The 114060-nt window shown below is 73.3% G+C and carries 104 protein-coding genes, 2 pseudogenes and 1 riboswitch (2 of these 107 running past the window's edge); of the genes and pseudogenes, 62 read left to right on the forward strand and 44 right to left on the reverse strand.

The window, feature by feature from the left end; all coding sequences use genetic code 11:
* The 21 genes from glgX to ACE1OC_RS33240 all read left to right on the forward strand — a co-directional run.
* Window positions 1-498 carry the end of a glycogen debranching protein GlgX gene (glgX, locus tag ACE1OC_RS33140; RefSeq protein WP_407840065.1) on the forward strand. Its footprint begins 1638 nt before the window's first position, so the window shows 498 of its 2136 coding nt (coding positions 1639-2136); its start codon lies beyond the left edge, outside the window; its stop codon occupies window positions 496-498.
* Between the two features lie 76 nt (window positions 499-574).
* On the forward strand, window positions 575-886 hold the full coding sequence (locus ACE1OC_RS33145) for an STAS domain-containing protein (RefSeq protein ID WP_250741370.1): 312 nt from the start codon (window positions 575-577) through the stop codon (window positions 884-886).
* Window positions 887-891: 5 nt separating this feature from the next.
* A complete protein-coding gene (locus ACE1OC_RS33150; RefSeq protein WP_250741372.1) occupies window positions 892-1356 on the forward strand; it encodes an ATP-binding protein in 465 nt (154 codons plus the stop codon).
* Window positions 1338-2597: a PP2C family protein-serine/threonine phosphatase gene (locus tag ACE1OC_RS33155; protein WP_407840066.1), complete on the forward strand. Its 1260-nt coding sequence runs from the start codon at window positions 1338-1340 to the stop codon at window positions 2595-2597. Before ACE1OC_RS33150 ends, ACE1OC_RS33155 begins: the two co-directional genes overlap by 19 nt.
* Window positions 2597-3352 carry a MinD/ParA family ATP-binding protein gene (locus ACE1OC_RS33160; RefSeq protein WP_250741376.1) on the forward strand — a complete coding sequence of 252 codons (756 nt, stop codon included), beginning with the start codon at window positions 2597-2599 and terminating at the stop codon, window positions 3350-3352. The genes ACE1OC_RS33155 and ACE1OC_RS33160 overlap by 1 nt, the downstream gene beginning before the upstream one ends.
* 88 nt (window positions 3353-3440) lie before the next feature.
* Window positions 3441-4181 carry a type 1 glutamine amidotransferase domain-containing protein gene (locus ACE1OC_RS33165; RefSeq protein WP_407840067.1) on the forward strand — a complete coding sequence of 247 codons (741 nt, stop codon included), beginning with the start codon at window positions 3441-3443 and terminating at the stop codon, window positions 4179-4181.
* Window positions 4182-4229: 48 nt separating this feature from the next.
* Window positions 4230-5714 (forward strand): aldehyde dehydrogenase family protein, encoded by a 1485-nt coding sequence (locus ACE1OC_RS33170; RefSeq protein WP_250741380.1) that lies wholly within the window; start codon window positions 4230-4232, stop codon window positions 5712-5714.
* Between the two features lie 39 nt (window positions 5715-5753).
* Entirely contained in the window at window positions 5754-6368 is a 615-nt protein-coding gene (locus ACE1OC_RS33175; RefSeq protein ID WP_407840068.1) for an NADPH-dependent F420 reductase, read from the forward strand.
* Window positions 6353-6877 (forward strand): (2Fe-2S)-binding protein, encoded by a 525-nt coding sequence (locus ACE1OC_RS33180; RefSeq protein ID WP_407840069.1) that lies wholly within the window; start codon window positions 6353-6355, stop codon window positions 6875-6877. The genes ACE1OC_RS33175 and ACE1OC_RS33180 overlap by 16 nt, the downstream gene beginning before the upstream one ends.
* A 5-nt stretch (window positions 6878-6882) precedes the next feature.
* The gene (locus tag ACE1OC_RS33185; protein WP_407840070.1) at window positions 6883-9288 is read left to right on the forward strand and encodes a xanthine dehydrogenase family protein molybdopterin-binding subunit; all 2406 of its coding nucleotides are present in this window, start codon (window positions 6883-6885) and stop codon (window positions 9286-9288) included.
* Complete coding sequence (locus ACE1OC_RS33190; protein ID WP_407840071.1) at window positions 9285-10109, forward strand: FAD binding domain-containing protein; 825 nt, start codon at window positions 9285-9287, stop codon at window positions 10107-10109. The genes ACE1OC_RS33185 and ACE1OC_RS33190 overlap by 4 nt, the downstream gene beginning before the upstream one ends.
* Before the next feature lie 35 nt (window positions 10110-10144).
* Window positions 10145-11488, forward strand: a complete 1344-nt coding sequence (locus ACE1OC_RS33195; RefSeq protein ID WP_407840072.1) for an MFS transporter — start codon at window positions 10145-10147, stop codon at window positions 11486-11488.
* Window positions 11485-13053: an ATP-binding protein gene (locus tag ACE1OC_RS33200; RefSeq protein WP_407840073.1), complete on the forward strand. Its 1569-nt coding sequence runs from the start codon at window positions 11485-11487 to the stop codon at window positions 13051-13053. The genes ACE1OC_RS33195 and ACE1OC_RS33200 overlap by 4 nt, the downstream gene beginning before the upstream one ends.
* Window positions 13054-13065: 12 nt before the next feature.
* Window positions 13066-13407, forward strand: a complete 342-nt coding sequence (locus ACE1OC_RS33205) for a nuclear transport factor 2 family protein (protein ID WP_243334431.1) — start codon at window positions 13066-13068, stop codon at window positions 13405-13407.
* Between the two features lie 99 nt (window positions 13408-13506).
* Window positions 13507-14154 carry a TMEM175 family protein gene (locus ACE1OC_RS33210; protein WP_407840074.1) on the forward strand — a complete coding sequence of 216 codons (648 nt, stop codon included), beginning with the start codon at window positions 13507-13509 and terminating at the stop codon, window positions 14152-14154.
* A 72-nt stretch (window positions 14155-14226) separates the two neighbouring features.
* Window positions 14227-15537, forward strand: coding sequence for an IS701 family transposase (locus ACE1OC_RS33215; RefSeq protein ID WP_407840075.1), 1311 nt, complete (start codon window positions 14227-14229; stop codon window positions 15535-15537).
* On the forward strand, window positions 15537-16700 hold the full coding sequence (locus ACE1OC_RS33220; protein ID WP_407840076.1) for an XdhC family protein: 1164 nt from the start codon (window positions 15537-15539) through the stop codon (window positions 16698-16700). Before ACE1OC_RS33215 ends, ACE1OC_RS33220 begins: the two co-directional genes overlap by 1 nt.
* A 136-nt stretch (window positions 16701-16836) precedes the next feature.
* Window positions 16837-18279, forward strand: a complete 1443-nt coding sequence (locus ACE1OC_RS33225; RefSeq protein ID WP_407840077.1) for a GuaB1 family IMP dehydrogenase-related protein — start codon at window positions 16837-16839, stop codon at window positions 18277-18279.
* 151 nt (window positions 18280-18430) lie between these two features.
* On the forward strand, window positions 18431-19696 hold the full coding sequence (locus tag ACE1OC_RS33230; protein ID WP_407840078.1) for an FAD-binding protein: 1266 nt from the start codon (window positions 18431-18433) through the stop codon (window positions 19694-19696).
* Window positions 19697-19789: 93 nt separating this feature from the next.
* Complete coding sequence (locus ACE1OC_RS33235) at window positions 19790-20587, forward strand: VOC family protein (RefSeq protein WP_407840079.1); 798 nt, start codon at window positions 19790-19792, stop codon at window positions 20585-20587.
* Window positions 20588-20856: 269 nt separating this feature from the next.
* Window positions 20857-21426, forward strand: coding sequence for a sigma-70 family RNA polymerase sigma factor (locus tag ACE1OC_RS33240; RefSeq protein WP_375950089.1), 570 nt, complete (start codon window positions 20857-20859; stop codon window positions 21424-21426).
* 36 nt (window positions 21427-21462) lie between these two features.
* Here the strand turns inward: ACE1OC_RS33240 and ACE1OC_RS33245 are convergent.
* The 9 genes and pseudogenes from ACE1OC_RS33245 to ACE1OC_RS33285 form a co-directional block, all read right to left on the reverse strand.
* Window positions 21463-24570, reverse strand: a pseudogene (locus ACE1OC_RS33245) (AAA family ATPase); the annotation flags it as partial.
* 56 nt (window positions 24571-24626) lie between these two features.
* Window positions 24627-25862: a sensor histidine kinase gene (locus ACE1OC_RS33250; protein WP_407840080.1), complete on the reverse strand. Its 1236-nt coding sequence runs from the start codon at window positions 25860-25862 to the stop codon at window positions 24627-24629.
* Window positions 25859-27679, reverse strand: coding sequence for a cation acetate symporter (locus ACE1OC_RS33255; RefSeq protein WP_407840081.1), 1821 nt, complete (start codon window positions 27677-27679; stop codon window positions 25859-25861). The genes ACE1OC_RS33250 and ACE1OC_RS33255 overlap by 4 nt, the downstream gene beginning before the upstream one ends.
* 173 nt (window positions 27680-27852) lie before the next feature.
* Window positions 27853-28128 carry a hypothetical protein gene (locus ACE1OC_RS33260; protein WP_250741408.1) on the reverse strand — a complete coding sequence of 92 codons (276 nt, stop codon included), beginning with the start codon at window positions 28126-28128 and terminating at the stop codon, window positions 27853-27855.
* A 169-nt stretch (window positions 28129-28297) separates the two neighbouring features.
* Window positions 28298-29179: a LytR/AlgR family response regulator transcription factor gene (locus ACE1OC_RS33265; protein ID WP_407840082.1), complete on the reverse strand. Its 882-nt coding sequence runs from the start codon at window positions 29177-29179 to the stop codon at window positions 28298-28300.
* Between the two features lie 192 nt (window positions 29180-29371).
* Complete coding sequence (locus ACE1OC_RS33270; RefSeq protein ID WP_407841757.1) at window positions 29372-30322, reverse strand: SCO0930 family lipoprotein; 951 nt, start codon at window positions 30320-30322, stop codon at window positions 29372-29374.
* A 138-nt stretch (window positions 30323-30460) separates the two neighbouring features.
* Window positions 30461-31444 (reverse strand): GDSL-type esterase/lipase family protein, encoded by a 984-nt coding sequence (locus ACE1OC_RS33275; RefSeq protein WP_407841758.1) that lies wholly within the window; start codon window positions 31442-31444, stop codon window positions 30461-30463.
* Window positions 31445-31605: 161 nt separating this feature from the next.
* Entirely contained in the window at window positions 31606-32451 is an 846-nt protein-coding gene (locus tag ACE1OC_RS33280; RefSeq protein ID WP_407840083.1) for an SDR family NAD(P)-dependent oxidoreductase, read from the reverse strand.
* A complete protein-coding gene (locus ACE1OC_RS33285) occupies window positions 32448-33572 on the reverse strand; it encodes an LLM class flavin-dependent oxidoreductase (RefSeq protein ID WP_407840084.1) in 1125 nt (374 codons plus the stop codon). The genes ACE1OC_RS33280 and ACE1OC_RS33285 overlap by 4 nt, the downstream gene beginning before the upstream one ends.
* A 309-nt stretch (window positions 33573-33881) precedes the next feature.
* Between ACE1OC_RS33285 and ACE1OC_RS33290 the strand changes: the two genes are divergently transcribed.
* Window positions 33882-35375, forward strand: a complete 1494-nt coding sequence (locus ACE1OC_RS33290; RefSeq protein WP_407840085.1) for an amino acid permease — start codon at window positions 33882-33884, stop codon at window positions 35373-35375.
* Window positions 35376-35385: 10 nt separating this feature from the next.
* Window positions 35386-35841: an Lrp/AsnC family transcriptional regulator gene (locus ACE1OC_RS33295; protein WP_243334460.1), complete on the forward strand. Its 456-nt coding sequence runs from the start codon at window positions 35386-35388 to the stop codon at window positions 35839-35841.
* On the opposite strand, the gene ACE1OC_RS33300 is transcribed toward ACE1OC_RS33295, so the two are convergent.
* The 6 genes from ACE1OC_RS33300 to ACE1OC_RS33325 form a co-directional block, all read right to left on the reverse strand.
* Window positions 35819-36217, reverse strand: a complete 399-nt coding sequence (locus tag ACE1OC_RS33300; protein ID WP_407840086.1) for a WhiB family transcriptional regulator — start codon at window positions 36215-36217, stop codon at window positions 35819-35821. The genes ACE1OC_RS33295 and ACE1OC_RS33300 overlap by 23 nt on opposite strands.
* Window positions 36218-36317: 100 nt before the next feature.
* Window positions 36318-37463, reverse strand: coding sequence for an LLM class flavin-dependent oxidoreductase (locus ACE1OC_RS33305; protein WP_407840087.1), 1146 nt, complete (start codon window positions 37461-37463; stop codon window positions 36318-36320).
* 54 nt (window positions 37464-37517) lie between these two features.
* Window positions 37518-38885: an NtaA/DmoA family FMN-dependent monooxygenase gene (locus tag ACE1OC_RS33310; protein ID WP_407840088.1), complete on the reverse strand. Its 1368-nt coding sequence runs from the start codon at window positions 38883-38885 to the stop codon at window positions 37518-37520.
* A gap of 26 nt (window positions 38886-38911) precedes the next feature.
* Window positions 38912-40105, reverse strand: a complete 1194-nt coding sequence (locus tag ACE1OC_RS33315) for an LLM class flavin-dependent oxidoreductase (RefSeq protein ID WP_407840089.1) — start codon at window positions 40103-40105, stop codon at window positions 38912-38914.
* A gap of 61 nt (window positions 40106-40166) precedes the next feature.
* Window positions 40167-40277 (reverse strand): putative leader peptide, encoded by a 111-nt coding sequence (locus ACE1OC_RS33320; protein WP_407840090.1) that lies wholly within the window; start codon window positions 40275-40277, stop codon window positions 40167-40169.
* A 93-nt stretch (window positions 40278-40370) separates the two neighbouring features.
* Entirely contained in the window at window positions 40371-41078 is a 708-nt protein-coding gene (locus ACE1OC_RS33325) for a GNAT family N-acetyltransferase (RefSeq protein WP_407840091.1), read from the reverse strand.
* A gap of 193 nt (window positions 41079-41271) precedes the next feature.
* On the opposite strand from ACE1OC_RS33325, the gene ACE1OC_RS33330 reads away from it, so the two are divergent.
* The 4 genes from ACE1OC_RS33330 (at window position 41272) to ACE1OC_RS33345 (ending at window position 44670) form a co-directional block, all read left to right on the forward strand.
* The gene (locus ACE1OC_RS33330; RefSeq protein ID WP_407840092.1) at window positions 41272-41403 is read left to right on the forward strand and encodes a hypothetical protein; all 132 of its coding nucleotides are present in this window, start codon (window positions 41272-41274) and stop codon (window positions 41401-41403) included.
* 44 nt (window positions 41404-41447) lie between these two features.
* A complete protein-coding gene (locus ACE1OC_RS33335) occupies window positions 41448-41912 on the forward strand; it encodes a hypothetical protein (RefSeq protein ID WP_407840093.1) in 465 nt (154 codons plus the stop codon).
* 177 nt (window positions 41913-42089) lie between these two features.
* Complete coding sequence (locus tag ACE1OC_RS33340; protein ID WP_274547866.1) at window positions 42090-42890, forward strand: carbon-nitrogen hydrolase family protein; 801 nt, start codon at window positions 42090-42092, stop codon at window positions 42888-42890.
* A gap of 82 nt (window positions 42891-42972) precedes the next feature.
* A complete protein-coding gene (locus tag ACE1OC_RS33345; RefSeq protein ID WP_407840094.1) occupies window positions 42973-44670 on the forward strand; it encodes a flavin monoamine oxidase family protein in 1698 nt (565 codons plus the stop codon).
* A 158-nt stretch (window positions 44671-44828) separates the two neighbouring features.
* Here the strand turns inward: ACE1OC_RS33345 and ACE1OC_RS33350 are convergent, their stop codons facing one another.
* The 4 genes from ACE1OC_RS33350 to ACE1OC_RS33365 all read right to left on the reverse strand — a co-directional run bounded on the left by ACE1OC_RS33350 (window position 44829) and on the right by ACE1OC_RS33365 (window position 49101).
* Window positions 44829-45617, reverse strand: coding sequence for an alpha/beta fold hydrolase (locus tag ACE1OC_RS33350; protein WP_407840095.1), 789 nt, complete (start codon window positions 45615-45617; stop codon window positions 44829-44831).
* Between the two features lie 54 nt (window positions 45618-45671).
* Window positions 45672-46322 (reverse strand): DUF5995 family protein, encoded by a 651-nt coding sequence (locus ACE1OC_RS33355; RefSeq protein WP_407840096.1) that lies wholly within the window; start codon window positions 46320-46322, stop codon window positions 45672-45674.
* 76 nt (window positions 46323-46398) lie between these two features.
* Window positions 46399-47802 (reverse strand): uracil-xanthine permease family protein, encoded by a 1404-nt coding sequence (locus tag ACE1OC_RS33360; RefSeq protein ID WP_407840097.1) that lies wholly within the window; start codon window positions 47800-47802, stop codon window positions 46399-46401.
* An 81-nt stretch (window positions 47803-47883) separates the two neighbouring features.
* Window positions 47884-49101, reverse strand: coding sequence for an MFS transporter (locus ACE1OC_RS33365; RefSeq protein WP_407840098.1), 1218 nt, complete (start codon window positions 49099-49101; stop codon window positions 47884-47886).
* A 159-nt stretch (window positions 49102-49260) separates the two neighbouring features.
* Here ACE1OC_RS33365 and ACE1OC_RS33370 point away from each other — a divergent pair, with 159 nt between their 5' ends.
* Complete coding sequence (locus tag ACE1OC_RS33370) at window positions 49261-50346, forward strand: ROK family transcriptional regulator (protein WP_407841759.1); 1086 nt, start codon at window positions 49261-49263, stop codon at window positions 50344-50346.
* A 37-nt stretch (window positions 50347-50383) separates the two neighbouring features.
* Here ACE1OC_RS33370 and ACE1OC_RS33375 read toward each other — a convergent pair whose 3' ends face one another.
* A complete protein-coding gene (locus ACE1OC_RS33375; RefSeq protein ID WP_407840099.1) occupies window positions 50384-51130 on the reverse strand; it encodes an SDR family oxidoreductase in 747 nt (248 codons plus the stop codon).
* Window positions 51131-51321: 191 nt separating this feature from the next.
* The gene (locus tag ACE1OC_RS33380; RefSeq protein WP_407840100.1) at window positions 51322-53691 is read right to left on the reverse strand and encodes a chitinase C-terminal domain-containing protein; all 2370 of its coding nucleotides are present in this window, start codon (window positions 53689-53691) and stop codon (window positions 51322-51324) included.
* A gap of 374 nt (window positions 53692-54065) precedes the next feature.
* Window positions 54066-54196, forward strand: a riboswitch (FMN riboswitch).
* A gap of 152 nt (window positions 54197-54348) precedes the next feature.
* Between ACE1OC_RS33380 and ribD the strand changes: the two genes are divergently transcribed.
* From ribD to ACE1OC_RS33435, 11 genes are all read left to right on the forward strand, one after another.
* On the forward strand, window positions 54349-55515 hold the full coding sequence (gene ribD / locus ACE1OC_RS33385; RefSeq protein ID WP_407840101.1) for a bifunctional diaminohydroxyphosphoribosylaminopyrimidine deaminase/5-amino-6-(5-phosphoribosylamino)uracil reductase RibD: 1167 nt from the start codon (window positions 54349-54351) through the stop codon (window positions 55513-55515).
* A complete protein-coding gene (locus tag ACE1OC_RS33390; RefSeq protein WP_407840102.1) occupies window positions 55516-56139 on the forward strand; it encodes a riboflavin synthase in 624 nt (207 codons plus the stop codon). It begins immediately after the preceding gene.
* A complete protein-coding gene (locus tag ACE1OC_RS33395) occupies window positions 56136-56789 on the forward strand; it encodes a nicotinamide mononucleotide transporter family protein (protein WP_407840103.1) in 654 nt (217 codons plus the stop codon). Before ACE1OC_RS33390 ends, ACE1OC_RS33395 begins: the two co-directional genes overlap by 4 nt.
* Window positions 56786-58084 carry a bifunctional 3,4-dihydroxy-2-butanone-4-phosphate synthase/GTP cyclohydrolase II gene (locus ACE1OC_RS33400; RefSeq protein ID WP_407840104.1) on the forward strand — a complete coding sequence of 433 codons (1299 nt, stop codon included), beginning with the start codon at window positions 56786-56788 and terminating at the stop codon, window positions 58082-58084. Before ACE1OC_RS33395 ends, ACE1OC_RS33400 begins: the two co-directional genes overlap by 4 nt.
* Before the next feature lie 118 nt (window positions 58085-58202).
* The gene (gene ribH, locus ACE1OC_RS33405; RefSeq protein ID WP_250741527.1) at window positions 58203-58700 is read left to right on the forward strand and encodes a 6,7-dimethyl-8-ribityllumazine synthase; all 498 of its coding nucleotides are present in this window, start codon (window positions 58203-58205) and stop codon (window positions 58698-58700) included.
* A 46-nt stretch (window positions 58701-58746) separates the two neighbouring features.
* Window positions 58747-59028: a phosphoribosyl-ATP diphosphatase gene (locus tag ACE1OC_RS33410; RefSeq protein WP_250741528.1), complete on the forward strand. Its 282-nt coding sequence runs from the start codon at window positions 58747-58749 to the stop codon at window positions 59026-59028.
* 121 nt (window positions 59029-59149) lie between these two features.
* A complete protein-coding gene (gene hisG, locus ACE1OC_RS33415) occupies window positions 59150-59998 on the forward strand; it encodes an ATP phosphoribosyltransferase (protein WP_250741529.1) in 849 nt (282 codons plus the stop codon).
* A gap of 84 nt (window positions 59999-60082) precedes the next feature.
* Complete coding sequence (locus tag ACE1OC_RS33420; RefSeq protein WP_407840105.1) at window positions 60083-60547, forward strand: PH domain-containing protein; 465 nt, start codon at window positions 60083-60085, stop codon at window positions 60545-60547.
* Window positions 60548-60747: 200 nt separating this feature from the next.
* Window positions 60748-62157, forward strand: coding sequence for a hemolysin family protein (locus ACE1OC_RS33425; protein ID WP_407840106.1), 1410 nt, complete (start codon window positions 60748-60750; stop codon window positions 62155-62157).
* Window positions 62154-63233 carry a hemolysin family protein gene (locus tag ACE1OC_RS33430; RefSeq protein ID WP_407840107.1) on the forward strand — a complete coding sequence of 360 codons (1080 nt, stop codon included), beginning with the start codon at window positions 62154-62156 and terminating at the stop codon, window positions 63231-63233. The genes ACE1OC_RS33425 and ACE1OC_RS33430 overlap by 4 nt, the downstream gene beginning before the upstream one ends.
* A gap of 86 nt (window positions 63234-63319) precedes the next feature.
* On the forward strand, window positions 63320-63754 hold the full coding sequence (locus tag ACE1OC_RS33435; RefSeq protein ID WP_407840108.1) for a hypothetical protein: 435 nt from the start codon (window positions 63320-63322) through the stop codon (window positions 63752-63754).
* A 7-nt stretch (window positions 63755-63761) separates the two neighbouring features.
* On the opposite strand, the gene ACE1OC_RS33440 is transcribed toward ACE1OC_RS33435, so the two are convergent.
* Together ACE1OC_RS33440 and ACE1OC_RS33445 are read right to left on the reverse strand one after the other, a co-directional pair.
* Window positions 63762-65714, reverse strand: coding sequence for an AAA family ATPase (locus ACE1OC_RS33440; protein WP_407840109.1), 1953 nt, complete (start codon window positions 65712-65714; stop codon window positions 63762-63764).
* 401 nt (window positions 65715-66115) lie between these two features.
* Window positions 66116-66760 carry a uridine kinase family protein gene (locus ACE1OC_RS33445; RefSeq protein ID WP_407840110.1) on the reverse strand — a complete coding sequence of 215 codons (645 nt, stop codon included), beginning with the start codon at window positions 66758-66760 and terminating at the stop codon, window positions 66116-66118.
* A 384-nt stretch (window positions 66761-67144) separates the two neighbouring features.
* Here ACE1OC_RS33445 and ACE1OC_RS33450 point away from each other — a divergent pair, with 384 nt between their 5' ends.
* The 3 genes from ACE1OC_RS33450 to ACE1OC_RS33460 all read left to right on the forward strand — a co-directional run bounded on the left by ACE1OC_RS33450 (window position 67145) and on the right by ACE1OC_RS33460 (window position 69361).
* Window positions 67145-68578 (forward strand): peptidase C39 family protein, encoded by a 1434-nt coding sequence (locus tag ACE1OC_RS33450; protein WP_407840111.1) that lies wholly within the window; start codon window positions 67145-67147, stop codon window positions 68576-68578.
* Between the two features lie 85 nt (window positions 68579-68663).
* Window positions 68664-69089: an SPW repeat protein gene (locus ACE1OC_RS33455; RefSeq protein ID WP_382969758.1), complete on the forward strand. Its 426-nt coding sequence runs from the start codon at window positions 68664-68666 to the stop codon at window positions 69087-69089.
* A gap of 119 nt (window positions 69090-69208) precedes the next feature.
* Window positions 69209-69361: an SCO1431 family membrane protein gene (locus ACE1OC_RS33460; RefSeq protein ID WP_407840112.1), complete on the forward strand. Its 153-nt coding sequence runs from the start codon at window positions 69209-69211 to the stop codon at window positions 69359-69361.
* Here the strand turns inward: ACE1OC_RS33460 and ACE1OC_RS33465 are convergent.
* The 3 genes from ACE1OC_RS33465 to ACE1OC_RS33475 are packed head-to-tail and all read right to left on the reverse strand — an operon-like array spanning window position 69336 to window position 71802.
* Window positions 69336-70304, reverse strand: a complete 969-nt coding sequence (locus ACE1OC_RS33465; protein WP_407840113.1) for a hypothetical protein — start codon at window positions 70302-70304, stop codon at window positions 69336-69338. The two genes, ACE1OC_RS33460 and ACE1OC_RS33465, sit on opposite strands and share 26 nt — an antisense overlap.
* On the reverse strand, window positions 70301-71263 hold the full coding sequence (locus tag ACE1OC_RS33470) for a DUF6114 domain-containing protein (protein ID WP_407840114.1): 963 nt from the start codon (window positions 71261-71263) through the stop codon (window positions 70301-70303). The genes ACE1OC_RS33465 and ACE1OC_RS33470 overlap by 4 nt, the downstream gene beginning before the upstream one ends.
* The gene (locus tag ACE1OC_RS33475) at window positions 71254-71802 is read right to left on the reverse strand and encodes a DUF6230 family protein (protein WP_407841760.1); all 549 of its coding nucleotides are present in this window, start codon (window positions 71800-71802) and stop codon (window positions 71254-71256) included. The genes ACE1OC_RS33470 and ACE1OC_RS33475 overlap by 10 nt, the downstream gene beginning before the upstream one ends.
* 206 nt (window positions 71803-72008) lie before the next feature.
* Between ACE1OC_RS33475 and ACE1OC_RS33480 the strand changes: the two genes are divergently transcribed.
* The 3 genes from ACE1OC_RS33480 to ACE1OC_RS33490 all read left to right on the forward strand — a co-directional run bounded on the left by ACE1OC_RS33480 (window position 72009) and on the right by ACE1OC_RS33490 (window position 74514).
* Complete coding sequence (locus ACE1OC_RS33480) at window positions 72009-72773, forward strand: TetR/AcrR family transcriptional regulator (RefSeq protein WP_407840115.1); 765 nt, start codon at window positions 72009-72011, stop codon at window positions 72771-72773.
* Between the two features lie 143 nt (window positions 72774-72916).
* Window positions 72917-74086 carry an acyl-CoA dehydrogenase family protein gene (locus ACE1OC_RS33485; protein WP_407840116.1) on the forward strand — a complete coding sequence of 390 codons (1170 nt, stop codon included), beginning with the start codon at window positions 72917-72919 and terminating at the stop codon, window positions 74084-74086.
* A complete protein-coding gene (locus ACE1OC_RS33490; RefSeq protein ID WP_407840117.1) occupies window positions 74083-74514 on the forward strand; it encodes a GNAT family N-acetyltransferase in 432 nt (143 codons plus the stop codon). The genes ACE1OC_RS33485 and ACE1OC_RS33490 overlap by 4 nt, the downstream gene beginning before the upstream one ends.
* Before the next feature lie 4 nt (window positions 74515-74518).
* Here the strand turns inward: ACE1OC_RS33490 and ACE1OC_RS33495 are convergent, their stop codons facing one another.
* Window positions 74519-74734, reverse strand: coding sequence for a hypothetical protein (locus tag ACE1OC_RS33495; protein ID WP_407840118.1), 216 nt, complete (start codon window positions 74732-74734; stop codon window positions 74519-74521).
* A gap of 583 nt (window positions 74735-75317) precedes the next feature.
* On the opposite strand from ACE1OC_RS33495, the gene ACE1OC_RS33500 reads away from it, so the two are divergent.
* Window positions 75318-76451, forward strand: a complete 1134-nt coding sequence (locus tag ACE1OC_RS33500) for a hypothetical protein (protein WP_407840119.1) — start codon at window positions 75318-75320, stop codon at window positions 76449-76451.
* Between the two features lie 81 nt (window positions 76452-76532).
* On the forward strand, window positions 76533-77636 hold the full coding sequence (locus ACE1OC_RS33505) for a phosphotransferase family protein (protein WP_407840120.1): 1104 nt from the start codon (window positions 76533-76535) through the stop codon (window positions 77634-77636).
* 27 nt (window positions 77637-77663) lie between these two features.
* On the opposite strand, the gene ACE1OC_RS33510 is transcribed toward ACE1OC_RS33505, so the two are convergent.
* Complete coding sequence (locus ACE1OC_RS33510) at window positions 77664-78113, reverse strand: hypothetical protein (protein ID WP_382969730.1); 450 nt, start codon at window positions 78111-78113, stop codon at window positions 77664-77666.
* Between the two features lie 218 nt (window positions 78114-78331).
* Here ACE1OC_RS33510 and ACE1OC_RS33515 point away from each other — a divergent pair, with 218 nt between their 5' ends.
* The 4 genes from ACE1OC_RS33515 (at window position 78332) to fxsA (ending at window position 82417) form a co-directional block, all read left to right on the forward strand.
* Window positions 78332-78772, forward strand: a complete 441-nt coding sequence (locus ACE1OC_RS33515; protein WP_030240692.1) for an Lrp/AsnC family transcriptional regulator — start codon at window positions 78332-78334, stop codon at window positions 78770-78772.
* 153 nt (window positions 78773-78925) lie between these two features.
* Window positions 78926-80593: an amidohydrolase gene (locus ACE1OC_RS33520; RefSeq protein WP_407840121.1), complete on the forward strand. Its 1668-nt coding sequence runs from the start codon at window positions 78926-78928 to the stop codon at window positions 80591-80593.
* Window positions 80594-80929: 336 nt separating this feature from the next.
* Complete coding sequence (locus tag ACE1OC_RS33525) at window positions 80930-81712, forward strand: polyprenol monophosphomannose synthase (protein WP_407840122.1); 783 nt, start codon at window positions 80930-80932, stop codon at window positions 81710-81712.
* A gap of 111 nt (window positions 81713-81823) precedes the next feature.
* Window positions 81824-82417, forward strand: a complete 594-nt coding sequence (gene fxsA / locus ACE1OC_RS33530; protein WP_407840123.1) for an FxsA family membrane protein — start codon at window positions 81824-81826, stop codon at window positions 82415-82417.
* A 147-nt stretch (window positions 82418-82564) separates the two neighbouring features.
* Here fxsA and ACE1OC_RS33535 read toward each other — a convergent pair whose 3' ends face one another.
* From ACE1OC_RS33535 to ACE1OC_RS33545, 3 genes are all read right to left on the reverse strand, one after another.
* Entirely contained in the window at window positions 82565-82939 is a 375-nt protein-coding gene (locus ACE1OC_RS33535) for an RNA polymerase-binding protein RbpA (protein WP_007262928.1), read from the reverse strand.
* Window positions 82940-83259: 320 nt separating this feature from the next.
* Window positions 83260-84642: an MFS transporter gene (locus tag ACE1OC_RS33540; RefSeq protein WP_250751288.1), complete on the reverse strand. Its 1383-nt coding sequence runs from the start codon at window positions 84640-84642 to the stop codon at window positions 83260-83262.
* Window positions 84643-84710: 68 nt separating this feature from the next.
* Entirely contained in the window at window positions 84711-85481 is a 771-nt protein-coding gene (locus ACE1OC_RS33545) for a glycerophosphodiester phosphodiesterase (protein ID WP_407840124.1), read from the reverse strand.
* A gap of 221 nt (window positions 85482-85702) precedes the next feature.
* On the opposite strand from ACE1OC_RS33545, the gene ACE1OC_RS33550 reads away from it, so the two are divergent.
* On the forward strand, window positions 85703-87205 hold the full coding sequence (locus tag ACE1OC_RS33550; protein ID WP_407840125.1) for a PLP-dependent aminotransferase family protein: 1503 nt from the start codon (window positions 85703-85705) through the stop codon (window positions 87203-87205).
* A 23-nt stretch (window positions 87206-87228) separates the two neighbouring features.
* Here ACE1OC_RS33550 and ACE1OC_RS33555 read toward each other — a convergent pair whose 3' ends face one another.
* Both ACE1OC_RS33555 and ACE1OC_RS33560 read right to left on the reverse strand, forming a co-directional pair.
* A complete protein-coding gene (locus ACE1OC_RS33555) occupies window positions 87229-88866 on the reverse strand; it encodes a hypothetical protein (protein WP_407840126.1) in 1638 nt (545 codons plus the stop codon).
* 50 nt (window positions 88867-88916) lie between these two features.
* Complete coding sequence (locus tag ACE1OC_RS33560) at window positions 88917-89111, reverse strand: hypothetical protein (protein ID WP_007262923.1); 195 nt, start codon at window positions 89109-89111, stop codon at window positions 88917-88919.
* 280 nt (window positions 89112-89391) lie between these two features.
* Here ACE1OC_RS33560 and ACE1OC_RS33565 point away from each other — a divergent pair, with 280 nt between their 5' ends.
* Complete coding sequence (locus ACE1OC_RS33565) at window positions 89392-89826, forward strand: ankyrin repeat domain-containing protein (RefSeq protein WP_407840127.1); 435 nt, start codon at window positions 89392-89394, stop codon at window positions 89824-89826.
* A 344-nt stretch (window positions 89827-90170) separates the two neighbouring features.
* A complete protein-coding gene (locus ACE1OC_RS33570; protein WP_407840128.1) occupies window positions 90171-91577 on the forward strand; it encodes a HEAT repeat domain-containing protein in 1407 nt (468 codons plus the stop codon).
* A gap of 99 nt (window positions 91578-91676) precedes the next feature.
* Here the strand turns inward: ACE1OC_RS33570 and ACE1OC_RS33575 are convergent, their stop codons facing one another.
* From ACE1OC_RS33575 to ACE1OC_RS33595, 5 genes are all read right to left on the reverse strand, one after another.
* Window positions 91677-92369, reverse strand: coding sequence for a hypothetical protein (locus ACE1OC_RS33575; protein WP_407840129.1), 693 nt, complete (start codon window positions 92367-92369; stop codon window positions 91677-91679).
* A complete protein-coding gene (locus ACE1OC_RS33580; RefSeq protein WP_407840130.1) occupies window positions 92366-92938 on the reverse strand; it encodes an RNA polymerase sigma factor in 573 nt (190 codons plus the stop codon). Before ACE1OC_RS33580 ends, ACE1OC_RS33575 begins: the two co-directional genes overlap by 4 nt.
* A gap of 72 nt (window positions 92939-93010) precedes the next feature.
* Entirely contained in the window at window positions 93011-93895 is an 885-nt protein-coding gene (locus ACE1OC_RS33585; RefSeq protein WP_407841761.1) for a biotin-dependent carboxyltransferase family protein, read from the reverse strand.
* Window positions 93886-94509 carry a 5-oxoprolinase subunit B family protein gene (locus ACE1OC_RS33590; protein ID WP_407840131.1) on the reverse strand — a complete coding sequence of 208 codons (624 nt, stop codon included), beginning with the start codon at window positions 94507-94509 and terminating at the stop codon, window positions 93886-93888. Before ACE1OC_RS33590 ends, ACE1OC_RS33585 begins: the two co-directional genes overlap by 10 nt.
* Window positions 94506-95318, reverse strand: a complete 813-nt coding sequence (locus tag ACE1OC_RS33595) for a LamB/YcsF family protein (protein ID WP_407840132.1) — start codon at window positions 95316-95318, stop codon at window positions 94506-94508. The genes ACE1OC_RS33590 and ACE1OC_RS33595 overlap by 4 nt, the downstream gene beginning before the upstream one ends.
* Before the next feature lie 118 nt (window positions 95319-95436).
* Here ACE1OC_RS33595 and ACE1OC_RS33600 point away from each other — a divergent pair, with 118 nt between their 5' ends.
* From ACE1OC_RS33600 to ACE1OC_RS33610, 3 genes and pseudogenes are all read left to right on the forward strand, one after another.
* Window positions 95437-96942 carry a hypothetical protein gene (locus ACE1OC_RS33600; RefSeq protein ID WP_407840133.1) on the forward strand — a complete coding sequence of 502 codons (1506 nt, stop codon included), beginning with the start codon at window positions 95437-95439 and terminating at the stop codon, window positions 96940-96942.
* Window positions 96943-97705: 763 nt separating this feature from the next.
* A complete protein-coding gene (locus ACE1OC_RS33605; RefSeq protein ID WP_407840134.1) occupies window positions 97706-98647 on the forward strand; it encodes a hypothetical protein in 942 nt (313 codons plus the stop codon).
* A gap of 83 nt (window positions 98648-98730) precedes the next feature.
* A pseudogene (locus tag ACE1OC_RS33610) lies at window positions 98731-103445 on the forward strand (hypothetical protein); the annotation flags it as partial.
* Between the two features lie 177 nt (window positions 103446-103622).
* Here ACE1OC_RS33610 and ACE1OC_RS33615 read toward each other — a convergent pair.
* Window positions 103623-104099: a hypothetical protein gene (locus ACE1OC_RS33615; protein ID WP_407840135.1), complete on the reverse strand. Its 477-nt coding sequence runs from the start codon at window positions 104097-104099 to the stop codon at window positions 103623-103625.
* 359 nt (window positions 104100-104458) lie between these two features.
* Between ACE1OC_RS33615 and ACE1OC_RS33620 the strand changes: the two genes are divergently transcribed.
* Genes ACE1OC_RS33620 through ACE1OC_RS33635 form a run of 4 tightly spaced genes read left to right on the forward strand, consistent with a single transcriptional unit; the run spans window position 104459 to window position 109073 of the window.
* Window positions 104459-107578, forward strand: a complete 3120-nt coding sequence (locus ACE1OC_RS33620) for a nitrate- and nitrite sensing domain-containing protein (RefSeq protein WP_407840136.1) — start codon at window positions 104459-104461, stop codon at window positions 107576-107578.
* On the forward strand, window positions 107575-108012 hold the full coding sequence (locus tag ACE1OC_RS33625) for a roadblock/LC7 domain-containing protein (RefSeq protein WP_250751327.1): 438 nt from the start codon (window positions 107575-107577) through the stop codon (window positions 108010-108012). The genes ACE1OC_RS33620 and ACE1OC_RS33625 overlap by 4 nt, the downstream gene beginning before the upstream one ends.
* Window positions 108013-108022: 10 nt before the next feature.
* A complete protein-coding gene (locus tag ACE1OC_RS33630; protein ID WP_407840137.1) occupies window positions 108023-108469 on the forward strand; it encodes a DUF742 domain-containing protein in 447 nt (148 codons plus the stop codon).
* A complete protein-coding gene (locus tag ACE1OC_RS33635; protein ID WP_407840138.1) occupies window positions 108450-109073 on the forward strand; it encodes a GTP-binding protein in 624 nt (207 codons plus the stop codon). The genes ACE1OC_RS33630 and ACE1OC_RS33635 overlap by 20 nt, the downstream gene beginning before the upstream one ends.
* A 212-nt stretch (window positions 109074-109285) precedes the next feature.
* Here ACE1OC_RS33635 and ACE1OC_RS33640 read toward each other — a convergent pair whose 3' ends face one another.
* From ACE1OC_RS33640 to ACE1OC_RS33655, 4 genes are all read right to left on the reverse strand, one after another.
* Window positions 109286-110476: a lipid-transfer protein gene (locus ACE1OC_RS33640; protein ID WP_274547821.1), complete on the reverse strand. Its 1191-nt coding sequence runs from the start codon at window positions 110474-110476 to the stop codon at window positions 109286-109288.
* Entirely contained in the window at window positions 110473-110928 is a 456-nt protein-coding gene (locus ACE1OC_RS33645; protein WP_407841762.1) for a Zn-ribbon domain-containing OB-fold protein, read from the reverse strand. Before ACE1OC_RS33645 ends, ACE1OC_RS33640 begins: the two co-directional genes overlap by 4 nt.
* 64 nt (window positions 110929-110992) lie before the next feature.
* Window positions 110993-111385, reverse strand: a complete 393-nt coding sequence (locus tag ACE1OC_RS33650) for an Mpo1-like protein (protein WP_407840139.1) — start codon at window positions 111383-111385, stop codon at window positions 110993-110995.
* A 13-nt stretch (window positions 111386-111398) separates the two neighbouring features.
* Window positions 111399-112109 carry a M15 family metallopeptidase gene (locus ACE1OC_RS33655; RefSeq protein ID WP_407841763.1) on the reverse strand — a complete coding sequence of 237 codons (711 nt, stop codon included), beginning with the start codon at window positions 112107-112109 and terminating at the stop codon, window positions 111399-111401.
* 335 nt (window positions 112110-112444) lie between these two features.
* Between ACE1OC_RS33655 and ACE1OC_RS33660 the strand changes: the two genes are divergently transcribed.
* Window positions 112445-112963: an NUDIX domain-containing protein gene (locus ACE1OC_RS33660; RefSeq protein WP_407840140.1), complete on the forward strand. Its 519-nt coding sequence runs from the start codon at window positions 112445-112447 to the stop codon at window positions 112961-112963.
* A 196-nt stretch (window positions 112964-113159) separates the two neighbouring features.
* Here ACE1OC_RS33660 and ACE1OC_RS33665 read toward each other — a convergent pair whose 3' ends face one another.
* Window positions 113160-114060: the end of a glycoside hydrolase family 31 protein gene (locus ACE1OC_RS33665; RefSeq protein WP_407840141.1), read on the reverse strand. It continues 1550 nt past the right edge of the window; 901 of the gene's 2451 nt are visible here — the last part of the coding sequence; its start codon lies off the right edge, out of view — the gene reads right to left on this strand; it ends in the stop codon at window positions 113160-113162.

Genomic DNA, 114060 nt, shown 5'->3' on the forward strand with positions numbered 1-114060 from the left:
AACAACAACACGTACTGCCAGGACAACGAACTGTCCTGGTTCGACTGGAGCCAGGTCGACGAGAACTCCGAACTGCTCAGGTTCACCCGGGAGATGATCGCCTTCCGCAAGCGCCACCGCGAGCTGCGCTCCACCTCGCACCCCACCGGACAGCTCCGGGACACCCTCGGGCTGCCCGACATCAGCTGGCACGGGGAGCGGGCCTGGCAGCCCGACTGGTCGGCGGAGAGCCGGCTGCTGGCGGTCGCCCGCTGCGGCACCGGTGACGACGACGTGGTGTACGCGGCCATGAACTCCCACTGGGAAGCGCACGACCTGGAACTGCCCGCCCTCCCGGGCGGCCGCAGCTGGCACCTCTTCGCGGACACCGGGGCCGAGGCCCCGTACGACATCCGCACCCCCGGCGCCGAACTCGAACTGGAGAACGCCGGGAAGTACCTGATCGGTCCGCGCTCGGTCGTGATCCTGGTCGGCCGCACGCCCGACGCCGAGCTCTAGCCCACGGCCGAGCCCGGGCCCACGGCCGCTCATGCCCGCGGCCGAGCTCCGGCCCATGCACCGAAGGAGACCTGACATGCCGCTTTCCGTGTCCCTGAGCATCGAGGGCGACACCACCGTGATCGAGCTGGAGGGCGAACTGGACGCCAAGACCGCGCCGGACTTCCACCAGACCATCGAGAAGGCCGCCGGCCACGGCACCAGCACCGTCGAGATCCGCATGGCCGGCGTCGGCTACATGGCCAGCGCCGGACTGCGCTCCCTGGTCTTCGCCCAGCAGAAGGTGGGGGAGCACGTCACCATCAAGGTGGTCGGCGCCATCGAGCCCGTGTCCCGGACCATCCGGACGGCCGGACTCGACCGCAGCATCGTGCTCTCCGACGACTGAGTCCGATGGACGAGGCCGTCAAGACGGCGAGGATGTCCGCCGAGCTGGAAGTGCCCGCCACCCTGGGGGCACTGGGCGACATCGCCGCGCTGGTCCTGCGGCTGGCCGGAAGCGCGGGATTGGGCAAGGGTGCCTCGTACCGCATCCGGCTGGCCGTGGACGAGCTGGCCACCAACATCGTGATGCACGGGTACCGGGGCGGCGACGGACGGATCACCGTCCGGGGCCGCTCCGGGCCGGGCCGGGTACGGATCTCCATCGAGGACCGCGCCCCGGCCTTCGACCCCGTCCAGGGGCGACTGCCGCCCGAGCCGCACACCGCTCCCGAGCGGCGGCGGATCGGCGGACTCGGCATCCACCTCGCACTGACCAGCGTGGACGAGTTCGACTACGTACGCAGGGACGGCCGCAACATCAGCACGCTGACTGTGATGGCTGAGGGGACGGACCCATGCCCTCCACGACCGTGATCATCCTCGACGAGTACCCGCCACCACCCCTCGAACTCCTCGGAGCGCTGGGGGAGATGGGTGCGGAGCTCGTCCCGCGCACGCTGGCCGAGCTGCTGGCCGGCCCACTGGAGGAGCTGCCCGAAGCGGACGTGCTGCTCGCCCCGGCCCAGGCCGACGGAGAGGCCGTACGGACCGCCGTGCGCCGGCTGCGCCGCTGGGCCGGCGCCCCCATCGTGGTCGTCTGGACCGTGACGGAGTTCGCCGCCCTGGAGGAACACGTCCGGATCGGTCACGACTACCTCGTACCCCCCTTCCTGCCCGCCCTCGTCGGGGCCCGGCTGCACAGCTGCTCGGAGCGCGCCGGACTCGGCCGCACCCTGCGCGAAGCCGATGCCCGCGCCGAACTCATGGGATACGAGAAGGAGTTGGAGATCGGCCGCGAGATCCAGGCCGGCTTCCTGCCGGAATCACTGCCGGTCCCCGAGGGCTGGGAGATCGACGTGTGCTTCCGGCCCGCCCGGCAGGTCGCCGGGGACTTCTACGACGTCTTCGAGCTCTCCCGCGGCAGGCGCCTGGCCTTCATCGTCGCCGACGTCTGCGACAAGGGGGTCGGAGCCGCGCTCTTCATGGCGCTCATCCGCTCCCTGCTGCGGCACACCGCCGAGAACAGCGGCCTCCAGCACCTGGTGGCCGCCGGCCGCACCGGCAACAGCCGGCGCATCCCCGTGGTGGGTGCCACGCCGCTGCTCAACGCGGTCACCGCCACCAACGGCTACCTGACCCGCAACCACCTGCGGCAGGGCTACTTCGCCACCCTCTTCTTCGGGGTCCTCGACCCGCTCACCGGCTCCCTCGTCTACATCAACGGCGGCCACAACCCGCCGCTGCTGCTGGACGCCGACGGTGGCGAGCCGCGCGCGCTGGAGGTGACCGGCCCTGCCGTCGGGGTGCTCCCGGACTGTGTGTACACGCTCGGCTACGCCCAGGTGAACCCGGGCGACACGCTCTTCGTGTTCACCGACGGAGTGCCCGAGGCGCGCTGCCCCAGCGGCGGCTTCCTCGGCGACGAGCGGATGCTGCAGCTGCTCTCCGGTCCTCCGGTGAGCGGCAGGGAGGTGGTCCAGCGCATGGACACGGCGGTACGCGAACACACCGGAACGGCCGAACAGCACGACGACGTCACCATGCTGGCCCTGCACCGGCCACGCGCGGCGCGGGGGCCGCACGCGGGCGGCGCCGATTGCCAGGTCGTGGCCTGATGGCCCGGACCATCGTGGTGCACTCGTACCGCGGCGGAACCGGAAAGTCCTCGGTGCTGGCGAACCTGGCCCTGCTCCTCGCGGCCGAGGGGCGCCGGGTGGGGGTGATCGACACGGACATCCAGTCGCCCACCCTGGACCTGCTCTTCCGGCTCGGCCCCGGCCCCTCGCTCGCCGACTACCTGCTCGGGCGGTGCGAGATCGAGGCCGCCGCCCAGGAGGTCGTCACGGGCTGCGGCCGCGGGAGCCTGTACGTCGTACCGGCGCGGACCGGGACGGCGGCCCTCCGGGAGCTCATGACCACCGGCTACGACGTGGGGCTGCTTCCCGAGGGCTTCGACCGGCTGGCCCTGCACCACGCCCTGGACGTCCTGCTGCTCGACACCCATGCCGGGCTCAACAACGAGTCGGTCACCGCGATGGCCAGCGCCGACGTCCTGCTGATCATGGCCCGGGCCGACCGGATCGACCTCCTCGGCGTCGAGGAGACCATCGCCCTGACCGGCCGGCTCGCCTGCCGGCGGACCCTGGTGATGAGCATGGCGCCCGAGGGCATCGACCGGCAGGCGGCCCGGCGCCGGGCCGAGGAGGTCTACCGCACCCCGCTGGCCGGAATCCTGCCCTATGTTCCGGAAATGGCCGCGCTCTACGGGGAGCGCATATTCTCCGAAGCCCATCCCGACCACCCCCTGGTCGGTGAATTCCGCACCATCATCTCGGCGTTGGACGCACGTGACGAAGTATCGCGTGCCTGACGTCTCCCCCTTACGCCCCTAGCGGGGGGCGTGTTGAATCGGCAGCGAATCCAGCGCAGCCGGAACATCCGGAAGAAGGAGAAGAGTCATGAAGATTCTCGTCGTCATGACGGCCAAGGCCACGCTTCATCTGCTGGACGGGGAACAACACCCCTCGGGTTTCTGGGCCGAGGAATTCGCCGTTCCCTACACCCTCTTCAAGAACGCCGGCCACACCGTGGACGTGGCGACGATCGGGGGGCAGACCCCGACGGTCGACGCGACCAGCATCGACCCCCAGTTCCTCCAGTGGGTCCGCCCCCAGGGCTCCGCCGACACGGACACGGCCAGCGCCCTGGAGTACAGCCGCGTCATAGAGAACACCCCGCAGCTGAGAAACCCGATCGCCCTGGAGACCCTGGGCGAGAAGGACATCGCCGACTACGACGGCATCTACATCAGCGGCGGCCACGGGGCCATCGGCGACCTGCCCAAGTCCGACGAGCTCGCGCAGATCCTGCGCTGGGCCATCGCGCAGGACAAGCCCCTGGCCACCGTCTGCCACGGACACACCGCCCTGCTGGCCCTGCGCGACGGCGAGGGCCAGTGGCCCTTCACGGGCTACCGGATGACCGCCTTCTCGCACAGCGAGGAGCTCGTCACCAACATGGCCGGCCGGCTCCCGCTGATCCTGGAGGCCGAACTCACCCGGCTCGGAGCCCGCTACGAGAAGGCCGACGCGATCTGGGACTCGCACGTGGTGGTGGACCGCAAGCTCACCACCGGCCAGAACCCCTACTCCTCCAAGGCCCTCGCGGAGACGTTCTTACGTCAGCTCGCGCAGGGCTAGCAGAAGCGCCCTGCCCCTCGTTCCCGAAACCGGAAGGCAGCCACAGCCATGACCAAGCGCGCGCTCAGCGACCAGCCCTTGGCCAACCCCGGGAAACTGTTCATCGGCGGCACCTGGGTCCCGGCCCGGGACGGCCGTACCGAACCGGACATCAGCCCCGTGGACGGCCAGGAGATCGTGCCGGTGGCCCAGGCGGCCGCCGCGGACGCGGACGCGGCCGTGGCCGCCGCCCGTACGGCGTACGAGGAAGGTCCCTGGAGCAGACTGTCCGCCCAGGAACGCGCGCTGCGGCTGAACCGGGTCGGGGAGCTCATCGAGCGCGACCTCGAGGAGATCGCCCTGCTGGAAACGGTGGACATGGGCAAGCCGTTCGCCTTCTCCTCCACGGTCGACGCCCCCATGGCCGCCCAGCTCATGCACTACTACGCCGGAGCCGTGACCCGGGTCGACGGTTCCTCCCGGGCCCCGGCCGGCGGGCAGCTCGCGTACACCCTGCGCGAACCTCTGGGCGTGGTCTGCGCCATCACCCCCTTCAACTTCCCGCTGCTGCTGTCGATGACGAAGATCGCCCCGGCCCTCGCGGCCGGGAACACGGTGGTCCACAAGCCCTCGCCCGCCACCCCGCTCACCGCCCTGAAGATCGCCGAGCTGTTCCAGGAGGCGGAAATTCCGGACGGCGTGCTGAACGTCATCACCGGTCCGGGCGTGGAACTGGGTGAGACCCTCACCGGCCACCCCGGCATCGACAAGATCGCCTTCACCGGGTCCACCTCCGTGGGCCAGTCGATCATCCGCAAGGCGGCCGGCACCCTGAAGAAGGTGACGATGGAGCTCGGCGGCAAGTCCGCCAACATCGTCTTCGCCGACGCCGACCTCGACGCCGCCGAGGAACTCGCCTTCTTCGGCATCTACTACAACAAGGGCGAGATCTGCACCGCCGGCTCCCGGCTGCTGCTGCACCGCCCGATCCACGACGAGATGGTCGAACGGCTCGTGGCCCGCGCGGCCGCCCTGCGGCCCGGAGACCCGCGCGACCCGGACACCCTCTTCGGACCGCTCGCCCACCGCGGGCAGTTCGACAAGGTCAGCTCGTACATCGAGGTCGGGGAGAAGGAAGGCGCCGTCCTGCGCGTCGGCGGCACCGGCTGGACCCCCGAAGGGGCCTCCTCCGAAGGCCTGTACTTCCTGCCGACCATCTTCACCGGCGTGGACAACGGCATGCGGATCGCCCAGGAGGAGATCTTCGGACCCGTCCTGTCGATCATCCCCTTCGACACCGAGGAGGACGCCGTACGCATCGCCAACGACAGCGCGTACGGCCTCGCCGCCGGCGTCCACACCAAGGACCTGCGGCGCGCCCACCGGGTCGCCTCGCAGATCAAGGCCGGGACCGTCTGGGTCAATTGCTACAACCAGTACGACCCCGCCGTGCCCTACGGCGGCTACAAGGCCTCCGGCTACGGGCGCGAGTGCGGCCCCGAGTCGCTGGAGAGCTACACCCAGACCAAGTCGGTCTGGATCGGGATGGACTGAACACCCGGCTGACACCCCGCACCCACCTGAGGAGCCCCCATGCGGATCGGCATCATCGGAACGGGCCGGATCGGATCGACCCTGGCCAGGATCCTCGTGGCGGCGGACCACCAGGTCGTGCTCGCCAACGCCCGGGGCCCCCGGAGCCTCGCGGCCCTGCTGGCCGAACTGGGCCCCGCGGCCTCGGCGGCGTACCCCGCCGAGGCCGCGGCCCGGTCCGAAGTCCTCGTCCTGATGGTGCCGTTCGACGGCGTCCAGGGGCTGCTGCCGCAGGACGCCGTACGGGACACCGTGCTGGTGGACGCCACCAACGCGTTCGACGGCCCGGGCAACGCCCGGAACCTCGGCGGCCGGGGATCCAGCGAACTCGTCGCCGAATGGTATCCGGGGACCCGGATCGTGAAATCCCTGAACACCATGCATTTCGAGACGCTCGCCGTCGCCGGCACCGCGCCGGGCCCGCGTCTGGCCCATTTCACCGCGGGCGACGACGGGAAAGCCAAAGAAATAGTCGCGGGAATCATCACGGATCTCGGATTCGCTCCCGTGGACACCGGTCCGCTGCACTCCGGAGGAATTCTCCAGCAGCCCGGCGGGCCCCTCTTCAACCGGCCGCTCACGGAAGCGCAGGCGCTGGCATGGACCTCTCACTGAACGTCAACGGAAGACCCGAGCAGTTCGCGGCGCAGCCGAACGAACTGCTCGTGGAACGGCTCCGCGACGGCCTCGGACTCACCGGCACCAAGGTCGGCTGCGACACCGGCCAGTGCGGAACCTGCGTCGTCCGGCTCGACGGCCGCTCCGTCAAGAGCTGCCTGATCCTCACCGCGGCAGCCGCCGGCTCCGCGGTGACCACCATCGAGGGGGTCACCACCCCCGGCGGTGAACTCACCGGCCTCCAGGAGGCCCTGCGTCAGGAGCACGGCACCCAGTGCGGGTTCTGCACCCCCGGGATGGTCATGGCCCTGGGCGAGCTCGTCGAGAACACGTGCGACCGCGAGGCGCCCACCGAGCCCGAGATCCGCGAGTGGCTCACCGGAAACCTGTGCCGCTGCACGGGCTACCACAGCGTCGTACGAGGAGTGCAGCGCGCCTGCTCCGCGGCCCGCGAGGACGCGCCCGCGCAGCCGGCCACCGCCGCCGCGTCCGGACAGGAGGGGTGAGGGAGATGACCGCAGTCACGGGGGAGACCCCGCTCCAGGGCAACGGCCTGCTCGGACAGCCGCTGGACAGCCGTGAGGACCCGCAGCTCCTGCGCGGCGAGGCCACGTACGTGGGCGACATCGACCTGCCGGGCACCGCCCACATGGCGATCCTGGGCAGCCCCGTCGCCCACGCGAAGATCCTCTCCATCGACACCAAGGCCGCCGAGCAGCTGCCGGGCGTGCTGAAGGTGGCCACCGCGGCCGACTTCACCGACGTCATGCCGCTGCCCTGCATCTGGATACCCGGCGGGGTCGAGAGCCACTTCCCGCCCCATCCCTACGGACTTCCCGGCTCCCGCCCGGTGCTGTCCGGCGACACCGTGCGCCACGTCGGCGATCCCATCGCCGCGGTCGTCGCCGAGACCCCGCGCCAGGCCGCCGCGGCGCTCGCCGCCATCTCCGTCGAGTACGAGCCGCTGACCGTGGTGACCCGCGCCGACGAGGCCGTCGCCGAAGGCGCTCCCCAGCTCCACGAGGCCGTCCCCGGCAACCTGAACGCGTACTGGACCTGCGGCGACAAGGACCGCACCGACGCGGCCATCGCCGCGGCCGAGGTCACGGTGGAGCTCGATCTGGTCAACCAGCGCACCATCAACAGCCCCATCGAGCCGCGCGGCGCGGTCGGCGACTACAACGCCGCCACCGGCGAGTACACGCTGTACGCCTCCACCCAGGGCCCGCACAACCACCGCTTCCTGCTCTCCGCGCTGGTCCTCGGCATCCCCTTCAACAAGCTCCGGGTCGTGGCCCCGACCGTCGGCGGCAGCTTCGGCACCAAGGGGTACCTGTACCCCGACATGCCGCTGGTCCTGCTGCTCTCCAAGGCGCTCGGCCGGCCCGTGAAATGGGTCGACACCCGCACCGGGCTGATGAACTCCACCGTCCAGGGCCGCGACCACCGCCAGCACGTCACCCTGGCCGGCACCCGCGACGGCCGGATCACCGCGGTGCGCTGCACGAGCTACGCCAACCTCGGGGCCTACCCCTCCACCATCGGCCCCGGCGTCGCCACCGCCCTGATGGGCCGCTCCATCAGCGGCATGTACGACATCGACGCCGCCTTCTGCGAGGTCTACGCCGCCTTCACCAACACCGTCCCGCTCGGCGCCCAGCGCGGCAGCGGGCGCGCCGAGGCCGCGTTCCTGATGGAACGGCTCGTGGACCGGTACGCCTCCGAGATCGGCATGGACCCGGCGGCGGTGCGCCGCAAGAACCTGGTGCCGAAGGAGAAGTTCCCGTACGACAACGGTCTCGGCTGGACCTACGACTCGGGCGACTACCAGCTCAACTTCGACCGGGCCATCGAGCTCTCGGGCTATGCCGACATGCCCGCCCGCAAGACCGAGGCCCGCGCCCGCGGCAAACGGCTCGGCGTCGGCATCGCCTCCTACGTGGCGATCTGCGGGGTCGGCCCCTCCACCCGGATGTCCCAGGAGGGCATGCTCGGCGGCACCTGGGAGAGCGCGAACATCCGCGTCCACCCGACCGGCGAGGTCACCGTCACCGTCGGCTCCGCCTCCACCGGCCAGAGCCACGGGACCGTCTTCGCGCAGGTCGCCGCCGACGAGCTCGGCATCGACCCGGCGACGGTCCAGGTGTACGAGGGGGACACGCTCAAGGCCCCTTACGGTCAGGGCACTTACGGCTCGCGCTCCTACAGCATGGCCGCGCCGGCCATCGCCCTCACCGCCCGGAAGATCAAGAGCAAGCTGGTCAAGGCCGGGGCCGTCTTCCTCGGCGTCCCCGAGGACAAGGTCGTGTACGCGGACGGCAAGGTCTTCGAAGAGGGCAACGAGCAGAACACCAAGACCTTCGCCGAGCTGGCGATGGCCATGTGGTACGGGTGGGGGCTCCCGCCCGAGATCGAGCCCGCCCTCGACGAGACCACCCACTTCGATCCGCCGGACTTCAACTACCCCTTCGGGACGCACGTCGCGGTCGTCGAGATCGACGAACTGACCGGCGAGACCGAGGTGGTGGCCTACACGGCCGTCGACGACGCGGGCCACATCGGCAACCCGAAGATCGTCCTCGGCCAGATCGAGGGCAGCATCCTGCACGGCCTCGGCCAGGCCCTCATGGAGCACGCGGAGTACGACCCCGACGGGCGGCTCGTCAGCCGCGACCTGGGCCACTACGCGCTGCCGCGCGCCATCGACGCACCCTTCTTCACCCTCGACAAGACCACCACGCCCTCCCCGCACAACCCGCTGGGAGCCAAGGGCGCGGGGGAGATCGCCACCGTGCCGCCCGCCGCGGCCGTCGTCAACGCCGTCGTCGACGCCCTGTCCGACCTGGGCGTCCGGCACATCGACATGCCCGTCACCCCCGAGAAGGTCTGGCGCCGCCTGAGAGGGGAATCCCAGTGATCCTCGCCGACTTCGACTACGTACGCCCCGTCGGCCTCGACGAGGCGCTGACCCTGCTGGCCGGCCGCCCCGGTGCCCGCGTACTGGCCGGCGGGCAGAGCCTGCTGCCCGGTCTGCGCACCGGAGAGGACCGGGCCTCCCTGCTCGTCGACCTCCGCCGGCTCGAAGAGCTCCGGGGGATCGAGCGGACCCCCACGGGGATCCGGATCGGCGCGATGACCACCCTGGCCGAACTGGCCGCGGACCCCCTGGTGCTGGCCGAGGCGCCGGAACTCGCCGCCGCGGCCCGCGCCAACGGCGACCCCCAGGTCCGCAACCTGGGCACCGCGGGCGGAAACCTCGCCGCCACCGGCCGGGCCACCGACCTGCCCGTCGCGGCCATCGCCGCCGGAGTCACGGCCGAACTGGCCGGTCCCGGCGGGGTGTCGACGGTCACCGCCGAGGAACTGGCCGCCTCCGGCGTCCCGGCGGGCACCGTCGTCACCGCCCTGCTCGTCCCGGCCGGGGGCCGCGCCGGCGCCTTCGAGAAGACCGCCGACCGGGCGACCCGCTACCCGGTCTGCGCCGCCGCCGTACGGATCACAGCCGACGGGCCGCGCATCGCGGTCACCGGAGCCACCGCCCGCGCGCTGCGGCTGCGCGGGGTCGAGGAACGCATCGGCGGGGGCCCGTACACCACCGAGAACGTGCTCGCGGCCTTCCGCGCCGAGCCCCGGGAGCTGTTCGTCCCGGGGCGCGGCACCTCGGCCGAGTACCTCGGCCACCTCGCGGGCGTACTCACCGCCCGCGCGCTCACGAGGGCCGTGCAGGCACCCGCCTGACCGGCCACGACGGGGGAGTTGAAGCAGTGGAACCGTTGCCCACGACAGCACGGACCGCGCCGTCCGCGACCACCACGGGGGTCACCTTGCGTCCAGCCGCCGACGCCGCAGGCGCACCGGGAAGCTCCGGCTTCTGGGTGGTGGGCGCGGTCCTCGTCCTGCTGATGCTCTCCTCCTCCGTCCCCTCCGCCCTCTACGTGCTCTACCAGCAGGAGTGGGGCCTGTCCTCCGGCATGATCACGGTGGTCTTCGCCCTGTACGCCGTCACCGTGCTCGCCGGACTCCTGCTGTTCGGCTCGCTGTCCGACACCCTCGGCCGGCGGCCCGTACTCGCCGCGGGGCTGGTCCTCGCGATCGTCTCCATGGGGCTGTTCGCCTCGGCCCGGGGGCTCGGCCTGCTGCTCGCCGCCCGCGCCGTGCAGGGGCTCGCGGTGGGCCTGGCCACCGGGGCCATGGGCGCCGCCCTGCTGGAACTCGCCCCGCGGCGCCGGCCCGCGCTCGGCGCCCAGGTCAACAGCGCCGGGCCGACCGTGGGCATCGGCCTCGGCGGTATCGGGGCCGGGCTGCTCGTGCAGTACGCGCCCGCTCCGACCGTCCTGACCTACCTGCTGCTCGTGGGGGCCTTCGCCGTCTCGCTGGTCGGCGTGGCCCGGATGGCGGAGAGCGCCCCGGGGCGGGCGGGTGGCGGCGGTCCGGGGGGTGGCGGACCGGGCGGCGGCGGTGGACCGGGCGGCGGCGGTGGACCGGGCGGCCGCCGGTTCAAGATCACCCCGCACCGGATTCACATCCCCGCCGCCGTGCGCGGCCGCTTCGCCGTGCTGATCCTGACCATCGTGGCCGTCTGGTCGGTCGGCGGCTTCTACCTCTCCCTCGGCCCGCACCTGGCCCTCTCCCTGCTCCAGAGCGCCAACTACCTCGTCGGCGGCGGCACCGTGGCCCTGCTCGCCGGCGCCGCCACCGCCGCGCAGCTCCTGCTGGGCCGCACCGAGGCGCTGCGCACCGCCGTCCTCGGCCTGTTGGGCCTGCTCGGCGGGCTGGCCCTGGTGCTCCTCGCACTCGGGCTCGGCTCGGCCCCCGTGTTCCTCGTGGCCACCTCCGTGCTCGGAGCCGGCTGGGGCGCCGCCTTCCTCGGCTCCTTCCGCGCACTGAGCGCACTGGCCGAGCCTGCACACCGGGGTGAACTGACCGCCGCCGTCTACGTGTTCGCGTACCTCGCGATGAGCGTGCCGGCGGTGCTCGCCGGACTGCTCACCAACATCCACGGGCTGCACCGCACCTCGGTCGGCTTCATGGCCACCGTCGCCGCGGTGTGCGCCCTCGCCCTGCTGGCCACTCTGCGGCTGGCGGCCCGGAACAGGACGCAGGGGCGTACCGCATGAGCGGGATCCCGGGTGCGCCCGCGCTGCGCACCGCCCTGCGCGGGCTGGAGATCTTCGAAGGCCTCACCGAGGAGCAGCTGGACTGGCTGGTCTCGGTCTCCGAACCCCGAGTGCTCGCCGACGGCGAGGTCCTCTTCCGGGACGGCGAGGAGGCCACGGGCTTCCACGTCCTGCTTTCCGGGGGCCTGGTGGTGACCAAGGTCGTCGACGGCCGCGAGGAGGTCCTGACCCGGCACTCCACGGAGGAGGAGAGTGCGGCGGCCGAGGACCACGACGGCAAACCCTCGGCCGCGCACCGGTTCACCGGCGAGCTCCCGCTGCTGACGGACGGGGCGTACGTGGCCACGGCAGCGGCGAGCGGCCCGGCCACCACCGTGGTGGCCTACGCCAAGCCGGTCTTCTTCGAGATGCTGACCCGCTGCCACGGGGTGGCCGCCGTACTGATCCCCGTACTGGCCTGGCGCATCAAGTCCTCCGAGGTCCAGGCCCGCAAACGGGCCACCGTCGAAGCGCTGGGCACCCTCGCGGCCGGCCTCGCGCACGAGCTGAACAATCCCGCCGCCGCCGTGGCCCGGGCCGCGCAGGAACTGGCGCCCGCCCTGGACCAGCTCACGCGCACCGCCCAGGCCTGGGGCGCGGCCGCTACCGCTGCCGAGCGCTCCGTCTTCGACCAGCTCGCCGACGAGCTGGACAAGGCGGCGCCGCCGGTGGTCACCGATCCGCTGGCTCAGGCGGACATGGAGGAGGAGATCGCCGACTGGGCCGAGGAAGCGGGTGCGGAGCGGGCGGGGCTGCTCGGCTCCGGGGTCTCCGACCTCGGGCTGGACCTGGGCGGGCTGCTGGAGCGGCTGGAGGGGGTCGGCGAGCGGGCCCTGCCCGCGGCCCTGGACCACCTGGCGGCCCTCCTGGAGATCCGTTCGCTCGCCGCCGAGCTGCGGGCGGCCGGTCCGCGGATCTCCCAACTCGTGTCGGCCACCCGGGATTACGCCAATCTCGACCGGGCCCCCGAGCAGCGTTTCGCCGTGACCGAAGGTCTGGAGAACACGCTGGTCGTGCTGCGTGCCAAGCTCGCCGGGATCGGGATCGTGCGCTCGTACGATCCGGAACTGCCCGAACTGACGGGCTATCCGAGCGAGTTGAACCAGGTGTGGACCAACCTGGTCGACAACGCCGCGGCCGCCATGGACGGCGCCGGAACCCTCACCCTGCGCGCCCGGGTCGAAGGCGTCTGCCTGGTGGTGGAGATCGCCGACACCGGCTCGGGCATCCCCGGGGAATCCCTGCCGAGGATCTTCGAACCCTTCTACACGACCAAGGACGTGGGCAAGGGCACGGGCCTCGGCCTGCACCTCAGCTACCGCATCGTGACCCAGCGCCACCACGGCTCGATCACGGCCCGCTCGCGCCCGGGGGAGACCCGGATGACCGTCCGGCTGCCGCTGGCCGGGACCGATCCGTCCTGCGCCGTGCCGGCCGTGGATCCCACAGATCCCACAGATCCCACAGATCCCACAGATCCCACAGATCCCACAGATTCCACCGATCCATCCCCATCGAAGAGCTGAAAGGGAGTCGACATGCCCAAGTACGACATCTCCACGCTGCACCCGGTGTTCGTCCGGCAGATGGACGCGCTCGCCGCCCTGGACATCGAGGCGGTCATGAAGAACTACACCGACGACGCGGTGCTGTTGCGCTTCGAGGGCGTCTCCGTCGGCATCGACGCGGTGCGCGAGACGTTCACCGGCTACCTGACGGTGAAGCCCACCCTCGTGGAGCTCCAGGAGTACGTCGAGACCGACGACACCATCTTCTACCGGGCGATCATGAACCTGAACGGCGAACCGGAGCACGCGTTCGGGACGCTCGTAGTCCGCGATGGCCGGATCTGGCGGCAGACTGCCGGATTCGGCGGCTGATTGGGGAAATCTGGGTAGCGTGTGCGGGGAGGGTGGGGAAGCACCCTCCCCGTATGTGCGACAGCCGTAGATATATGCAAGAAGCGTGAAGGGGAGGTCATGGAAACGGAAACCGGCCGGGTCGAGGCATTCAGTGATGGCGTATTCGCGATCATCATCACCATCCTTGTCCTGGAATTGAAAGTTCCGGAAGAAACCGGATCCGACTTCTGGCACGGAGTGCGCGAACAGTGGCCGCACTACGCCGCCTATGTGGTGAGTTTCCTCATCATCGGCGTGATGTGGGTGAACCATCACACCATCTTCGGTCACATCAAGCGGGTCGACCGTCCTTTGCTGTTCCTGAACCTCCTGGTGCTGATGGTGGTGTCGGTGATCCCGTACACGACCAATGTGCTCGCCGAGCACCTCATGGAAGAAGGCGGATCGGCCAATGCGGCGGCCGTCCTCTACAGTCTGCTCACCGTGGCCTACGCCTTGGCGTTCCTGGCCTTCTGGTGGTACGTCACCCGGGTCGGACACCTCTTCCACGATCAGGTGGACAAGGCCGGCGCCCGAGCCACGAGGGTCCGCTTCGGTCTGGGTGCGATCGCCTACCCCTTGACCGTCGTCCTGGCCTTCGTCTCCGCTCCGCTCACTCTCGTCGCACACTTCCTGATCGCGCTCTACTATGCGGCGAACCAGATCCCCATCCCCCTCGTGGTAGAGGAAGAGCGGCTCGAAACTGCCAGCGACCTCAGGAAGTAGCCGCCGGGACCTACGGCCGTTATCCGCGGTCAAGTAGGGTAATGGATCTAGCTGGTCGCGGGGGAGGCCCAGATGGCTCGCGTAGTCCTGCCGGAGGAATCCACGAAGGAAATCTCCGAATTGATCGATGTTCTGATCTCGCTCTTCTTCGAGTCGTTACCCCGGCGGGACCAGCGAAACTGGGCCCGCGTATACCTGAACGGCCTGGTGCGGACCAACGGCAAGAAAACAATTCGTAACATCGCTGGAACCGGGGCCAGTTCCGTCGAGCAGAGCCTCCAGCAGTTCATCAGCAAGTCCCCCTGGGACTGGACCCCCGTCCGCCGCTCCCTCGCCCAGCACCTCGAACGCACCGCGCAGCGCCCGCTGGCCTGGGTGGTGCAGCCCATGGTCATCGAGAAGGCCGGCGACCGATCGGTCGGTGTGGGGCGGCAGTTCGTCCCTCAGCTGGGCCGCACCGCCAACTGTCAGCAGGCCAGCGGGATCTGGCTCACCTCCAGCGATGCCGGCTTCCCCGTCGAATGGACCCTCACCCTCCCCGGGCCCTGGACGGCGGAACTCCTGCGGCGCCGGCGGGCCGGGATCCCCGACACGGCCCGCTCGCTCACCCCCGCCCAGGACGCGGTACACGCGGTCCAGCGGATGGCCGCCACCTGGCAACTCCAGCGCAGGCCCGTGGTGATGGAAGTCTCGAACAGCGAACTGCCGCAGTGCATCGAGTCGTTCTCCATGCAGGACATCCCCTTCGTATTCAAAGTGGACGGCACCCTGCCCGTCTCCTTCGGCGGAGCGGGCCGGCACAAACCCGGCCCGCACACCGCTCCGGCCCGCGAGCTCATCGACTCCCTGCGCTCCCAGCGCCGCGTCGTCGAATGGACCCGGCACGGCCGCGCCGAGGGGGCGGTCACCCTGCTCACTTCGGCCGCCATCTTCGCCACCCCCGGCGAGGACCGCCTCGTACCGGCCCCGCCCACCCCGCTGCTGCTCGTCGGGGCCTGGACCGAGGCCGCCCTGCTGCCCTCGGAGTTCTGGATCACCAACATCGGAGACCGGCCGCTCGCGCAGCTGTTCCTCCTCGCCAAACTCACCGACCGGGTCGCGCTCGACTTCACCGAGGTCTGCGAGCCCGCCGGAATCCGCGATTTCGAGGGCCGCTCCTTCCGCGGCTGGCACCACCACGCCACCCTCGCCAGCGTCGCCCACGCCGCGATGCTGCTGGGCGCGCGCGGGCGGGGACCCCACCCGTCCCCGCCCGAGCCGTACCCCGGCCCGGCCCGCCCCGTCCCCACCCGTACGGTCGCCGCCCACGCCGCCGGCCCTCCGACGCTGCCGCCGAGACCGGTCATCCCCGGGCAGAGCCCGCGCCGCGAGTACATCCGCTGATGCTCGACATCGCCGAAGAGCTACGCGCGTGGTGCGCCGCCGGACGGGACTTCGCGGTGGCCACGGTGGTCGCCGTCAGCGGCAGCGCACCCCGCGGCCCGGGCGCCTCCCTGGCCGTCGACACCGGGGGCACCGCGCTCGGCTCCCTCTCCGGGGGCTGCGTCGAATCCGCCGTGCACGAGCTGTGCCTGGAGGCGATCACCTCCGGGCAGAGCAGCGTGCACCGCTTCGGGTACAGCGACGACGACGCCTTCGCGGTAGGGCTGACCTGCGGGGGAGTCCTCGACGTCCTGATCACCCCGGTGCGCCGGCACGACCCCGTGCGGCCCGTCATCGGCGCCGTGCTCGACGCGGCCTGCGGCGGCACCCGCTCCGCGCTGGGCCGGGTGGTCTGCGGGGCGCCGGAGCAGCTGGGCCGGGCCATCGCCGTGCACGCCGACGGTTCCTACGAGGGCCGCCTCGGCGGGGGCGCCGAGCTGGACCGGGCCGTCGCCGAGCGGGTCCGGGGCTGGCTCGCCGCCGGCCGCACCGGCACCGCCGAGCTGGGCACGGCGGGCGGGCTCTGCGGGCAGCCGCTGACCCTGCTCGTCGAATCGGCCGCCGAGCGGCCCCGGCTGCTGGTCTACGGGGCCATCGACTTCGCCGCCGCCCTCACCCGCATCGGCGCCTTCCTGGGCTACCGGGTCACGGTGTGCGACGCCCGGCCCGTCTTCGTCACCCCCGCCCGGTTCCCCGACGCGGACGAGGTGGTCGTGGACTGGCCGCACCGGCACCTGGCCGCGCAGTGGGAAGCGGGCCGCCTGGATTCCCGTACCGCCGTGTGCGTCCTCACCCACGACGCCAAGTTCGACGTCCCGCTGCTGACGCTCGCGCTGCGGCTGCCGCTCGGGTACGTGGGAGCCATGGGCTCGCGCCGCACCCACGAGGAGCGGGCGCGGCGGCTCCGGGCGGAGGGCGTGCCGGCGGCCGCGCTGGCCCGGCTGCGCTCACCGATCGGCCTGGACCTCGGCGGGGCGACCCCCGAGGAAACCGCGCTCGCCATCGCCGCCGAGTTCACGGCCGTGCGGTACGCGGGAACGATTCTCCCGCTGGCCTGGAGCAAGGGCGCCGTCCACGGCCGGGCCGCCCCGCCGACGCCCGACCGGAGGACGAAGGTCCCGTAGGAAGCGACCATCCGGCCCCAAATGTCCTGGACGATCGGCCGGGGCGGTGTGAACTCCAGGTCGTGTGAGAATGAAGTACGTGCGTTCCTCGACTGCCCTGTCGGGGTCACCTCCGAACGACTGGGATGTTCAGCACGTGCGTTTTCTCAATGACCTGAAGCCGCCGTACGACCTGACGTACGACGACGTATTCATGGTGCCGAGCCGCTCCGCGGTCGGTTCCCGCCAGGGCGTCGACCTTTCCGCGCCTGACGGCACCGGCACCACCATTCCGCTGGTCGTGGCCAACATGACCGCCATCGCCGGCCGCCGGATGGCCGAGACGGTCGCCCGCCGCGGCGGCATCGTCGTCATCCCGCAGGACATCCCGATCGACGTCGTCACCGACGTGATCTCCTGGGTGAAGACCCGCCACCTCGTGCTCGACACCCCGATCACGCTGGCCCCCACCCAGACCGTCGCCGACGCGCTGTCCCTGCTGCCCAAGCGTGCGCACGGCGCCGGCGTCGTCGTCGACGCCGACGGCCGCCCGGTGGGCGTCGTCACCGACCACGACCTGACCGGCGTGGACCGCTTCACCCAGCTCTCCGAGGTCATGTCGAAGGAGCTCCTGCTCATCGACGCCGACATCGACCCCCGCGAGGCCTTCACCAAGCTCGACGCCGGCCACCGCAAGCTGGCCCCCGCCGTCGACAAGGACGGCAAGCTCGTCGGCATCCTCACCCGCAAGGCCGCGCTGCGCGCGACCCTGTACACCCCCGCCACCGACGCCAGCGGCAAGCTGCGCATCGCCGCCGCCGTCGGCATCAACGGCGACTTCGTGGCCAAGGCCAAGCAGCTGCTCGACGCCGGCGTGGACACGCTCGTCATCGACACCGCGCACGGCCACCAGGAATCGATGATCAACGCGATCAAGGCCGTCCGCGCCCTTGACCCGAAGGTCCCGATCGTGGCCGGCAACATCGTCGCCGCCGAGGGCGTCAAGGACCTGATCGACGCCGGCGCCGACATCATCAAGGTCGGTGTGGGCCCGGGCGCCATGTGCACCACCCGCATGATGACCGGCGTGGGCCGCCCGCAGTTCTCCGCGGTGCTGGAGTGCGCGGCCGAGGCGAAGAAGTACGGCAAGCACGTCTGGGCCGACGGCGGCGTCCGTCACCCGCGCGACGTGGCGATGGCGCTGGCCGCCGGTGCGTCGAACGTCATGATCGGCTCCTGGTTCGCCGGTACGTACGAGTCCCCGGGCGACCTGCAGCAGTCGGCCGACGGCCGCCTGTACAAGGAGTCCTTCGGCATGGCCTCCGCGCGCGCGGTCCAGAACCGCACCTCGGAGGAGTCCTCCTACGACCGCGCCCGCAAGGGTCTCTTCGAGGAGGGCATCTCCACCTCGCGGATGTTCCTGGACCCGGCCCGTCCGGGCGTCGAGGACCTGATCGACTCGATCATCGCGGGCGTCCGCTCCTCCTGCACCTACGCCGGTGCGGCCTCCCTCGCGGAGTTCGAGGAGAAGGCCGTCGTCGGCATCCAGTCCGCGGCGGGCTACGCCGAGGGCAAGCCGCTGCACGCCAGCTGGAGCTAGTCGCTTCGTCACCACTGCGCCGGGGTCCCCGTGGGGGCCCCGGCGCAGTGCTGTCTGCGGTCCGTCCGAGTGCTGCGCTAGCGCCCCGGCCCAGACTGTCGGGCGCCGACGACGCGTCGTGCCGCCCCGGGCCGTGGAAAGGTGAAGACAGGTGGACACATTCAGCTTCAGCCGAGACTTCGGGCGGACTTCCGTCGTTCCTCCCGAGGTGGTGGTGCGGGAGGACGAGGGCGACACCGTGGCGCGGGCGATGCGCGAGGCGGCCGCGGCGGGCCGGGACGCGACCGTCCGGGGAGCCGGCCGCTCGACCAACACCCAGACGCTGTCCCCCGGGGTCGTCATCGACAACTACCGCCCCGAGGCGATCCCGCGGTTCGTCGGGGACGATCACCGCGTAGAGGTCCCGAGCGGGATCACCTGGCTCGAACTGGAGAAATGGCTGAACCGGCACGGCCGCTCCAATCCCGTCCTCCCCAGCTACCTCGACATCACCGTGGGCGGAAACCTCTCCATCGGGGGATTCGGCCTCGCATCCTGCCGTTCCGGCATCCAGAGCGACCAGGTCCACGAGATCGAGCTCGTCGACGGAACGGGCCGCTCCCTGCGGTGCTCCGACCGCGAGAACTCCGAACTGTTCCGCTACGCCCTCGGCGGCCTCGGTCAGGTGGGATTCATCAAGAAGGTGGTCCTGCGGACGGTGCCGTACCGGCCCGTCACCCGTGCGGCCCGGATCGAGCACACGGGCCTCGGCGACCTCACGGAATTCATGATGCACGGCGTACAGGAGCCGTGGGTGTCGAGCTTCTTCGGCATGTACGACCGGGCCGCCTGGTACTCGCACGTATCGCTCACCGACGACGCACCCGCGCCCGCGGATCCGGCGCAGGAGTTCCTGGTTCCGGACTACATGCTCTTCAGTCACGGGGAGACCGCGAAGCACCTCCACCACCTGCTCGAAGAGGACTCCCACGCGAACATGTGGGTGGACCACGTCTTCGACGAGGAGGGCTTCAAGCTCTTCACCAAGAGGGTGGAGGGCATGCTCGACGCGTACCCGCTCTCCGAAACCCTGGTCGCCCTGTACTTCCTGGTGATCCGCCGCCCCGAATCGGCCACCCCCTTCGTCCTCGCGCCCGTGGTGGACGCCCCGGTCCAGTACCTGATCGGCATCTTCACGGCCGCGGGGACCGACGACTCCCGCGGGATCTCCGAGACCAAGCGCGTCCTGCGGGAACTGCTGGAAGCCTGCGCCGAGGCCAAGGGCCGTCCGTACCTCTACGGCACCCACGACTTCGACACGGAGCTGCTGGAGCGCATCTACGGAGCCCCGGCCCTCCGGCGCCTCCGGGAACTGCGCGAGGAGCACGCGCTGACCCACTTCGCCACCCGGGCCTTCGGGGACGTACGGCCGTCCTAGGGCCTGTCGTCAAACTCCCGTCCGGGGACCGACGGGCGGGGGCAGGTGTCCGGTGCCACGCTGGTCGTACTCGACCCGCGAAAGGCAGTCGTCATGATCACCACTGACTTCGTCCCCGGCTCGCCCTGCTGGCTGGACCTCGGCGCACCCGACGTCCCCGCCGCCGCGGCCTTCTACGGAGCCGTCCTCGGGTGGGACTACGAGTCCATGGGGGAGGGGGAGGAGATGGAGGGCGGCATGTTCCGCAAGGACGGCAAGATCGTCGCCGGACTGGGCAAGCTCACCGAGGAGGGCGCCCGCCCGGCCTGGATGATCTACTACAGCGTCCCCGACGCCGAGGCGACGACCCGCGCCGTCCAGGGCGCCGGCGGCACCGTCCGGGTCGAGCCGAGGAAGCTCGACGAATGGGGCACGATGGCGCAGTACAGCGACCCGCTGGGAGGCCAGTTCGCCGTCTGGCAGCCCGGGGAGAACAAGGGCGTCGACCTCGTGGACCAGCCGGGCTCCCTGTCCTGGACCGAGCTGTACACGAGCGACGCCACGGCCGCCCGGGAGTTCTACGGCGGCGTCTTCGGCTGGCAGTTCGGCGATATGCAGATGCCGGGCGGCGGGGGCACGTACACCCTGATCACCCCTGCCGGGCAGCCCGAGGGACGCATGCAGGGCGGACTCATGGAACTCACCGCCGAGGACCTCGCCGTGGCGGGCGGCCGGCCGTACTGGCACCCGGTCTTCCACGTCACCGACTGTGACGCGGCGGTCGCCGAGGTCACCGCGCGCGGCGGCAGCGTGCAGATGGGGCCCGCGGACGCCGAGGGCGTCGGCCGGCTGGCCGTCTGCCTCGACCCGTCGAACGCCGACTTCGTGGTGCTGACCCCGTCCCAGGACTGAGCCCCCGCCCAGGTCCCTTCCTCGCGGCCCCGGACCCCTCCTCGCGGCCCCGCCGCCGTCCACCCGGACGGCCGCTGGGCCGTTCGCGTACCGCCGCGGCCGCTGCCGCCCGCCCCGTCGGCCGGACGGGGGGACGACCGTTCACCGACGGGGGACGACCGGTGGGCGCAGGGCGCGGCGGGATACGTCAGGCGGCGGATAACTCCACGCCCGCGGTCCGGCACGCTCGGTGCACACCGAGCCGCATCCCGACCCGGAAGGGGTAGCCCATGTCGCCCATGTTCGCGACCGCCGGCACCGTCACGGTCAGCCGCCGCCGCACCGATGCGTACGCCCTCGCCCGGCTGGAGAGGGAGCACGGCAAGGCGCTCCTCGGATTCCTCCTCGGCCTCACCTTCGGTGACCGCCACCGCGCTGAGGACCTCGTCCAGGAGACCCTGTTCCGCGCGTGGAAGCATCCCGAAGCCCTGGAGAGCGGCGCCCACGCCTCCATGCGGCCTTGGCTGTACACCGTCGCCCGGCGGGTGGCCATCGACGCCCGCCGGGCCCGCCTGTCGCGCCCGGCCGAGGTGGGTCCCGACGGGCTGGAGCAGTCGCCGGCCGACGAGGACCGCACCGAGCGGTCGGTCGCCGTCCTCGACGTCCGCGAAGCCCTGCGCCTACTCAGCCCCGATCACCGGGCCGTGCTCCTGCTCATCTACTTCCGCGGGGCCAGCGTCTGCGAGGCCGCCGAAGAGCTCGGAGTACCGGCCGGCACGGTCAAATCCCGTACGTACTACGCCCTGCGGGCCCTGCGCGCCCTCCTGCCCGGCTACGATGACGGCCACCTCCGCGCGTGAGCGGACCTCCAGCTTCGCCAGGATGTGCGAGACGTGGGTCTGCACGGTCCGGCGGGACAGGAACAGCGCAGAGGCGATCTCCGGGTTCGTCCGGCCCCGCGCGACCAGCAGCGCCACCTTCAGCTCCGCCGGAGTCAGCGCCTCCCACCCCCGCGCGGGCCTGCGCCGCGCAGCCCGGCTGCCCCGCCGCACACCCAGGCTCCGCAGCCGTGCGTCGGCCCGGGCGATGTCCCACCGGGCACCGAGGAGCTCGTACGAGGCCACCGCGCCGGTCAGCGCCGACCGCGCGCCCGGCAGGTCCCCGTGCCAGGCCCGCGCCACCGCCAGGTCCTCCAGGGTCTGGCCCGCCACCAGCCCGCCCCGCGCCAGCGCCGCCGTCTCCGCCAGCAGCTCCGGGTCCTGCGCGAACAGCCCGCGGCAGCGCAGCAGCGCCAGCGCCGGACCCGGCTGCTCCGGCAGGGCCGCCGCCGTGCGCGCGCAGGCGGCCACCGCCGACCTGGCCGCCTCGGTGTCCCGGTCCTCCAGCGCGAGCCGGACGGCCTCCGACAGCGCCCAGGGACGGTCGAAGGCCACCGCCTCGTCCACACCGTCCTCCAACGCGGGCAGCAACGCCTCCAGCGCCTCGCGGGGGCTCCCGTCGCGCTCCGCCAGCAGGGCGCGGGCCAGCAGGACGTGCGCGGTGTGCCGACGGGCCGCGGGCGGCTCGTACGCGTCCGGGCCGAGTGCGGCCAACTCCGCCCGGGCGGCGTCCTGTTCGCCCCGGTGGCCCAGGATCAGGGCGCGCAGCCCGTGGGTCAGCACCGGCAGCCAGCCGTCCGAGACGGGCATGCCCTCCGCCCGGGCGAGGCCGGCCAGCGCGGCGTCCCAGTCGCCGAGCCGGTAGCGGAGATCGGCCAGCAGGGCCTCCGTGACCACGAGCCGGCCCGTCGAACCGGTCCGCGCCGCCAGCTCCCGGGCCTCCCGCAGCGCCGCCGCTGCGGTGTGCGGCTCGTCGAACCGCAGGTGACCCTCGGCCTGGTTGGAGAGCAGCAGCAGCCGCATGTCGTTGGCGGCCGGGCTGCGGCGGGCGTGCGCGATCCCGGCCGCCGTGTGGCGCAGCGACTCCCGGCCCCGGTTCAGGTGGAACAGTGCGAAGGACATGGCGTGTTCGGCCTCCGCCCCGCAGAGCGGATCGCCGAGCAGCCGCGCCCGCGCGACCAGCGGCCCGGCCAGCGCGTACGCCTCCTCCGGCCGGTGCAGATCGGCCAGCGCCAGGACCCGGCACGCCTCCAGCCGCAACCGCATGGCCGCGCCGGCGGCGTCCCCGGGCGGCGGCTGCCCGGACGATGCCTGCTCGGCGGATGCTTCCTGGGTGGATGGCTGTTCGGCGGATTCCTCTTGGGCGGATGGCCGCCCGGCCGTCGCCTCTTCGGCGGATGCCTGTCCGGCCTTTGCCTCTTGGGTGGGTGGCCGCTCGGCCGTTGCTTCTTCGGCGGATGCCTGTCCGGCCTTTGCCTCTTGGGTGGGTGGCCGCTCGGCCGTTGCTTCTTCGGCGGACGCCCGTCCGGCCGTTGCCTCCTGGGTGGATACCTGTCCGGCCGTTGCCTCCTTGGCCGACGTCTCCTCGGTCGACGCCGCCTCGGACAGGGCCGCCTCGGCCAGGGCCTCCTCGGTGACCTCCAGGGAGCGGGCCATGTCCCCCTGGATCATCAGCGCCGACACCAGCTTGAAGGCGAGGGCGGTCCGCCGCCCGGGATCCTGCGCCCGCTCCCGCAGCGTGCGGAGCAGTTCCACCGACTCGGGTCGGCGCAGCATCAGCGCGGCGTCGGCGAGCCCGTCCTCCAGCACCTCCCGGTACGGGTCCCCGGCCCGGTCGGGCTGCCGGGCCGCGTCCTGTTCCACGGCGCGGCCCAGCAGCGCGGCCGCCGTTTCGGGCGCCACCGCGATCAGGGCCTGCGCCGACTCCGCCGTCCACCGCACCGCCCACGGGTCCAGCGCCCCGCCCGCCAGCAACTGCCCCGCGGTCCGGACGGGATCGAGCCCGGCCTCGGCGAAGGCCCGCGCGGCGTCCTGGTGGAGGACGCTGCGGGCGGCCCCCGGCAGCTCCGCGTACAGAGCCAGCCGCACGGCCGGCTGCCGGAACCGCAAGGCCTCGCCGCCGGCCGAATGGTGCGCGGGCGGACCGGCCGGGAGCCCGCCGGGCAGGGGGCCCGGTTCCAGTACGCCGGTCAGCAGGGGGGTCTCCAGGTCCGCGAGCAGGTCCCGGACCGGGAGCGTCCGTACGAGGGCCAGCTCGCGCGCCGTGAAGGCCGGTCCGAGCAGGGCGGCGTGCCGGAGCGTGGCCAGGGTCGCCGGGGGGAGCCGGCTCAGCTCCCGGGTCGCCGCCTCCGGGGGCGGCGGCAAGTCCCCGACCGGGAGCGTCAGTTCGGCGGAGTCCGCGCGGACTTCGATGATCCCGGACCAGTGTGCGAGCAGCTCCCGCAGCAGCCGGGGATTGCCGCCCGCGTGCCCGGCGGCCTCGCGCAGCCGGGGACCGGGCGCCGCGCCCAGCACCTCCCGCACCAGCGCGGCCGACTCCGCCCCCGTCAGCGGCTCCAGCCGGAGCGTCCGCCCGCCCGGCCCGCCGCCCAGGGAGGCGCACAGCTCCTCCACCTCCGCCCGCCGGGGCAGCCGCCGCCGGGCCGCCAGCAGCAGCAGCGGCAGCCGCTGCGCAGCGCGCGCCAGGTGGCGCCACAGCAGCAGGGAGGCCGGATCCGCCCACTGGAGGTCGTCCAGGGCCAGCAGCAGCGGCCGTCGCGCGCACCACTCCTCCACATCGGCCGCCAGCAGGTCCACGGCCGCCAGCAGCGCCCCGCCCGGTTCGGCCGACCGGGCCGCCTCCCGCAGCAGGGCCAGTGCCCGGGCCCGCCCGGGGCCGGCCGGATGCAGGCAGTCCAGCGCCGCGCGGAGCGGAAGTCCGGTGCCCAGCGCCTCGGCGGCCCCGTACCGGACCCGGCAGCCGAGTGCGGCCGCCTCGGTCAGCGCCTCGCGCAGGAAGGAGGTGCGGCCCGCGCCGGGCTCCCCCTCCACGAGCAGGCAGGCTCCGCCGCCCTCCGCACCTGCCCGCACCCAAGTCCGCAACGCGTCACGGCACTCTTCGCGGTGTTGTTCTCGCCCGACCCGCACGTCGGCGATCCCTCCGGTTGTTCGCGCCCCGTCCAGGATGGCAGCTCACGAGCCGGTCAGCGCCGGGGAATTCGGCCAGGTGGGGCCGAACTGTGCACCCCCGCACGGTATTTGGGAATCCGGACCGTTATCTTCATGCCCGCGCCCACACCCGTCTCGATGACGAGCCCGTGGCCGTCCCCGTAGACCTGGCGCAGCCGCTCGTCCACATTGGGCAGCCCGATGCCCGCGGAGGAGCCCGGCTGCTCCCCGGCCAGGATCCGGCGCAGCAGGGACGGATCCATCCCGACGCCGTTGTCCTCGATCGTGATCAGCGCCTCCGCGCCCGCGTCCCGGGCCGCGATGGTGATCCGGCACTCCTCGGTGGAGTCCTCCAGCCCGTGCTTGACCGCGTTCTCCACCAGCGGCTGCAGGCACAGGAAGGGCAGCGCCACCGGCAGCACCTCCGGCGCCACCTGCAAGGTCAGCTTGAGCCGCTCCCCGAACCGGGCCCCGGCCAGCGCCAAGTACTGCTCGATGGACCGCAACTCCTCGGCCAGCGTGGTGAACTCCCCGTGCCGCCGGAAGGAGTAGCGGGTGAAGTCGGCGAACTCCAGCAGCAGGTCCCGGGCCCGCTCCGGATCGGTGCGCACGAACGAGGCGATCGCCGCCAGGGAGTTGAAGATGAAGTGCGGGGAGATCTGCGCGCGCAGCGCTTTGATCTCCGCCTCCATCAGCCGGGTCCGCGAACGGTCCAGCTCGGACAGCTCCAGCTGCACGGACACCCAGCGCGCCACCTCGGTGGCGGCCCGCACCAGCACCGCCGACTCCCGTGACCCGTAGGCCACCAGCGCGCCCAGCATCCCGTCCTCGCCGGTCAGCGGGGCGACCACGGCCCACTTGAGGGGGCAGTCGGGCCGCTCGCACTCGGTGCGCACGCTCTGGCTGCGCCCCGAGTCCAGCATCACCGCGACCCGGGCCATCGCACGGCGCTCGTGGTGGTCGGCGCCCGGGCCGTCCCAGGCGAGGACGCTCTCGCGGTCCGTCAGGCACAGGGCCTCGGTCCCGAGGAGGGAGCGCAGGCGCCGGGCGGCCTTGCGGGCGGCGTCCTCGGTGAGGCCGGCGCGCAGCGGGGGAGCGGCGAGGGAGGCGGTGTGCAGGGTGTGGAAGGTGGCCCGTTCGACGGGGGTGCCGAGGTCGAGGCCGAAGGCGCGCTCGTCCCGCCGGGCCTGCCGCCGCCCGCCGATCCAGCCGAGCCCCAGCAACAGCGCCCCGCCGGCCGCGCCGAGCATCGGGAGCAGTGCTCCGGTCATGGTGTGCCGCCCTCCTCCGAGAGCAGTGCTCCGGTCGTGGTGTGCCGCTTCCCGTCGCGAGCAGTGCTCCGGTCGGTGTGCGCCGCCCCCGCCACGTCCCCCGCCACGTCCCCCGCCACGTCCTCCGGCAGGTGCAGCCGCGCCAGCGTCGCCGCCGTCCCCGGCGGGATCCGCCCGCGGGTGCCCAGGGACACCAGCACCATCGTCAGGAAGCCGAGCGGGACGGACCACACCGCCGGCCATGCCAGCAGCGTGTTCGCCCACCCCGCCGGAGCCAGCCCGGCCCGCGTCGCCAGCACCGCGCTCAAGGCCGCCCCGCCCCCCGTCACCAGCCCGGCCACCGCCCCCGGCGGCGTCAGCCCGCGCCACCAGATCCCCAGCACCAGCAGCGGACAGAAGGACGACGCCGACACCGCGAAGGCCAGCCCCACCGCGTCCGCCACCGGCACCTGCGTCACCGCCACGCTCCCGGCCAGCGGCACCAGGATCGCGACCAGCACCGCGACCCGGAAGCTCCGCACCCCGCGCGACGGCAGCACGTCCTGGTGCAGCACCCCCGCCACCGCCATCGTCAGCCCCGAAGCCGTGGACAGGAACGCCGCGAACGCGCCCCCCGCCAGCAGCGCCCCCAGCAGCTCCCCGGCGACCCCGCCCACCACCCGGGCCGGCAGCACCAGCACCACCGCGTCCGCCTCCCCGGTCAGGGCCAGCTCCGGGGCGTAGATCCGGCCCAACGCCCCGTACACCGGCGGCAGCAGGTAGAAGGCACCGACCAGGCCGAGCACCACCAGCGTGGTGCGCCGCGCCGCCCGCCCGTTCGGGCTCGTGTAGAAGCGCACCGCGACGTGCGGCAGCCCCATGGTCCCGAGGAAGGTGGCCAGGATCAGCCCGTAGGTCGCGTACAGCCGCAGCTCGGGCCGGTCCCCGGACAGTGGCTCCGACCAGCTCGTCCCGCCGGGTCCGGCCTCCGCCCGGCCCTGCGGCACCGCGGAGTCCGGGGCGAACTCCAGCCGCGCGTGCGCCCGTACGGAATGCTGCCCGGCGCCGAGGGTCACCGGCTGCCCCGCGTACGCCCGCCCGTCCACCTGGCCGGTCACCGTCACCGTCAGCGGCGCGTCCAGGGACAGCCGTACGTCCTCGGCCAGCGTGACGGCGGTGTGCTCGCGGAACACCGTCGGGGCGTCGAAGGAGGCGCGCGGGGCGCCGTCCCCCGCCCAGGCGGCCAGCAGGAAGAACGCGGGCACCAGCAGGGCGGTGAGCTTCAGCCAGTACTGGAAGGCCTGCACGAAGGTGATGGACCGCATCCCGCCGGCCGCCACCGCCGCCGTCACCACGATGGCGACGACCACCCCGCCCACCCAGTGCGGGGCCCCGGTCAGGATCTCCAGGGTCAGGCCCGCGCCCTGGAGCTGCGGCAGCAGGTACAGCCAGCCGACGCCGAGCACGAACAGCACCGCGATCCGGCGCACCGCCTGCGATTCGAGCCGGGCCTCGGCGAAGTCGGGCAGCGTGTACGCCCCCGAGCGCCGCAGCGGGGCCGCGACCAGCACCAGCAGCACCAGGTATCCGGCGGTGTAGCCCACCGGGTACCAGAGCATCTGCGGCCCCTGGAGCAGCACCAGCCCGGCCACGCCGAGGAAGGAGGCCGCCGAGAGGTACTCGCCGCCGATGGCCGCCGCGTTGAGGCGCGGGCCGACCGTGCGCGACGCCACGTAGAAGTCCGAGGTGGTCCGGGAGATCCGCAGGCCCAGCGCGCCGACCAGCACCGTGACCAGGACGACGACGGCGACCGCGGTCAGCGCGTACGTCTGGTTCACCGGCGGGTCCTTCGGCTGGGGCGCGGGCGCGGCCCTGCGCCGGTGGCGGGTCCCGGTCGCGCGCCGGGGCCCGGCGGGTGGGTGCCGGGTCCGGGCCGCATGCCGGGGTCACGGGAGTCTACGCACGCGCCCCGAGCGGGCAACAGGCCCTAGCAGGTCAGGCCGGATATGGCTCAGCGGGCGGGATCGCGGTGCTCCGCGCAGTCCCGGAGAGCGATCTCCAGCTCCACGTACGATTCCTCGGCGCGCCGGAAGGCCAGCGTCAGGGCCGCCTCGGCCCGGGGCGGCAGGTGTCCGTACGCGCCTTCGTGGGCCTCGTACAGGACGTCGGCCCAGCGTGCGGCCGCGCTCCGCAGGCGGGCCAGCAGCACCTCGGCCTCGGCGGGACCGGCCGGCCGGGTGCGGGGCAGTCCGGTCAGTGCGTCGAGCAGCGCCTGGATTTCGGACATCTGCTTCCTCCCGGGGCCGAAGATCCACGATACCCGCGGGGGTCCGCCCGGACGGGCGGTCCGGCCGCCGCTGCGGCCGACGGCACGGGCGGATCGCCGTACGCATCCCCGGGCGCGACGAACGGTGCGTCGCCGCGCCGGACGGTCGGCGCGCCCCGCCGGGGCCGCTTCAGCCCATGGCCTGGCGCATCAGCAGGTCCCTCAGCTCCCGCGTGTGCCTGCGGCTCACCTGCAGCTCCGCCGCGCCGACGCGGACCGTGGTGGTGCCCGCGTCCAGGCGCAGTTCGTCGATGCGGGCCAGTGCGACCAGGTGGCGGCGGTGAATGCGGACGAACCCGCGGGCCGCCCACCGCTCCTCCAACGTGGACAGCGGGATCCGTACCAGGTGGCTGCCCTCGTCGGTGTGCAGCCGGGCGTAGTCGCCCTGGGCCTCCACGTACGCGATGTCCGCGATCGCCACGAAACGGGTGACGCCGCCCAGTTCGACGGCTATCTGCTCGGGCGCGCGGTCCGCGCCGCGGGCGGCGGCGGACGCTGCCGACGCGGCGACCGCCGCGAGGGGGGCCCCGACGGTCTCGGGGGCGGCCGTGCGGGCCGCGCGGGCCGCCGGTACGGCGGGCGCGGCCTCGGGGCCGGCCGCCGGGGGCTGCTCACCGGACCGGCCGGACTGCGCGCAGGCCCGCCGCACGGCCTCGGCCAGCCGCTCCGGCCGGACGGGCTTGAGCACGTAGTCCACGGCCTTGAGGTCGAAGGCCTGTACGGCGAACCCCTCGTGCGCGGTGACGAACACGATCAGCGGCGGCCGCGCGAATCCGGCCAGCAGCCGGGCGATGTCCAGTCCGGTCAGCCCCGCCATGTGGATGTCGAGGAAGACCACGTCGATGACGTCGGCCCCGTCGGGGCCGCTCTCCAGCGCCCGGGTGATCCGGCGCAGCGCCTCGGTGGCGTCCGAGGCGCCTTCGGCGCTGAGCACCCGGGGGTCCGAGCGCAGCAGGTAGAGGAGCTCTTCGAGCAGGGGCTTCTCGTCGTCGACGGCCAGTACGCGCAACATGATGCGGAGTCTAGGTTCCGCCCGGCCGGCGCGAAACGGTGCGCGGCCCCCGCCCCGGGGGGAGGGGAGGCGGGGGCCGCGCGGTCGGGTGGTCCGGAGGACCGGTCGCAGGGGGCCGGTCGCAGAGGGCCGGTCGCATAGGGCCGGCCTCAGGAGGCCGGCCCCGGGGGACCGGCCCCGGGTAGGGCCGGTCTACTGGACGGTGATGAGCTTGCCGTCGGGGGCGACCGCGTACCAGGTGCCGCCGACGCCCTGCCCGTTGATGTCGCCGGCCTTCTTGTCACCGGTGAAGGTGTAGACGGGCCAGCAGTTCACCGTCTGCTGCTTCTTGCCGTCGGGGCGGTCGAGCACCAGGTAGTTCTTCTCGATGATCCCCTTGGCGTTCGCCTGGTCCACCGGCGGCACGACCGGCCACTTGGCCACGCAGTCGCCCTCGCACTTGGAGACCATCGGCCACGCGGTGTCGGGCTTGAACCGGTAGACCGTCATCCCGTTGCCGTCGACGATGTGGTCGCCGAGCTTCGGGTCCTTGGCCACGGTCAGCGCGCCGGAGGCCTGGCCGGCGCCGCCGGGTGCGGGGGACGCCTTCGCCGCCTTCTTGCCGTCGGGAGCCGCCGCGAACCAGGTGCCGCCGACGCCCTGTCCGTTGGTGTCGCCCGCCTTGGTGTCCTTGCTGTACCGGTACACGGGCCAGCCCGCCACCGTCAGCTGCTTGCTGCCGTCGGTACGGACCACCTCGCCCAGCAGCGCCGGGTCCATGCCCGCCGCGGCGGTGGCGTCGCCGGCCGCGACCACCGGCCAGACCTTCGCGCAGTCCCCGTCGCAGGAGGACTTGGACGGCTTCGCGGTGTCCTTGTCGAAGCGGTAGAGGGTGAAGCCCGCGCTGTCGGCGAGGACGGAGCCGAGCTTCTCGTCCTGGGCGATGGCCAGTTGGCCGCCGGGCTTGGCGGCGCCGACCGTGTCGGCGTCGGAGCCCGAGCCCGCACCGTAGCCGTCGCCCGAGGACGGGGCCTGGGAGGGAGCGGCGACCGCTCCGGCCGGCTTGGCGTTGTCGCCCGCCGAGTCGCTCCCGCCGCACGCGGTCGCGGTGAGTGCGACGACGACCGCCACGGCCGCCAGGGTGGTTCCGCGCTTGATGCCCATCTTGATCTCTCCCACGTGTGTGTCCCTGCCTGCGCCGCGGCTCTCCTCCGTCCGAGCGGAGTGGAGCGGCGGCAACTTGTGCAGGACACGCCCTGGCGGGGCCGATCTGTTCAATTCCTCCGATGTGGGCTGTTTCACTCACCCCAGGTCGAACCCGGCCCGCTTCACGGCCGTGGCCACAGCGAGGCCGAGCGTGCGGTGTCCGGCGTCGTTGGGGTGCAGCCCGTCCGCCAAGTGCTCGGGGCCCAGCAGCTCCCGCCCCGGCAGCAGCACCAGCCGCTCGTCCCCGGCGGCGATCCGCTCCCGGGTGGCGCGCTCCATCGCGTCGCGCAGGGCGCCCAGGGTGGCGCCCAGCTTGTTCGGGGTGCGCTCCGCGTCCGGGCGCAGCACGGGGGAGAGCAGGAGCAGCGGGGTCCGGGGGTGGCCCTGGCGGACCAGTTCGAGGAACGCGCGGGTGGTCTCGTACAGCAGGGGGGCCGAAAAGGGCACGCGGGACCAGCAGTTGGTGCCGAAGGCGAGGGTGAGGACGTCGGCGGGGAGTCCGGCGAGCTGCTCGGCGCAGGCCAGCTCCCCGCGCGCGGCGCCCGCGTAGCCGAGGTTGACGGTGTCCCAGCCCAGCGCCCGCCCGGCCACCGCGGGCCAGCCGTGCGCGGGCCGGGTGGACCACCAGCCCTCGGTGATGGAGTCGCCGTGCACCACCCAGCGGGTGGCGGGCGGAGCGGGGGCGACCGGGCCGCCGATCCCGCGCAGGCCGAGGATCAGCGGGGACTGGGTCTCGGGCGGGTGGATGGTGAACGGGCCGGAGCCGCCCGGCAGTTCGAGGCGTACGACGGCCTCGGCGGCCGGCTCGGTGTACAGCTCGGCGACCACCCCGTGCCGGTCCCACAGGGCGAACCCGTGCGCGAGGTCGCGCAGCGCGTCGGTGGGGCCGGGCACGGTCGCCCGGTAGTGGATCTCCACCGCCCGGGTGCCGGGCGCGGTGAACTCCAGGCGCACCCCGATGGGCAGGGTGGCCCGCTCGCCGGTGTCCCAGGGCAGCCGCATGGTGTCGGCCGGGTCGGCCCGCACGGGCCGGCCCCCGTCCAGCCAGGCCACCCCGCGCAGGAAGGGCCCCGGGTCCAGCCACGGCCCGGCCTCGGCGCCGGTGTGCGCGGCCGTTCCCGCACCTGTGCCTACGCCTGCGCCTGTACCCACGCCTGCGCCTGCATCCATGCCTGCGCCTGCGCCTGGGCCCATGGCTATGCCCATGTCCGAGCCTGCGTCCGGCCCGGCTTCCCGTGTGCTCATCGTGCGCCTCCGACCGTCGGGTACGGGAACTTCACGCCGACGCCGCCGTCCACGACCAGCGTCTGGCCCGTCATGTACGAGGACTGCGGCGAAGCCAGGAAGTACAGTGCGGCCGCGATGTCCCGGGTCTCGGCGACCCGGCCCAGCGGGGCGTTCTCCGCATTGAGCCTGCGCCCCTCGGGGCCCAGCAGGGCGGCCACCCGCGGGGTCCACACCACCCCCGGTGCCACCGCGTTGACCCGTACCCCGCGCGGGCCCAGCTCTACCGCCGCCGAGCGCACCAAGGAGATCAGGCCGGCCTTCGCGGCCCCGTACGCGGCGTGCAGCGGGGCGGCGGTGAGCCCGGAGACGGAGGCGACGAAGACCAGGGGTCCACCGCCGGCCGCGGCGACGGCCCCGCCGCCGTACTGGACGGCCAGCCAGGCGTGCCGCAGCACCAGGTCGAAGTGCCAGTCCCAGCCCTCGTCGTCCAGCTCGGGCAGCGCGGCGTACCGGGCCATGCCGACGATGTCGACGACCCCGCCGACCGGGCGGCCCCCGAGCAGCTCCGGCGCCGCGGCGAAGAGCTCCCGTACGGCCTCGCGCCGCGTGACGTCGGCGGCGTACGGGACGCCCCCGGTCTCGGCGGCGACCGCCCGGGCCCGCTCCTCGTCCGCGTCCACGCACAGCACGCGGGCTCCGCCGGCGGCCAGCGCGTGCGCGGTCTGGCGGCCGATGCCGTTGCCCGCGCCGAGCAGGACCAGGGCCCGGCCGTCGAGCCGGTGGAGGGCGGCGTAGTCGGGGACGGGCGAGGTGTCGGGGACGGCGTCCGGTGCGCTCCCGGGCGCGGGGCCGTCGCTCACGCGGAGGCCTTGCGGGGCGTGTACCGGGCCAGTTCCGGGATGACTTCCTTGCCCAGGATCTCCAGGGTCCGCAGGATCTCCCGGTGCTCCAGGTACCCCCACTGGACGTAGCAGATGAGCTGGTCGACGCCGAGGTCCGCGTACCGCTTGGCCTTGGTGACGATCGTCTCCGCGTCCCCGATGAGGATCATGTCCCCGTCGCTGAACTCCCGTACGGGTACGTTCCCTTCGAGGATCGGCGCGAGCAGCGGGAAGGTCCGCTCCCGTTCCTCGGGGCTCAGGTGCGGCAGCTCCCACTCCAGGGTGAACTGCGCCAGGTTGGAGTACCACCAGGCGACCGACTCCCAGACCCGGGGACCCGGGTCGGTGCGCGGCGGGGTGGCGTGGACCAGGGTGTAGGCGGCGACGCGGTCCGTGGTGACGTCGGTGAGGGGGCTCGGCGCGGCGGCCGCGGCCCGGTAGGCGGCCACCTGGGCGGCCATCGCCTCCAGCGGCTGCATGATCGAGAAGGACAGCAGCCCGAGGCCGTGCGCGCCCGCGACCTCCGCGGAGCCGGGGGAGGTGGCCGCCATCCAGGCGGGCGGGTGCGGATCCTGCACCGGCTTGGGGGTGACCATGCGCCGCGGGAAGGCGAAACGCTCCGACGCGTACGCGAAGTACTCCTCGCGCCACATTCCGGTAACGATCTCGATGGCCTCGCGCCAGTCGTCGCGGGACTTCTCCCGGTCCACGCCGAAGGCCGCCTGCTCCATGGGCGTGGAGCGGCCGGTGCCCCACTCCACCCGGCCGCCGGAGAGCACGTCGACGGTGGCGACCTTCTCCGCGATGCGCTGCGGCGGGGTGAAGGCGAAGGGGGTCAGGGTCACGCCGAAGCCCAGCCGGATCCGCTCGGTGAGCCCGGCCAGGTGCCCGAGGAGCACCTCGGGGGCCGGGCAGTGCGAGCGGCCCTCGCGGAAGTGGTGTTCGACCGCCCAGACGGTACGGAAGCCCATCCGGTCGGCTAGCCGGATCTGTTCCACCGCCTCCCGGTAAGCGCGCTGCTCAGCGGCCCGCTGGCCGTGCGGGTGGGCTCCCCGCCAGGGCCGCGGCACGTCGATCTCGTAGAGCACGTCCAGGTCCATGGCGGCACGCTGCGGCAGATCTGACGAAGTGTCAAGAATGCGGGTCGGGATCTCCCGCGCACTGATCGATCATCCCCGCGCAACAAAGGACCATCCTGGACAGATCCGCGCAACGATCAGTCGCCTATGTGCAAGGATGGTGCATTACGGGCGGTATCACTCAGCTCGTAGGCTCACTCGCTGTACGTGGAGTGGCGTGGACCGCCTGCTCGGCGGTCCCCCATGCCCAGGCCTTCCCGGCCTGCTCCTGCTCCGGACCGCTGCGGTCGATGCCTCACACCCCACCCGCAGTGACAAAGGAGTCCCCTCGTGCTCGACCACGGCCAGGCGCCCCCGCTCGCTCCCGCCCCCGGGGCGCCGCGCAAGCCCGCCCACCCGCTCCTGCGCCGCAAGCCGGTGGAGCAGCTGGTCGCCGAGGGCGGCCAGGGCGAGGGCGGCTCCCTGCGCCGCTCGCTCACGATGTGGCAGCTGACCATGATCAGCATCGGCGCGACGCTGGGCACCGGCATCTTCGTCGTCCTCGGCACCGCGGCCCCCAAGGCCGGCCCCGCCGTGACGATCTCCTTCATCATCGCGGGCCTGACCGCCCTCTTCTCGGCCCTCTCCTACGCGGAGCTGGCCGGATCGGTGCCGGTCTCCGGATCCTCGTACTCGTACTCGTACGCCACCATGGGCGAGCTCGTCGCCTGGGTCTGCGGCTGGTGCCTGGTCCTGGAGTACGGGGTCTCCGTCGCGGCCGTCGCCGTCGGCTGGGGCGAGTACCTCAACGAGCTCCTCGACGGGACCATAGGCGTCACCATCCCCGACGGCGTCTCGGCCCCGCTGGGCGAAGGCGGCTTCATCAACCTGCCGGCGCTGGTCGTCGTCCTGCTCGCCATGGTCTTCCTGATGCGCGGCGCCAAGGAGAGCGCCCGGATCAACTCGATCATGGTCGGCGTGAAGATCGTCACCCTGCTGCTCTTCATCGGCATCGGCTTCATGGGCATCAAGGCCGGCAACTACGCCCCGCTCGCGCCGCTCGGCATCACCGGCATCAGCGCCGGCGCCGCCACGCTCTTCTTCTCGTACATCGGCTTCGACGCGGCCTCCACCGCCGGTGAAGAGGCGAAGAACCCCAAGCGCGACCTGCCCCGCGCGATCATGCTCTCGCTGCTGATCGTGACCGTGCTCTACGTCCTCGTCGCCTTCGTCGCCGTCGGTGCCATGCCGTGGCAGGACTTCGAGGGCACCGAGGCCGCGCTCGCCCAGATCATGACCGACGTCTCCGGCCACACCTTCTGGGGCGTCGTCCTGGCCGCCGGCGCCGTCGTGGCCATCGCCTCCGTCGTCTTCGCCGTCCTCTACGGCCAGACCCGCATCCTCTTCGCCATGTCCCGCGACGGCCTCGTACCCAAGGTCTTCGCCAAGGTCGACGCGAAGACCGGCGCCCCCCGCGCCAACGTGGTGATCGTCTCCCTCTTCTGCGGAACGCTCGCGGCCTTCATCCCGCTCGGCAAGCTGGCGGACGCCACCAGCATCGGCACCCTCTTCGCCTTCGGCCTCGTCAACGTCGCCGTCGTGATCCTGCGCAAGACCCGCCCGGACATGCCGCGCACCTTCAAGGTGGCGCTCTTCCCGATCACGCCGATCCTGGGCCTGCTCGCCTGCGGCTTCATGATGTTCAGCCTGGACACCGCCACCTGGATCGTCTTCGGTGGCTGGATGGCCGTTGGCCTCGTGGTCTACTTCCAGTACGGCATCCGCCGTTCCCGACTGGCCACAGCCCAGCCGACCGCTACGCAGCCGGCCGCAGCAGAGAAGTGATTCACCCGTAGTGCGACTGAACGATCTCGACGAACGCATCGTGCACGCCCTGGCCAAGGACGCCCGCCGCTCCTTCGCGGACATCGGCTCCGAGGTCGGACTCTCGGCCCCCGCCGTCAAACGGCGTGTGGACCGGCTGCGCGCCGAAGGAGCCATCACCGGCTTCACCGTCCGCGTGGACCCCGCCTCGATGGGCTGGGAGACCGAGGGCTTCATCGAGATGTACTGCCGCCACAACACCTCGCCGGACGACATCCGGCGGGGGCTGGAGCGCTACCCCGAGGTGGTGTCCGCGTCGACCGTCACCGGCGACGCGGACGCCCTCGTCCAGATCTTCGCCTCCGACATGCGGCACTTCGAGCGGGTCCTGGAGCGGATCGCGGGCGAGCCCTTCGTGGAGCGCACCAAGTCCGTCCTCGTCCTCTCCCCGCTCCTGCGCCGCTTCACCTCCGGCGCGCCCGCGTAGCGGTCCCCACCGCCCGCTCACCGCGCTTGCGCAGCAGCTCGCGGCGCTCCTCTTCGGTCAGGCCGCCCCACACCCCGTACGGCTCCCGCGTGCGCAGGGCGTGCTCCAGGCACGCCGCGCGCACCGGGCATCCGGCGCAGACCTGCTTCGCGGCCTCGTCGCGCTGCTCCCGGTCCTCGCCCCGCTCGTCCGCGGGATGGAAGAACCGCGTCGAGCCGAGATCGCGGCAGGCGGCCCGCGACTGCCACTGCCAGTGGTGTCCGGCGGACCCGGGCAGCCGGGACGCGCGGGCCGCCGGGACGCGGGGAGCCGCGGGCGGTGCGGTGGACGTGCTGGACGTGGTGGACGTGGTCGCCCTGGAGGGGCTGCGGTTCATGACGGTTCCCTTCGCGATGAGGTCGCAGACTGTCCTCCCCGCGTGTGACCGCTCCGCTCCGTGCCAAACCCGCCCGCGGGAATCCCCGCAACGGCCCGGCCTACCAGCGCAGATGCCCCCGCCGCGCCCACTCCCCGGCCAGCAGCCGGTACGAGCGCACCCGGTCGGCGTGCCCGTGCGTGATCGTGGTGATCAGCAGCTCGTCCGCACCGGTCGCGTCCCGCAGCCGCTCCAGCTGGTCGGCCACGGTGGCCGGCGAACCGGCGAACTGCGTCTCCACCCGGTCCGCGACCAGCTCGTGCTCCGCCGTGGACCACCCCCGGGTCAGCGCGCGGGCCTCCTCGGGCGAGGGGAAGGGGATCGCACCCGCACCGGACCGGATGCTGTGCACCCACGGCGCGTACCCGGCGGCCAGCTCCTGCGCCTCGGCGTCGTCCGGGGCCACCACGACATCGGCCGACACGGTCAGGTGCGGCCGGTCCAGCCCGCCCGGCCCGGCCGAGGGCTTGAAGGCGGCCCGGTAGGCCTCGGCGGCCTCCAGCACGCTCGCCGGGCTGACGTGGTAGTTCGCCGCGAACCGGAGCCCGTTCGCACCGGCCGTCTCCGCGCTCACCCCCGCGCTGCTGCCCAGCACCCACACCTGCACCTCGGCGCCCTCCCCGGGTACGGCATGCGCTTCCACTCCGTCCGGCGAGCGGTACTCCCCGCGCAACAGGGCCAGTACGTCGCCCACTTGCTCGGAGTACTCCTGCGCCGTGGCGCCCGGCAGCTGCAACAACCGCTGCTGGAGCGCGATCCGCGGATGATCGCGCAGGTGGGCGAAGGAGAAGGGCTTCGGTATGCGCAGGCCGTTCGCCGTGGTGTACGCCACCGGCGGCTCGGCCCCGGCACGGCGCGCCGGCGGGCCGCCCGCCGAGCGTCCCAGACCCAGGTCGATCCGCCCGGGGTGCACCGCGTCCAGCAGGCCGAACTCCTCGACCGTCGACAGGGCCGTGCGGTGCCCGAGCTGGACCGCCCCCGAGCCGATCCGGATCGTCGAGGTGGCCGAGGCGGTCAGCGCCAGCACGACGGCGGGCGAGGTCCCCGCGACCCCCGGATTCAGGTGGTGCTCGGCGAACCAGTAGCGGACGTAGCCGAACCGTTCGGTCTGCCGGGCCAGGTCGACGCTGCCGCGCAGGGCCTCGGCCGCCGTGGAGCCGGACGGGATCGGGACGAGGTCGAGGACCCCGAGCGGGATACCGGGCATGGTGTTCCCCCTTCTGTGGGACGGGCTTCGGGCGGGGTCCTGCGGGGGCCGGGGTCAGCCGCGGACGGGGGCGAGCGCGCGGGGCGCGGCCAGCCCGAGGTGGTCGCGCAGCGTCGGGCCGTCGTACTCCCGGCGGAACACCCCGCGCTCCTGGAGCAGCGGGACGACGGTGTCCGCGAAGGCGTCGAGCCCGCCCGGGGTCAGGTGCGGGACCAGGATGAATCCGTCGGCCGCGTCCGCCTGGACCAGGGCGTCGATGGCCTGGGCGACGGTGAGCGGCGAGCCCACGAAGGACTGCCGGGCGGTCGTCTCGATCACCAGCTCCCGGATGGACAGGCCACCGGCGGCCGCCCGCTCCCGCCACTCCCGCGCGACGGCCACCGGGTCGCGGTTCATGCGCACGCTCGCCCGGCCCAGCGCGATGGTGTTCTCCCCGGGCTCGGGATCCACGTCCGGCAGCGGCCCGTCCGGGTCGTAGCCCGACAGGTCCCGGTTCCACACGTGCTCCAGGTACTTGATCGCGGTCGCCCCGCTGACCTGCAGGCGCCGCACCTCGTGGGCCAGCTCCCGCGCCTCGGCGTCCGTGTCGCCGAGCACGAAGGTCGCCGCCGGGAGGATCTTCAGCTCGTCGTGAGTGCGCCCGTACCGGGACAGGCGCCCCTTGACGTCCGCGTAGAAGGCGCGGCCCTCGTCCAGCGTGCCGTACCGGCCGAAGATGGCGTCCGCGGAGGCCGCGGCGAACTCCCGGCCCTCGTCCGAATCGCCCGCCTGGAAGATCACCGGCCGGCCCTGCGGGCTGCGCGGCACGTTGAAGTGCCCGGAGATGTCGAACTGCTCGCCCCGGTGGGCGAAGGCGCCGGGGCCCGCGTCCCGCAGGAACTCCCCGGAGACCGGGTCGGCGAGGATCTCGCCGCCGTCCCAGGAGTCGAAGAGCTCGTGGGCGGTGTCCAGGAACTCCCGGGCCCGCTCGTAGCGTTCCTCGCGCGGCAGGAAGCCGCCGCGCCGGAAGTTCTCCCCGGTGAAGGCATCCCAGGAGGTGACCACGTTCCAGGCGGCGCGGCCCCCCGACAGGTGGTCGAGGGAGGCGAACTGGCGGGCCACCTCGTACGGTTCGTTGAAGGTGGAGTTGATGGTGCCGGTCAGCCCGAGGTGTTCGGTGACGGCGGCGAGCGCCGCCAGCACGGTGAAGGTGTCCGGGCGGCCCACCACGTCCAGATCGTAGATCTCGCCGCCCTGTTCGCGCAGGCGCAGACCCTCGGCGAGGAAGAGGAAATCGAACTTCGCGCGCTCGGCGGTCCGCGCGAAATGGACGAAGGAATCGAAGTCGATCTGGCTCCCGGAGGCCGGGTCGCTCCACACGGTGGTGCTGTTGACCCCGGGGAAGTGCGCCGCGAGATGGATCTGCTTGAGCGGCTTGCTCATGGGTGCTGTCGGTCCTTCCTGGGGGATCAGGCGGCGGGGGAAGCGGTGGCGGCGGTGGAAGCGGCGGGGGCCGGCCGGCCGGCGGCGTACCGGTTCGCCGGGCGCGGCAGCCCCAGCAGGCCGCGGAGCGAGGAGGCCTCGTAGGCCCGCCGGAACACCCCGCGCCGCTGGAGCTCCGGCACCAGGCCGCGGGTGATCGCCGGCAGGTCGTGGGCGAGCACCCCCGGCCGCAGCCGGAAGCCGGTCAGCCCGGCCTCCCGCCCCTCCAGCAGCAGGTCGGCGAGGTGCGCCGGAGTCCCCGCGAAGACGGGGGCGTCACTCGTGTACGCGGCCCCGTGCGCGGCGTCCAGCCGCTGGAGCCGCCGCTCCGCCGCGGCCGGCTGCTCGTCGAGGAAGACCGTCAGCTCACCGAACAGGTGCGGGGTGCCGGGCAGCGCGGCCACGGCGGTGCGGATCTCGCCGGCATCGTGCGCGGGCACGTAGCCGATGTCGGCCGACCGGGCGAGGAAGGGGTACACGGTGGCGTCCGAGGCCAGCGCGCTCACCGGGGGCAGGCCCTGGGGCGGCCGCGGGGTGATCGAGGGGCCCTTCACGCTGAACCGGGGGCCCTCGAAGTCGATGTAGTGCAGCTTGGTGCGGTCGATGAACCGTCCGGTGGCCACGTCGCGGATCTCGGCGTCGTCCTCCCAGCTGTCCCACAGCCGCCGCACCACCTCGACGTGGTCGGCGGCCTCCCCGTACAGCTCGGCCGGGTCCAGGGGCGCCGTACGGCGCCCGAAGTGGCGTACCTCGTCCGGCCGTTCGGAGATCTGGATGCGCAGACCGGCGCGCCCGCGGCTCACGTAGTCCAGGGTGGCGAGCGCCTTGGAGACGTGGAACGGCTCCGTGTGGGTGGCCACCACGCTCGGCACCAGCCCGATGTGCCGGCTCAGCGGCGCCACCCGGGCGGCGACCAGCACCGCGTCGAGCCGGCCCCGGACCAGATCGGTGCGGCCGTCGGGCCCGGCCGGATCGGTGGACTGCAGGCTCAGCGAGTCCTCGAAGGTGACGAAGTCCAGCAGCCCGGCCTCGGCCTCGGCGACCAGCGCGGCCCAGTAGCCGGCGGTGAACAGCCGGTCGGCGTCCGCACCCGGTTCGCGCCAGGCGGCGGGATGCCAGCCGGCACCGTCGAGGGCCACGGCGAGGTGGAGCGCGGGGGAGGGGGAAGGGTGCACGGGCATGGCGGAACTGCCTCCTGATCGGGCGGCGCGGCGAAGGACGGAGCGGATCGCGAAACGCTGATCAGGAACGACAGAGGGAGCCGGCGACGCGCAGGAGGTCGATGTGCGCGCGGGAGTGCAGACGGACGGCGCGGCGCGGGATGAGGGCGGCAGCGGCGGTTCGTACGGTCATGCCGGCCCACCCCCTTCGCTCGTCGGTCCCGGTCGTGCTTCCGACGCTAGATCAGGAGGGACCGGGCCACAACGAACGGAATGTCAATCCGTGTTAAGCCTTCGTGTCGGGCGTGCGAAGCCCGATGAAGACCGGCTCGCGGCGCAGGGTGAACCCCATCGAGAGGTACAGCCCCACGGCCGCCGTGTTCTCCGCCGCGGCGTGCAGGAACGGGGAGTCCCCGCGCTCCTCCACGGCGGCCGCGACCGCGCGGATCAGCCGCCCGGCGAGCCCCTCGCCCCGGTGACCGGGGTGCGTGCAGACGGCGCTGATCTCCGACCAGCCCGGCGGCCGCATCCGCTCGCCCGCCATCGCGACGAGCCGGCCGCCGCGGCGGATCCCGAGGTACGTCCCCAGCTCGACGGTGCGCTCCCCGAAGGGGCCGGGCCGGGTCAGCTCGACCAGCTCCAGCATCTCGGGCACGTCGGCCGGCCCCAGCAGGACCGCCTCCGGCTCCTCCTTGCCCCGTACCGCCCGGCCGTCCAGCTGCACGCCCGGTATCGACATCAGGGTCTCCCAGCTCGCGGGCGGGGTCGGCAGCCCGGTCACCCAGACCTCCTGGCCGGGGCCGGCGAGCTCGGCCAGGTCCGCCCAGGCCCGCGGATCCTCCGGGTCGCAGAGCGCGGCGAAGGGCGACACCCCGTCCGGGTAACGGGCGGCGAGCCCGGCGGGGCCGATCTCGGCGAAGCCCCGGTGCGGGCCGTCGAGCGCGGCCCAGACGGGATTGTCGAGGACCGCACCGGGCCGGGACTCACGGGACATGAGCGGGAGCTTCCTTCCATCGGGCGCGGGCACCTCGTACGGGCACCCGCCACGGGCACGGGTACGGGCATCGGCCACGGGCACGCGTACGAGCACTTGTACGGACTCTTGCGGGCGGTCTTGACGGCCCCTGGCGGTGCCATGAGACTGCGATCGCCAGCCTAATGGGGGTGGCGGACAGGAAGGGGGCCCGGTGGACCAGCTCACCCCACCCTCCGGCACCACACCCTCCTCCGTGACCACCCCGCTGCGCCGCTCCTGGCTCACCCGCCGGCTGCACATAGATCTCCTCCGCGTCTGCAGTGCCACGGCCCCGGCCTCCTGAGGCCCCGCCGAGCACGCGCGTACGCACACAGACCGAGGAGAGCCATGTCCCAGACCCATGTCCAGACGCCCGTCCAGGCCCCTGCCCAGAACCCTGTCCAGGCGCGTTCCCAGAGCCACGTCCCGGCGCCCGCCCGGAGCCTCGCCCCGCCCGCGGCCGCCGTCCTCCGGGGCCGCATCGGGACCGGGTTCTCGCCCGAGCCGCACCGGTACCGGCTGTACGTCGCCGCCGACGACTGTCCGAGCTGCCTCGGCGTCACCGCCGCCTTCGTCGACCTGGGCCTGCGGGACACCGTGGCCCTGACCGTCCTGCGGCCCGGCTCCGACCCGGCGGGGCACGACGCGCTCCGCCGCGCCTACGAGGCCGCCGGGCACGACCACGGCGGCACGCTCACGGTTCCCGCCCTCTGCGACGGCTGGAGCGGGCGGGTGGTCTCGAACCACGCTCCCGACATCCTGGAAGACCTGCGCAGGCTGAGCGTGCACCCGGCCTTCCGCCCGGCCCCGTAGGGCACCCGAAAAGGCCTTTCGGACCGTTCGCAGAGCCTCCGCGCAACGAATCGCCGCCTTCTCCCGTCAATGCGCAACGAATCGATGCGCGGAGCGCAACGGTCACGCCTTGTCCCGGTCGAACGCGCGAACGTACCGTCTAAGGACCCCCACCCCTCCTGCCACAGAGGTACGCCCATGCCCCCGCTGCGCACCGCCCTCCTCCAGAGCTCCGGACGGCTCGGCGACACCGCCGACAACCTGAAGGCGCTCGAAGAGGCCGCGGCACGCGCCGCACAGGCGGGGGCCGGGCTCCTCGTGACCTCGGAGATGTTCCTGACCGGCTACGCGCTGGAGATCGAGGACATCGCCCGGCTCGCCGAACCGGCCGACGGCATGTCCGCCCGCGCCATCGGCGAGATCGCCCGCCGCCACGGGCTGGCCGTGCTCTACGGCTACCCCGAGCGGGACGGGGACGCCGTCTACAACGCGGCGCAGCTCGTCGGCCCCGACGGGGAACGGCTCGCGAACTACCGCAAGACCCACCTCTTCGGCTGCTTCGAGCAGGCGGCCTTCACCCCCGGCGACACCCCGGTGGTCCAGGCGGACCTCGGCGGCCTCCGCGTCGGCGTGATGATCTGCTACGACGTGGAGTTCCCCGAGAACGTCCGGGCGCACGCGCTCGCCGGCACCGACCTCCTCCTGGTGCCGACCGCGCAGATGCACCCGTTCCAGTTCGTCGCCGAACAGTTGGTCCCCGTACGGGCCTTCGAGAACCAGATGTACATCGCGTACGTCAACCGCACCGGCCCGGAAGGCGAGTTCGAGTTCGTCGGCCTCAGCTGCCTGGCCAGCCCCGACGGGGTCACCCGCACCCGGGCCGGCCGCGGCGAGGAGCTGGTGTTCGGCGAGGCCGACCCCGAGCTGCTGCGCGTCTCGCGCGAGACCAACCCGTACCTGCGCGACCGCCGCCCCGGTCTGTACGCCTCGCTCGTCTGACCGAGGCCGCGCCCGCGCCCGCCGGCGCCCTCCCCCCTGCTTGCCCTTCCCCCCTGCCCCACCCCGCTAGGAGTCGTACCCCATGACGTCCACGGTGCCCACCACCGCCGTCCCGCACAGCGACGGCCAGCTGCCGATCACGATGTTCGGTCCGGACTTCCCCTACGCGTACGACGACTTCCTGGCCCACCCGGCGGGCCTCGGGCAGATACCGGCGACCGAGCACGGCACCGAGGTTGCCGTCATCGGCGGCGGGCTGTCCGGCATCATCTCCGCCTACGAGCTGATGAAGATGGGCCTCAAGCCCGTCGTCTACGAGGCCGACCAGATCGGCGGCCGGCTGCGCACGGTGGGCTTCGAGGGCGCGGGCACCGAGGAGCTGACCGCGGAGATGGGCGCCATGCGCTTCCCGCCGTCCTCCACGGCCCTCCAGCACTACATCGACCTCGTCGGCCTGGTCACCGAGCCCTTCCCGAACCCGCTCGCCGAGGCCACCCCCTCGACGGTGGTCGACCTCAAGGGCGAGACCCACTACGCCGAGACCATCGCCGACCTCCCGCAGGTCTACCGCGACGTGTCCGCCGCGTGGAACGCCTGCCTGGACGAGGGCGCCGACTTCTCCGACATGAACACCGCGATGCGCGAGCGGGACGTCCCGCGCATCCGGGAGATCTGGGCGAAGCTCGTCGAGAAGCTCGACGACGAGACCTTCTACGGGTTCCTCTGCAAGTCCGAGGCCTTCAAGTCCTTCCGCAAGCGCGAGATCTTCGGCCAGGTCGGCTTCGGCACGGGCGGCTGGGACACCGACTTCCCGAACTCGATCCTCGAGATCCTGCGCGTCGTCTACACCGAGGCGGACGACCACCACCGCGGCATCGTGGGCGGCTCGCAGCAGCTCCCGCTGCGCATGTGGGACCGCGAGCCCGAGAAGATCGTGCACTGGGCGCAGGGCACCTCCCTCTCCTCCCTGCACGGGGGAACCCCGCGCCCGGCGGTCACCCGCCTGCACCGCACGGCGGGCAACCGCATCACGGTCACGGACGCCACCGGCGACATCCGCACGTACCGCGCCGCGATCTTCACGGCCCAGTCCTGGATGCTGCTCTCGAAGATCGCGTGCGACGACACGCTCTTCCCGATCGACCACTGGACGGCGATCGAGCGGACCCACTACATGGAGTCCAGCAAGCTCTTCATCCCGGTGGACCGCCCCTTCTGGCTGGACAAGGACGAGGAGACGGGCCGCGACGTCATGTCGATGACCCTCACCGACCGCATGACCCGCGGCACGTACCTCCTCGACAACGGCCCCGACAAGCCGGCCGTCATCTGCCTCTCCTACACCTGGTGCGACGACAGCCTGAAGTGGCTGCCGCTGTCCGCGAACGAGCGGATGGAGGTCATGCTGAAGTCCCTCGGCGAGATCTACCCGAAGGTCGACATCCGCCGCCACATCATCGGCAACCCGGTGACCGTGTCCTGGGAGAACGAGCCCTACTTCATGGGCGCGTTCAAGGCCAACCTGCCGGGCCACTACCGCTACCAGCGCCGCCTGTTCACCCACTTCATGCAGGACCGCCTCCCCGAGGACAAGCGCGGCATCTTCCTCGCGGGCGACGACATCTCCTGGACGGCGGGCTGGGCGGAGGGCGCGGTCCAGACGGCCCTCAACGCCGTCTGGGGCGTCATGCACCACCTCGGCGGCTCCACGGACTCCACCAACCCCGGCCCGGGCGACGTCTACGACGAGATAGCCCCGGTCGAACTCCCGGAGGACTGACCCCTCCCGGCCCCCCGACACGGGCCGTCCCCGCGCGCGAGAGCGCAGGGACGGCCCGTTCTCATGCCCGGGGCGGGTACGGCCGCTCCCACTCCCCGCACCCCTCACCCGTGTACTCCCGCGCCCGCAGGATCCGGGGCGTCACCTCGGCCAGCGGGTCACGGGTGGGCGCGGCAGAACGTGCGGGCGGCGTGGTTGAACCGCTCCGGTGTCTCGAGGTTGCTGACGTGCCCCGCGCCGGGGAGCACCACGAGCTCGGCGTTCGGGATCGCTTCCGCGAACGCACGGGCGACGCTCAAGGGCGACCGCACGTCGAGCTCGCCCCAGAGGAGCAGGGTCGGCACCGTGATCGTGGGCAGCAGGTCGCGCTGGTCGGCCTCGGCCATCATGAACAGCTCCGCTCCCATGGTCTCGGGCCGCACCTCGCCCGCCATGGCGTCGAGCAAGGGCACGAACGCGGCCGGAGGGTCGCCGGCGAACAGCCCCGGCAGTGTCGGATCGAACTGCTCCCGGGGCACCGCGAGCATCCGCTCGGCCCCCTCGACCCGGGCCGCCACCTCCTCCGGCGGCAGCGAGCCCTTCCATCCGGCGTAGGTGTCGACCAGGAGCAGCGTCCTGACCAGATCCGGCCGGTGGCGGTACAGCTCCAGTACGACCGTCCCGCCCCAGGAGAGCCCGGCCACGTGGGCCGGGCCGAGCCGCAGCGCCTCGATCACGGCGGCGAGGCAGTGCGCGAAGTCCGTCAGCCCGAAGCCCGCCGGCAGATCGGAGGAACGCCCCGCGCCCGGCTCGTCCCAGGCCACCACGGTGAACTCGTCTTCCAGGTCCGTCAGCTGGGGCTGCCACATGCGGCCGTCCACGCCTGCTCCGTGCACGAGAACCAGGGGAGGGCCGTGACCCGCGCGCGCGTAGGCGACCTCGACCCCGCCGACCTGCACCGTTGCCATGCCACCAGGCTAGGCCGTCTCCTTCGGATGTGCCCGGCCGGCGCCGCCCGGGTTTCAGCCCGTCGGAGTCAGCAGGCAGCGGCCCACCAGGCCGACGCCCGCGTCGAGGGACTCGGTGAACTCCTCCGCCAGGTCGGGGGAGCGGCGCAGCGACCAGAGCAGGCGGGCCGAGGCCCAGGCCCCCGCGCGGGCCCGGTCCAGGCTCCAGGCGCCCAGCAGGTGCGTCAGCGGGTCCGCGATCTCCAGCAGGTCCGGGCCCGGCATCAGGTCCTCCCGGATGTGCTCCTCCAGGGAGACCAGGGTGTCTCCGACCCGGTCGAAGTCCGCTTCGAGCGCGGCCGGTTCGCAGTCGAGCGAACGGCAGGTGGCGACCACCGCCAGGGCCAGGTCGTGGCCGATGTGGGCGTTGATCCCGGCCAGCGCGTGCTGGAGCGGCCGGATCCCGGGGTGGCGGCGGTACTGGAGGAGCGGCCGCCAGCACGCCGGGGCCCGGTCGGCCTCCACCGCCGTCAGGTAGCGCTCGGCGAAGCGGACGCTGAGCGCTTCCGCCCGGCGGGGCGAGGGGAACGCGCCGTGCGCGATCCCCTCGTGCAGGGTCTGCGTCACCGTGAGGTACACCCGGTTGAAGACGGCGACGCCGTCCCGCTCGGGGAGCCGCTCGTCCAGGGCGCGCATCCGCGCCAGCACCGATTCCATGGGGACCATGGGACGCAGCGTCGCAGTCGCGGGCCGGGATCAGGGGAACTTGGCCGTACGCTTCCCCGGTTCGGGCGAAACTCCGTCAACCCCGCTTGTCCCCGGGCTCCCCGGTGGCCGTCTCGTCGTACGCGGACGTACCCGAGTCCAGCAGCGGTTCCTGCTGCTTCAGGTGCGCCGGTGCGAAGTACCGCAGGGCGTGGTAGCCCGTGATCACGACGATCGTGCCGAGCGCGATCCCGCCGAGCTCGAAGCTGTCGGTGATGTTGAGCTTGACCCCGCCGACGCCGATGATGATGCCCGCCGCGGCCGGCACCAGGTTCAGCGGATTGCGCAGGTCCACCCGGCCGTTGATCCAGATCTGCGCGCCGAGGAGGCCGATCATGCCGTACAGGATCACGGTGATCCCGCCCAGCACCCCGCCGGGGATCGCGGCGACGACCGCGCCGAACTTCGGGCACAGGCCGAAGAGGAGGGCGAAGCCGGCCGCCGCCCAGTAGGCCGCCGTGGAGTAGACGCGGGTGGCGGCCATGACGCCGATGTTCTCGGAGTAGGTGGTGTTCGGCGGGCCGCCCACCGCCGTGGACAGCATCGACGCGGCGCCGTCGGCCGCGATGGCGGTGCCGAGCTTGTCGTCGAGCGGGTCGCCCGTCATCTCGCCGACGGCCTTGATGTGTCCGGCGTTCTCCGCGATCAGCGCGATGACCACGGGCAGCGCGATCAGGATCGCCGACCATTCGAACTGCGGCGCGTGGAAGGTCGGCAGCCCGATCCAGTCGGCCTTGCCGACCCCCGACAGGTCGAGCCGCCAGTGGTCCACGGCCTCGGGACCGCCCATCGTCGAGTGGATCTTGCCGAAGACGAGGTCGAAGACCCAGGAGATGCCGTACCCGAAGATCAGGCCGAGGAAGATCGCGATCCGCGACCAGAAGCCCCGCAGGCAGACCACGGCCAGGCCGGTGAACAGCATCGTCAGCAGGGCCGTCCACTGGTCCTGCGGCCAGTACGTGGACGCCGTCACGGGCGCCAGGTTGAAGCCGATCAGCATCACGACCGCGCCCGTCACCACCGGCGGCATCGCCGCGTGGATGATCCGGGCCCCGAACCGCTGGACCGCCAGCCCCGCCAGGAACAGCGCCGCACCGACCACGAAGACCGCGCCCGTGACCGTCGCGCTGTCCCCGCCGCTCGCCCGGATCGCCGCCGCGACCCCCACGAAGGAGAGCGAGCAGCCCAGGTACGAGGGGACCCGGCCGCGGGTCGCCAGCAGGAAGATGACGGTGGCGACGCCCGACATCATGATGGCCAGGTTCGGGTCCAGCCCCATCAGGACCGGGGCCACGAAGCTCGCCCCGAACATCGCCACGACGTGCTGGGCACCCAGCCCGGCGGTCCGCGGCCACGACAGCCGCTCGTCCGGCCGCACCACCGCGCCGGGGGCGGGGGTCCGCCCGTCTCCGTGCAGGGTCCAGCGCACGCCGAGGCCCATGTTCCACCGCTTTTCGTTCGTACCGCATCGTTCGTCGGGAGCGTGGTCACGCTACGAGGCCGTAGGTGACCAGGCGCCATATTACGGCCGGATAGGGGCAGGTTCGTCCCGGTTGGCGGCCGGGACCCCGGCCGTCACCGGCCGCTGCCGCAGTACGGTCGCCCCCACGATCAGCGCGAACGACAGCAGCGTGACCAGCCCGAAGGACACCACCAGCGAGGTCGCGTCGGCCACCGCGCCGATCGCCGAGGGGGCGATCAGCCCCGAGGTGTACGTGATCGTCGCGACACCGGCGATGGCCTGCGCCGGGGCCGGCCCGCTGCGCGCGGCCGCCGCGAAGGCCAGCGGGACCACCACCGCGATGCCGAGCCCGATCAGCCCGAACCCGGCCAGGGCCGCGGCCGGATGGTGGACCAGGACCACGAGCAGCCCGCCCGCGGTGGCCAGTGCGCCGCCCACGCGGACCGTGCGCACGGCCCCGAACCGGTCCACGACCTTGTCCCCGACCAGCCGGGCGAGCGCCATCGTCAGCGCGAAGGCCGTGGTGGAGGCGGCGGCGAGACCGGCGTCCGTGTCCAGCACGTCCCGCAGGTACACCGCGGACCAGTCCAGGCTCGCGCCCTCCGCGAAGACCGCGCAGAAGCCGATCGCGCCGATGAACAGCGCGGACTTCGGGGGCAGCGCGAAGTGCGGCGGAGCCTCCTCCCCGCCGGTGTCGGTCCGCAGGTCCAGGACGCCCCGTACGGCGATCAGCCCGGCCAGCGTCAGGGCGAGCGCGGCGACCAGGTGGTGCAGGCGCGCATCGGCGCCGGCGTGCGCGGCGACCGTACCGGCGGCCGAGCCGATGAGGGCGCCCACGCTCCACATGCCGTGCAGCGAGGACATGATCGAGCGCCCCAGCCGGTTCTCGGTCTCCACGCCCAGCGCGTTCATCGCCACGTCGGACATGCCGGCGGTGGCCCCGTAGACGAAGAGCACGAAGCAGAGCGTCCACAGGTTCGGGGCGAGGCTCGGCAGGATGAGCGCGAGGGTCCACAGGGACAACAGCACCCGCAGGGCGGTGCGCGCGCCCAGCCGGTGGTTGATCCGCCCGGCCAGCGGCATCGTCAGCGCGGCGCCGACGGCGGGGAAGGCGAGGGCCAGGCCCAGGGTGCCCGCGCTGAGCTGCGCGTGGTCCTGGATCCAGGGGATGCGGGTCGCGAAGGAGCCGGTGACGGCGCCGTGTGCGCAGAAGACGCCGGCGATGGCGAAGCGGGCATGGCGCAGTCGCGCCGGGCTGAGGTCGGTTTCCCCGGTCATGACTCGTAAACTATCAGGGACCCTGCCTGATAGTTAGTCCCCGGAACTCCTAGGATGGGCGTCGTGACCCTTGCCAAGGCCCTGACCGCCACCACCCGCGCCACCACCCGCGCCGCGTCCCCCGCTCCGTCCCCCGCCTCGCCGAGCACGGCCCGGGCCATGAACGACCGGCTCGCCCTCGAACTCCTCCAGGAGGAGGGGCCCCTGACGGCGCCCCAGCTCAAGGAGTTGACCGGCCTGTCCCGGCCTTCCGTGGCCGACCTGGTGGAACGGCTCACCGGCGCCGGATTGATCGAGGTCGTCGGGGAATCCGGCGAACAGCGGCGCGGGCCCAACGCCAAGCTCTACGGGATCGTCGCGCGGCGTGCGTACCTCGCCGCGCTCGACGTACGGACGGACAGCGCCACGGCGGTCGTCGCCGACCTCCTCGGCCGGCCGCTGGCCCAGGCGGCCCTGCCGGTCGACGCCGTGGAGGAAGCGGTGGACCGGCTGGAGGAGCTCGTCCGGGAAGCGGGCGCCGACCGGCTCCACACGGTGGTGATCGGGGCGCCGGGGCTGGTGGCGCCGGGCACCGGGGAGCTCCGCGACACCGCCGGCCTGCCCGCCTGGCACCGGGACCTGGTGGCTGCGGTGCAGCGGCGGCTGCCCGCGGTGGTCGTGGTGGAGAACGAGACCAACCTGGCCGCCCTGGCCGAACAGCGGGTCGGCGCGGCCCGGGACCTGGACTCCTTCGTGCTGCTCTGGCTCGGCGACGGGGTCGGCGCCGCCGTGGTCCTGGACGGGCGGCTGCGCCGGGGCGCCTCCGGCGGAGCGGGCGAGATCGGCTTCCTGCCGGTGCCCGGGACGGGCGGCCTCCCGTCGGCCACGAACTGCGACGGAGGCTTCCACGAGCTGACCGGGCGGGCCGGGGTGGCCGCGCTCGCCGCGGCCCACGGCTACCGGGGGCCGGTCGAGGAGGCCGTGGCGGGCGCTGCCGGACCGGCCTTCCTGGACGCCCTCGCCGACCGGCTGGCCCTCGGGGCGGCGGCCGTCGCGGCGATCCTCGACCCCGGCTGCCTCGTGCTCGGCGGGGAGCTCGGCCGCGCGGGCGGACCCGACCTGGCGGCCCGGGTCGCCCGCCGCCTCACCACCCTGAGCCCGGTCCCGACCGAGGTCCGGGCCGGCGACCTCGGCGATACGGCGGTGCTCACGGGGGCACGGCTCGCCGCCCGCGAATCGGCACAGTCCGTCCTCTTCACGGCCTGACCCGGGCCCCGACCGGACCCGGGACGGCGGATCGCCCTCAGCCCGCTCCGCGGGCGGCCAGGAACTGCGCGAAGGTCTTCGTGCCCACCGCGTGCGCGGGTGCCAGGTTGCCGCCGCGGACGAATCCGGCGTACGCCTTGCCGGCCAGGGGGAGGGGCACCACGCGCCGGTGGATGCCCCGCGCCGTCAGGTACGCGCGGCCCAGGTCCGTCAGCGTGTGGGTCTCGGGGCCGCCCATGTCCGGGACCCGGCCCGCCGGGGCCGGTACCGCCAGCTCCACGAGCCGGTCCGCGACCTCCTCGGCGGCGATCGGCTGCACCCGGACCCCCTTCGGCAGCAGGACCACCGGCAGTTTCGCCGCGGTTCCGGACACCCGGGCCACCAGGTCGTGGAACTGCGTGGTCCGCAGAATCGTCACGCCGAGCCCGGAGGCCTCCAGCAGCCGCTCCACGGCCAGCTTGCTCCGGTAGTAGCCGAGGGGGACCTCGTCCACCCCCACGATCGAGATGTAGACGATGTTCCGGACCGTCCCGGCCCGCCGGGCCGCCTCGATCAGGTGCCGGGCGGCCACCTCGTCACCGCCGCGCGTCGCGGTCGCGCAGTGCACGACCACCTCGGCGCCCGCCATCGCCGCGTCGAGCCCGGCGCCGTTCAGCAGGTCCACCGGGTGCACGGGTGCGTGCCGGCTGAGCACGCGGACGTCCTCGTGGCCCGCCTCCCGCAGCCGGGCGACGACCAGCGCCCCCAGGTTCCCCGTGCCTCCCGTGACCAGGATGCCGCCCATGGTGTCCGCTCCCCTCGTAGGCCGGCGCGCTCCCGTGCGAGCCCGCCACCTGGGACCGTACAGCCCGCGGAACCAAGGGAGTTGGCGGGACCCGGCAAGATCGCCGGACCGCCCGGGGAACGCGAAGACCCGGTGGCCGCCGGGCCACCGGGTCCTCACGTCACTTCACCTGCGCGGTCACCCCGGGGGTGTCAGCAGGCGCCCTGGTCCTTCCAGACGCCCCACTCGCCGGTGGTGCCGGGCTCCTCGTTCTGCGTCCACCACTGGGCCTTCCAGTTGCGGCCCTTGTGGGAGACGACCGTTCCGCCCGTGTACACGTTGCCGGCGACGTACGCCGGGTTGGTGCAGGTGCCGCCCGGAGGTGTGGTCGGGGGCGTGGTCGGCGGGGTCGTCGGAGGTGTGGTCGGGGGAGTCGTCGGCGGGGTGGTGGGCGGCGTGGTGCTGCCCGGCTGGACCACCGTCGTGCCGCGCGCCAGGTCACCGGCGAGCGCGTACGTCGTGCCGGAGATGTTCACCGTCCAGTTGGAGGGCGTCGAGACCGGCAGGTAGTAGTTGAAGGCCAGGTCGACCGAGGCGCCCGGGGCGAGCGTCTGCCACGCCGGGAGCTTCAGCGAGACCCGGTGGAAGTCGCCCTTCAGACCGCCGACGTTGCTGCCGGTGTGGTCGCTCTTGATCACCTTGGTGCCGAAGCCCGACTGGTCGGAGGCGTTGGCCGGAGCCGCCGTCGAGTAGTCGAACTGGAACTCCGTGCCGCCCGGAAGCGTGGCGTTCGTGTTGTTGGTGATCTTGAGCTTCGGGGTGATCGGGTAGTTGGAGTCGCCGAGCTTGAACTCGTTGAACTCCGTCTTGATGTCCACGGCCTGGGTCGGCAGCGCGGTGTTGGACTTCTTGGCGCCGTACGGGGTGGCCGCCTTGAACTTGTCGTACATCACGGAGGTCAGCGTGTCGCCGATCTCGTACTGGCCCTTCGCGGCGTTCCAGCCGTAGTCGCCGGCCATCTCCCAGACCATGGTGCCGCCGATGCCGCGGTCGATCACGTAGTCGGCCTTGGCCGCCACCGACTGCTCGTCCTCCGTGGAGAGGAAGACCTTCTTCTGGGCGTTCCACAGCCACGGGGCGACCAGGTTCGCGTCGTACTTGCGGACGTAGGTGCCGGTCAGCGTGGTGTTCGCGGGGAAGCCGTACTTGGTGACGTAGTCGCCGACGATCCCCTTCTCGAGGTTCTTGGCGTGCCACATCGGGTTGGAACCGGCGGGGGACTCGACCCCGTTGGTGTCCTTGTCGTGCCACAGGTTGTCGATGCCGACCGCGCCGTCGCCGCACTTGGTCAGACCCGCGCCGGCCGGGCAGGTGGTCGCCGAAGCCTTGCCCCACAGGCCGTCGGTGCCGCCCTGGACGTTCTTGAAGCCGCGGGTGTAGTAGGGCAGGCCGATGTTGATGCGGCCGGCCGGCATGGAGCCGCGGAAGTAGTGGTAGGCCCAGTCGGTGTTGAGGTAACCGATGCCCCCGTACTGCGAGCTGCCGTAGACGTTGGCGGCCGCCAGCTCGGCGTCCTTGCCGTCGTCGAAGAGCGAGGCGTTGGGACCGACGTACTCGTTCCAGGCGCCGTGCAGGTCGTAGGACATGATGTTGACGTAGTCCAGATACTTCTGCATCTGGAAGGTCTCCATGCCGCGCAGCAGGTAGCCGGAGGAGGGGGCGGCGACGGTCAGCAGGTAGTGCTTGCCGTCGGCGGCGCCGGCCTTGTCGAGCTTCTCGCGCAGGGACTTCATCAGGACGTCGTAGCCCTGGACCAGTCCGGCCCGGCGGGCGTTGGAGAGCTGCCAGTCCAGCGGGTTGCCCGCGTCCTTCATCGTGGTCGGGTACTCGTAGTCGATGTCGACGCCGTTGAACCCGTACTTGCGGATGAACTCGACCGAGGAGTCCGCGAAGGTGTTGATGCCGGCCGTGTTGACCGAGCCGTCGGCGTTGGTGGCCATCGAGTAGAAGCCGCCCGACGCGACGCGGTTGCCGTCGTCGCCGAAGTAGCCGCCGGTCTCCGCCCAGCCGCCGACCGAGATCAGCGTCTTGACGTTCGGGTACTGCTTCTTGAATTTGTTCAGGAGATTGAAATTGCCCTTGTAAGGGAGGGCGGGGTCCATCTCGGCACCCGCGACGCCCGGCCAGGTCATCCCGGTGGCGGAGTTGTTCGCGTTGTCCGAGCCGACCGAGATCTTGTTGTTGCCGTCGACGTGGGCGAAGGCGTAGTTCAGGTGGGTGACCTTGGACCACGGGATGTTGTGGGGCAGGTAGGCGGGCGTGCCGTCCTTGCCCGTGCGCCAGCCCGTGAAGTAGCCGATGACGCGGCGCTGGTGGTCGGCGCCCATCTTCTCGCGGCCCTCGGCGTCGTAGACCGAGCAGTACGGGACGTCCACGCCCGCGGTCTTGTACAGACCGTCGGGGCGACAGGACTCGTTGTCGGCGGCGTGCGAGACGCCCGTCGAGAGCCCTGCGACCAGAAGCCCGGCGATTGCGGCGCCGGACGTCAGGAGCATGGCCCTCGTCTTGGTGGGGGACAGCATTGTGCCTCCTGGGGAGGGGAGGATGGCAGGACACAACAGGCTGAAACGTGGTGCGTGTGGGCCCGTGACGTGCGCACATCTGACGGGCTGTCTCCCGGGGAAGATGAAGGGAACGTTAAGAGGACTAGACCAACCCGTCAATAGGTCTGGACCAAAGTGCGCGATCCGGCAAGGCCCGGAGCGCGGATTTCGCGGGAGGCGGTCGAGTCGCCCGGGCGGGGCGCCCTGGGGCTCTCCGTGTGCGCATAGGGGAGCGAATCGGCCGAACGGCGCAACGGGCGCGCTCAAAAGCGATCGAATGTGTGACCCAGGCCACATTGACTCACCTGTATGGCCGCCGATCACCCGTGGCACACTGGCTTCAGTACCAGTAGCAGCGCACTCCGGGGTCGGTGTAATTCCGAACCGGCGGTTATAGTCCGCGACCCGTCCGCAGCCAGCGGCCGGTTGACCAGGTGAAATTCCTGGACCGACGGTTAAAGTCCGGATGGGAGGCAGTGCGCGGCGGGCCAGTCACCGGTACGCCGCCGTCGGGCGGTCCATCGGCACATCCCTCGGGACGTGCCGTCGAACGGACCGTTTTTCCGGCCCCGGCGTCCCCGCGTGTGCTACCCGCTTCATCTGTCGTATCCCGACAGGCCCCGGAGTCCGTGCCCGATGAGGCAGGAGGACCCGGTGGCGACACACGCCGCGCACGCAGCACCCGACGCGGGCACCCGCGCCATGCGCCGAGCCATCGAGCTCGCCGCCCGCGGACTCGGCTCCACCAGCCCCAACCCCGTCGTCGGCTGCGTCATCACCGACGCCTCCGGCACCGTCGTGGGCGAAGGCTGGCACGAGCGGGCCGGCGGCCCGCACGCCGAGATCCACGCCCTGAACGCGGCGGGCGCGGCAGCCCGCGGCGGCACCGCCTACGTCACCCTCGAACCCTGCAACCACACCGGTCGTACGGGGCCCTGCGCGCAGGCGCTCATCGCCGCCGGGATCACCCGCGTGGTCTACGCGGTCTCCGACCCGAACCCGCAGGCCAGCGGTGGCGGCGCCACCCTGCGCGCCGCCGGGATCGACACCGCGGCCGGACTGCTCTCCGAGGAGGCCGAGGCGGGCAACGCCGCCTGGCTGACCTCCGTGCGCCTGGGCCGCCCGTACATCCTGTGGAAGTACGCCGCGACCCTCGACGGCCGCATCGCGGCCGCCGACGGCACCAGCCGCTGGATCAGCTCCCCCGAGTCCCGCGCCGACGTCCACCGGCTGCGCGCCGAGTCCGACGCCGTCGTCGTCGGCTCCGGCACCCTGCGCGCCGACGACCCGCACCTCGCCGTACGGGGGATCGACGGCTTCACCGCCGCCGACCAGCCGCTGCGCGTGGTCCTGGACACCCACGCCACGATCCGGCCCACCGCCCGGGTCCTGGACGAGGCCGCGCCCACCCTGATCGTTGTCGCCGAGAACCTCGAAGACACAGCCACCCGCCACCTCGCCGGAGTGGAGCTGGCCCGGCTCCCGTACGACAAGTACGGGATCTCCGTGGACGCCCTGCTGCGCGAGCTGTACGGACGCGGGATCCGCTCCGTCCTCCTCGAAGGCGGCCCCACCCTGGCCGGCGCCTTCGTCGCCGCCGGGGCAGTCGACAAGGTCGTCGGCTACCTCGCCCCCGTCCTCCTCGGCGCGGGCCCCCTCGCCCTCGCCGACGCCGGCATCGGCACCCTCGCCGATGCGCTCCGGCTCCGGATCACCGAAACCGTCCGCATCGGCACGGACATCCGCGTCACCGCCGTCCCCGCGTCGGCCCCCACCGCCCCCACAGCCCTCAAGGAGCACTGAGTGTTCACCGGAATCGTCGAAGAACTGGGCGAGGTCGTCGCCGTCGAGGAGCTCGCCGAAGCCTCCCGCTTCCGCCTGCGCGGCCCGGTCGTCACCGACGACGCCAAGCACGGCGACTCCATCGCCGTGAACGGCGTCTGCCTGACGGTCGTGGAGACCGGTGACGGCGAGTTCACCGCCGACGTCATGCAGGAGACCCTGAACCGCTCCAGCCTCGGCGCCCTCACCCAGGGCTCCCGGGTCAACCTGGAGCGCCCGATGGCGCTCGGCGGACGGCTCGGCGGCCACCTGGTGCAGGGGCACGTGGACGGAACCGGCGAGATCCTCTCGCGGACCCCCTCCGAGCACTGGGAGATCGTCAAGGTCGCCCTCCCGGAGAACCTCTCCCGCTACGTGGTCGAGAAGGGCTCCATCACGGTCGACGGAGTCAGCCTCACCGTGGTCGAGGCCGCCGCCGACTGGTTCACCATCAGCCTCATCCCCACCACCCTCGCGCTGACCACCCTGGGCATCAAGAAGCCCGGCGACCCGGTCAACCTCGAGGTCGACGTCCTGGCGAAGTACGTGGAGCGGCTGCTCGCCGCCGGTGTCGACCCGCTTCACGCTCAGGAGACGGCCCAGTGAGCGCCCTGACCTGGCTCAACACCGAGGCCTTCGAGGTCTTCGGCCAGAAGGTCATCTGGTCCGACATGATCGGCAACCTGATCGGCCTGGGCGCCCTCGCGCTCGGCTGGCGGCGGTCCATATGGACCTGGCCCGCGCAGCTCCTCTCCGGTCTGATCCTCGTCGGCGCCTACGCCTCCGCCCATCTCGCGGGCGGGGTCGGCAAGCAGCTCCTCGTCATCGGAGTGGCCGTGTGGGGCTGGCGCGCCTGGCAGCGCGGCAAGCAGGACGCCCAGGACGGCTCCATCGCCGTCCGCACCGCCTCCTGGAAGGAGCGCGGGCTCCTGCTGGCCGGCGCGGCCGCCGGGACCCTGGCCGTCGGCGGACTGTTCACCCTCTACCCGAGCCTGTCGTGGAGCCCGTGGGCCGACGCCTACATCTTCGTCGGCACCATCGTCGCGATGGTCGCCCAGGCCCGCGGCCTGGTCGAGTTCTGGTTCGCCTGGCTCCTCGTCGACCTGGTCGGCGTCCCCCTCGCCTTCAACAGCGGACTGGCCTTCTCCGGCCTCGTCTACGTCGTGTACTTCGCCCTCGTCGTCTGGGGCGCCTACGACTGGTACCAGCGTTCGCGCACCACCACCGCCCCGGCTCTGGAAGGAGCAACGGCATGACCCCGAACCCTGTCCTGAAGCCCGTGCCCGACGTCGAGCTGGAGACGTTCCGCCTCGACCCCGTCGAGCAGGCCATCCGCGACATCGCGGCCGGCCGTCCCGTGGTCGTCGTCGACGACGAGGACCGCGAGAACGAGGGCGACCTCGTCATCGCGGCCGAGAAGGCCACCCCCGAGATCATCGCGTTCATGATGAGCGAGTGCCGCGGCCTGATCTGCGCCCCGATGGAGGGCGACGAGCTGGAGCGCCTCGAACTCCCGCAGATGGTCCAGCACAACACCGAGTCGATGCAGACCGCCTTCACCGTGTCGGTCGACGCGAGCGGCGCCCACGGCGTCACCACCGGCATCTCCGCCGCCGACCGCGCCACCACCCTGCGGCTGCTGGCCGACGGGGTCTCGGGCCCCGCCGACTTCGTCCGCCCCGGGCACATCTTCCCGCTGCGCGCCAAGCCCGGCGGCGTCCTGGTCCGCAACGGCCACACCGAGGCCGCCGTCGACCTCGCCCGCCTCGCGGGCCTGCGCCCGGCCGGAGCCATCGTGGAGATCGCCGGCGAGGACGGGGTGATGCTGCGACTGCCCGAACTGATCCCCTTCGCCCGCAAGCACGGCCTGACGATCATCTCCATCGAGGACCTGATCGCCTACCGCCGCTCCGCCGAGCCGACCGTGCGTCGCGAGGCCCAGGTCAGCCTGCCGACCGCCTTCGGCCACTTCACCGCGTACGGGTTCCGCTCCACCGTCGACGGCGTCGAGCACGTCGCCCTCGTCCACGGCGAGATCGGCGACGGCGAGGACGTCCTGGTCCGCATGCACTCCGAGTGCCTGACCGGGGACATCTTCCAGTCGCAGCGCTGCGACTGCGGCCCCCAGCTGCACACCGCCATGGAGCGGGTCCAGGCCGCCGGCCGCGGTGTGATCGTCTACCTGCGCGGTCACGAGGGCCGCGGCATCGGTCTGCTGTCCAAGCTGCGCGCGTACGAGCTCCAGGAGCGCGGCCGCGACACCCTCGACGCCAACCTCGAACTGGGTCTGCCGGCCGACGCCCGCGACTACGGGGCCGGCGCCCAGATGCTCGCCGACCTCGGCGTCCACAGCGTCCGGCTGCTGACCAACAACCCCGAGAAGGCGGAAGCCCTCATCAGCCACGGCATCAAGGTTTCCGACCGGGAGCCGATGCCCATGGAGGCGGGCGAGCACAACCTGCGCTACCTCCGCACCAAGCGGGACCGGATGGGCCACGACCTGCCCTGGCTCGAAGGGGCCGTGACCACGTCCGCCTGCGGCAACCAGTAGCAGGCAATCGGTAGCCGGTAGCCGGTAGCGGCAACCGGTAAACCAGTAGCACCATCCCAGAGCACCACCCCACACCACACCACCCCACACCACACGAATCGCACCGAGGAGCAGAGCTGTGAGCGGCAAGGGCGCACCCGAACTGAGCGTGAAGAACTGCGGAGACCTGCGTGTCGCAGTGATCGCGGCCCAGTGGCACGAGAAGGTCATGGACGGCCTGGTGGACGGCGCCCTGCGGGCCCTGCACGAGCTGGGGATCGACGAGCCCACCCTGCTGCGCGTCCCGGGCAGCTTCGAGCTCCCGGTCGTGGCGAAGGTGCTGGCCGGTCGCGGTTACGATGCCATCGTCGCCCTCGGCGTGGTCATCCGCGGCGGCACCCCGCACTTCGACTACGTCTGCCAGGGCGTCACCCAGGGCCTGGTACAGGTGTCGATCGACACCGGAGTCCCCGTCGGCTTCGGCGTACTGACCTGCGACAACGACGAGCAGGCGCTGGACCGCGCCGGACTCGAGGGGTCGAACGAGGACAAGGGGCACGAAGCGGTCACCGCCGCCGTCTCCACCGCCATGACCCTGCGGACCGTCAGCGAACCCTGGCGCCAGTCCAAGGGGTGAACCCAGGCGCTGGGGCACCGGGGTGAGCCCGTACCCTAGGGACATCATGGCGAACACACCCTCCAAGAGTTTCGAAGAGCTCTTCACCGAGCTCCAGCTCAAGGCCGCCAACGGCGACCCCAGCACCTCCCGTACCGCCGAGCTGGTCGGCAAGGGCGTCCATGCCATCGGCAAGAAGGTCGTCGAGGAGGCCGCCGAGGTCTGGATGGCCGCCGAGTACGAGAGCAAGGAAGCCGCCGCCGAGGAAATCTCCCAGCTGCTCTACCACGTCCAGGTGATGATGGTGGCGCGCGGGATCTCCCTCGACGACGTCTACGCGCACCTCTAAACCGCGGTCCACGGACCCCAGCAGTTCCGCGCGGGCCCCGGCACACACTGCCGGGGCGTCCGCGCGCCCGGTACCCGTACACCAGCACACCCTTTCGCACCTACGCACCAAAGGAAGCCCCATGCTGCGCATCGCCGTCCCCAACAAGGGTTCTCTCTCCGGACCGGCGTCGGCGATGCTCCATGAGGCCGGCTACCGGATGCGCAAGGAGTCCAAGGAGCTCGTGGTCGTCGACCCCGAGAACGAGGTGGAGTTCTTCTACCTCCGGCCCAAGGACATCGCGATCTACGTGTCCTCCGGCAAGCTCGACATCGGCATCACCGGCCGCGACCTGCTGCTCGACTCCGGCGCCAGCGCCGAGGAGATCCTGCCGCTGAACTTCGGCCGCTCCACCTTCCGCTACGCCACCATCCCCGGCACCGCGAAGGGCCCCGAGGACTTCCACGGGATGACCATCGCGACCTCGTACGAGGGAATCGTCGCGAAGCACCTCGCCGACAAGGGCATCGAAGCCTCCGTCGTCCACCTCGACGGCGCGGTCGAGACCGCCATCCAGCTCGGCGTCGCCCAGATCATCGCCGACGTCGTCGAGACCGGCACCAGCCTGCGCAACGCCGGACTGGAGGTCATCGGCGAGCCGATCATGACCTCCGAGGCCGTCGTCATCCGCGGCAACGGCACCGACCCCGAGGACCCCCGGGCCCAGCAGTTCCTGCGCCGCCTCCAGGGCGTCCTGGTCGCCCGCAGCTACGTGATGATGGACTACGACTGCCGCGCCGAGCACCTGGAGCGCGCGGTCGCCCTCACCCCGGGCCTGGAGTCGCCGACCGTCTCCCCGCTGCACAACGAGGGCTGGGTCGCCGTCCGCGCCATGGTCCCCGCCAAGGAGGCCCAGCGGATCATGGACGACCTGTACGAGCTCGGCGCGCGCGCGATCCTCACCACCTCGATCCACGCCTGCCGCCTCTGACGGGTTCGCCGGCACCCCGCCGCGCGGCCGCATCCCTCACCATCGGGCTCATCACCCGGCACCACCCGAAGGCACCTGACGAACATGGCCGACGCCACCGCCCAGCCCGCACCGCCCACCCTGCCGGTCACCTTCCGGCCGACCCGCACCCGGGTCGTCCTGCTGGGCGTGGGCGCCGCCATGTTCCTCACCATCACGACGATCGCCGTGATGCTGGAGCGCCTGGAGCCCGGCGAGCGGATCAGCTTCATCTTCGTCGCCGTCCTGCTCTCCTCGGTCCTCGTCCTGCTCAGCCGCCCCAAGGTGGTCGCCGACGAGGCCGGGGTCACGGTCGTCAACCTCACCACCACCCGCCGCCTGGAGTGGGCGCAGATCCTGCGCGTCAACCTCCGCCCCGGCGACGCCTGGGTGTTCCTCGACCTGAGCGACGGCACCAGCCTGCCCGCCCTGGGCATCCAGCCCGGTGTCGCCAAGGCCCAGGCGATCGCCGACGCCCGCGCCCTGCGCGCCCTGGCCGAAGCCCACGGAACCGGCTCAAAGAACGACTGAGCCCGGCCGACCTCGTCGCTGCGTCCCATTGCGGCGGCGATCTCAATGACTAATCTGGTGTGGGGGCGCGACCGTGCGCCCTCCCACCGGCCCCGGGACCCCGAGGCCCGTGGGCACCTGCGACTCGAGGAGTGACTCCCTCCAGCAATGGACGGATCGTCCGGTAGTACACGCGCCGCCCTCCCCACGGAGGCGGCGGCATGACCATCCCGCTACTTCTGCTCGTGGCGGCATTCGCCCTGATCCTCGCCAACGGTTTCTTCGTGGCAGCCGAATTCGGCCTCGTCACCGTCGAGAGACCCGAGGCCGAACGCGCCGCGGCCGAGGGCGACCGCCGTGCCCGCACGGTCGTCGCAGCCCTGCGAGAGCTGTCCTTCCAGCTCTCCGGCACCCAGCTCGGCATCACCATCACCTCCCTCGTGGTCGGCATGCTCGCCGAGCCCGCCCTCGCCGCCCTGCTGGCCGGGCCGCTCGAAGCGACCGGCCTCCCCAAGGGCGCCGTACCCGGCGCGGCCGTCGTCATCGGCATGCTGCTCGCCTCCGCCGTCCAGATGGTCGTCGGCGAGCTCGTCCCGAAGAACTGGGCCGTCTCCCGGCCGCTCCAGGTGGCCCGTTTCGTGGCCGGCCCGCAGCACGTCTTCTCCCGGGTCTTCCGGCCCGTCATCGCGGGCCTCAACGCCGTCGCCAACCGGCTCGTCCGGGCGCTCGGCGTGGAGCCCACCGACGAGATGGCCTCCGCCCGCACCCCCGGCGAACTGGTCTCCCTGGTCCGCCATTCGGCCCAGGCCGGAGCCCTGGAACAGGACACCGCCGACCTCTTCGTACGGACCCTGTCGCTGGGCGAGCTCACGGCGCAGCTGGTCATGACCCCCCGGGTCAAGGTCAGCGCCCTCCAGCACACGGCCACTGCGGCCGACGTGCTCAACCTGACCCGCGCCACGGGCCTGTCCCGCTTCCCCGTCTACCGCGAGCGCATCGACGAGATCACCGGGGTCGTCCACCTCAAGGACGCCCTCGCCGTGCCCGAGTCCGAGCGCGCCCGCACCAGCGTCAGCGGGATCTGCGTGGCCCCCCTGCTGGTGCCCGGCTCCCTGCCGGTGCAGCCGCTGCTGGAACGGCTGCGCAGCGAACAGCCCATGGCCGTGGTCGTCGACGAGTACGGCGGCACCGCCGGCGTCGTCACCCTGGAGGACATCGTGGAGGAGCTCGTCGGCGAGGTCCGCGACGAGCACGACCTCGCGGAGGACGGCAGCCCCGAACTGGCCGCCGTACCCGCCGAGGACGGCCGCCCCTCCTGGGAGGCCGACGGCAGCTGCCGCGTGCAGACCCTGCGCCGGATAGGCCTGGAGGTCCCCGAAGGACCGTACGAGACCGTCGCCGGGCTCGTCGCCGACCTGCTCGGCCGCATCCCCGCCCCCGGGGACCGCGCCGAACTGCCCGGCTGGAAGCTCTCCGTGCGCCAGGTCCGCCGCTACCGCGCCGAGCGGGTCCGCCTCGTGCGCACCGCTCCCGCGGGCCCCGGCACACCGGGCTCCGACGGGCAGGCCTTCTACGGGTTCGCCCCGGACGCCGCCGCCCCCGCCCAGCTGGCACAGGTGGGTGGCCGGTGAACGCGCTCCAACTGCTGTTCGCCCTGCTCCTCGTCCTGGCCAACGGCTTCTTCGTCGGCGCCGAGTTCGCGCTCGTCTCCGTCCGCCGCAGCCAGATCGAACCCCTGGCCGCCGACTCCAAGCGGGCCCGCCAGGTGCTCCACGGCCTGGAGAACCTGCCGCGCATGATGGCCGCCGCCCAGTTCGGCATCACCATGTGCTCGCTCACCCTCGGCGCCGTGGCCGAACCGACCGTGGCCCGGCTCCTGGAGCCCCTCTTCCACGCCGCCCACGTGCCCGAGGGGCTGATCCATCCGCTGGGCTACGCGGTGGCCCTCACCGCGGTGATCTTCCTCCACCTGGTCATCGGCGAGATGGTCCCCAAGAACCTCGCCATGGCCGCCCCCGAGAAGACGGCCCTGTGGTTCAGCCCCGGACTGGTGGCCTTCGCCCGGCTCTGCGGGCCGGTCACCACGGCCCTCGGCGCCTGCGCCACGCTGATCCTCAGGCTCTTCAAGGTGGAGCCCAAGGACGAGGTCGAGGCCGTCTACACCTCCGCCCAGCTCGGCCGCCTGCTCAAGGACTCCCGGCAGGCCGGTCTGCTGGAACCAGTCGAACAGGAGCGCCTGGAGGACGCGCTGGAACTGGGCAGCCGCCCGGTCACCGACGTCCTCCTCGCCCCGGACCGGCTGGTCACGGTCGGACCGGCCGTCACCCCGCGCCAGATCGAGCAGCTGACGGTCCGCACCGGGTACTCCCGGTTCCCCGTCCGCGCCGACAGCGGTGCCTTCATGGGCTACCTGCACGTGAAGGACGTCCTGGACCTGGAAGACCGGGAACGGGCCGTGCCCCAGCGGGTCTGGCGCCGGATGACCACGGTCTGCTCCACGCTCCCGCTGGACGACGCCCTGACGGTGATGCGCCGCGACGCGACGCACCTGGCGCAGGTGGCCGACCCCTCGGGCAGGGTCCTCGGCCTGGTCGCCATGGAGGACGTACTGGAAACGCTGGTGGGCGAGGTGCGCGACCCCGCGCACCGCACGGCACCGCCCGCCCGCAAGCCCGAACTCCGTTCGGAGGGGGCGCTCACCGGCTGACGCCCGCCGCCGGACCCGTCGCACGACGGGTCCGGCCACGGCGTCGGGCCGCCATACTCGTGAAGAGGCGGCGGGAGGGTGCGTTCATGCGATCCGGTGAACACGACGACGGGGACCCGGACTTCCGGGACACGGCCCGCGAGGTGCTGGACCTGCTGAGGGAGGACCCCGACGCCCCTTCCCCGGTGGCGCGCCGGCTGCGCGAGGTGCTCCTCGACGCGCTGCCGGCCGAACGGGTGGGCGCCGTCGCCGCCTTCGACCGCGACCCCCACGAACCGGCCGCGGCCGTGACCCTCGCATCGGTCGTGCGGGAACGCGCGGCGGCGGACCCGGAGTTCGCGGACCGGGTCCGGGCGCTGCTGCAAGGCAGGCTGGGCGACGGCGGGGCGGACGAGCGGTGGGCCGAGCAGTACGGCGGACGGCCCCTCTGGGCGGGCTGGTTCCTGATCGCCGCGGCCGTCGCCTTCCTGGTCCTCTCCGCCTTCGCGGCCTGCTCCGGCCCGCCGCCGGACATCCCGTAGGCCGTCCTCACAGCGGCGGCGGCTCCGGGCGCTCCTGCGGTCCGCGGCCCGACAGGACCTCCCCGTACGCCTGCATCAGGTCCGCCAGCCGCAGGGTGGACAGATCCTCCCGGGACGGATCACCGGTGAAGCCCGACAGCCGCAGGTCCCGGTACGCGCAGCTCTTCTCGTACAGCGTGCGCAGGAACCGCCCGTTGCCCAGCTCGTCGATCCACCCCTGCTCCACCACGTGCCCGCTGATGCTCCGCAGCTCCTCCAGCGCCTCCTCGTCCCACCGGTCGCCGTTGGCGTCCGCCAGCACCCCGCCGATCGACGTGAGTTCCAGCGGCCGGTAACTGGGGAAGTCCACCCGCGTGGTGAACCGCGAGGACAGGCCCGGATTCGTGGCGAGCAGCCGGTCCATCCCCGCCGGATAGCCCGCGAGGATCACGACCAGGTGGTCGCGGTTGTCCTCCGCCCGCTTCAGGAGCACCTGCAGGGCCTCGTCGCCGTACGCGTCGCCCTTGCTGTAGCCGGAGTTGGAGAGGCTGTACGCCTCGTCCACGAACAGCACCCCGCCGATCGCCGAGTCGATCAGCTCGTTCGCCTTCACCGCGGTCTGCCCGAGGAACTCGCCGACCAGGTCGGCGCGCCCGGCCTCCACCAGATGGTCGCCTCCCAGCAGGCCCAGCGCGTAGAAGACCCGGCCCAGGATCCGCGCCACCGTGGTCTTCCCCGTGCCCGACGGCCCGGAGAAGACGAAGTGCCGTTTCGGCGGCTGCACCGGCAGCCCCTGCCCGGTCCGCAGCCTGGCCATGTGCAGCTGCGCGGAGAGCGCCTTCACCTGCCGTTTGACCGGCTCCAGGCCCACCATCCGCTCCAGCTCCGCGAGCGCCTCGGCCAGCGCCGCCGGATCCGCCGGCCCGGCCGGGAGGTCCACCGGTCCCGGCTGTGCGGGCAGCGAGGCCTTGTGCCGCACCCCGGCCGGCAGACCCGCGCCGGGCCCCGGCGCCCCCGGTCCGTGCCGCGGTTCCGGCGGGTCGGCCGCCGTCAGCGGGTCCGGATCCGGCTGTCCGTCGGCGGCGATCCCCTGGACCGGACCGCCGCCGCCCAGTGCCACCGCCGCGAAGTCACCGCCCGACGGGGCCGGTCCTTGCCCGCCGAAGGCCTCGTAGCCCGCGCCGCTCGCGTACCCGGCCAGGCCGTCGGCGTCCTCACTGTCCTCGATCGCCGTCAGCCGGGCCGCCGTGTCCATGAACGCCGGGTCCACCCGGTGCACCGCCCGGTACAGCGGCAGGGCCGCCGCGCTGCGCCCGGTCCCCTCGTGCGCCCGCGCCAGCCAGTACCGCAGCTCCTTGCGCTGGGGCTGCTCGCTGCGGCAGCGCATCAACGAGGCCGCCAGCAGCGGCTCGGCCTGCCCGTACATCTCCAGCCGGACCCGGGCCATCCCGCCGAACAGGCCCGCCTCGATGCCCAGGAGCGGATCGTCGACCAGCGATTCGGTGGAGCGCACCAACTGCTCCCAGTCCTTGACCAGGTACGCCCGGCAGGCGTGCAGGAAGCGCACCTGGGGGTCGGTGTCCACGGGCGGCAGGGCCGCCAGCGCCTGGTCCAGCTCGGGGACGTGGCGCCCGTCCAGCCAGTGCGAGGCGTGCGCCAGCAGCAGGTCCCGCCGGGTCTCCAGCACCGGCTGCACCCACCAGCCCAGCCAGTACCAGGAGTTCAGCGTCCGCCGGTGGCGGGCCCGCTGCTCCCCGAACCGGTCCCGGTGGGCGTACATGCGCAATAACGCGTTGGTGGTGTCGACGCGGAGCGCGTGCAGACCCAGCCAGGCATCGGCCATCCCGGGATCGAGTCGTACGGCCGCCCGGAACTCCTCCTCGGCCTGCGGATAGGCGCCCATCGTGCAGGCGTCCACTCCTCGCAGCCAGGCGAGTTCGGCCGGGGCGTGCGCGCTGCTTCCGTGCGCGGCGAAGTCCATCACATCCCCCACAAGCCTGCCCCCGTGGTGCCCAGCAACCCCCGCGATGCATCCGCGAGTTGTTCCTGCGCCGATGAAATCAGGGGTGCATCGTACCTGCGGTTACGCACCTTACGTAGGGTGCGTCGAAGACCTGCCGGGCGCGGATCAGGACGGTCCACGGTGACGCAGGGTGAGAAAACGGCCGGGATGTGCCCTGTGCGACGCCGCGACGGAAGAGTGCCGGACGGGGATGCGCGGGGGATCGGGGGACAGAACGAAGCCCCCGATCACGGGGGAACAATCGGGGGCTTCGTGTCCGCGGCGGCCGGTGAGGGCCGCTTCTTCAGAACGTAAGGCCGTCCCGGCCCCCGGGTCAAGCGGCCGGGAGGCACCCGCGGAGAGGGCCTTTCGCCGGCCCTTCAGGCCTGGGGGGCCTCGTCACCCTCAGTCACGCAAGCGCCGGTTTCCGCCGCCCCGGTCGCCCCGGAAGTCCACTCGTATCCCGTACTGCTCTGCCGCACCAGCGTGTCGGCGAAGGGGCGCGAAGGATCATCCGAGAAGTGCGCGAGCTCCGCGCGCTCCCATCCGTCCCAGAAGTCGGAAAGTTCGCGCCCGTCCCGGTTGCGCCCGCGCCCCCAGGACTTCGCACGCGGAGTCTCCATCCACAGCAGCCGCGCCAGGTACGGGCGCAGGGCGCGCCGCCCGGCACCGACCCCCTCGACGAGCAGCACCGGACCGGGCTCCAGCGCCCGCTCCGGCCCGAACCGCCGCTCGACCCAGTCGTACGGGGCCCAGTGCGCGGCCCGCCCCGCGGCGAGCGGCTCCAGCACCTGCGCGCGCAGCCGCCCCACCCAGCCGAACAGCTCCTCATGGGTGGCCACATCGTCCAGCCGCAACACGGGAACCCCACCCAGCGCCTCGGCGAGCGCCCCCGCGAAGGTGCTCTTGCCGGACCCGGCGTGCCCGTCGATCCCGATCACCCGGACCGGCCCGAGGGAGGGCGGCAGCGCGGCGATCTCGCGCGCGAGCGGCCGAAGCGAGGGAAGTGACAGCTGGGTCTCCACGCCCCCAGCGTATGGCCTCGGCCGCGCCCCGATCCCGCAGCCGAGGCCGCGACCTGTGCCGCTGCGCGGGGCGGAGTTCCCCTACCCGCCCTTCGCCCGTTCCCCGCGCCTCAAACGCCGGCCACATCCAGCCCCTCCGGCGTTTGAGGACCGGGGGTCCGGGGGCCGGCCCCCGGGAACGGTGCCGCACCCGCGAACGGGTCCGGGCGGAGCCCGGGGAACGGTGGAGGGCGGGCAGGGGACAGCCCCGCAGGGCCCGCCCCGGGGAGCGGGGGCCGCGCCCCGTCACCCCGACACGGCGCCCCGGCTTCACGGCCCCGCACGCGGGAACTGGAAGGGTGGGCGGGAGCCGACCCGCCGCACCGACCCCTGGGGGCCACGCCGATGACCGCACCCACACCCCGCCGCGCCCTACTGGCGGTAGCCCTGGCGGCAGCCACCGCCGCCACCGTCCCCGGCGGCCGAGCCTCCGCGGCCGAGCCGAAGCCCGCCACCGGCGGCCCCGGGCAGGCCACCCCGGCCACCCCGCCCCCGGCCGGAGCCGCCGCCGGATCCGCCTCCGAGGCCGCCGCCGGAGCCACCCGCAAGACGGTGGACAACCGCTTCTGGTACTCGTACGCCCACTGGACCGCCGGCCGGCACCAGGGCACCACCGCCATCGGCGGCGCCCGCCCCGGCCTGGAGATCAAGACCCCGACGGGCCGCACCGAGTACACGGACCCGCACACCGCCAAGAAGAGCACCTGGGAGTACGCCACCTGGACCTCCCCGGTCCACACCTCGACCGTCCCCGCCACCGAGGCCATCGCCTCCTGGAACGCCCGCACCCCGGCCGGCACCTGGATCCAGGCCGAACTGCGCGGCACCTACACCGACGGCGCCGCCACCCCCTGGTACGTGATGGGCCGCTGGGCCTCCGGCGACGGGGACATCCGGCGCACCTCCGTGGACGGGCAGACCGACGGCAAGTCCACCGTCTGGACCGACACCCTGGCCGTGGACGCCCCCGCGAGCGGGCTGCGGATCAAGGACTGGCGGCTGCGCCTGACCCTGTACCGCAAGCCCGGTGCGAGCCGCGGCCCCACGGTGTGGCTGGCCGGCGCCATGGCCTCGGACGTCCCCGACCGGTTCTCCGTCCCGGCCTCCACCGCCGCCGGCGGGGCCCACGAGCTGAAGGTGCCGAGGTACTCGCAGGAGACGCACGCCGGCCAGTACCCCGAGTACGACAACGGCGGCGAGGCCTGGTGCAGCCCCACCTCCTCGCAGATGATCATCGAGTTCTGGGGCCGCAGGGCCAGCGCCTCCTCCGTGGCCTGGGTGAAGAAGGACTACGCGGACCCCCAGGTCTGCCACGCCGCCCGCTCCACCTACGACGCCGCCTACAAGGGCTGCGGCAACTGGCCCTTCAACGCCGCCTACGCCGCCACCTACCGGCAGATGGCCGGCGTCGTCACCCGACTCGGCTCCCTCGCGGACCTGGAGACCCTGGTGCGGGCCGGAGTCCCGGTCATCACCTCGCAGTCCTTCACGGCCGAGGAGCTCACGGGCGCGGGCTACGGCACGGCCGGCCACCTGATGACCGTCATCGGCTTCACCGCCGCGGGCGACGTGATCGCCAACGACCCGAACTCGGCCGACAACACGGCCGTGCGCCGTGTCTACGCGCGCCGCCAGTTCGAGAACAACTGGCTCCGGACCAAGCGTCACAACGCGGCCGGCAAGGTCGTCTCCGGCACCGGAGGCGTCTGCTACCTCTACGGTCCGATCCGGCCCAACCCGGCCCAGGTCCTCGCGCTGCGGGCGGTCGGCGTGCTCTGAGATTTTCGCGTTGACCCGAATGGCATGTAAGTGGAACATAAAGGGCAAAAGGGCAATAGGAGCTTCTCATAGGAGGCAGCCCGCCATGACCACTCAACCGAGAATCGAACACCACCCCGACCTCGCTGAGATGCGCTCGCGGTTCGAGCGGGTCACCAGCACTCCAAGTGCCCAGATCGTCGAGGCGCTGGCCCTGATGACGGGCCTGTACATCGCCGCCTCGCCGTGGATCGCCGGATTCAGCGGGCTCAGCTCGCTGGCGATCAACAACCTGATCGCGGGCCTGGCCTACTGTCTGTGCATGAGCGGACTCGGCTCCGCCTACGAACGCACCCACGCCATGGCCTGGACCGCGGTCGGTCTCGCCGCCTGGACGATCGTCGCGCCCTTCGTCATCTCCGGCGACGTCAGCACCACCCGCACGGTGTGGAGCAACGTCCTCGCCGGCGGTATCGCCCTGTGCCTGGCCCTGGCCATGGCGGGCATGGCGGGCCGCGACCGCACCACCTGATCGGGTACGCACGACCCCTCGCGCCCCCGGTCCGCACCACGCGGCCGGGGGCGTGAGACATGCCACCCGTGACCATCGTCTCTACCGCGAGGGCCGCCTCCGCTGTCACATTGGAGGGCATGACCGCACACAGCGCCGCCCCGACCGCCCGCAACCTGGTCCGCACCGGCGGACCCGAGGACGATTCCTCCTCCTGGCTGGAGCACGTGCTCGGCTGGACCCTGGTCGTGGTCGTGGCCATGTTCGTCACCCAGGTCGGCTGGTTCTTCTAACCTCCGGCTCGGCCTCGGCCCCCGCCCCGGCCTCCGCCTCGGCCCCCGCCGCGGCCTCCGCCTCGGCCTCCGCCCCGGCCTCCGGCTCCACCCGCCAGTGCCGGTCCGGAACGCCCACCAGCCCGTACAGCGCCCGTACGGGCGAGCGGGCCGGCAGCAGCACCACCCCGGCCACCAGGGCGAACACCCCGATCCCGGCCCACCAGCCGAGCAGCCGGACGAGGACGCTCGCGCCCAGCGCTCCCGCGAACGGCAGCCCGTAGACCCCCGCCCCGGCGATCGCCACCGCGATCACCCTGGGCACCTTGAGGTCCGCCGCGGCGCCCGGCAGCCGCCAGCCCTCCACCAGCCAGCCGATCTCGGCCAGCAGCATCGTGCCGATGACGGCCGTCCCGAAGATCAGCACGGCCAGGAAGGTGCCCGAGGTCGCGAAGGCCAGGACGCCGTTCGCCACGCCTTCCGCAGGCCAGTCGGCGAAGGCCCGCGGATCGGCGCTCAGCAGCCGCTCGTACCCCGTGCCGTCCCACCCGTGGATCAGGGTGAAGAACAGCAGGAAGTACCCGGCGACCGCCTGGAGGTACCCCCAGTAGCCGGCCCCGACCAGGACGAACAGCCGCGCCGCCAGGAACCCGAGCAGCGCGCCGACCACCACCGAGGCCCCGTAGAAGAGCGCGAAGCCGGCCCACACCCCGTCGTGCCCGCGGGCCGCGTGCATCGTCGACCAGGCCGGGTTCTGCCACATCAGGTACGCCCCGGTCGGGGCGGGCAGCAGCGCCGCATAGAGCAGGGTGAGCGCCAGGTACGGATTGGCCGCGCGGCTCCTCGTACGGACCCCCTCGCCCCGGACCGACCGCTCCCACCACTGGAGCTGGCGCCCGGCGGCCACCGCGAAGGTGGCGCCGATGCCGTACGCCCACAGCGGCGCGGCCTGGACGGGGATCACGAGGCCACCAGCCGCAGGTCGTCGGTCTTGATCACGTCGGAGGTGACCAGCGCCTGCTCCGCGCTCACCCGGGTCATGAAGACGAACGGCGGGATGACCGGGGGAGCGGGCAGGCCGTCCGGGCTGAAGGTCACGCACAGCAGCCCCTCGATGCACCCGCTGAACTTGGTCAGGTACAAGGTCACGTCGCCGCTCAGGTCCAGCCTCTTCGCGGCGAGCCCGTACTCCTCGCGGCCGTCACGGCTGCGCAGCTCGTAGTCGGTGAGCGTGGCCGCCCGCATCCGCAGCACCAGCACCTTCAGCGGGCCGTCCACCGTGGGCACGTGGGTGACCCCCGCGAAGGCGAACCCCTGCGGGGCGAAGAGCGCGGTGGTCACGGTCGGGGGAGTGCGCGCCGCCATCGGCGGACCGGCCGGGGCGGCCCTCGCCTCCCCGGTGCCCGCCACCAGCGAGGCGAGCAGCACCACCGGCAGCGCGGCGGCCAGCGTGCGCGGCCCGCTGCCGTCCAGGCTCGGGACGTACGGGCCCTCCCCGCCCGCCTCCGGATCGGGCGCCGGGGTCCAGCCGAAGGCCAGCGCGCTGCCCGCGATGCCGAGCAGCATCCCGACGAGGAAGCCCCCGAGGTTGGTCGCCACGAAGGACAGCACCGAGAGCAGCAGCGCGTGGATCGAGACGTAGGCCCGGGTCTGCGGCAGCAGCCACAGGAACAGGCCGGCGGCGACCAACGCGAGTCCGATCCCGATGGCCGCGATCCCGCCGAGGCCCAGGCTGACCAGCACGGTGAGCGGGGAGAGCGGGACCAGCAGCAGCTCGGTCCCGCCCAGGATCACCAGCAGTCCGCCCCAGAAGGGGCGGGTGCGGCGCCAGGCGCGCAGCCGCCGCCGGGGGCCGGGCAGCGGGAGCCGGCGATCCAGCCACCCGCTGCCCGGCCCGGCGGGCCCGCGCAGGCCTAGAAGCACTTCTTGCCGTCCAGGCTGACGTTCAGCTTCAGGCCCTTGAGGTGGAAGTTGCCGCCGGTCGCCGACCAGGCGTGCGACTTCACGTCCACGACCTCGATGTCCCCGGCCTGGAGGCCGAACTTGCCGGCCTCGCCCTTGATCCCGCCGACCTGGTCGAGGGTGGAGGCGTCGCGGCCGATCTGGGCCGTCCCGAAGACGGCGTCGCCGGCCAGGTCCTCGCCGTCGATGACGAGATTGCTGGCCGTGACGGCGCCGGCCGGGCCGCCCGCGGTCAGCTTGAAGACCACCTTGCCCACCGGGGTGTCCACCTCGGCGGCCTGGCAGATGTCCGTGAGGGTGGCCTCGCCGATGCCGAGCAGCGCGACGGGATGGCCCTTGCCGTCGACGGAGCGGTCCGTCTGCACGTAGGAGGCCAGGCCCTTGCTGCTGAGTTTGGACGAGGAGACCTGGAAGCTCGTCCCCGAGACGGCGAAGGAGGCGGCGAGCGCGCCCTGTGCCATGACCATCGCCATCGCCCCGACCGCGACGACCGCGGGCATCGCGACGGCGGCCGTCTTCTTCCAGTCGACCCGGCCCTCGGGCGACCTTCTCTTCGTGTGCGCCGTGCTCGACGCGCTCGTCCTGCCGTTGCCCATGATGTGTTCCTCCCGTACGTCGTCCGGTGCGCAGGGGGAGTGCAAAGGGGGGTGCACAGGGGTCTGCCATACTGCGGGCTTCCTGTGGCAGTTCGAGGCTAGGGCTGAATTTGAATAATAGTCAACAGCGCGGAACGACCGGGCGTTCGCAGGTTCGGCGGGCCGAACTCATAGCGATCGGGCGGAAGTTGTTCGCCGACACCTCGTACGACGCGCTCTCCATGGACGACATCGCCAAGCACGCGGGCGTGGCCAAGGGGCTCATCTACTACTACTTCAAGAGCAAACGCGGCTACTACCTGGCCATCGTCGAGGACTCGGTGGCCGAGCTCGTGGCCCGAGCCGCGGGCGAGAGCGAACTGCCCAACGCGCAGCGCGTGCGCACCACCATCGACGGCTACCTGTACTACGCCGAGCACAACCAGGCCGCCTACCGCACCATCGTCACCGGAGGCGTCGGCTCGGACTCCGAGGTCCTCGCCATCCGCGACGCCGTCCGCGAGGAACTCATCGCGACCATCGCGGAAGGCGCGTACGGCCGCCGCGAGATCCCGCCGATCGCCCGGCTGGCCCTGGTCGGCTGGCTGGCGGGCGTCGAGGGCAGCACCCTCGACTGGATCGGCCCGGCGGACGCCCCGGCGCAGGTCCCGGCGCAGGCCCAGGCGGACGCGGCGGCAGACGCTCCCGGCCATCCCGGCCATCCCGGCCGTCCTGACCATTCCGGCCGGCCTGACCACCCGGATCGGGCCGAGTTCGGCGCCTTGCTGGTGCGCACGCTGCGCGCGACCCTGACGGTGATCGAGGAGTTCGTCCCGGAGTACCCGGCCCCGCCCGTCCCCGAGGAGGATCTTGTACCCGTGACGGGAAGCCCCTGATCGGGCATACTCAACCGCCGCAGCCCCTTGAACTGGACCTTCCCGCGATCCGGGAGGGCACCATCGGCTGTGAGCCCCGAGACCCGGCGACGCGTACCACCCTCACGCGCCGCCCCGTGCTTGAACGTGAGGAGAGCGCCGCCATGACCGACCGCGCGCCGCAGGTGGACCGATCGCTGCCCACCGAGGAGTCCCGAGACCTGCTCGCGCTCGTACGCGAGATCGCGCAGCGGGAGATCCGCCCCCGGGCCGCCGAGGAGGAGGATGCCGGCCGCTTCCCCCGGGAGGTCTTCGCGCTGCTCTCCGAGTCCGGTCTGCTGGGGCTCCCGTACGCCGGCGAGTTCGGCGGCGGCGACCAGCCGTACGAGGTCTACCTCCAGGTGCTGGAGGAGCTGGCCGCGGCCCGCCTGACCGTCGGGCTGGGCGTCAGCGTGCACTCGCTGGCCTGCCACGGCCTGGCCGGCTACGGAACCAAGGAGCAGCAGGGCGCCCACCTGCCCGCCATGCTCGGCGGCGGGCTGCTCGGCGCGTACTGCCTCTCCGAGCCGGCCTCCGGCTCGGACGCGGCCTCCCTGACCACCAAGGCGGTCCGGGACGGCGACGACTGGGTGATCAGCGGCACGAAGGCCTGGATCACCCACGGCGGGGTCGCCGACTTCTACACGGTGCTGGCCCGCACGGGCGTGGACGGCCCGAAGGGCATCACCGCCTTCCTGGTCCCGGGTGACGTGGAAGGCCTCACGGCGGCGGTCCCCGAGAAGAAGATGGGCATGAAGGGCTCGCCCACCGCCCAGCTGCACTTCGACGGCGTACGGGTCCCCGACACGCGCCGCATCGGCGAGGAGGGCCAGGGCTTCACCATCGCCCTGGCCGCCCTGGACGCGGGCCGCCTCGGCATCGCCGCCTGCGCGATCGGCGTGGCCCAGGCCGCGCTCGACGAGGCCCTGGCGTACGCCCTGGACCGCAAGCAGTTCGGGCACCCCATCGCGGACTTCCAGGGCCTGCGGTTCATGCTGGCCGACATGGCCACGAAGATCGAGGCCGGCCGGTCCCTCTACCTCGCGGCGGCGCGGCTGCGGGACGCGGGCAAGCCCTTCTCCCGCCAGGCGGCGATGGCCAAGCTCTTCTGCACCGACGCGGCGATGGCCGTCACGACGGACGCGGTCCAGGTCCTGGGCGGCTACGGCTACACGGCGGACTTCCCGGTCGAGCGGCTCATGCGCGAAGCGAAGGTCCTCCAGATCGTGGAAGGCACGAACCAGATCCAGCGCATGGTGATCGCCCGCCACCTGGCAGGCCCGGAATCGCGGTGACCGGTCGGCCCGGGGAGGAATCGACCGCGGGGGAGTCGCAGGCCGGGGCGGAGCTGACCGTACGGGAGCCCCTGACCGACCCCGAGCTGAACGGACTGTTCTCCGCGTCCTGGCCCGGGCACCGGGACACGTCCTTCGCGCCGGTCCTGGCCCGCAGCCTGAGCTGGGTCGCGGCGCGCAGGGCAGGGCGGCTGGTCGGCTACGTCAACGTGGCCTGGGACGGGGGCGCGCACGCCTTCGTACTGGACACCACGGTGCACCCGGACGAGCGCCGCCACGGGCTCGGGGTGCGCCTGGTCCGGGCTGCCGCCGAGGCGGCCCGGGGCGCGGGCGCGCAGTGGCTGCACGTGGACTACGAACCGCACCTCGGCGAGTTCTACGCCCGGTGCGGTTTCCGGCCGACGGCGGCGGGCCTGCTCGCGCTGTGAGGGGTCAGCCGCCGAAGAGGGGGCCCGTCGGCCAGATGGGGGAGGAGGCGATCCGGGACCACTCCGGATCGCGCTGCCCCGGCAGGGTCCGGCCGTCCTCCTCCCAGCGGGTGAGCAGAGCGCGGTAGATGGGCGGGTCGGGGGCCTGCCGAACCGATTCTTCGTGCCCGGCGGCAGGCGCCCGCCGTCGGCGCCCCACCTTCGGCGTGGAAGTCTCCATCGTGGTCATACCGGGCCAACGCGCCACCGGACCCACGGGTAACCCCGCCCATCCGTTCGACCTGTCCCCACGGGCCGCCGCCTTGCGAGCCGAAGCCGCCCAGGATCAGCCCCTCCGGCGTTTGAAGAGCGGGGGTCCGGGGGCTGGCCCCCGGCAACGGCGCCGCACGGGGTCCGGGCGGAGCCCGGTACCCCTTCCCAGCCCGTCCGGCGCTTGAGGACCGGGTCAGGGCGGAGCCCTGGGAGCGGTGGAAGGGCGGGTAGGGGACAGCCCCGCAGGGCCCCACCCAGACCCCGCCGACACAGCGCGCCCCCATGAGCGCGCACGGATCCGGTGCCAACCGGGCAGCGCTCCGGGGAGCCTCCCCGGGCAGGCGCAGCCGGTCCGCCGGGGGCCAACCCCGGGGAACCCGCCGCCCCCCGGGAGGCCCCGCCCACCCCGTCGAAGGCCCGCCCGAACCGGGCCCCCGCACGGTGTGTCTCCCTGCCAGTCTGTGCCACAACCCTGTTCCCCACCCGGCAATCTGACGTACCGTCATCTCCGCCCAGGTGTCATCCCTCGCACCCGTCCCCGGAGGTTCGCCATGCCCGCCGACCGGCCCGTACCGCTCGACGAATACCCCATCCACCAGGCCCCGTTGTCGATGAAGCACCTCGTAACCGGTGACCGGAACGCCTACGACCGCTGCATCTTCCACGTCTTCGACCACGCGGGTCGCGCCGTCCTGATCCTCGGCCTCGGCGTCTACCCCAACGCCGGTGTCATCGACGCATACGCCACCCTCCGCGTCGGCGACGAACTGCTCGCGGTCCGCGCCTCCGACGCCCTCACCGACGACCGGATGAACCTCTCCGTCGGCCCCCTCCGCATCACCGTCGACGAACCCCTCCGGCGGATCACCCTCACCTGCGCCGCCGACCCCGAGGACCCCGACGGGCTCTCGTACGACATCACCTGGACCGCCGAGTTCCCCACCGTCTGGGAGCCGCACCACACCCAGCGCCGGGGCGACCGCCTCATCCTCGAAGGCCGCCGCTTCGTCCAGGCGGGCGGCGTCACCGGCACCATCCGCGCCAAGGGCGAGGAGTTCACCCTCGACGCCGACTGGACCGGCACCCGCGACCGGAGCTGGGGGGTGCGCCCGATCCCCGGCGAGGAGGGCGGCCGGGCGGCCGAGGAGCACCGGCCCGAGGGCTTCCACTGGCTCTGGATCCCCGTCCGGTTCGAGGACCGCTTCCTGATGGTCATCACCCAGGAGGACGCCGACGGCCACCGGGCCCTCAGTGAAGCCGTCCAGGTCTTCCCCGAGGGCAGCGGCCGCCACGACGTCCAGCTCGGCTGGCCGCACACCGACATCCGCTACCGCCCGGGAAGCCGCCACCCCGAGAGTGCCGTCGTCCACCTCACCGACCCGGCCGGCCGCAAGCCCCTGGAACTCGGCGTGGAGATCCTGAACTCCTCCCCGCTCGCCGTCGGAGCCGGCTACCCGCCCGCCTCCGACTGGCAGCACGGCACCTGGCAGGGCCGCGGCTGGACCGACCGCCGCACCTACGACCTCTCCGACCCCGCGGCCCACCCCATGGCCGCCTTCGGGGTCACCGACCACTCGGCCCGCTTCACCCTCGAAGGCCGCACCGGCTACGGCATCTTCGAGCACGGCAGTTTCGGACGCCACGACCCCAGCGGCTTCGCCGACTACAGCTCGGTGGCCCCGTAACCCGGCCCTCCCGGACGGGAGGGCCGGCACCACCACCGCCAACCTCAAGCCTCAACAGTCAAGCCAGAGAAGGGGTTTCCCATGGCAGGACCGGCACCGCGCCCCCGTACCTCCACCCGCGAACCCGAGGAGCTGGGCCGGCGCCTCGCCGCCTGGCTCGACACCGAGCTTCCCGGCGCGAAGGTCACCAACATCTCCGTCCCCGGGTCCAACGGCATGTCCAGCGAGACCCTGCTCTTCGACATAGAGCACCCCGACGCCCCGATCCACGCCTGCGCGCTGCGCCTCGCCGCCGACCCGGCCGCCTACACGGTCTTCCCCACCTACGACATGCCCCGCCAGCACCGGGTCATGAGCCTGGTCGCCGCCCACACCGACCTGCCGGTCCCGCGCGTGCAGTGGCTGGAAGAGGACCCCGGCCCGCTCGGGGCGCCGTTCTTCGTGATGGCCCGCGCCGAAGGGCGCGTACCGCCCGACGTGATGCCCTACACCTACGAGGGGAACTGGCTGCACGCGGCGACCGACGCGCAGCGCGCCGCGCTGCAGGAGGCGAGCATCGCGCTGCTCGCCCGGCTGCACGAACAGTTCCCGCCCGAGGAGGCGCGGTTCCTCCTCCCGGAGGGCGACGGGAGCCCGCTGCGCCGCCACGTGGAGGCCCAACGCGCCTACTACGACTGGGTGGTGGAGGGGAAGTCCCGGTCACCGCTGCTGGAGCGGGCGTTCGCCCGGCTCGAAGAGCTCTGGCCCGCGGACGAGGGTGGCCCGGCCGTCCTCAACTGGGGCGACGCGCGCATCGGCAACGTCATCTACGAGACGGACGGCTTCGAACCGGTGGCCGTCCTCGACTGGGAGATGGCGGCCTGCGCCCCGCGCGAGGTGGACCTGGGCTGGACCGTCTACCTGCACTGCTTCTTCCAGGATCTGACGGTCGGTTTCGGCCAGCCGGGCCTGCCGGACTTCCTGCGCCGCGAGGACATCGAACGCCGGTACGCCGAACTCACCGGGCACACGCCGCGGGACATGGAGTTCCACACGCTCTACGCCGCCCTGCGGCACGGGATCGTGATGCTGCGCATCGCCTACCGGCAGGCGCACTTCGGCGAGGTCGAGGTCCCGGCGGATCCCGACAGCCTGATCCTGCACCACGCCAGTCTCACCGCCATGGTGCAGGGAACGTACTGGTAGGCGACCAGGAGGCCGCTCGGCCCGGGCTCAGGCGGCCTGCGCGTGCTGGCGCATCTGCGGCATCACCGCGGGCGCCGGCATCCGCACGGGGCGCGAGCCGGGGCCGCCGACGTGCGAGAAGGGCTGCGTCCGCCAGTCCAGGCCCTGCGGAAGCGCCAGGTGGACGACGGGCTCCAGCTCCGGGGCCCCGTCGTCGCCGAAGCCGAGGGTGGGCAGCGCGTCGGAGGCGGGCCGCCCGGTGCCCGCGCACACCGTGAGCCCGAAGGGGTTCCACGGGGTCAGGCAGAGGGCGTGCTCCGGCAGGAACTCCTCGTCCGCGACGAGGGCGATCGACTGGCCGCAGTCGGGGCAGGTCGCGTGGTGGATCTCGAATCCCTCGGCGTCGTATTCGAGGTACTCGTCGTCGTCGGCGTAACCGCTCTCGACGATTTCCAGGGGCTCCGGTTCGATGCGACCGGCGCGCTTGGTGTTCAGCATGGATGTACTCCCCCTTGGGTGGGCCGGGCGGGCAGGTTCTTCGGCCACGGCCACCCCAAGCACTTCCCGTCGCGCGGCACGAGTAACCACATCCGGCCGCCGTACGCCCGCATACCCCTGTGGCCTTGGTCACATGCCTGCCGCAGGTGCCACCTCAATCCGTGGACACGGGTGGGCCTAAACGGTTCGGGGCCGTAAGTTGTGCGGCTATGAGCGCAATGGAGGAGCTGGACCGCCAGATCGTGGATCTGCTCGTGCGGGACGGGCGGATGAGCTACACGGACCTGGGCAAGGCCACCGGACTGTCCACGTCGGCGGTCCATCAGCGAGTACGCCGCCTGGAGCAGCGCGGGGTCATCCGCGGTTACGCGGCGGTCGTCGACCCCGAGGCCGTCGGCCTTCCCCTGACGGCCTTCATCTCGGTCAAGCCCTTCGATCCGAGCGCGCCCGACGACATCGCCGAGCGGCTGGCCGGGGTTCCCGAGATCGAGGCCTGCCACAGCGTCGCGGGCGACGAGAACTACATCCTCAAGGTCCGCGTGGCCACCCCGCTGGAGCTGGAAGACCTCCTGGGCCGCCTCCGCGCCCTGGCCCACGTCTCCACCCGCACCACGGTGGTCCTCTCCACCCCGTACGAGGCCCGCCCGCCCCGGGTGTGACCAATCCAGCCCCTCCGACGAAGCCCAGCCCCTCCGGCGTTTGAGGAGCGGGGTCCGGGGCGGAGCCCCGGGGAACGGGCGAAGGGCGGGTAGGGGACTCCCCCCGGAGGGGCCGTGGTCGGGACCGCGCACCGCACCCGCCAGACTGTCGGCATGACAGACCGCACCGCCGACTCCGCCAACGCCGCCGGAGGCCACCACACCACCGCCGGAGCCCCCGCCCCCACCGCCGGAGGCCCCCGTACGGTCCTCCTCCGCGGCGGAGAGGTCCACAGCCCCGCCGACCCCTTCGCCACCGCGATGGTCGTCGAGCGCGGCCACATCGCCTGGGTCGGCTCCGAGGGCGCCGCCGACGCCTTCGCGCAGGGCGTGGACGAGGTCGTCGACCTCGGAGGGGCGCTCGTCACCCCCGCCTTCACCGACGCCCACGTGCACACCACCTCCGCGGGCCTCGCCCTGACCGGCCTGGACCTGTCCACGGCCGCCTCCCTCGCCGAAGCCCTCCTGCGCGTGCGCGCGTACGCGGACGCGCGCCCCGCCGACCGGGTGCTGCTCGGCCACGGCTGGGACGCCGCCCGGTGGCCCGAACGCCGCGCCCCCCGCAGGCAGGAGCTCGACGAGGCCACCGGCGGCCGGCCGCTCTACCTCAGCCGCATCGACGCGCACTCCGCCGTGGTGACCACGGCCCTGCTCCGCCTCGTACCCGAGGTGCGCGCGGCCGCCGACGAGCCGCTGACCCGCGACGCCCACCACGCCGTACGCAGGGCCGCGCTCGGCGCCCTCACCCCGGCCCAGCGCGCCGAGGCACAGCGGGCCGCCCTCGACCGGGCCGCTTCCCTCGGGATCGGCTCCGTCCACGAGTGCGGCGGCCCGGAGATCTCCTCCCCGGAGGACTTCAGCGGCCTCCTGGAGCTGGCGCGGACCCACCCCGGCCCGCGGGTCTTCGGCTACTGGGCCGACCGGGACCTCGCCCGGGTCAAGGAACTCGGCGCCGTCGGGGCGGCCGGCGACCTCTTCGTCGACGGAGCCCTCGGCTCGCACACCGCCTGCCTGCACGCCCCGTACGCCGACGCGGACCACACCGGCACCGACTACCTCGACGCGCGGGCCGTCGCCGACCACGTGGCCGCCTGCACCGAGGCGGGCCTCCAGGCGGGCTTCCACGCCATCGGAGACGCCGCGATCACCGCCGTGGTCACCGGGGTCCGGGCCGCCGCCGACAAGGTCGGCCTGGACCGGGTCCGCGCGGCCCGGCACCGCGTCGAGCACGCCGAGATGATGACCCCGGCCACCATCGCCGCCTTCGCGGAACTCGGCCTCACGGCCTCCGTGCAGCCCGCCTTCGACGCGCTGTGGGGCGGCGAGGAGGGCATGTACGCCGACCGGCTCGGCGCCGAGCGCGCCCGCACCCTCAACCCCTACGCGGCCATGCTCAAGGCCGGCGTCCCCCTGGCCTTCGGCTCCGACGCCCCGGTCACCCCCCTCGACCCCTGGGGCACCGTCCGCGCGGCCGCCTTCCACCACACCCCCGCCCACCGCATCTCCGCACGGGCGGCCTTCGCCGCCCACACCCGCGGCGGCTGGCGGGCCCTGGGCCGCGACGACGCGGGCATCCTCGTCCCCGGCGCCCCGGCCGACTACGCGGTCTGGGACACCGCCGAACTGGTGGTCCAGGCCCCCGACGACCGGGTGGCCCGCTGGTCCACGGATCCCCGTTCCGGCACCCCCGGACTGCCGGACCTGACCCCCGGCGGCGAGCTGCCGGTCTGCCTCGCCACTGTGGTCGGCGGCCGGGAGGTATTCGTACGGCCACAGGGGTGATCCGGGTGGCCGTGGTTCGGTGAGGGCGGTCGGACCCGGATAGGTTCGGCCGGGTCCACCACCGGACGTCCGAACCGGACGGAGCCGATCGCTCAGCCGCGCCCGCGCCTCGGGGGCGAGGGAAGGTTTCGCCGCAAGGGTGTCCCCCCTGCTCCGCAAGAGACTTGGGGGCGGTGGCCTCAGATCGGGGCCCTGCGGTCCAGTAGACAACGGTCAGGCGGCCCGCAGCCAGCGGGAGCCGGTCCGGCCCGAAGGACCGCGGGCCCCGATCGCTGTTCTAAAATCATCCTCTGCGACACGACGTACAGGATGTACGAGAACGCAAAAGGGGAATCAGTGAGCGACGGCGGACAGCGAAGCTACGGACCGCTCGGCACGGCCTTGGTGATCATTCCGACCTACAACGAGGCGGAGAACATCGGGCTGATCGTCGGCCGCGTCCGCGCGGCTGTACCCGGGGCCCACGTCCTGGTCGCCGACGACAACAGCCCGGACGGCACCGGAAAGCTCGCCGACGAGCTGGCGGCCGCGGACGACCAGGTCCACGTGCTGCACCGCAAGGGCAAGGAAGGCCTCGGGGCCGCCTACCTGGCCGGCTTCGGGTGGGGCCTGGAGAACGGCTACGGCGTCATCATCGAGATGGACGCGGACGGCTCCCACCAGCCCGAGGAGCTGCCCAGGCTGCTCACCGCCCTGGAGGGCGCCGACCTGGTGCTGGGTTCCCGCTGGGTGCCGGGCGGCCGGGTCGTCAACTGGCCCAAGAGCCGGGAGTTCCTCTCCCGGGGCGGGTCCACCTACTCCCGGCTGATGCTGGGCGTCCCGATCCGCGACGTCACCGGCGGCTACCGCGCCTTCCGCCGCGAGACCCTCGAAGGGCTGGGCCTGGCCGACGTGGCCTCGGCCGGCTACTGCTTCCAGGTCGACCTGGCCCGCCGCGCGGTGCAGAAGGGCTTCCGCGTGGTCGAGGTGCCCATCACCTTCGTCGAGCGCGAGTTCGGCGACAGCAAGATGAGCAAGGACATCGTGGTGGAGGCCCTCTGGAGGGTCACCCAGTGGGGCCTCAAGGAGCACGCCGGCAAGCTCTCGGACAAGCTGGCGGGCAAGCCCCGGAACAAGTAGCCCGCGCCGGGGCCGGGACCAGAGCCCCCGCCGGGCGGTCCGGCACCCCTAGGGGATGTCCGGTACCTCCGGCTGAGGACGTCTTTACCCCGGCCCAGGCACACTGGGGGTATGACGACCGGAGTTCCGACCTCTACGGCCCCCCGGCGGCGTTCGCCCGCCCGTACGTACCTTCCCCTGGCCATCGCGGCTTGGCTGATCCTGGAGATCTGGCTGCTCGGCCAGGTCGCCGGACTGATCGGCGGCGGTGGTGTCGCCCTGCTGCTCGCGGGCGGCCTGGTGCTGGGTGCGGTGGTCATCAAGCGGGCCGGACGACGTGCCTTCAAGAACCTGACGGACACCTTCCAGCAGGCCCAGGAGGGCCGTCAGCCGACCCCGCCGCAGCCCGGCAAGCCCGGCACGGGCAACGGTCTGACCATGCTGGCCGGCCTGCTCCTGATGATGCCCGGCCTGATCTCGGACGCGGCCGGCCTGCTCCTCCTGCTCCCGCCCGTCCGCGCCCTGATCGGACGGGCGGCCGCCCGCTCCCTGGAGCGGAAGATGGCCTCCGCGCCGGCCGGCTCGTTCGGCGACGCCTTCCAGCAGGCCCGGATCCACTACCCGGACGGCAAGGTCGTCCCGGGCGAGGTCATCCACGGCGAGGTCATCCGCGAGGACGGCCCGCAGCGGCCCGACAACGGCCACCGGCCGCCGCTGACCCCCTGAGGGATCGGCGCCAGGGATCGGCGCGGAGCAACGGCGCACACGACCAAAGCCGAGGGGCCCCACCGCACACTGTGCGGTGGGGCCCCTCGGCTTCGTGCTGTCTTACGGTGCTGCGGGTACTGCTTGCCGCTGTGTGGCGTCCGGCTGTCAGGCGGACTTGCGGCTGTCGCGCGGATGCACGGCAATGTTCATGGCGCCGGAACGAAGGACCGCGAGCCTCTCGGCCAGCACTTCCTCCAGCTCCTCGCGGGTGCGCCGCTCCATGAGCATGTCCCAGTGCGTTCGCGCAGGCTTGCCCTTCTTCTCTTCGGGCCCATCCCCGTCAACCAGGAGTGCCATGGCGCCACACGCCTTGCACTCCCACTCCGGCGGAATTTCTGCCTCAACCGAGAACGGCATCTCAAATCGATGTCCGTTCTGGCATGCGTACTCCACCGCCTGGCGCGGGGCCAGATCGATGCCGCGGTCCGTCTCGTAGCTGGTAACCACGAGCCGCGTACCGCGGAGAGCTCGCTCACTCATGAATCGTGCCTCCCGGGCTTGTCGCCCACAGGACAGGTGTCGCTGTCGTCGTCATCCGGTCAACGTCCGGTCGGCGGTATAGATTCCCGCTCCGGGTCATGCGTCGCCCGTCGTACCGCCCCTTGTTGTACCCACCAGTGCCCGTTTTGTCACATCTGGCAGCAGATGTCACCCAACGTCTTCACTTCATAAGCACGCAGTAACGGTCCGCCTGGCAGGCCAAAGGCGTACACTACCGGCCCTTAGCTTGAACGTCGAAATTCGTTCCGAATTCGCGCGGCTGCGACCCCTCGGATCCGTCGGATGCGTCGGATCCCCGGTCAGATCCGCTCGGGTACAGGATTCCCCGCCGCCTCCACCGCGCGCCGCACCGGCACTCGGGCGAGCAGCACGAAACCCAGTGCGAAGAAGACCACCAACGAGATGATCGCGTCCCGGTAGCTGCCCGTGACCTGGTACGTGAGCCCGAAAACCAGCGGGCCCACCCAGCTCAGCCCCCGGTCGCTCATCTCGTACGCCGAGAAGTACTCGGCCTCCTTGCCCGCCGGAACCAGGTGCGAGAACAGCGAGCGCGAGAGCGCCTGGCTGCCGCCGAGGACCAGTCCGATCATCGCGGCGAGTGCGAAGAACCACACCGGGGTCCGGGCCGGCAGGAAGTATCCGGCGGCCAGCGTCAGGCCCCAGGCCGCCAGCGAGCCGAGAATCGTCCGCTTGGCGCCGTACCGGAGGGCCAGCCGGCCCATCCCCAGCGCACCGGCCACCGCCAGGACCTGGACGAGCAGGATCGCCCCGATGAGGGTGGACTGCTCCAGCTTCAGCTCCTCCGACCCGTAGATCGAGGCCTGGGAGATCACCGTCTGCACGCCGTCGTTGTAGATCAGGTACGCCAGCAGGAACGACAGGGTCAGCGGGTAGCGCCGCATGTCCTTCAGGGTGGCGACGAGCTGCTTCCAGCCGCTGACGGCCGGGGCCGCGCCCGGCTCCCGGACCACGGCGCGGTCCCGCAGCCGGCGCAGCGGGATCAGCGCGAAGGCTCCCCACCACAGGCCCGCGGAGGCCAGGCAGATGCGGATCGCCATGCCTTCGGTGAGACCGAAGGAGTCGTGGCCCATGTAGAGCGCCAGGTTCATCACGAGCATCAGCGAGCCCGAGGTGTATCCGAAGGCCCAGCCGCGCGAGGAGACCGTGTCCCGCTCGTCCGGCGTGGAGATCTGCGGCAGATAGGCGTTGTACAGCACCATCGAGACCGACAGCGAGGCGTTCGCGACGATCAGGAGCAGCCCGCCCAGCAGGTAGCGCTCGCCGGCCAGGAAGAACATGCCGGCCGTCGCCGCGGCCCCGGTGTACGCGGCCACGGCCAGCAGCGGCTTCTTGCGGCCGGTCCGGTCGGCGACCGCCCCCGCCAGCGGCATGAGCAGCACGGCCAGGATCACCGAGGCGGACACCGTGTAGGCGAAGAAGGAACCGGCCCGCACCGGGATCCCCAGCGGATGCACGAAGCCCTCGGCGTCCGCCGCGGCCTTGGCGATCGAGGTGAGGTACGGCCCGAGGAACACGGTGAGCACGCTCGCCGAGTACACGGACACCGCGAAGTCGTAGAAGTACCAGCCGCGCTGCTCGCGCTTGCGCGCGGCCGTTGCCGCGGCGGCGGCTCTGCCGTCCTCGGCCCCCGGTTCTGCGTCTTCCGTCGTCTGCGCACTCATTGGTGCCCCCTCGCTGGTCCCCGTACCGCTGCGGCCGCCGCCACCGGGCGCGCAGCCGAACGGGCCGGTCAGGCCCAGGCTCCGCGCCGGTCCAGCACCGTGCGCAAGATGTCGATCCGGTCGGTCATGATGCCATCGACTCCCAGGTCGAGGAGAGCCTCCATGCGTTCCGGTTCGTTCACGGTCCACACGTGCACCTGGAGCCCCCGCTCGTGGGCCGTCCGCACGAACCTGCGGTCCACCACGCGGATGCCCGCCTGGGTCTCCGGCACCTGCGCCGCCACCGCGCCCGCGCGCAGCGCGGCCGGGATCGCGTACGACCGCAGCCGCAGCCCGAGCACCCCCGCCACCCCGTACGAGGTCGCCAGCCGCGGGCCGGCGATCTTCTGGGCCCGGGCGACCCGGCGCTCGGAGAAGGAGCCCACGCACACCCGGTCCCAGACCCCGGCCCGCGCGATCAGGCCGACCAGCGGGTGCACGGCGGACTCGTCCTTGATGTCCACGTTCCACCGGGCGTCGGGGAACTCCTCCAGCAGGTCCTCGAAGAGCGCGAGGGGCTCGCTGCCGCCGGCCCGGACCTCGCGGAGCCGGCTCCACGGCAGCTCGCGGATGCGGCCCTGCCCGTCGGTCACCCGGTCCAGGGTGGCGTCGTGGAAGGCGACCAGTTTCCCGTCGGCGCTGGCGTGCACATCGGTCTCGAAGTACCGGTAGCCCGCGGCGGCCGCCGCCCGGAAGGCGGCGGCGGTGTTCTCCAGACCGTCCGCGGCCCCGCCGCGATGCGCGAAGGGGATCGGACCCGGGTGGTCGAGATAAGGGTGGGGTAGGCGTACGTGCGTCACCGCGGCAGTATGCCCCCTGCCCGCGCCGGGCCGGGAGCGCCCCCGTGTCCGGCCGGTGAACGCCCGCCCGCCCGGGCCCCTGTGGCCCTCCCCGCTCCCTCGGTGGCCCCCTGGGCCCCGGCCTCCGGCCACCCCGTGGCACTCTGGACCCCCAAGGATCGATCCAATGCCGCCCTCAAGGGGCCGGCAGGGGCCAATTTCGCGAAGGTGGACCCGAACGCATGGCGCAGTGGACCTCGGCCGTCGGTGCCGCACAGCTCGGCCGGCTCATCACCTCCCAGCAGGGCCGGGCCGCCGCGCCCGGCGGGCGCAAGCTGCCCGCGTACCGCACGCTCGCCGACGGCATCCGCCTGCTCGTCCTCGAGGGCCGCATCCCCGTCGCCGCCCGGCTCCCCGCCGAGCGGGAGCTCGCCGTGGCCCTCTCCGTCAGCCGCACCACCGTCGCCGCCGCCTACGAGGCCCTGCGCGGCGAGGGGTTCCTCGAATCCCGGCGGGGCGCGGGCAGCTGGACCTCGGTGCCCGCCGGCAACCCCATGCCGGCCCGCGGCCTGGAGCCCCTGCCCCCCGAGGCCCTCGGCTCGATGATCGACCTCGGCTGCGCCGCACTCCCGGCCCCCGAGCCCTGGCTCACCAAGGCCGTCCAGGGCGCCCTGGAGGAACTCCCCCCGTACGCCCACACCCACGGGGACTACCCGGCCGGGCTGCCCGCGCTGCGCCGCATGCTCGCCGACCGCTACACCGAGCGCGGCATTCCGACCATGCCCGAGCAGATCATGGTCACCACGGGCGCGATGGGCGCCATCGACGCCATCTGCAGCCTCTTCGCGGGGCGCGGAGAACGCATCGCCGTCGAATCCCCGTCCTACGCCAACATCCTCCAGCTCATGCGCGCCGCCGGAGTCCGCCTCGTGCCCGTCGCCATGGGGGAGGGGCTGACCGGCTGGGACATGGACGTCTGGCGCCAGGTGCTCCGCGACTCTGCCCCGCGCCTCGCCTACGTGGTCGCCGACTTCCACAATCCGACCGGGGCCCTGGCCTCCGACGAACAGCGCCGCGCGATGGTGGACGCGGCCCGCTCGGCCGGCACCGTCCTCGTCGCCGACGAGACCATGGTCGAGCTCCAGCTCGACCCGGCGCTGGAGATGCCCCGCCCCGTCTGTTCCTTCGACCCGGCCGGCTCCACCGTCATCACCGTCGGCTCCGCCAGCAAGGCCTTCTGGGCCGGCATGCGCATCGGGTGGGTCCGCGCGGCCCCCGACGTCATCCGCAGCCTCGTGGCCGCCCGCGCCTACGCCGACCTGGGCACGCCCGTGCTGGAACAGCTCGCGGTGGACTGGCTGATGCGCACCGGAGGCTGGGAGCAGGCCGTGGAGATCCGCCGCGACCAGGCCCGGGAGAACCGGGACGCGCTGGTGGCGGCGGTCCGCCGGGAGCTGCCCGACTGGGAGTTCCGGGTCCCGCTCGGCGGCCTGACCTTGTGGGCCCGCGCGGGCGGGCTCTCCGGCTCCCGGCTGGCCGAGGTGGGGGAGCGGGTGGGCGTACGGGTGCCCTCGGGGCCCCGGTTCGGTGTCGACGGGGCCTTCGAGGGCTACGTCAGGCTCCCGTTCACCGTCGGCGGCCCCGTGGCCGAGGAGGCGGCCGCCCGGCTGGCCGCCGCGGCCCGGCTGGTCGCCACCGGAGCGGGCGGCGGCGGGGCGGAGCCGCCGCGCACCTTCGTCGCGTAGGGCCGGACGGGCCCCCGCGCGTTCTACGGGGCGTCCGCCGGGACCTCGGGGATGTCCGAGGCGTCGATCGCCGGGCCCTGGGCCTGGGCGGGCGCCTGGACGATGTGCAGCGGCTTGCCCAGGGTGACGTGGTCCGGGACGGGCTTGGGCGGCGCCTGCCGCTCGGGCAGCAGGTCCAGTACCGCCTGGCGGTGTCCCGGGTGGGTGGCCTCGTCGTACGGGTCCGGGGTGGCCGGCACCTGGAGCCGGTGCACGGGACCGGCGCCGAGCCGGGCGTACCCGCGCCCGGGCGGCAGTACGGCCGTCGGCGTGGTGTGCGGGGGCAGCCCCAGCACGTCGGCGATCTGCTGGATCGTGGCGGCTCCGAGCACCGCCCGGGCCCTCGTGTGCTGCCAGACGGAGTCGTTCAGCAGCTCCAGGTGGTCGAACTGCTCGGCCACCACCACGGTGACGTGGGCGGCGCGCCCGTGCCGCAGCGGCACCTGGAGCTGCGCGATCGGGTCGGGGGCGCCCTCGGCGGTGGCCAGGTGGGCCAGCACGCTGGGCCGGTCGAGCAGGATCCACAGCGGGCGCCGGGTGTCCTCGGGGGCGGGCCGGCCGGCTTCGCGGGCCCGGTGGGTGGCGATCAGGCGCCGCTCGGTCTCGCGGGCGGCCCATTCCAGGGTGGCCAGCGCCCCGCTCGGCCCGCATTCCACGGCGAGGACTCCGGCGCGGCCGGAGAGGCAGGAGTACTCGCCGGTGCCGCCGCCCTCCACGATCAGCACCTCGCCCCCGTGCCGCAGGGCCTGCAGGGCGATGGAGCGCAGCAGCGTGGACGTGCCGCTGCCGGGCTGGCCCACGGCCAGCAGATGGGGTTCGGCGGAACGGGAGCCGGTGCGCCAGATGACCGGCGGCATGTCCCGGGGCTCGTCGCCGTCCAGGACGGGCAGGGTGCGCTGCACGCTGCCGGGGTCGGTGAAGCCGAGCACGGTCTCACCGGGAGAGGTGACGAAAGGCTGGGCGGCGATGCCTGTGGGCAGCGCCGCCAGCACGCTCAGGTCGAGCTGGTTGCCCTCCTCGTCCCAGTCGAAGAGATACTCCCGTCCGCGCCCGGACTTGGCGTGCAGCAGTGCCTCGATCCGGGCCCGTGAAGCGGCCTCGCCGTCGGTGAAGTAAGCCGGGTAGCGGATGTGGAGCCGGGTGACGCGGCCCGCCTCGTCGAACTCGTAGCCGCTGAAGGCCTTGTCCCACTCCCCGCCGTGGGCGAAGAGGGGGCTCGGGTCCTCCGGGATGGAGAAGTACGGCACGAGGGCTTCGTAGAGGGAGCCGAGCCGTTCGGTCTCGGCATCGCTGGGCCCGGTCTTCACCGGGGTGCGGTCGCGTCCCTGCCAGGCCGCCGCCGCCATGAGGGTGATCAGGGCGGTGAGCGGACCGTAGGGGACGAGCGCGACCACGAGGACGCAGGCGGCACCCAGGAACAGCGCGGGACCACGCTTGTCCTTGGGGGTGTCGCACCATTTGCGGCGTCCGGCCGAGGCCAGGACGCGCAGGCCGCGTCCGATGGTGAGGAGCGGATGGAGGACGTCCGTGGCGCTGTCGGCGGCCGTGCGAGCGAAGTCGCGGCCCCGGGCCAGCGACACGCTGCCGCTGCTGAGGATGCGGGGAAGTGGGCGCCGGGCCACGGGCGTCTCCTGGAGTTGTGGAAGCTTCGGGTGGGTGCCGGGGCCGGCCGCTAGAGCTTGATCCCGCCGAGAAGGCTCGCGAGGCTCGCCGTGCTCGCCGTGATGCTGGGGGCGATGGCGGAGCCGGCGAGGAAGAAGCCGAAGAGCGCGCACACGAACGCGTGCGTGAGCTTCATGCCGTCCTTCTTGAAGAACAGGAAGCAGATGATGCCGAGCAGGACGACACCTGAGATGGACAGGACCATGAGTCAGTTCTCCTGGTGGGTGGGGACAGTCACCATCAGTTCTTCCAGGCTCACAGGAAGTATCAATGCGATAAAAGGTGCATACGGGTGAATGCGGCAATTTTTCACTTGACCGGCCCATCCCGGCTGGCGCGCCTGGCGGGATGGGGGCACGCGGGCCGCAAGGTGATCATTGCCTCGGCCCGCGCCTCTCATGTGCAGGTCCGGGCGCTACTCTGACGCTTCACCCGTACGGACGCAGTGCCGTGCGCAGCCCTGCCCGTGAAAGGCGGTACGACCGATGAGTGAGCACGTCGAGAACGGCTCCCAGGACTCCCAGGACTCTCCGGGCGTTCCCGACGAGGACGTCGTCGAGCTGGCCACCAAGATCTTCGACCTCGCCCGCCGGGGCGAGACCGAGACCCTGGCCGCGTACGTCGACGCGGGCGTCCCGGCGAACCTCACCAACGACCGAGGCGACACCCTCGTCATGCTCGCCGCCTACCACGGCCACGCCGAAGCCGTCACGGCCCTGCTGGCCCGCGGAGCCGAGGCCGACCGCGCGAACGACCGCGGCCAGACCCCGCTCGCCGGAGCGGTCTTCAAGGGCGAGGAGGCCGTCATCCGCGCGCTGCTCGCCGGCGGCGCCGACCCGAACGCCGGAACGCCCTCCGCCGTGGACACGGCCCGCATGTTCGCCAAGGCCGACCTGCTGGAGCTTTTCGGAGCCAAGTAGTCCGGTTTTGGCCACTCCCTGGCCGGTTCTGGGCTGGTCCAGACCTCACGGGTTGGTCACGGCGGCCTTAAATGTGGTCGCGGCGCACAAACCGCCTGGGTCATCATGGCGTCGGATTCGATTCGCGGACAGGACGGACGGGCAGGAGCGGGCAGGACACAACGGGTGTCCGACCCCCACTCCTGCCGGGGGACCGCCGCCCTGGCCGCGAAGCACCGACGAGAGTGAGAAGGCAATGGTCTACATCGAGCGGAACCTGACGGCGGACGTCCTCGCATGCTGTTACGCGGCCCTGTGAATTCCGATTCCCGGTTGCGTCCCCAGCTTGATTTGAGGCCATTCCCATGTTCGAACCAGTCATAGCGCCGAGCGGCACCCTGCTCGGTCTCCTCCAGCGCGGCCGCGGCGACGGCACGCTGCACGCACTCGCGGCGCCCAGGGCAGAGGCCCTCGCGGCGCTCAACCTCTGCGTGGCCGGCGATCCGCGCCAGGACTGGCAGGTCGAGAACCGCTCCCTGTACTACGCACGCCTGTACCTGGATCTCGACGGCCCCCTGGGCGAGATCGAGGCCCACCTCTTCAGCGTCGACGACCTCGTCGACGAGGACGACCACCGCACGGGCCTCGCCCTGTCCGTCCTGGGCCACCTGGCCTCGTACGGCCGCGACGACGCGCTCATGCTGCTGCGCCGCTACGCCGCCACGGGCGCCAACTGGGCCTGGGCCCTCGACGAGCTCGCCCTGCGCGACGACGACGAGGGGCTGCGCTCACTGGCCGCCCCCGTCCTCGCCCGCTTCCCCGCCACCGCCGAGGGCGAGGCGTTGCTCGCCGCCGCCGTCCGCGACGCCTACGAGCCCAGGCCCTGGCGCCTGTGGGAAGAGGCGGCGGAACCCAACGCGTACGCCGAGCGGTTGCGCGCAGCCCGCCAACAGGGCTCCTTCGACCGCTGGCAGCGCCAGCTCACCCCGCGCGGCCCCCAGCCCGGCTGGGGCGTCCAGGCCGTCTTCGACTGGGCCGCCGACGGACTGCGCCGGGGCACCCCCCTGCACGTCCCGGCCGCCCGCTGCCTCGCCGCCGTCGCCACCCCCGAGGACCGCTCCGCGATCCTGGCGGCCGCCGCCGGGGCATCCGGAGAGGCCGCCCGCGCCACCGCGCTGCACCACCTGGTCCTCGCCGAGCCGGAGAACCCGGCCGTACTGGACCTCATCGAAGCCGCCGGCGACGAGCCGGCCGTGGCCGCCTACGAGCGCATGTGCGGCCCCGCCGCCGTCGAGCGGGCCCGGCGCTGGGTCCAGCGCCCCGACGCCCTCGGCACGGCCGCAGCGACCCTCCTGGCCGCCCGCGGCGGAATCGAGGACGCCCCCCTCGTCCTCGGCGCCCTGCGCTCCACCGTCCGCGGCTCCGGCCCGGACTCGACGCCGCTGTTCACCCTGGTCGACGGAGCCGGCCGGCTCCGCATCGCCTGCGCGGCCCCCGTCCTGCGCCACATCTACCGGGAGACGGCCTCCTCCGGTCTCCGCGGCCGCGCCGCGCGGGCCCTGGCGGCGACGGACCCCTCCTTCGCGGCGGGCTTCGCCGTCGAGTGCCTCTGGGACTGCGAGGAGACCACCCGCGAGGTGGCCGCCCGCCACGCGGAAACGGCCGACGCCCGAGTCGCCCCCCGCCTGCGCCGCCTGGCGGCCGACCCGGCCGAGGAAGAGGACGTCCAGTCGGCGGTCCGCAGCCGCATCACCCCGGAGTCGGCGGTGTAGCCCCGCCGGCCCCTCCAGCGACACGCACGCGGCCCGGCCCCCCGATGCGAGGGGGCCGGGCCGAGCGCTGTGCGGGCGCGCCCCTCGGCGCGGGGGTGGTCAGGGGCCCGGGGGCGGGGTGGTCAGTGGGCCGGGGCGCGCGGTGGTGCCCGGGGTCCCCGCCGTCGGCGGCGGGAATTGATCCATGCCATCGGAGTGGTCGATCACGCAGGACGGGAGCCTGGAGGTCTCGACCACGCCGAAGGAGATCCCCGGTGCACCCGGCGGGTAGTGGTCCGCCCACGGAAGCATGAGCGTGTGACCTGGGGGGACCGTCTTCGCGTTGACCTTGAGGACGAAGCCGTCACCGCCGTTCTGCAATATCTCGGCCTCGGGGTCGGCCTGCGGGCCGCGGCCCCCGCCCCCGAGCTCGGAGCACTGGGACCGCGGCCGCTTCGGGACCACGACGGCCTGAACCCCCAGTGCCTTCAGCTGTCGCACCAGAGCCGGGACCTGGTCGTGCGTGGGCAGCTTGAACACGAGCGATCCGTCCGGATCCTTCCTGATCTCGGGTGCGTCCGTGGCCGAGGGACTCGGCATGCCCGCCGGGCCGCCGCCCGGCGGTGAGGCGTTGAGGGCGTTGCCCGGGAGGGCCATGACGGCGACCACGGAGGCCGTGGCGGCGCCTATCGCGAGCGGGACGCCGTACCGCCGGGCGAAGGACCGGGCGGGCGTCGCGGGCGCGGGCTCCGGGAGACGGGCGAGGAGGGCGGACTTCAGGCGGTCCTCGAAGCCGCTGGGCCGGGTGTTCATCGGACTGCCTCCAACTGGCTTTCGGTGACGGGGGCCGGGCCGCGCAGGGCGCGCCGGGCCCGGTACAGGCGGACGCGGACCGTCGCCCGGGTGACGCCGAGTGCCCGGGCCGCCTCGGCGGGGGTGAGCTGGTCGAGGACGACCAGGTCGAGGGCGGCCCGGAGCGGTTCGGAGAGCGCGGCGTGCCGCTCGGCCAGGTCGCGGAAGGCCCGCTCGGCGTCTATGCGCTCCTCCAGCGCGGCGACGTCCTCGGCATCGAGCAGCCGGCGCCCGCTCAGCCGGGCCGGCGCTCCGCTCTCGCGGGCCAGCCCCCGGGCGTGGCCCGACAGGACGGTGCGGGCTATGCCGAACAGCCATGCGACCGGAGCTCCCCTGTGGCTCCGGTAGGCGTCGGCCGATCCCATCGCCGCGAGGAAGACGTCCGCCGTCAGATCAGCCGCCAGGTGCGGGTCGGCGACCCGGCGGGTGACGAAGCCGAGCACGGCGTCGATGTGGTCCTCGTAGAACGCCCCGAACCCCTCGGGCGTGGTCAGATCCGGTGGCCCGGTCTCGTGTCGTGGGATGTGCACCCGGTTCCTCCCCTGCGCAGGGGCCCGGTCGGCCCCCTCACCCCGTACTTGGCCGGAGCACCGAAATGCGTTTCACCGGGACCCCCGGGACCGGACGAACCTGACGGGAGTACCCGGCCGGGCCTGCGCCGCCGCGTCCAGGGCCGGGCCCGGCGGGACCACGCCCACCACCGGGTAGCCGCCCGTCACGGGATGGTCCGCCAGGAACACCACCGGCTGCCCGTCCGGCGGCACCTGCACCGCCCCCAGCACCATCCCCTCGCTCGGCAGCTCCCCACCCCGCGCCCGCACCAGCGGCGGCCCCTCCGTGCGCAGCCCGATGCGGTTCGAAGCGGCCGAGACCCGGTACGTCGCCCGCAGCAGCCGTCCCGTCACGGATTCCGCCGTGAACCAGTCGGCCCGCGGCCCCAGCCGCAGCGGGAGCACGAGTTCCGGGGGCGGGCCCGGCGCCGCCGGACCATCCACCCCGGCCACCGGATCCGGACCCGGAGCGCCCACGGGCAGCAGCGCCCCCGCCGCCAGGACCGGCGGCCCGAGGCCCGACAGCAGATCGGTCGAGCGACTGCCCAGCACCGGCTCGACCGCGAACCCTCCCCGCACCGCCACGTAGCCGCGCACCCCCGACTCCGCCCGGCCCACCTCCAGCTCCGCCCCGGCGCGCAGCAGGACCGGGGCTCCCCAGGCCGCCGCGCGCCCGCAGACCCGTACCGCACAAGGCGCCCCGGTCACCGCCACCGTCACCGGGCCGCCCACCGCCCGCAGTCCCACGCCGTCCAGGGTCGTCTCCAGGACGGCAGCCCCGGGCGGATTGCCCAGCAGCCGGTTGGCCAGCGCCCGCGCCCCCGTGTCGAGGGCCCCGGACCGGGGAACGCCGAGGTGGGCGTACCCGGGCCGCCCCAGGTCCTGGACGGTGGTCAGCGCGCCCGCCCGTACGACCTCCAGCCCCCTCACGCCGATCCCTCCTCGGCGAACCGCACCCGTACCCCCGGCGCGAACAGCGCGGCCGGCTCGCGCGCCGGGTCCCACAGCACCGCGTCGGTGGACCCGATCAGCTGCCAGCCGCCGGGGGAGGAGCGCGGGTAGACCCCCGCGTACTCGCCCGCGAGGGCCAGCGAGCCCGCCGGTACCGCCGTACGGGGCGTCGCGCGCCGGGGCAGGCGGAGGCGGGCCGGCAGGCCCGTCAGGTAGCCGAAGCCCGGTGCGAACCCGCAGAAGGCCACCCGGAAGGTGACCGAGCCGACGATGCCGGGCACCTCCTCGGGCGACACCTCCCACCGTGCGGCCACCTCCGCGAGGTCCGGGCCGTCGTAGCGCACCGCGACCGTCACCGGGGGCGGCCCGTCGGCCGGCGCCAGCGGGGGGACCCGCCAGCGGGCGATCCGGGCCGCGAGGACGCGCGGCTCCCGCACCCCGTCCAGCAGGACGGTCCGGGCCGCCGGCACGATCTCCCGTACGCCGCCCAGCTCGCCCGCGTCGCGCCGGCGCAGCAGCTCCGCGTGGAGCGCGGCCACCTCCTCGGCGGAGTCCACCTCCAGCAGCAGCGCCCCGGCGCCGGCCTCCAGCGCCCTCACGCGAAGGCCTCCACCCGGACACCGGCCCCACCGAGCGCCCCGCGCACGCGCGCGGCCAGGTCCGCGGCGCCGGGGGTGTCCCCGTGCAGGCACAGGGAGCGGGCGGCCACCGGGATCCGGGTGCCGTCGGCGGCCGTCACCGCGTGTCCGGCGGCCATGTCCACCGCGCGGGCCACCACCGCGTCCGGGTCGTGGACCACGGCGCCCGGCTCACCGCGCGGCACGAGGGTGCCCGCGGGGGTGTAGGCGCGGTCGGCGAAGGCCTCCGGGACGGCGGCGAGACCGGCCCGCCCGGCGGCGGCCAGCAGGTGCGATCCGGGCAGCCCGAGCACCGGGAGCCCGGCGGGACCGGCCGCGAGCAGCACGCCGGCCACCACGGCGGCGGCCTGGCCGGCGTCGTGCACGGTGCGGTTGTAGAGCGCGCCGTGCGGTTTCACGTACGACACCCGGGAGCCGGCCGCCCGCGCGAAGACCTCCAGCGCCCCGATCTGGTAGGCCACCTCGTCGGCCAGCTCACCGGCCGGCACGTCCATGGAGCGGCGGCCGAAGCCCGCCAGGTCCCGGTACGAGACCTGCGCGCCGATCCGTACCCCGCGCGCGGCCGCCAGCTCGCAGACGCGGCGCATGATGGACGGGTCGCCGGCGTGGAAGCCGCAGGCGACGTTGGCGCTCGTGACGACGGACAGCAGGGCCTCGTCGTCGGTCAGCGTCCAGCGGCCGAAACCTTCGCCGAGATCGGCGTTGAGATCGATCACGGGGATGTCCGCCTGGGCGGCCGCCGGGGTGTCCGGCGTGATCATGGAAGCCATGCGGTGAGCGTAGAACAGGGCGCGGGCCGCGTTCTCGCCGACGGCGGAGGGTCGGCGGGAGGATCGGGCGAACCATCCCGTTTGGGATGTTGTCAGGGTCAGCGCCTAGTCTTTGCCCGTGACTCTCCCTGCCCCGGCGAAGACCCTTCCCTCCCCGGCGTCGGGCCCGGCCGCCGACGAGGGCCTGGCCCGGCGGCTGCGCGCGCTCGCCTGCACCGCCCCGCTCCACGACCTCGACGTGCGCAAGGCCAATCTGGCCGGCGAGTACGGGGTCTACGCGATGGCGGAGGTCGCGCTCGCCGCGATCGACCTGGTCACGCTCAACATGGACTTCGACACCGGCGCGGACCACGAGCAGATAGTGGCCCGCCTGCTGCCGCGCGTCGCCGCCCAGGCACCGGCGCGCCCCGCGGCCGAGCACGAGCGGGTGGCCCGCTGGGTGCTGGAGAACCTGATCAACGTCGGCAGCGTCGACCGCGGATTCCGCGCGATCTACGGCACGTTCGGCCCCGACGGGGTCTACGTCCGCCGCGACTACGACTTCAAGCTGATCGAGGAAGTCCCGGGCTACGGCGGCGCGGTGTACCTGCGCACGACGGACGAGGCCGTCAACGTCCTGGTCGGCGCCCTCGACACGGACGTCACCAGCGCGCAGATCGCCGCCGAGGTCAAGCTGGAGGTCCTGATCAGCCGGGGCCGGCTCGCCGACGCCCAACTCGCCGCCGAGCAGGCCCGCTACCGCACCGTCCAGTACGCCGAGACCCTGCGCCGCACGCTGGACGCGACCCGGCGCAACGTGCGGGCGGTGGACTGGCTGGTGACGGTCCCCGACATGATCGCGGAGGCCCTCGACCACGTCGCCGACCGCTACCGCCACGAGAACGCGATCCTGACCAACATCCGCAAGGCCCGCGACGAGGCGGAAGAGCCGGACAACAAGCGGCGCGCCGCCGAACTGGTCGACATCGTCAAGGACTGCATCCGCCGCCACACCCAGCTCCAGTCCCGGCTGTTGGACGCGGGCCCGCTCTTCCGCGCCGAACAGGACCGCCAGGCCTTCGCGGCCCCCGCGCCGCGCTCCGGGATCGACCTGTACGGGCAGCTCGTGGCCCCCACGCTGCCGCTTCCGGTCGCGTCGGCCATCCGCGTCACGGACGCCTTCTTCGCCTCGGGCGCGGGCCTGCGCACCCCCGTCTCGGTCCGCGTCGCGGACCTGGTGGAGATCCTCCTCACCCCGCCCGTGGAGCGCGAGCACCTCGGCGTGGAGATGCCGGAGCCGGACCTGATCGCCACCCCCGACGACAGCCGCTTCAGCGAGGAGCAGCTCGCCGCCGCGATGGCACTCCTCGAACTCCCGCACGACGCCCCGCGCCGCCTGTCCGGCCTCCTGGCGGAGGCCCGCCGCTCCGACCCCGACCTGCCGTACCTGGTCGCCCTGCTGGCCGTCCACGCGGCGAGCCCGGCGGTGGGCACGGCGTACCGCCAGGGCGAGGAGCGGCTCCTCTTCGCGGTCGACGACGGCACGGAACTCGAAGACCCGGAGTTCGGCGGCGCGGACCTCATCGTCGGCACCGCCCTCCTGGACGCAGCAGCCATGACGGCGGACCGCACGGAGGCGGCATGACCCACCCCTCCAGAAGCCCCCGCCCCACGCCCGACCCCGACCGGCCGCACGTCCGTTCCACGACGCCGGGCTTCGGTCCTGCGCGGTGGTCCGTCCGGTCCGCGTCGGCGGGCTTCGGTCCTGCGCGGCGGTACGTCCGGTCCGCGTCGGCGGGCTTCGGTCCTGCGTCGTCCTACGTCCGGTCCGCGTCGGCGGGGGCCGGTCCCGCGCCGTTGCACGGCCGTGCCGGCGCTGTTCGCCGTACGGCCCCGCCCGGCCGGGCCGGCGGCCCCGGGGCCGCACCCACAGGCTCGGTAGCCGGGGCGGAGCCCCTGGCGGCCCGGTCCCACCCGGGGGTGTGGGGGCTTGCCCCTGCTTTCGGGAAGGGGCGGGGTGGGGGAAGACTCCTTGCCGCCGGTCCTGCCGGTCCTGCCGGTCCTGCCGGTCCTGCCGGTCCTGCCGGTCCTGCCGGTCCTGCCGGTCCTGCCGGTCCTGCCGGTCCTGCCGGTCCTGCCGGTCCTGCCGGGCCTGCGGGGCTTGTGGGGCTTGCCGGGCCTGCGGGGCCTAGCGGGCCTGTGGGGCTCGCCGGGCCTGCGGGGCTTGCCGGGCCTGGCGGGCCTGCGGGGCCTGGCGGGCTTGCCGGTCCTGCCGCAGCCCGGTCGGCGCACGCCGTGCCGCACCCAGCCGTGCCGCCCACCACTGCGCCGCGAGCCGCCGCGCCGCCCCTCGCCAGCGCCCGTCCCACCCGCACGCACACCACCCGTACCACCGAGGAGACCCGCCCGTGAGCGACCACCACGCCGAGCAGCACCCCGCGTGGAGCGAGCCCGACGCCCACGAGGCCCCGGCTCCGGTCCAGGCACCCGCACAGGCCCCGGCCCCGCAGGGACCCGCCACGCACGCACCCGTCACCCCGGCGGACGCCGCCGACGCGGCCCGCCTCGTCGCCTTCGGGCTCCAGCCCAAGCTGCTGCCCGCCCGCGACGCGGAGTACGCCGAACTGCTGCGCCGCTACCGCGAGGACCCCGCCTTCGCCCGGCTCGCCGACGCCGTCGCCACCGGACTCGGCCTCGTCGTCCTGGAGGTGTCCTCCCGCGCGGGCATGGCCGTGGCCGCCGGCGAGGACTCCGTCTTCGCCGTCCGCATGGGCGACTACGCCCGCCGCACCACCGCCGACTCCGCGGACCGCTTCCTGCACGGCCTCGCCCACCTCGCCGTCGCCGCCCTGGCCTTCCCCCGCCCCGAGGACCTCGCCGACGACGGCTACATCGGCCGGATCACCGTCAACGGCGTCGACGCCTTCGTCCGGCAGACCTGCCGCCGCCTGGAGGAGCGCGCCGAGGAACTCGGCGAGAACACCGACCCGGCCTCCGACGCCCCCGGCCTGGAGGCCGCCTGGCGGGTCTACGCCCGCCGCAGCGCGACCGGCGCCACCAAGGACGCCCGCCGCCTGGCCGGCTCCACCACCGGCATCGTCGGCAAGGCCGCGGCCTTCCTCACCGACTCCGGCTTCCTCCAGCGCACCGGGGACGAGGCCGGAGGCACGTACCGCACCACCCCCCGCTACCAGCTCCAGGTCCGTGACATGGCGGGCAGCGCGGCCATGGCCGAGCTCCTCGACCTGGGCGTCGTCCCCGTCAGCGACGGCTCCGCCAGCCTGCTGCCGCCGCCCGAGGGCGACGACCTCGAACTCGCCGCCGACGCGGGCCTGCCCTTCCACGCCTGAGCCGCCCGCCCCCGGCCACCGCCCGCCACCCGTCCCCGTACGACCCACGTACGACCTACGAAAAACGACGAGAGTCCGCCGCCATGTACGAGCTGTCCCGGATCCGCCTCTACTCCATCGGGCCCGCCGGCGCGCGCTACGCCGACACCGTGCTCGACCTGCGCGGAGTCGGCGAGCCGGTGCCCCACCCGGCGCCCACCCAGGCGGAGTTCTTCGAGGACGAGCCCACCGGCCCGCCGCGCCGCCCCGCGCCCGCCGGAGTGCTCTTCCTGGAGAACGGCGGCGGCAAGTCGGTCCTGCTCAAGCTGATCTTCTCGGTGATGCTGCCCGGCCACCGCAACACCCTGGGCGGCGCCAGCTCCGGAGTCCTGCGCAAGTTCCTGTTGGCCGACGACTGCGGCCACGTGGCACTGGAATGGCAGCACACCCAGACCGGCGAGTGCGTGGTCGTCGGCAAGGTCAGCGAATGGCGCGGCCGCCAAGTCTCCAACGACCCGCGCAAGTTCGCCGAGGCCTGGTACTCCTTCCGCCCCGGACCGGGCCTCAGCCTGGACAACCTCCCGGTGGCCGAGGCCACTTCGGTCCGCCCGCCCGTGGAAGGCGCCTCCGGCGCCCAGGGGCGGCGCCGCACCATGAAGGGCTTCCGCGACGCCCTGACCGAAGCCGGCAAGGCGTACCCGCACCTCGAGGTGTACTTCGAGGAGATCCACGACCGCTGGAACGAGCACCTCACCGAGCTCGGCCTCGACCCCGAACTCTTCCGCTACCAGCGCGAGATGAACGCCGACGAGGGCGAGGCCGCAGGCCTCTTCGCGGTCAAGAAGGACTCCGACTTCACCGACCTGCTGCTGCGCGCAGTCACCGACACCCGGGACACCGACGGCCTCGCCGACCTCGTCCACGGCTTCGGCAACAAGCTCGGCCGCCGCGCCGAGCTGATGGCCGAACGGGACTTCACCGCGGGCTCGGTGGAGCTCCTGAACAAGATCGTCGAGGCCGCCGCGGCCCGTTCCCGGCTGCGCGACGTCCACGCCGGCGCCGAACGCCGTACGCGCACCCTCGCCCGGCGCCTGTCCGCCCGCGCCGGCGAGGAGCGCGGCCGCGCCGCCGACCTCGCGCAGCGCGTCACCGGCGCCGCCCACCAGGTCACCGCCGCCGAATCCGCGCGCGCCCGCAGCGCCGCCGTCTCGGCCGAACTCGCCTACCGGCACGCCTCGCTGGCCCTGACCGTCGCCGACAAGGCCGCCGCCGCGCAGCGCCGCGAACTCCTCGAAGCCCGCACCCTGCACTCCGCCTGGCAGGCCGCCGAGCACGTCCTGCGCCACCGCTCCGCCGCCGACCGCTCCGCCCGGGTCGCCGCCGCGATCCTGGAGGCCGAGCGGGACGCCGCCCCGGCGCTCGCCGCCCGGGCCACCGCCGCCACCGAGCTCGTACGGGCCCTGCACGCGGCCGCCGAGCAGGGCGAGCGGGCCGCCAACGAGGAGGAGGAGCGCTCCGCCGTCCTCCAGGAGACCGGCGAGGCCTCCCACCGCGCGGCCACCGCCGCAGCCACGGCCGCCCAGCGGGCCCGCAGCGAGGCCGAGCACCTGCGCGCCCGCCTCGCCGAGGTCCAGCAGGAGACCGCCGAGGCCGTCCGGGCCGGCTGGCTCGACGACTCCGCCCCCGACGCCGACCCGGCGCGCGCCGCGCTGGCCGCCGCCGACGCGGAGAAGACGGCCGTGGCCGCCTGGGACGAGTCCCGCGAGGCTGCCCGCGCAGCCGCCGAGGCCGCCCGCGAGGCCGCCGCGGCGGAATCCGCGCGGAACTCACCGCCGCCCGCGCGGCGGACGCCGCCGACGCCGCCGACGCCGCCCACGACGCCGAGCACCGGGCCGCCGCCTCCCTCGCCGGGGCCCCGCGCCTGGCCGCCCTCCTGGGAGCCCCGTCGGCCCCCGGCACCGAGGGCGCCTCCCCGCGCACCGGCGGCGGTACGCCGACCGACGGGACCGGGACCGGGACCGACGCCGCGGGCGCCCCCCAGGACCCCGCCACGGGTCCGGGCACGCCCCGGAACGCCGCCACCGCGGGCTGGCTCACCGTCGAGGACCTCGACCGGGGCGCCGACGAGCTGCGCGAGCTGCTGACCCGCGGAGTGGCCACCGCCGAACGCCAGCTCTTCGACCTGCGCACCGCCGCTGCCGACGACTCCCGCATCCTCGGCGCCCTCGGCGACGGCGGCCTGCTGCCGCCCGGCCCCGACGTCCTCGCCACCGTCGAGTTCCTCGGCGAACACGGCATCCCGGCCCTCCCCGGCTGGCGTTACCTCGCCCAGTCCGTGGACCCGGCCGACCACGCCGCGGTCCTCGCCGCCCGCCCCGAACTCGTCGACGGCGTGGTCATCACCGACCCCGACACCCATTCGCGGGCCCGCGAGGTCCTCTCCGGCGCCGCCCTGCTGCCCCGCTCCACCGTCGCGGTCGGCACCGCCGCGGCCCTGCTGGCGCCGGTGCCCCCGGCCGGCGACGCCACGGGGTCCGGCATCTACGGCGTTTTCATCGTGCCGCCGAACCCGGCCATGCACGACGAGCACGCCGCCGACGAGGAGCGCCAGGCGCTGCGCGCCCGTGCCGCCGCCCGCGACACCGAGATCCGCGAGCTCGCCGCCCGGCTGTCCGGCGACCGAGAGCTCGCCGCCCGGCTGCTGTCCTGGCGCACCGGCTGCCCTCCCGGCCGCCTCGCCGAGCTGGCGGAGCAGGCCGCCGCCGCCCGCGGCTTCGCCGAGGAGACCGACGCCGAGCTCGCGGAGGCCCGTACCGTACGCGCCGAGGCCGACGAGGCCGCCGCCGACGCCGCCCGCGTCCGCGACGAGCGCCAGGACACCGCCCAGCGCGCCCGCCGGGTCGCGGACGCCCTCGCGGGCCTCGCCTACCGGCTCCGCGAACGCGCCGGCTGGCAGACCAAGCTCCGCGAACTCGCCGACGACGCCGCCGAGTCCGAGGCCCGCGCCGAGGTCTGCCTCGACCGGGCCCGGGCCGCCGACGAGGACCGCCGCGCCGCCCAGCGCGCCGCCGACGACGCCCGCCGCACCGCCCGCGCCCTGCGCGCCGAGCGCGCCGAGATCGCCGGAGCCCCCGATCCGCTGCCCAAGTCCCCCGCAGGGAACGGGGCCACGGCCAAGGCGCCGCTCCCGGCGCTGCGCGAGGCCTACCGCGCCGCCTCCCAGCTCTACGAGAAGGTCGGCGTCGGCGCCGACCTGCGCTCCGAACAGGCCCGCGCCGAGAGCGACGAGAGCGTGGCCCTCGCCGAACTCGACCGCCTCACCAACAAGGTCCGTACCCGCGCCGCCCAGCTCCTCGAAGGCACCGACGGAGCCGACGGCCCCTCCCGGCAGGCCGCCGCCGCCCGCGCCGAAGCCCTCGTCCAGATGCTGGAGACGCGCGCCTCCACCGCGAGCGAGCAGCTCGGCCGGCTGCGCGGCGAGGCCGAACGGCACGCCCCTGCCGAGGGCGAGGCACACACCGAGCTGCCCGAGGAGCTGATCCCCGACAACGTCGAGGAGGCCCAGGCCAGGCTCCGCACCGCCACCGCCCAACTCGCCGCCCACACCGCCGCCGTGGAGTCCGCCCGCGCGGCCCACGCCGACCTGCTGCGCGCCCACCGCACCGCCGAGGAGGGCGCGGGCGGCTTCGACGAGACCGCGGCCATGCTCCGCGACCTCCTGAGGGACCACACCCACCAGGAGGACGAGCAGGAGCCGGTGGCCCACCCCGGCAGCCTGGAGGAGGCCCGCCAGTCGGCCACCGAGGCCCGCCGCTCGCTACGGGCCTGCGCCGCCGACCTGTCGGCCGCCGAGGCCGCCGTCCGCGAGGCGAGCGACATCCTGGTCCGGCACGCCAACGCCAACCGCTACGAGCAGGTGCGCACCCCCGCGCGCCAGCAGATCCGCGAACTGCCCGCCTCCGCCCTGCCCGAGCACGCGGCGGCCTGGGCCGTCGCCTTCGCCCCCCGGCTGCGCGTCCTCACCGACGAGCTGGCGCAGCTGGAGCGCAACCGGGACAGCATCGTGGACCGGCTGCGCGGCCTCGTGGAGTCGGCCCTGGCCACCCTGCGCTCCGCCCAGCGGCTCTCCCAGCTCCCCGAGGGCCTGGGGGAGTGGTCGGGCCAGGAGTTCCTGCGCATCCGCTTCGAGGAGCCCGACCAGGCAACCCTCACCGAGCGGCTCGGCGAGGTCATCGACGAGGCGACCCGCGCCGCCGTGAAGAAGAACAGCACCGCTTCCTTCGGCGAAGGCCGCCGCGACGGCATGTCGCTGCTGCTGCACGGGGTCCAGGCGGCCCTGGAGCCCAAGGGCATCGCGGTGGAGATCCTCAAGCCCGACGCGGTGCTCCGCGCCGAGCGGGTCCCGGTGGGCCAGATGGGCGACGTGTTCTCCGGCGGCCAGCTGCTCACCGCGGCGATCGCGCTGTACTGCACGATGGCGGCGCTGCGCAGCAACGACCGGGGCCGCGACAAGCACCGGCACGCGGGCACGCTCTTCCTCGACAACCCGATCGGGCGCGCGAACGCCACGTACCTGCTGGAACTGCAGCGGGCCGTCTCGGACGCGCTCGGCGTCCAGCTGCTGTACACCACGGGCCTGTTCGACACCACGGCCCTCGCCGAGTTCCCGCTGGTCATCCGGCTCCGCAACGACGCCGACCTGCGCGCGGGGCTCAAGTACATCAGCGTCGAGGAACACCTGCGCCCGGGCCTGCCCCAGCAGTTCGCGGAGGGGGAGACGATCCACGGCGAGATCACGGCGACCCGCATGTACCGCCGCAGCCCCGCTTCCTGACGCGCCGCTCGCGCGGTGCGGCCCTGGCGGGCCCAGCCTTCTTGACGCGCCGCTCGCGCGGTGCGGCCCTGGCGGGCCTCCCCGGCTTCGCGGCGCTGCTCCGGACTCCGTCCGGCGGGCCGGAGTCCGGAGCGCCGGCCAGGGCATCGGCGCGGGCGCGCCTCAGCCCCGCCCGGTGCCCGTCGGTGGCGGCCAGATGCCGGTCGCCTCGCCGAGCCCGGGTGCGCGGGGCGGCAGCGGAGGCGCCGAGCGGGCCTCCCGGCGTGCCCTGCGGCGCTCGCGCCGCCGGCCCCGCGCCGTGCTGCTGGGCTCCGAGAGCACCCCGTAGCGCTGGTTCCACGCCTGCCGGGTGATCAGCACGTCGAGCACGCCCCACGTGGCCACGACCACCCCCGCTATCCCGCACAGCGACAGCGGAAGGGCCAGCCAGGAGCCGGTGACCGTCAGGAAGAAGGCGATCGTCGCGTCCGTCAGCGTCACGGCGACGATCAGCACCGCCCGCACGGCGGACGTCCGCACCGGATCCGGCATGCGCCGTCGACCCGCCAGCTGGTCCACCCACAGGACGCGCCCCCGCTGCACCCCGGGCTCCGCACCGTTGCCGCCGTCGGCCCCGTTGTTCTCGTACCTCTTCGCCATGGTCGGCTCCCTCCCCTCCTCGCGGCCGCTCATGCCCGCCCCGAACAGGTAGACGCACGAAGAGGCCGAGAGATTCCCGGATCCCGGACGCGCGGGACGCCCCGAAGTATCGCGGAACGAAGAATTCCAGCCATCCATTCTGCGACGGGGACCGAGGCCCCACCGAGTGTCATCTGCCACATATCGGGCCGCACTTCACCGGATCTTCCGGACAACTCGTGATCTTCGTCCGGGGGTCAGGCCGAAAACGTCCGGACAGGCCTTCGAAGGTTCGCCGTGTCAGTAGTAGGCTCACGCCGTTTAAATGACGGAACACCAACCCCCGGTAACGGGGTTGAGCTGGGGAGGCTGGGGAGGCCATGCGCTTTCGCGGGAAGTCCATCCGCCGGAAGATCGTGGCGTTGCTCCTTGTGCCGCTCGTCTCCCTGACCGCCCTCTGGGGCTTCGCAACGGTGATCACCGGCCGCCAGGCCGTCCAACTGCTCGGTGTCGCCTACGTCATCGACAAGGTCGGCTACCCGGTGGAGGACGTCGTCCGCGTCATCCAGAAGGAACGCCGCCAGACCCTCGTGGTCATCGGCGACCCGCGCGCCTCCAACGCCACCACCGAGCTGGCCAAGAGCCGCGCGGCCACCGACGAGGCGGTGGAGAGGATCTCCGCCGACGCCAAGGACCCCGAGGTCGTCGACGAACTCGCCCCGTCCAGCGCCCGGCACCTGAACTCCATCCTCGAAGCCTTCCGCAGCATCGGAGCGCTGCGCGGCGCGGTGGACGGTGGCTCCGTCGACACCAACCAGGCGCTGGAGCTCTACAACCGGCTCGTGGACCCCTGCTACGACTTCCTCATGAACCTCCACGCGCTCGAGGACGTGGAGATGGACAAGCAGGGCCGCGCCCTCGTCGGCATCACCCGCGCCCGCGAAACGCTCTCCCGCGAGGACGCCCTCGTCGCCGGAGCCCTGGCCGCCCGCAACGTCAGCCAGGCGGACGTCCGGCACGTCTCCGACTTCGTGGCCAACCGCAACCTGCTCTACGAGTTCAACCTCGCGATCCTCCCCGCCGCCGACCGGGAGCAGTTCGAGCAGTACTGGACCAGCCCGGAGAGCCGCGCCCTGCGCGAGGCGGAGGAACGGTTCCTCGTCCAGGGCGCGACCCACAGCCCGCGCAACGTGACCGCCGCCCAGTGGGACGAGGCCACCGGCAAGGTGCTCCAAGACCTCGCCGTCATGGGCACCGCCGCGGGCGACCGCTACCAGAAGCGCGTCGAGCCCGTCGCCATGGACGTCCTGGTCCAGGCCGCCCTCGCCGGGGTGCTCGGGTTCATCGCCCTCGTCGTCTCCCTCGTGCTGTCCGTGCGCGTCGGCCGGGACCTGATCCGCGACCTTTCCCGGCTCCGCAAGGAGGCCCACGAGGTCTCCGGCATCCGCCTCCCCGGAGTGATGCGCCGCCTCGCCGCCGGCGAGCACGTGGACGTGGAGACCGAGGCCCCGCGTCTGGAGTACGAGAAGGACGAGGTCGGCCAGGTCGGCCAGGCCCTCAACTCCCTCCAGCGCGCGGCCATCGAGGCCGCCGTCAAGCAGGCGGAGCTCCGTCGCGGGGTGTCCGAGGTGTTCGTCAACCTGGCCCGCCGCAACCAGGTGCTGCTGCACCGCCAGCTCACCCTGCTCGACACCATGGAGCGGCGCACCGAGGACACCGAGGAGCTCGCCGACCTCTTCCGCCTCGACCACATGACCACCCGCATGCGCCGCCACGCCGAGGGCCTGGTGATCCTCTCCGGCGCCGCGCCCTCCCGCCAGTGGCGCAAGCCCGTCCAGCTGATGGACGTCGTACGGGCCGCCGTCGCCGAGGTGGAGGACTACGAGCGCGTCGAGGTGCGCCGGCTGCCGCGCCTGGGCATCGCCGGCCCGGCCGTGGCCGACGTCACCCACCTCATCGCCGAACTCCTCGAGAACGCCACCGTCTTCTCCCCGCCGCACACGGCGGTCCAGGTGCTCGGCGAGCGCGTGGCCAACGGCTTCACCCTGGAGATCCACGACCGCGGCCTCGGCATGACCCCCGAGGCGCTCTTCGACGCGAACCTCCGGCTCACCGAGACCTCCGACTTCGAACTCTCCGACACCGACCGGCTCGGCCTGTTCGTCGTCAGCCGGCTCGCGCACCGGCACGAGGTCAAGGTCCGGCTCCAGATCAGCCCCTACGGAGGCACCACCGCGGTGGTCTTCCTCCCGGTGGCCCTGCTGACGGAGGCTCCCGAGACCAACGGCACCGGCATCCGGCTGGCCGGCGGCAGGATGTCCGGAGGCGCGGTCGGCTCCGCCCGCCCGAAGGCCGTCGCCGAGGGCAACGGCACCGACCGCCGGCTCCCGGCCGGCGCCGAACTGCGCGGCCCCGTCGAGCTGGAGGCCCCGATCGGCATGCTGGGGCTGGACGAGCCCGTCCCGGCCCCGGAAGACACCGCCGGCGGCCGCGCGGGCTCCGCCGGGACCATCGGGCTCACCGGGGTCTCCGGGGCCAAGGGCAGGCCCGCCATGGCCACCCTCGACGACGAGACCCCGCCGAACGGCATCTCGCGCAACTCCCTGCTCGGCCTGCGCCCGGCCGCCCGCCCGCACACGGACCGGCACGCCGACCGTGGCGGTCCCCGCAAGGGCGACCGCATGGCGGACCGCATGGGCGAGCGGGCCGCGGACGGCTCCGGCGACCGCACGGGCCTCTGGAAGGGCGACCGGTCCACCGAAGGCCCGGCCGAGCGGGGCGGCGCCCGGCTCGGCGAGGGCTTCCGCGACCGGGACCGCGGCCGTGACCGCCGCGACCGCGACCACCGGGACCGTGACCACCGCGACCGCGAGCGGGAGCCCCTGCCGCCCACCGGCCCGGTCCGCCTGGAGCCGGCGCGCGCGGACTCCGTCCGTCCCGACGGCGCCCGCTCGCCCGGCGCCGTCCCGCTCCCGCGCCGCCGCCCCGCCCCGACCCTGGTGGCCGAGCACGGCCGCCGCGTCGAGCCCCGCCCCGTAGCGGCGGTCCCCGACCCCGCGCAGGCGGGGCCGGTCCCGAACGGCCCGGCACGCCCCGCGACGGCGCCCCCCGGGGCGACCCTGCCGCGGCGGATCCGCCAGGCCAGCCTCGCGCCCCAGCTCAAGGACGGCCCGGCCCCGGCACCCGCCGGAGCCGCCGCCGAGCCGGTGGCCGACCGCGACGCCGAGGACGTACGCCGTCGCATGTCCTCGCTCCAGCGCGGCTGGACCGCGGGCCGCGACCACCACGCGCGGCAGCAGGCGGAGCAGGCCGCCCAGGCGCAGCAGGCCCCGCACATCCAGCAGGCCCCGTACACCCAGCAGCCCCAGCAGGCCCCGTACGTCCAGCGGGCCGACCAGACGCAGCAAGCGCAGCAGAACGCACCACACCAGTCCGTGACCGGGGCCGGCACTCCTGCCGCCCCCGGTTCCGGTAGCGAGAACGAAGGGGACGGTCGATGACCGCACCGCAGTCCGGCAACGACACCAGGGGCCGTGGCTCCGGCCCCCTCAACTGGCTCCTCGACGAGCTCGTCGACCGGGTCGCCAGCATCCGCAAGGCAGTGGTCCTCTCGGGCGACGGCCTGCCCACCGGCAGCTCCAAGGACCTCACCCGGGAGGACAGTGAGCACCTGGCCGCCGTGGCCTCCGGTTTCCACAGCCTCGCCAAGGGCGTCGGCCGCCACTTCGACTCCGGCCGGGTCCGCCAGACCGTGGTCGAGCTGGACGAGGCGTTCCTGTTCGTCATGGCGGCCGGCGATGGAAGCTGCCTGGCCGTGCTCGCGGACTCCGATTCCGACGTCGGCCAGGTCGCGTACGAGATGACCCTCATGGTCAAGCGGGTCGGTGACCACCTGGCGACCGCCCCGCGCACCGGGCTGCCAGCCGGAGGGTGAGTCGGACGGCATGAGCGATCCTGGCCAGGACCACCCCGCCCACCCGCCCGGCACCGCCGCCGACGCGGCTTCCGACGCCGCTGCCGAGCAGTGGTTCGACGACGACGCGGGTCCGGTGGTGCGTCCGTACGCGATGACCCGCGGCCGGACCAGCCACGCCGGGCAGCACCGCCTCGACCTGATCGCGCTGGTGGTCGCCGAGTCCGCGGCCGACGACCCGGTCTGGGACACGACGCTGTCCCCGGAACACGCCGACATCCTCGGGCTCTGCTTGCTCCGCCCGCAGTCCGTCGCGGAACTCGCGGCCGAACTCGACCTCGCGGTCGGGGTCGTACGCGTCCTGATCGGCGATCTCGTCGACGACGAACTGGTGCACGTGAACCGGCCGGTCCCCCCGGCCGAACTGCCCGACGAATCCATTCTGCGTGAGGTGATCGATGGCCTTCGGGCGCTCTAGCCGCACCGGCGCCATGCATGCCGTGACGCCGGTCGAGCCGCTGACCCTGAAAATCCTGGTCGCGGGCGGTTTCGGGGTGGGCAAGACCACCCTGGTCAGTGCGGTGAGCGAGATCAGACCGCTCCGGACGGAGGAACGCCTCTCCGAGCCGGGCCGCACCATCGACGACACCGGGGGAGTGGAGGGCAAGACCACCACCACGGTGGCCATGGACTTCGGGCGCATCACCCTGCGCGAGGACCTGGTGCTGTACCTGTTCGGCACCCCCGGACAGGACCGCTTCTGGTTCCTGTGGGACGAGCTGGCCCAGGGCTCGCTCGGCGCCGTCGTCCTCGCGGACACCCGGCGGCTCTCCGACTGCTTCGCCGCCATCGACTACTTCGAGCGCCGCGAGATCCCCTTCGTGGTCGCCGTGAACTGCTTCGACGGAGCGGAGCAGTACCCCGTGGTGACCGTACGGGAAGCCCTGGACCTCGTTCCCGAGGTACCGGTGCTGCTGTGCGACGCACGGGACCGGGAATCGGTGAAGGACGTCCTGGTGGGGGTCGTGGAACACGCGATGACCCTGGCCAGGGCCCGCCGCCAGAGCCTGACGACGTCTTAGGCCGCCTCGTGGCGCCTCCTGGCGTCTCCTTCGGACCGGGCCGCGACATGGAGGCGGCCCGTACCCCCGCCGACTGGGGTACGGGCCGCAGCTCTCATGGGGGATCAGGGGATCCCGGTGGCGGCGCGGGACCGTGGAGAGAGTGTGAACCCGCCACCGGGGGCCGTCAAGCATTCGGACAGCAGCCGCAGTTCAGCGGCCACCGTCCCCGTTCAACGCACGGCGACGACCGCCGATCCGTGCCCGAACAGGCCCTGGTTCGCGGTGATTCCGGCCCGCGCCCCGGCCACCTGACGCTCCCCGGCCGTGCCCCGGAGCTGCCAGGTCAGCTCGCACACCTGGGCGATGGCCTGCGCCGGCACCGCCTCCCCGAACGACGCCAGTCCACCACTGGTGTTGACCGGGATCCGCCCGCCCAGCGCGGTCGCGCCCTCCCGTACGAGCTTGGCCCCCTCGCCCTCGCCGCACAGGCCGATGTCCTCGTACCACTCCAACTCCAGCGCGGTGGACAGGTCGTAGACCTCGGCGAGCGAGAGGTCGTCCGGCCCGAGCCCCGCCTCCTCGTACGCGGCCCGCGCGATCGAGGCCCGGAAGGAGCCGGATCCCGCCACTCCGGCCGTCACCGAGTCGGTGGCGATGTCCGGCAGGTCCAGGACGGTACGGGGATACGTGGGCGTCACCGTGGACACCGCCCGGATCCGCACCGGGTCCGCGACCCCGCGCGAGCGTGCGAAGTCCATGCTGCTCAGCACCAGCGCCGCGCCCCCGTCGGAGGTGGCGCAGATGTCGAGCAGCCGCAGCGGATCGGCGACGATCGCCGAGGCGGCCACCTCCTCGGCGGTCACGGCCTTGCGGTAGCGGGCGTTCGGGTTCAGCAGCCCGGCCGCCGCGTTCTTCACCTTGACCTGCGCGAAGTCCTCACCGGTGTCCCCGTACAGGGCCATCCGGCGCCGGGCGTACAGTGCGAAGTACGCCGGGTTCGTGGCCCCCAGCACCCGGAAGCGCAGCCAGTCGGGGTCGTCGGGGCGGTCCCCACCCGCGGGTGCGAAGAACCCCTTCGGGGCGGCGTCCGCCCCGACCACCAGCACCACGTCGGCGAGCCCGGCGAGGATCTGCGCCCGGGCCGCGCCGATGGCCTGGGCGCCGGACGCGCAGGCCGCGTACACGCTGGTCACGCGTGCGCCCTGCCAGCCCAGTGCCTGCGCGAAGGTGGCTCCGGCCACGTAGCCGGGGTAGCCCGAGCGCACGGTGTCGGCCCCCACGATGGACTGCACGTCGGTCCAGTCCAGCCCGGCGTCGGCGAGCGCGGCCCGCGCGGCGGCCCGCCCGTACTCGACGAAGCTGCGGCCCCACTTGCCCCACGGGTGCATGCCGGCCCCGAGGACGGCGATGTCGGCGCTCACTGTTCCACCCCGACGGGGCGGAAGTTCCACGTGGTCCAGGTGGTGCCGTCGGCATCCTCGTTCAGCACGCCGCCTACGACCTCGACCTCCATCCCGACCGCCAGATCGCCGACGCCCACCCCGGGCGCGGCCTGCCCGAGCACGACCATCCCCTCGGCCTCCAGCTCCACGGCGACCAGGGTGTACGGGGTCCAGGGCGCGTCCGGGTCGGACACGTACGGCGCGGGCGGCCGGTACCGCCCGTCCGTGTAGGACCAGACCCGGCCGTGCGGGGACAGCGGGGTCTCGGCGAGCTCGCCGCCGCCCGGGCAGCGCGGATTGCGGCAGTACGCGTCCTCGCGCGGGAAGAACACGGCGGCGCAGGCGGAGCACCGGGTGCCGAGCAGCCGGAACCCGCCGTCCGTGCCGTCCGTGCCCTCTGCGTAGTCCCCGGTGAACCACCCGCTGACCACGGGTGTGCGTGTGCGTTCCAAGACCCCTCCCGAAACCGGCATCTGACGAACCGTCAGAAGTCTGTCAGGGAACGAGCGGGAGCGCACCCCCGGGAGCGCGGTCCTCGTTCGGGTTCTCGCACGGGTTCTCGGCGAGCCACTTCCGCGCGATCTCGCCGAGCTCCGCGTCCCGCCCGGCCAGCATCATCCGGATCATCTGCGCGTCCCCGCGCAGCGACCACCCCGGATTGCCGAAGGTGGCCGGGTTGTTCCGCTCGATCAGGAAATGCGCCGGCCACGCCGTCCCGTACCCGATCAGGGGGAGCGCGGCGAGGTACCGCTTCCGGCCGCGGGCCAGCCCGTAGACGGTGAGGGCGAGGCCGGAGAGGGTGCCGGTGAGGTGGATCCAGCGGGTGGCGGCGCGGGAGTGCATGGCGACGTAGTAGGGCCAGAACTCCTCGTACGAACTGAATGTCATGCGGGCACGGTACTCAGCGGTGCACGGAGGCGACAGAGACGGGAAAGTCGAAGTACGCGTCCGGGAACGCCTCCGGCCGGTAGGTGAAATGCCACCACTCCTGGGGCAGGTTCACGAACCCCTGCCGGCCGAGCACCCGCCTGAGGAGGTCCCGGTTCTCACGGGCCGGACCCGTCACCCGCGGACTGTCGGTGTGCGCGTGCGGATCGAAGAAGTCGAACGGAGTCCCCATGTCGAGCGGCCCCCGCCCGAGCCGGGTCAAGGTCACGTCGACGGTGCTGCCACGGCTGTGCCCGGACTTCTCGGCGATGTACCCCTCCGGGATCAGCCGGTCCTTGGCCACCTCCGGATAGAACTCCGCCTTGGTCCGCTGATCCGCCCCGTCCCGGGCCCAGCGCACGAACCGGTCGACGGCCCGCTGCGGCCGGTAGCAGTCGTACACCAGCAGCGAGTACCCCCGCCGCAGCACCTCCCGCTGCGCCCGCCGCAACGCCTCGGCGGCGGGCCGGGCGAGCAGGCAGACGGGCTCGTCGTAGCCGTCCACGACCGCCCCGGTGAAGTTCCCCGCCGTGGCGTACCGCATGTCCTGCCCGATGCTCGCATCCACCTCGGCGACCACGGCGAACCCACGGACCCCGGCCCCGCCGCCGCCCGAGCGCGCCCCAGCCACACCGCCCGGGCCCTCCACACCCGGCGCGCCCGCTGCCCTCACCGTTCCCGGCATGTCGACCGCGCCCGTCGCAGCCACCGCCTTCGGCGTGCGCGCCGCGCCCGGCCCGTCGGCCACCCCCGGCGCGGCCACCGCCGGGGGCGCGGTCCCGGTTCCGGGCACGTGCGCTCCAGGCGAGATCACCGCCCCCGGCGCGGCCACCGCCCCGGGCGCGACTGCCGTTCGGGGCGCGGTCCCGGTTCCGGGTACGTGCGCTCCAGGCGCGCCCACCACGCCCGTCGCAGCCGCCACCCCCGTCGCCCCCGACGTGATCGCCGCCAGCACGGCCAGCGCACCCACCCATCCCGCAACGACAGCCATCCGCATGTCCCTTGGCATACCATCGCCGCATGCCGGCGCACCTGAAGGACTCGCACTGCTCCGCCTGTGGAGCCCTGTTCGATTCGGCCGACTGGCCCCGTACCTGCCCCTCGTGCGGCGCCGTCGCCTACCGCAATCCCCTCCCGGTCGCCGTCGCCCTGCTCCCCGTCGAGGACGAGCTCGGCACCGGCCTGGTGGTCATCACCCGCACCATCGAGCCCGCCCTCGGCGGCATCGCCCTGCCCGGCGGGTTCATGGACTTCGGCGAGGACTGGCGCGAGTCGGTGGTCCGCGAGCTCCGCGAGGAGACCGGCATCCACGCCCCGGCCTCCGAGGTCGCCCTCGCCGACACCCTCAGCTCCCCGGCCGGTCACCTGCTCGTCTTCGGCCTGCTGCCCGTCCGCCCGGCCGCCTCCCTCCCGGTGTCGGCCCCGACGGACGAAACCACCGGCTGGCACATCCTGCGCGGCCCGGAGCAACTGGCGTTCCCGCTCCACACGCAGGCCGCCGGGGCCTGGTTCGAGGGCCGGTACACGCGTACGCCCTAGGGCCTGTCGTCAAACTCCCGTCTGCCGCGCGACGCCTGGCACGCGCTCTCGCCGCACCGGACGGAAGTCAAGTACGTCCAGTACGCGGGCTTCCGCCCGGCACGCCGAGAGCACGCACCAGACGCCACGCGGCCGCCCTTCGGGCGACGACGGGATTTTGACGCCAGGCCCTAGAGGCCGGCCGGGCCCCGGCCGCTCAAAGCCCCCGCAGCACCACCCCGTCCACCCGCTCCCCGGCCTCGTCCTCCACCACCACCGCGTCCCCGGACCACCGCACCACGTACCGCTCCACCTCGCCCGGCTCGAAGCCCGGCCCCGGGTCCCGGATCACCACCCCGCCGCCCGTGCGGCCCCGCGCCGGAGCCCACGCCTCGAGGACCACCGACCCGTCGGCCGCCCGCACCGGCAGCAGCGAGCCCGCCCGTGCCAGCACCGGGATCCGGTCCGCCGGGGCGTCCAGCAGGATCTGGCCCGGCCCCTCGTACGCCCGGCCCGTCGCCGTGTCGTACCAGCGCCCGCGCGGCAACCGCACCGCCCGCCGGTCCGACCCGCACTCCAGCACCGGAGCCACCAGCAGGGCGTCACCGAGCAAGAACGCGTCCTCGCAGTCCCGTAGCGCCCGATCCTCCGGCGCCCCCCACCACAACGGCCGCACGTACGGCGCCCCGGTCCGCCGCGCCAGATGGGCCAGCGTCACGAAGTACGGGCGCAGCCGCTCCCGTTCCGCCAGGACGGCCCGCGCGGCCCGGGTGGTCTCCTCCCCGAACTCCCACGGCTCCCGACGGCCGGCGAAGATCGCCGAGTGGGTGCGGAACAGCGGCAGGTACGACCCCAGTTGCAGCCACCGCAGGTACAACTCCGGCGAGGGCGAACCCCAGAAGCCGCCGACGTCCGGCCCCGAGTACGGCACCCCGCACAGCCCGAGGCCCAGCACCAGGGCCAGCGAGGCCCGCAGCCCGTCCCAGCTGCTCGCCACGTCACCCGACCACGTGCCCCCGTACCGCTGCATCCCCGCCCACCCCGACCGGGAGAACAGGAACGGCCGCTCGGCCGGCCGCAGCCGTACGAGTCCTTCCCAGCCGGCGCGCGCCATCGCG

The organism is Streptomyces stoeckheimensis, assembly GCF_045822005.1.
Lineage (GTDB): Bacteria > Actinomycetota > Actinomycetes > Streptomycetales > Streptomycetaceae > Streptomyces > Streptomyces stoeckheimensis.

Coding starts and splice junctions, on each gene's coding strand:
- ACE1OC_RS33335 (WP_407840093.1), top strand. CDS start 41,448: ATGTCCCAGACCCATGTCCAGACGCCCGTCCAGGCCCCTGCCCAGAAC.
- ACE1OC_RS33575 (WP_407840129.1), bottom strand. CDS start 92,369: ATGAACACCCGGCCCAGCGGCTTCGAGGACCGCCTGAAGTCCGCCCTC.
- ACE1OC_RS33220 (WP_407840076.1), top strand. CDS start 15,537: ATGCTCGACATCGCCGAAGAGCTACGCGCGTGGTGCGCCGCCGGACGG.
- ACE1OC_RS33365 (WP_407840098.1), bottom strand. CDS start 49,101: ATGACCGGGGAAACCGACCTCAGCCCGGCGCGACTGCGCCATGCCCGC.
- ACE1OC_RS33455 (WP_382969758.1), top strand. CDS start 68,664: ATGACCACTCAACCGAGAATCGAACACCACCCCGACCTCGCTGAGATG.
- ACE1OC_RS33175 (WP_407840068.1), top strand. CDS start 5,754: ATGCGGATCGGCATCATCGGAACGGGCCGGATCGGATCGACCCTGGCC.
- ACE1OC_RS33460 (WP_407840112.1), top strand. CDS start 69,209: ATGACCGCACACAGCGCCGCCCCGACCGCCCGCAACCTGGTCCGCACC.
- ACE1OC_RS33655 (WP_407841763.1), bottom strand. CDS start 112,109: ATGCCGGGAACGGTGAGGGCAGCGGGCGCGCCGGGTGTGGAGGGCCCG.
- ACE1OC_RS33475 (WP_407841760.1), bottom strand. CDS start 71,802: ATGCCCGCGGTCGTCGCGGTCGGGGCGATGGCGATGGTCATGGCACAG.
- ACE1OC_RS33505 (WP_407840120.1), top strand. CDS start 76,533: ATGGCAGGACCGGCACCGCGCCCCCGTACCTCCACCCGCGAACCCGAG.
- ACE1OC_RS33285 (WP_407840084.1), bottom strand. CDS start 33,572: ATGGACCTGGACGTGCTCTACGAGATCGACGTGCCGCGGCCCTGGCGG.
- ACE1OC_RS33250 (WP_407840080.1), bottom strand. CDS start 25,862: ATGACCGGAGCACTGCTCCCGATGCTCGGCGCGGCCGGCGGGGCGCTG.
- ACE1OC_RS33170 (WP_250741380.1), top strand. CDS start 4,230: ATGACCAAGCGCGCGCTCAGCGACCAGCCCTTGGCCAACCCCGGGAAA.
- ACE1OC_RS33570 (WP_407840128.1), top strand. CDS start 90,171: ATGTTCGAACCAGTCATAGCGCCGAGCGGCACCCTGCTCGGTCTCCTC.
- ACE1OC_RS33155 (WP_407840066.1), top strand. CDS start 1,338: ATGCCCTCCACGACCGTGATCATCCTCGACGAGTACCCGCCACCACCC.
- ACE1OC_RS33500 (WP_407840119.1), top strand. CDS start 75,318: ATGCCCGCCGACCGGCCCGTACCGCTCGACGAATACCCCATCCACCAG.
- ACE1OC_RS33210 (WP_407840074.1), top strand. CDS start 13,507: ATGGAAACGGAAACCGGCCGGGTCGAGGCATTCAGTGATGGCGTATTC.
- ACE1OC_RS33620 (WP_407840136.1), top strand. CDS start 104,459: ATGCGCTTTCGCGGGAAGTCCATCCGCCGGAAGATCGTGGCGTTGCTC.
- ACE1OC_RS33420 (WP_407840105.1), top strand. CDS start 60,083: ATGGCCGACGCCACCGCCCAGCCCGCACCGCCCACCCTGCCGGTCACC.
- fxsA (WP_407840123.1), top strand. CDS start 81,824: ATGACGACCGGAGTTCCGACCTCTACGGCCCCCCGGCGGCGTTCGCCC.
- ACE1OC_RS33180 (WP_407840069.1), top strand. CDS start 6,353: ATGGACCTCTCACTGAACGTCAACGGAAGACCCGAGCAGTTCGCGGCG.
- ACE1OC_RS33370 (WP_407841759.1), top strand. CDS start 49,261: ATGAACGACCGGCTCGCCCTCGAACTCCTCCAGGAGGAGGGGCCCCTG.
- ACE1OC_RS33625 (WP_250751327.1), top strand. CDS start 107,575: ATGACCGCACCGCAGTCCGGCAACGACACCAGGGGCCGTGGCTCCGGC.
- ACE1OC_RS33165 (WP_407840067.1), top strand. CDS start 3,441: ATGAAGATTCTCGTCGTCATGACGGCCAAGGCCACGCTTCATCTGCTG.
- ACE1OC_RS33615 (WP_407840135.1), bottom strand. CDS start 104,099: ATGGCGAAGAGGTACGAGAACAACGGGGCCGACGGCGGCAACGGTGCG.
- ACE1OC_RS33650 (WP_407840139.1), bottom strand. CDS start 111,385: ATGACATTCAGTTCGTACGAGGAGTTCTGGCCCTACTACGTCGCCATG.
- ACE1OC_RS33215 (WP_407840075.1), top strand. CDS start 14,227: ATGGCTCGCGTAGTCCTGCCGGAGGAATCCACGAAGGAAATCTCCGAA.
- ACE1OC_RS33340 (WP_274547866.1), top strand. CDS start 42,090: ATGCCCCCGCTGCGCACCGCCCTCCTCCAGAGCTCCGGACGGCTCGGC.
- ACE1OC_RS33300 (WP_407840086.1), bottom strand. CDS start 36,217: ATGAACCGCAGCCCCTCCAGGGCGACCACGTCCACCACGTCCAGCACG.
- ACE1OC_RS33565 (WP_407840127.1), top strand. CDS start 89,392: ATGAGTGAGCACGTCGAGAACGGCTCCCAGGACTCCCAGGACTCTCCG.
- ACE1OC_RS33510 (WP_382969730.1), bottom strand. CDS start 78,113: ATGCTGAACACCAAGCGCGCCGGTCGCATCGAACCGGAGCCCCTGGAA.
- ACE1OC_RS33205 (WP_243334431.1), top strand. CDS start 13,066: ATGCCCAAGTACGACATCTCCACGCTGCACCCGGTGTTCGTCCGGCAG.
- ACE1OC_RS33200 (WP_407840073.1), top strand. CDS start 11,485: ATGAGCGGGATCCCGGGTGCGCCCGCGCTGCGCACCGCCCTGCGCGGG.
- ACE1OC_RS33235 (WP_407840079.1), top strand. CDS start 19,790: ATGATCACCACTGACTTCGTCCCCGGCTCGCCCTGCTGGCTGGACCTC.
- ACE1OC_RS33485 (WP_407840116.1), top strand. CDS start 72,917: ATGACCGACCGCGCGCCGCAGGTGGACCGATCGCTGCCCACCGAGGAG.
- ACE1OC_RS33450 (WP_407840111.1), top strand. CDS start 67,145: ATGACCGCACCCACACCCCGCCGCGCCCTACTGGCGGTAGCCCTGGCG.
- ACE1OC_RS33550 (WP_407840125.1), top strand. CDS start 85,703: ATGGCGCAGTGGACCTCGGCCGTCGGTGCCGCACAGCTCGGCCGGCTC.
- ACE1OC_RS33150 (WP_250741372.1), top strand. CDS start 892: ATGGACGAGGCCGTCAAGACGGCGAGGATGTCCGCCGAGCTGGAAGTG.
- ACE1OC_RS33630 (WP_407840137.1), top strand. CDS start 108,023: ATGAGCGATCCTGGCCAGGACCACCCCGCCCACCCGCCCGGCACCGCC.
- ACE1OC_RS33315 (WP_407840089.1), bottom strand. CDS start 40,105: ATGCCCGTGCACCCTTCCCCCTCCCCCGCGCTCCACCTCGCCGTGGCC.
- ACE1OC_RS33540 (WP_250751288.1), bottom strand. CDS start 84,642: ATGAGTGCGCAGACGACGGAAGACGCAGAACCGGGGGCCGAGGACGGC.
- ACE1OC_RS33660 (WP_407840140.1), top strand. CDS start 112,445: ATGCCGGCGCACCTGAAGGACTCGCACTGCTCCGCCTGTGGAGCCCTG.
- ribD (WP_407840101.1), top strand. CDS start 54,349: ATGAGGCAGGAGGACCCGGTGGCGACACACGCCGCGCACGCAGCACCC.
- ACE1OC_RS33440 (WP_407840109.1), bottom strand. CDS start 65,714: ATGGACTTCGCCGCGCACGGAAGCAGCGCGCACGCCCCGGCCGAACTC.
- ACE1OC_RS33355 (WP_407840096.1), bottom strand. CDS start 46,322: ATGGTCCCCATGGAATCGGTGCTGGCGCGGATGCGCGCCCTGGACGAG.
- ACE1OC_RS33305 (WP_407840087.1), bottom strand. CDS start 37,463: ATGCCCGGTATCCCGCTCGGGGTCCTCGACCTCGTCCCGATCCCGTCC.
- ACE1OC_RS33535 (WP_007262928.1), bottom strand. CDS start 82,939: ATGAGTGAGCGAGCTCTCCGCGGTACGCGGCTCGTGGTTACCAGCTAC.
- ACE1OC_RS33595 (WP_407840132.1), bottom strand. CDS start 95,318: ATGGCTTCCATGATCACGCCGGACACCCCGGCGGCCGCCCAGGCGGAC.
- ACE1OC_RS33145 (WP_250741370.1), top strand. CDS start 575: ATGCCGCTTTCCGTGTCCCTGAGCATCGAGGGCGACACCACCGTGATC.
- ACE1OC_RS33325 (WP_407840091.1), bottom strand. CDS start 41,078: ATGTCCCGTGAGTCCCGGCCCGGTGCGGTCCTCGACAATCCCGTCTGG.
- ACE1OC_RS33320 (WP_407840090.1), bottom strand. CDS start 40,277: ATGACCGTACGAACCGCCGCTGCCGCCCTCATCCCGCGCCGCGCCGTC.
- ACE1OC_RS33635 (WP_407840138.1), top strand. CDS start 108,450: ATGGCCTTCGGGCGCTCTAGCCGCACCGGCGCCATGCATGCCGTGACG.
- ACE1OC_RS33310 (WP_407840088.1), bottom strand. CDS start 38,885: ATGAGCAAGCCGCTCAAGCAGATCCATCTCGCGGCGCACTTCCCCGGG.
- ACE1OC_RS33260 (WP_250741408.1), bottom strand. CDS start 28,128: ATGTCCGAAATCCAGGCGCTGCTCGACGCACTGACCGGACTGCCCCGC.
- ACE1OC_RS33380 (WP_407840100.1), bottom strand. CDS start 53,691: ATGCTGTCCCCCACCAAGACGAGGGCCATGCTCCTGACGTCCGGCGCC.
- ACE1OC_RS33185 (WP_407840070.1), top strand. CDS start 6,883: ATGACCGCAGTCACGGGGGAGACCCCGCTCCAGGGCAACGGCCTGCTC.
- ACE1OC_RS33515 (WP_030240692.1), top strand. CDS start 78,332: ATGGAGGAGCTGGACCGCCAGATCGTGGATCTGCTCGTGCGGGACGGG.
- ACE1OC_RS33435 (WP_407840108.1), top strand. CDS start 63,320: ATGCGATCCGGTGAACACGACGACGGGGACCCGGACTTCCGGGACACG.
- ACE1OC_RS33160 (WP_250741376.1), top strand. CDS start 2,597: ATGGCCCGGACCATCGTGGTGCACTCGTACCGCGGCGGAACCGGAAAG.
- ACE1OC_RS33270 (WP_407841757.1), bottom strand. CDS start 30,322: ATGGGCATCAAGCGCGGAACCACCCTGGCGGCCGTGGCGGTCGTCGTC.
- hisG (WP_250741529.1), top strand. CDS start 59,150: ATGCTGCGCATCGCCGTCCCCAACAAGGGTTCTCTCTCCGGACCGGCG.
- ACE1OC_RS33360 (WP_407840097.1), bottom strand. CDS start 47,802: ATGGGCCTCGGCGTGCGCTGGACCCTGCACGGAGACGGGCGGACCCCC.
- ACE1OC_RS33375 (WP_407840099.1), bottom strand. CDS start 51,130: ATGGGCGGCATCCTGGTCACGGGAGGCACGGGGAACCTGGGGGCGCTG.
- ACE1OC_RS33425 (WP_407840106.1), top strand. CDS start 60,748: ATGACCATCCCGCTACTTCTGCTCGTGGCGGCATTCGCCCTGATCCTC.
- ACE1OC_RS33265 (WP_407840082.1), bottom strand. CDS start 29,179: ATGTTGCGCGTACTGGCCGTCGACGACGAGAAGCCCCTGCTCGAAGAG.
- ACE1OC_RS33400 (WP_407840104.1), top strand. CDS start 56,786: ATGACCCCGAACCCTGTCCTGAAGCCCGTGCCCGACGTCGAGCTGGAG.
- ACE1OC_RS33495 (WP_407840118.1), bottom strand. CDS start 74,734: ATGGAGACTTCCACGCCGAAGGTGGGGCGCCGACGGCGGGCGCCTGCC.
- ACE1OC_RS33560 (WP_007262923.1), bottom strand. CDS start 89,111: ATGGTCCTGTCCATCTCAGGTGTCGTCCTGCTCGGCATCATCTGCTTC.
- ACE1OC_RS33240 (WP_375950089.1), top strand. CDS start 20,857: ATGTCGCCCATGTTCGCGACCGCCGGCACCGTCACGGTCAGCCGCCGC.
- ACE1OC_RS33345 (WP_407840094.1), top strand. CDS start 42,973: ATGACGTCCACGGTGCCCACCACCGCCGTCCCGCACAGCGACGGCCAG.
- ACE1OC_RS33350 (WP_407840095.1), bottom strand. CDS start 45,617: ATGGCAACGGTGCAGGTCGGCGGGGTCGAGGTCGCCTACGCGCGCGCG.
- ACE1OC_RS33410 (WP_250741528.1), top strand. CDS start 58,747: ATGGCGAACACACCCTCCAAGAGTTTCGAAGAGCTCTTCACCGAGCTC.
- ACE1OC_RS33520 (WP_407840121.1), top strand. CDS start 78,926: ATGACAGACCGCACCGCCGACTCCGCCAACGCCGCCGGAGGCCACCAC.